The 115,343-nt window shown below is 62.1% G+C and carries 103 protein-coding genes; 44 read left to right on the plus strand and 59 right to left on the minus strand.

Features of this window, described 5'->3' with window-relative positions; translation table 11 throughout:
• From GQ59_RS24795 to GQ59_RS24815, 5 genes are all read left to right on the plus strand, one after another.
• A partial coding sequence (locus GQ59_RS24795; RefSeq protein ID WP_037086387.1) for a methyl-accepting chemotaxis protein occupies nt 1–719 on the plus strand: 719 nt, incomplete at its 5' end.
• On the plus strand, nt 719–1,210 hold the full coding sequence (locus tag GQ59_RS24800; RefSeq protein ID WP_037086389.1) for a chemotaxis protein CheW: 492 nt from the start codon (nt 719–721) through the stop codon (nt 1,208–1,210). The genes GQ59_RS24795 and GQ59_RS24800, both read left to right, overlap by 1 nt.
• 38 nt (nt 1,211–1,248) lie before the next feature.
• Nucleotides 1,249–2,112 carry a CheR family methyltransferase gene (locus tag GQ59_RS24805; protein ID WP_037086391.1) on the plus strand — a complete coding sequence of 288 codons (864 nt, stop codon included), beginning with the start codon at nt 1,249–1,251 and terminating at the stop codon, nt 2,110–2,112.
• 3 nt (nt 2,113–2,115) lie between these two features.
• Nucleotides 2,116–3,198: a protein-glutamate methylesterase/protein-glutamine glutaminase gene (locus GQ59_RS24810; protein WP_037086393.1), complete on the plus strand. Its 1,083-nt coding sequence runs from the start codon at nt 2,116–2,118 to the stop codon at nt 3,196–3,198.
• Between the two features lie 116 nt (nt 3,199–3,314).
• The gene (locus GQ59_RS24815) at nt 3,315–4,019 is read left to right on the plus strand and encodes a ParA family protein (protein ID WP_037086395.1); all 705 of its coding nucleotides are present in this window, start codon (nt 3,315–3,317) and stop codon (nt 4,017–4,019) included.
• A gap of 6 nt (nt 4,020–4,025) precedes the next feature.
• On the opposite strand, the gene GQ59_RS24820 is transcribed toward GQ59_RS24815, so the two are convergent.
• The 10 genes from GQ59_RS24820 to GQ59_RS24865 all read right to left on the minus strand — a co-directional run bounded on the left by GQ59_RS24820 (nt 4,026) and on the right by GQ59_RS24865 (nt 18,920).
• The gene (locus GQ59_RS24820; protein WP_084683282.1) at nt 4,026–8,318 is read right to left on the minus strand and encodes a peptidoglycan-binding domain-containing protein; all 4,293 of its coding nucleotides are present in this window, start codon (nt 8,316–8,318) and stop codon (nt 4,026–4,028) included.
• Nucleotides 8,319–8,478: 160 nt separating this feature from the next.
• Nucleotides 8,479–9,528, minus strand: a complete 1,050-nt coding sequence (locus GQ59_RS24825) for an NAD(P)-dependent alcohol dehydrogenase (protein ID WP_037086398.1) — start codon at nt 9,526–9,528, stop codon at nt 8,479–8,481.
• Between the two features lie 74 nt (nt 9,529–9,602).
• Complete coding sequence (locus GQ59_RS24830; RefSeq protein WP_037086400.1) at nt 9,603–10,343, minus strand: SDR family oxidoreductase; 741 nt, start codon at nt 10,341–10,343, stop codon at nt 9,603–9,605.
• Nucleotides 10,344–10,424: 81 nt separating this feature from the next.
• Entirely contained in the window at nt 10,425–10,871 is a 447-nt protein-coding gene (locus tag GQ59_RS24835) for an aconitase X swivel domain-containing protein (RefSeq protein ID WP_037086402.1), read from the minus strand.
• Nucleotides 10,871–12,142 carry an aconitase X gene (locus tag GQ59_RS24840; protein ID WP_037086404.1) on the minus strand — a complete coding sequence of 424 codons (1,272 nt, stop codon included), beginning with the start codon at nt 12,140–12,142 and terminating at the stop codon, nt 10,871–10,873. The genes GQ59_RS24835 and GQ59_RS24840 overlap by 1 nt, the downstream gene beginning before the upstream one ends.
• A 10-nt stretch (nt 12,143–12,152) precedes the next feature.
• Complete coding sequence (locus GQ59_RS24845) at nt 12,153–13,490, minus strand: FAD-dependent oxidoreductase (protein WP_037086406.1); 1,338 nt, start codon at nt 13,488–13,490, stop codon at nt 12,153–12,155.
• A gap of 197 nt (nt 13,491–13,687) precedes the next feature.
• A complete protein-coding gene (locus GQ59_RS24850; RefSeq protein WP_037086408.1) occupies nt 13,688–14,596 on the minus strand; it encodes a LysR family transcriptional regulator in 909 nt (302 codons plus the stop codon).
• Between the two features lie 95 nt (nt 14,597–14,691).
• The gene (locus tag GQ59_RS24855; protein WP_051904191.1) at nt 14,692–16,299 is read right to left on the minus strand and encodes an acyl-CoA dehydrogenase family protein; all 1,608 of its coding nucleotides are present in this window, start codon (nt 16,297–16,299) and stop codon (nt 14,692–14,694) included.
• Between the two features lie 6 nt (nt 16,300–16,305).
• On the minus strand, nt 16,306–17,067 hold the full coding sequence (locus tag GQ59_RS24860; RefSeq protein ID WP_037086410.1) for an SDR family NAD(P)-dependent oxidoreductase: 762 nt from the start codon (nt 17,065–17,067) through the stop codon (nt 16,306–16,308).
• Nucleotides 17,064–18,920 (minus strand): feruloyl-CoA synthase, encoded by a 1,857-nt coding sequence (locus tag GQ59_RS24865; protein WP_037086412.1) that lies wholly within the window; start codon nt 18,918–18,920, stop codon nt 17,064–17,066. Before GQ59_RS24865 ends, GQ59_RS24860 begins: the two co-directional genes overlap by 4 nt.
• Nucleotides 18,921–19,053: 133 nt before the next feature.
• On the opposite strand from GQ59_RS24865, the gene GQ59_RS24870 reads away from it, so the two are divergent.
• Genes GQ59_RS24870 through GQ59_RS24880 form a run of 3 tightly spaced genes read left to right on the plus strand, consistent with a single transcriptional unit; the run spans nt 19,054 to nt 21,217 of the window.
• Nucleotides 19,054–19,848, plus strand: coding sequence for a crotonase/enoyl-CoA hydratase family protein (locus GQ59_RS24870; RefSeq protein WP_037086414.1), 795 nt, complete (start codon nt 19,054–19,056; stop codon nt 19,846–19,848).
• Between the two features lie 12 nt (nt 19,849–19,860).
• Nucleotides 19,861–20,316 (plus strand): MarR family winged helix-turn-helix transcriptional regulator, encoded by a 456-nt coding sequence (locus tag GQ59_RS24875; RefSeq protein WP_037086416.1) that lies wholly within the window; start codon nt 19,861–19,863, stop codon nt 20,314–20,316.
• A 25-nt stretch (nt 20,317–20,341) separates the two neighbouring features.
• On the plus strand, nt 20,342–21,217 hold the full coding sequence (locus GQ59_RS24880; RefSeq protein WP_037086418.1) for an amidohydrolase family protein: 876 nt from the start codon (nt 20,342–20,344) through the stop codon (nt 21,215–21,217).
• Here the strand turns inward: GQ59_RS24880 and GQ59_RS24885 are convergent.
• From GQ59_RS24885 to GQ59_RS24935, 11 genes are all read right to left on the minus strand, one after another.
• Complete coding sequence (locus GQ59_RS24885; RefSeq protein WP_037086419.1) at nt 21,214–22,227, minus strand: LacI family DNA-binding transcriptional regulator; 1,014 nt, start codon at nt 22,225–22,227, stop codon at nt 21,214–21,216. The genes GQ59_RS24880 and GQ59_RS24885 overlap by 4 nt on opposite strands.
• A gap of 7 nt (nt 22,228–22,234) precedes the next feature.
• A complete protein-coding gene (locus GQ59_RS24890; RefSeq protein WP_084683283.1) occupies nt 22,235–23,074 on the minus strand; it encodes an ABC transporter permease in 840 nt (279 codons plus the stop codon).
• The gene (locus GQ59_RS24895; protein ID WP_037086421.1) at nt 23,071–23,892 is read right to left on the minus strand and encodes an ABC transporter permease; all 822 of its coding nucleotides are present in this window, start codon (nt 23,890–23,892) and stop codon (nt 23,071–23,073) included. The genes GQ59_RS24890 and GQ59_RS24895 overlap by 4 nt, the downstream gene beginning before the upstream one ends.
• 69 nt (nt 23,893–23,961) lie before the next feature.
• Nucleotides 23,962–25,095, minus strand: coding sequence for an ABC transporter substrate-binding protein (locus GQ59_RS24900; protein WP_037086423.1), 1,134 nt, complete (start codon nt 25,093–25,095; stop codon nt 23,962–23,964).
• 42 nt (nt 25,096–25,137) lie between these two features.
• Nucleotides 25,138–26,271 (minus strand): ABC transporter ATP-binding protein, encoded by a 1,134-nt coding sequence (locus tag GQ59_RS24905; protein ID WP_037086425.1) that lies wholly within the window; start codon nt 26,269–26,271, stop codon nt 25,138–25,140.
• Nucleotides 26,272–26,381: 110 nt separating this feature from the next.
• Nucleotides 26,382–27,065 (minus strand): HAD family hydrolase, encoded by a 684-nt coding sequence (locus tag GQ59_RS24910; RefSeq protein WP_037086427.1) that lies wholly within the window; start codon nt 27,063–27,065, stop codon nt 26,382–26,384.
• A 23-nt stretch (nt 27,066–27,088) separates the two neighbouring features.
• Complete coding sequence (locus tag GQ59_RS24915) at nt 27,089–28,615, minus strand: alkaline phosphatase D family protein (RefSeq protein WP_037086429.1); 1,527 nt, start codon at nt 28,613–28,615, stop codon at nt 27,089–27,091.
• Nucleotides 28,602–29,354 carry a glycerophosphodiester phosphodiesterase family protein gene (locus GQ59_RS24920; protein WP_037086431.1) on the minus strand — a complete coding sequence of 251 codons (753 nt, stop codon included), beginning with the start codon at nt 29,352–29,354 and terminating at the stop codon, nt 28,602–28,604. The genes GQ59_RS24915 and GQ59_RS24920 overlap by 14 nt, the downstream gene beginning before the upstream one ends.
• A 16-nt stretch (nt 29,355–29,370) precedes the next feature.
• Nucleotides 29,371–30,291: an ABC transporter permease subunit gene (locus GQ59_RS24925; protein WP_037086433.1), complete on the minus strand. Its 921-nt coding sequence runs from the start codon at nt 30,289–30,291 to the stop codon at nt 29,371–29,373.
• 2 nt (nt 30,292–30,293) lie between these two features.
• Nucleotides 30,294–31,286: an ABC transporter permease subunit gene (locus GQ59_RS24930; protein WP_051904192.1), complete on the minus strand. Its 993-nt coding sequence runs from the start codon at nt 31,284–31,286 to the stop codon at nt 30,294–30,296.
• Complete coding sequence (locus GQ59_RS24935) at nt 31,273–32,598, minus strand: extracellular solute-binding protein (RefSeq protein WP_174459635.1); 1,326 nt, start codon at nt 32,596–32,598, stop codon at nt 31,273–31,275. The genes GQ59_RS24930 and GQ59_RS24935 overlap by 14 nt, the downstream gene beginning before the upstream one ends.
• 146 nt (nt 32,599–32,744) lie before the next feature.
• Here GQ59_RS24935 and GQ59_RS24940 point away from each other — a divergent pair, with 146 nt between their 5' ends.
• Nucleotides 32,745–33,683, plus strand: coding sequence for a sugar-binding transcriptional regulator (locus tag GQ59_RS24940; RefSeq protein ID WP_037086434.1), 939 nt, complete (start codon nt 32,745–32,747; stop codon nt 33,681–33,683).
• Between the two features lie 3 nt (nt 33,684–33,686).
• Here the strand turns inward: GQ59_RS24940 and scpA are convergent, their stop codons facing one another.
• From scpA to GQ59_RS24970, 6 genes are all read right to left on the minus strand, one after another.
• Nucleotides 33,687–35,825, minus strand: a complete 2,139-nt coding sequence (scpA, locus tag GQ59_RS24945; RefSeq protein ID WP_037086436.1) for a methylmalonyl-CoA mutase — start codon at nt 35,823–35,825, stop codon at nt 33,687–33,689.
• The gene (locus tag GQ59_RS24950; RefSeq protein WP_037086438.1) at nt 35,825–37,834 is read right to left on the minus strand and encodes an acetyl-CoA carboxylase biotin carboxylase subunit; all 2,010 of its coding nucleotides are present in this window, start codon (nt 37,832–37,834) and stop codon (nt 35,825–35,827) included. The genes scpA and GQ59_RS24950 overlap by 1 nt, the downstream gene beginning before the upstream one ends.
• Nucleotides 37,834–38,211 (minus strand): hypothetical protein, encoded by a 378-nt coding sequence (locus GQ59_RS24955; RefSeq protein WP_037086541.1) that lies wholly within the window; start codon nt 38,209–38,211, stop codon nt 37,834–37,836. The genes GQ59_RS24950 and GQ59_RS24955 overlap by 1 nt, the downstream gene beginning before the upstream one ends.
• 23 nt (nt 38,212–38,234) lie before the next feature.
• A complete protein-coding gene (gene yghU / locus GQ59_RS24960) occupies nt 38,235–39,134 on the minus strand; it encodes a glutathione-dependent disulfide-bond oxidoreductase (RefSeq protein WP_037086440.1) in 900 nt (299 codons plus the stop codon).
• A gap of 85 nt (nt 39,135–39,219) precedes the next feature.
• Nucleotides 39,220–40,752 carry an acyl-CoA carboxylase subunit beta gene (locus GQ59_RS24965; RefSeq protein ID WP_037086442.1) on the minus strand — a complete coding sequence of 511 codons (1,533 nt, stop codon included), beginning with the start codon at nt 40,750–40,752 and terminating at the stop codon, nt 39,220–39,222.
• 134 nt (nt 40,753–40,886) lie between these two features.
• Nucleotides 40,887–41,783, minus strand: coding sequence for a LysR family transcriptional regulator (locus GQ59_RS24970; protein WP_037086444.1), 897 nt, complete (start codon nt 41,781–41,783; stop codon nt 40,887–40,889).
• A 209-nt stretch (nt 41,784–41,992) separates the two neighbouring features.
• Here GQ59_RS24970 and GQ59_RS24975 point away from each other — a divergent pair, with 209 nt between their 5' ends.
• The 7 genes from GQ59_RS24975 to GQ59_RS25005 all read left to right on the plus strand — a co-directional run bounded on the left by GQ59_RS24975 (nt 41,993) and on the right by GQ59_RS25005 (nt 50,658).
• Nucleotides 41,993–42,967 carry an ABC transporter permease gene (locus GQ59_RS24975; protein WP_037086446.1) on the plus strand — a complete coding sequence of 325 codons (975 nt, stop codon included), beginning with the start codon at nt 41,993–41,995 and terminating at the stop codon, nt 42,965–42,967.
• Nucleotides 42,964–43,863 carry an ABC transporter permease gene (locus GQ59_RS24980; protein WP_037086447.1) on the plus strand — a complete coding sequence of 300 codons (900 nt, stop codon included), beginning with the start codon at nt 42,964–42,966 and terminating at the stop codon, nt 43,861–43,863. Before GQ59_RS24975 ends, GQ59_RS24980 begins: the two co-directional genes overlap by 4 nt.
• Nucleotides 43,864–43,868: 5 nt before the next feature.
• Complete coding sequence (locus tag GQ59_RS24985; RefSeq protein WP_037086449.1) at nt 43,869–44,840, plus strand: ABC transporter ATP-binding protein; 972 nt, start codon at nt 43,869–43,871, stop codon at nt 44,838–44,840.
• Nucleotides 44,837–45,877, plus strand: coding sequence for an ABC transporter ATP-binding protein (locus tag GQ59_RS24990; RefSeq protein ID WP_037086451.1), 1,041 nt, complete (start codon nt 44,837–44,839; stop codon nt 45,875–45,877). The genes GQ59_RS24985 and GQ59_RS24990 overlap by 4 nt, the downstream gene beginning before the upstream one ends.
• A 20-nt stretch (nt 45,878–45,897) precedes the next feature.
• Nucleotides 45,898–47,472, plus strand: coding sequence for an ABC transporter substrate-binding protein (locus GQ59_RS24995; protein ID WP_037086453.1), 1,575 nt, complete (start codon nt 45,898–45,900; stop codon nt 47,470–47,472).
• A gap of 121 nt (nt 47,473–47,593) precedes the next feature.
• Nucleotides 47,594–49,498 carry a CocE/NonD family hydrolase gene (locus GQ59_RS25000; protein ID WP_051904193.1) on the plus strand — a complete coding sequence of 635 codons (1,905 nt, stop codon included), beginning with the start codon at nt 47,594–47,596 and terminating at the stop codon, nt 49,496–49,498.
• Nucleotides 49,499–49,506: 8 nt separating this feature from the next.
• Entirely contained in the window at nt 49,507–50,658 is a 1,152-nt protein-coding gene (locus GQ59_RS25005) for a CapA family protein (RefSeq protein ID WP_037086455.1), read from the plus strand.
• Here GQ59_RS25005 and GQ59_RS25010 read toward each other — a convergent pair whose 3' ends face one another.
• Nucleotides 50,659–51,384, minus strand: coding sequence for a response regulator (locus GQ59_RS25010; RefSeq protein ID WP_037086458.1), 726 nt, complete (start codon nt 51,382–51,384; stop codon nt 50,659–50,661).
• 119 nt (nt 51,385–51,503) lie between these two features.
• Between GQ59_RS25010 and GQ59_RS25015 the strand changes: the two genes are divergently transcribed.
• Both GQ59_RS25015 and GQ59_RS25020 read left to right on the plus strand, forming a co-directional pair.
• The gene (locus GQ59_RS25015; protein ID WP_037086460.1) at nt 51,504–52,259 is read left to right on the plus strand and encodes a cyclic nucleotide-binding domain-containing protein; all 756 of its coding nucleotides are present in this window, start codon (nt 51,504–51,506) and stop codon (nt 52,257–52,259) included.
• Nucleotides 52,260–52,270: 11 nt separating this feature from the next.
• Nucleotides 52,271–54,193 (plus strand): hybrid sensor histidine kinase/response regulator, encoded by a 1,923-nt coding sequence (locus GQ59_RS25020; protein WP_037086462.1) that lies wholly within the window; start codon nt 52,271–52,273, stop codon nt 54,191–54,193.
• 134 nt (nt 54,194–54,327) lie between these two features.
• On the opposite strand, the gene ccoS is transcribed toward GQ59_RS25020, so the two are convergent.
• From ccoS to GQ59_RS25080, 12 genes are all read right to left on the minus strand, one after another.
• A complete protein-coding gene (gene ccoS / locus GQ59_RS25025; RefSeq protein ID WP_007757373.1) occupies nt 54,328–54,474 on the minus strand; it encodes a cbb3-type cytochrome oxidase assembly protein CcoS in 147 nt (48 codons plus the stop codon).
• Nucleotides 54,471–56,762 (minus strand): cation-translocating P-type ATPase, encoded by a 2,292-nt coding sequence (locus GQ59_RS25030; RefSeq protein ID WP_051904194.1) that lies wholly within the window; start codon nt 56,760–56,762, stop codon nt 54,471–54,473. Before GQ59_RS25030 ends, ccoS begins: the two co-directional genes overlap by 4 nt.
• Nucleotides 56,759–57,253, minus strand: a complete 495-nt coding sequence (locus GQ59_RS25035) for a FixH family protein (protein ID WP_037086464.1) — start codon at nt 57,251–57,253, stop codon at nt 56,759–56,761. The genes GQ59_RS25030 and GQ59_RS25035 overlap by 4 nt, the downstream gene beginning before the upstream one ends.
• 11 nt (nt 57,254–57,264) lie before the next feature.
• The gene (gene ccoG, locus GQ59_RS25040) at nt 57,265–58,854 is read right to left on the minus strand and encodes a cytochrome c oxidase accessory protein CcoG (protein WP_051904195.1); all 1,590 of its coding nucleotides are present in this window, start codon (nt 58,852–58,854) and stop codon (nt 57,265–57,267) included.
• A 140-nt stretch (nt 58,855–58,994) separates the two neighbouring features.
• Nucleotides 58,995–59,858, minus strand: coding sequence for a cytochrome-c oxidase, cbb3-type subunit III (gene ccoP / locus GQ59_RS25045; protein WP_037086466.1), 864 nt, complete (start codon nt 59,856–59,858; stop codon nt 58,995–58,997).
• A 2-nt stretch (nt 59,859–59,860) separates the two neighbouring features.
• Nucleotides 59,861–60,013, minus strand: coding sequence for a CcoQ/FixQ family Cbb3-type cytochrome c oxidase assembly chaperone (locus tag GQ59_RS25050; RefSeq protein WP_007762698.1), 153 nt, complete (start codon nt 60,011–60,013; stop codon nt 59,861–59,863).
• A 12-nt stretch (nt 60,014–60,025) separates the two neighbouring features.
• Nucleotides 60,026–60,757 carry a cytochrome-c oxidase, cbb3-type subunit II gene (gene ccoO, locus GQ59_RS25055; protein WP_037086468.1) on the minus strand — a complete coding sequence of 244 codons (732 nt, stop codon included), beginning with the start codon at nt 60,755–60,757 and terminating at the stop codon, nt 60,026–60,028.
• A gap of 12 nt (nt 60,758–60,769) precedes the next feature.
• Nucleotides 60,770–62,395, minus strand: a complete 1,626-nt coding sequence (gene ccoN, locus GQ59_RS25060) for a cytochrome-c oxidase, cbb3-type subunit I (RefSeq protein ID WP_037086470.1) — start codon at nt 62,393–62,395, stop codon at nt 60,770–60,772.
• A 137-nt stretch (nt 62,396–62,532) separates the two neighbouring features.
• Nucleotides 62,533–63,591, minus strand: a complete 1,059-nt coding sequence (locus GQ59_RS25065) for an ABC transporter ATP-binding protein (RefSeq protein ID WP_037086472.1) — start codon at nt 63,589–63,591, stop codon at nt 62,533–62,535.
• 6 nt (nt 63,592–63,597) lie between these two features.
• On the minus strand, nt 63,598–64,389 hold the full coding sequence (locus tag GQ59_RS25070) for an ABC transporter permease (protein ID WP_037086550.1): 792 nt from the start codon (nt 64,387–64,389) through the stop codon (nt 63,598–63,600).
• Nucleotides 64,386–65,210, minus strand: a complete 825-nt coding sequence (locus GQ59_RS25075) for an ABC transporter permease (protein WP_037086474.1) — start codon at nt 65,208–65,210, stop codon at nt 64,386–64,388. The genes GQ59_RS25070 and GQ59_RS25075 overlap by 4 nt, the downstream gene beginning before the upstream one ends.
• Before the next feature lie 88 nt (nt 65,211–65,298).
• Nucleotides 65,299–66,339 (minus strand): ABC transporter substrate-binding protein, encoded by a 1,041-nt coding sequence (locus tag GQ59_RS25080; protein ID WP_037086475.1) that lies wholly within the window; start codon nt 66,337–66,339, stop codon nt 65,299–65,301.
• Between the two features lie 270 nt (nt 66,340–66,609).
• Between GQ59_RS25080 and GQ59_RS25085 the strand changes: the two genes are divergently transcribed.
• Nucleotides 66,610–68,484, plus strand: coding sequence for an adenine deaminase (locus GQ59_RS25085; RefSeq protein ID WP_037086477.1), 1,875 nt, complete (start codon nt 66,610–66,612; stop codon nt 68,482–68,484).
• Nucleotides 68,485–68,602: 118 nt separating this feature from the next.
• Nucleotides 68,603–69,706: an NADH:flavin oxidoreductase/NADH oxidase gene (locus GQ59_RS25090; RefSeq protein ID WP_037086479.1), complete on the plus strand. Its 1,104-nt coding sequence runs from the start codon at nt 68,603–68,605 to the stop codon at nt 69,704–69,706.
• 7 nt (nt 69,707–69,713) lie between these two features.
• Here the strand turns inward: GQ59_RS25090 and GQ59_RS25095 are convergent, their stop codons facing one another.
• Genes GQ59_RS25095 through GQ59_RS25120 form a run of 6 tightly spaced genes read right to left on the minus strand, consistent with a single transcriptional unit; the run spans nt 69,714 to nt 74,134 of the window.
• Nucleotides 69,714–70,217, minus strand: coding sequence for a hypothetical protein (locus GQ59_RS25095; RefSeq protein ID WP_037086481.1), 504 nt, complete (start codon nt 70,215–70,217; stop codon nt 69,714–69,716).
• A complete protein-coding gene (locus tag GQ59_RS25100) occupies nt 70,214–70,834 on the minus strand; it encodes a hypothetical protein (protein ID WP_037086483.1) in 621 nt (206 codons plus the stop codon). The genes GQ59_RS25095 and GQ59_RS25100 overlap by 4 nt, the downstream gene beginning before the upstream one ends.
• Complete coding sequence (locus GQ59_RS25105) at nt 70,834–71,448, minus strand: hypothetical protein (RefSeq protein ID WP_037086485.1); 615 nt, start codon at nt 71,446–71,448, stop codon at nt 70,834–70,836. The genes GQ59_RS25100 and GQ59_RS25105 overlap by 1 nt, the downstream gene beginning before the upstream one ends.
• A complete protein-coding gene (locus tag GQ59_RS25110; RefSeq protein WP_037086487.1) occupies nt 71,445–72,206 on the minus strand; it encodes an ABC transporter ATP-binding protein in 762 nt (253 codons plus the stop codon). The genes GQ59_RS25105 and GQ59_RS25110 overlap by 4 nt, the downstream gene beginning before the upstream one ends.
• Nucleotides 72,203–73,264 (minus strand): FecCD family ABC transporter permease, encoded by a 1,062-nt coding sequence (locus GQ59_RS25115; protein ID WP_037086490.1) that lies wholly within the window; start codon nt 73,262–73,264, stop codon nt 72,203–72,205. Before GQ59_RS25115 ends, GQ59_RS25110 begins: the two co-directional genes overlap by 4 nt.
• 3 nt (nt 73,265–73,267) lie before the next feature.
• Nucleotides 73,268–74,134 (minus strand): ABC transporter substrate-binding protein, encoded by an 867-nt coding sequence (locus tag GQ59_RS25120; RefSeq protein WP_244448054.1) that lies wholly within the window; start codon nt 74,132–74,134, stop codon nt 73,268–73,270.
• Between the two features lie 70 nt (nt 74,135–74,204).
• On the opposite strand from GQ59_RS25120, the gene GQ59_RS25125 reads away from it, so the two are divergent.
• Nucleotides 74,205–74,762, plus strand: a complete 558-nt coding sequence (locus GQ59_RS25125) for a nucleoside 2-deoxyribosyltransferase (protein ID WP_037086554.1) — start codon at nt 74,205–74,207, stop codon at nt 74,760–74,762.
• Here the strand turns inward: GQ59_RS25125 and GQ59_RS25130 are convergent.
• A complete protein-coding gene (locus GQ59_RS25130) occupies nt 74,759–75,487 on the minus strand; it encodes a GntR family transcriptional regulator (RefSeq protein WP_037086492.1) in 729 nt (242 codons plus the stop codon). The genes GQ59_RS25125 and GQ59_RS25130 overlap by 4 nt on opposite strands.
• A gap of 240 nt (nt 75,488–75,727) precedes the next feature.
• On the opposite strand from GQ59_RS25130, the gene GQ59_RS25135 reads away from it, so the two are divergent.
• The 6 genes from GQ59_RS25135 to GQ59_RS25160 all read left to right on the plus strand — a co-directional run bounded on the left by GQ59_RS25135 (nt 75,728) and on the right by GQ59_RS25160 (nt 81,671).
• Complete coding sequence (locus GQ59_RS25135; protein ID WP_037086494.1) at nt 75,728–76,819, plus strand: ABC transporter ATP-binding protein; 1,092 nt, start codon at nt 75,728–75,730, stop codon at nt 76,817–76,819.
• Between the two features lie 36 nt (nt 76,820–76,855).
• Nucleotides 76,856–78,145, plus strand: a complete 1,290-nt coding sequence (locus GQ59_RS25140) for an ABC transporter substrate-binding protein (protein WP_037086497.1) — start codon at nt 76,856–76,858, stop codon at nt 78,143–78,145.
• Between the two features lie 192 nt (nt 78,146–78,337).
• Nucleotides 78,338–79,249, plus strand: a complete 912-nt coding sequence (locus GQ59_RS25145) for an ABC transporter permease (RefSeq protein WP_051904197.1) — start codon at nt 78,338–78,340, stop codon at nt 79,247–79,249.
• An 18-nt stretch (nt 79,250–79,267) separates the two neighbouring features.
• Complete coding sequence (locus tag GQ59_RS25150) at nt 79,268–80,086, plus strand: ABC transporter permease (RefSeq protein WP_037086499.1); 819 nt, start codon at nt 79,268–79,270, stop codon at nt 80,084–80,086.
• A gap of 5 nt (nt 80,087–80,091) precedes the next feature.
• Entirely contained in the window at nt 80,092–80,838 is a 747-nt protein-coding gene (locus tag GQ59_RS25155; RefSeq protein WP_037086501.1) for an aspartate/glutamate racemase family protein, read from the plus strand.
• Nucleotides 80,835–81,671, plus strand: a complete 837-nt coding sequence (locus GQ59_RS25160) for a GNAT family N-acetyltransferase (protein WP_037086503.1) — start codon at nt 80,835–80,837, stop codon at nt 81,669–81,671. The genes GQ59_RS25155 and GQ59_RS25160 overlap by 4 nt, the downstream gene beginning before the upstream one ends.
• A 45-nt stretch (nt 81,672–81,716) precedes the next feature.
• On the opposite strand, the gene GQ59_RS25165 is transcribed toward GQ59_RS25160, so the two are convergent.
• The gene (locus tag GQ59_RS25165; protein ID WP_037086505.1) at nt 81,717–82,538 is read right to left on the minus strand and encodes a bifunctional allantoicase/(S)-ureidoglycine aminohydrolase; all 822 of its coding nucleotides are present in this window, start codon (nt 82,536–82,538) and stop codon (nt 81,717–81,719) included.
• A gap of 579 nt (nt 82,539–83,117) precedes the next feature.
• On the opposite strand from GQ59_RS25165, the gene GQ59_RS25170 reads away from it, so the two are divergent.
• The 9 genes from GQ59_RS25170 (at nt 83,118) to GQ59_RS25210 (ending at nt 93,402) form a co-directional block, all read left to right on the plus strand.
• Nucleotides 83,118–84,626 (plus strand): ABC transporter substrate-binding protein, encoded by a 1,509-nt coding sequence (locus GQ59_RS25170; RefSeq protein WP_244448059.1) that lies wholly within the window; start codon nt 83,118–83,120, stop codon nt 84,624–84,626.
• Nucleotides 84,627–84,703: 77 nt separating this feature from the next.
• A complete protein-coding gene (locus GQ59_RS25175) occupies nt 84,704–85,657 on the plus strand; it encodes an ABC transporter permease (protein ID WP_037086507.1) in 954 nt (317 codons plus the stop codon).
• A gap of 3 nt (nt 85,658–85,660) precedes the next feature.
• Nucleotides 85,661–86,554, plus strand: coding sequence for an ABC transporter permease (locus GQ59_RS25180; protein WP_037086509.1), 894 nt, complete (start codon nt 85,661–85,663; stop codon nt 86,552–86,554).
• Nucleotides 86,551–87,612, plus strand: a complete 1,062-nt coding sequence (locus tag GQ59_RS25185; RefSeq protein WP_037086511.1) for an ABC transporter ATP-binding protein — start codon at nt 86,551–86,553, stop codon at nt 87,610–87,612. Before GQ59_RS25180 ends, GQ59_RS25185 begins: the two co-directional genes overlap by 4 nt.
• Before the next feature lie 2 nt (nt 87,613–87,614).
• Complete coding sequence (locus GQ59_RS25190) at nt 87,615–88,580, plus strand: ABC transporter ATP-binding protein (RefSeq protein ID WP_432762609.1); 966 nt, start codon at nt 87,615–87,617, stop codon at nt 88,578–88,580.
• A 69-nt stretch (nt 88,581–88,649) separates the two neighbouring features.
• Complete coding sequence (locus GQ59_RS25195; RefSeq protein WP_037086516.1) at nt 88,650–89,327, plus strand: aspartate/glutamate racemase family protein; 678 nt, start codon at nt 88,650–88,652, stop codon at nt 89,325–89,327.
• A 104-nt stretch (nt 89,328–89,431) separates the two neighbouring features.
• On the plus strand, nt 89,432–90,271 hold the full coding sequence (locus GQ59_RS25200) for a MurR/RpiR family transcriptional regulator (RefSeq protein ID WP_037086560.1): 840 nt from the start codon (nt 89,432–89,434) through the stop codon (nt 90,269–90,271).
• Nucleotides 90,272–91,049: 778 nt separating this feature from the next.
• The gene (locus GQ59_RS25205) at nt 91,050–91,970 is read left to right on the plus strand and encodes a sterol desaturase family protein (protein WP_162183319.1); all 921 of its coding nucleotides are present in this window, start codon (nt 91,050–91,052) and stop codon (nt 91,968–91,970) included.
• Nucleotides 91,971–91,998: 28 nt separating this feature from the next.
• Nucleotides 91,999–93,402 carry a hypothetical protein gene (locus GQ59_RS25210; RefSeq protein ID WP_037086519.1) on the plus strand — a complete coding sequence of 468 codons (1,404 nt, stop codon included), beginning with the start codon at nt 91,999–92,001 and terminating at the stop codon, nt 93,400–93,402.
• A 22-nt stretch (nt 93,403–93,424) separates the two neighbouring features.
• Here the strand turns inward: GQ59_RS25210 and GQ59_RS25215 are convergent, their stop codons facing one another.
• Nucleotides 93,425–94,354, minus strand: coding sequence for a LamG domain-containing protein (locus GQ59_RS25215; protein WP_037086522.1), 930 nt, complete (start codon nt 94,352–94,354; stop codon nt 93,425–93,427).
• Nucleotides 94,355–94,396: 42 nt separating this feature from the next.
• Nucleotides 94,397–95,539: a glycosyltransferase gene (locus tag GQ59_RS25220; RefSeq protein WP_037086523.1), complete on the minus strand. Its 1,143-nt coding sequence runs from the start codon at nt 95,537–95,539 to the stop codon at nt 94,397–94,399.
• 184 nt (nt 95,540–95,723) lie between these two features.
• On the opposite strand from GQ59_RS25220, the gene GQ59_RS25225 reads away from it, so the two are divergent.
• Both GQ59_RS25225 and GQ59_RS25230 read left to right on the plus strand, forming a co-directional pair.
• Nucleotides 95,724–97,370: a GMC oxidoreductase gene (locus GQ59_RS25225; protein WP_051904198.1), complete on the plus strand. Its 1,647-nt coding sequence runs from the start codon at nt 95,724–95,726 to the stop codon at nt 97,368–97,370.
• Nucleotides 97,354–98,367 carry an NAD-dependent epimerase/dehydratase family protein gene (locus GQ59_RS25230; protein WP_037086525.1) on the plus strand — a complete coding sequence of 338 codons (1,014 nt, stop codon included), beginning with the start codon at nt 97,354–97,356 and terminating at the stop codon, nt 98,365–98,367. Before GQ59_RS25225 ends, GQ59_RS25230 begins: the two co-directional genes overlap by 17 nt.
• Nucleotides 98,368–98,411: 44 nt before the next feature.
• On the opposite strand, the gene GQ59_RS25235 is transcribed toward GQ59_RS25230, so the two are convergent.
• The 3 genes from GQ59_RS25235 to GQ59_RS25245 all read right to left on the minus strand — a co-directional run bounded on the left by GQ59_RS25235 (nt 98,412) and on the right by GQ59_RS25245 (nt 101,301).
• Entirely contained in the window at nt 98,412–98,693 is a 282-nt protein-coding gene (locus tag GQ59_RS25235; RefSeq protein ID WP_207642196.1) for a hypothetical protein, read from the minus strand.
• Nucleotides 98,694–98,857: 164 nt separating this feature from the next.
• A complete protein-coding gene (locus tag GQ59_RS25240) occupies nt 98,858–100,156 on the minus strand; it encodes a polysaccharide biosynthesis/export family protein (RefSeq protein ID WP_152564457.1) in 1,299 nt (432 codons plus the stop codon).
• Between the two features lie 62 nt (nt 100,157–100,218).
• Nucleotides 100,219–101,301 carry a glycosyltransferase gene (locus GQ59_RS25245; RefSeq protein ID WP_037086564.1) on the minus strand — a complete coding sequence of 361 codons (1,083 nt, stop codon included), beginning with the start codon at nt 101,299–101,301 and terminating at the stop codon, nt 100,219–100,221.
• Nucleotides 101,302–101,624: 323 nt separating this feature from the next.
• On the opposite strand from GQ59_RS25245, the gene GQ59_RS25250 reads away from it, so the two are divergent.
• Nucleotides 101,625–102,344 carry a sugar transferase gene (locus GQ59_RS25250; RefSeq protein WP_084683284.1) on the plus strand — a complete coding sequence of 240 codons (720 nt, stop codon included), beginning with the start codon at nt 101,625–101,627 and terminating at the stop codon, nt 102,342–102,344.
• Nucleotides 102,345–102,645: 301 nt separating this feature from the next.
• Here GQ59_RS25250 and GQ59_RS33165 read toward each other — a convergent pair whose 3' ends face one another.
• Complete coding sequence (locus tag GQ59_RS33165) at nt 102,646–102,948, minus strand: hypothetical protein (protein ID WP_244448055.1); 303 nt, start codon at nt 102,946–102,948, stop codon at nt 102,646–102,648.
• Here GQ59_RS33165 and GQ59_RS25255 point away from each other — a divergent pair.
• Genes GQ59_RS25255 through GQ59_RS25265 form a run of 3 tightly spaced genes read left to right on the plus strand, consistent with a single transcriptional unit; the run spans nt 102,916 to nt 107,428 of the window.
• Nucleotides 102,916–104,670 carry a glycosyltransferase family 4 protein gene (locus GQ59_RS25255; RefSeq protein WP_244448056.1) on the plus strand — a complete coding sequence of 585 codons (1,755 nt, stop codon included), beginning with the start codon at nt 102,916–102,918 and terminating at the stop codon, nt 104,668–104,670. The two genes, GQ59_RS33165 and GQ59_RS25255, sit on opposite strands and share 33 nt — an antisense overlap.
• A gap of 38 nt (nt 104,671–104,708) precedes the next feature.
• Nucleotides 104,709–106,340, plus strand: a complete 1,632-nt coding sequence (locus GQ59_RS25260; RefSeq protein WP_341872401.1) for a Wzz/FepE/Etk N-terminal domain-containing protein — start codon at nt 104,709–104,711, stop codon at nt 106,338–106,340.
• The gene (locus GQ59_RS25265; RefSeq protein ID WP_084683285.1) at nt 106,337–107,428 is read left to right on the plus strand and encodes a glycosyltransferase family 2 protein; all 1,092 of its coding nucleotides are present in this window, start codon (nt 106,337–106,339) and stop codon (nt 107,426–107,428) included. The genes GQ59_RS25260 and GQ59_RS25265 overlap by 4 nt, the downstream gene beginning before the upstream one ends.
• A gap of 5 nt (nt 107,429–107,433) precedes the next feature.
• On the opposite strand, the gene GQ59_RS25270 is transcribed toward GQ59_RS25265, so the two are convergent.
• Both GQ59_RS25270 and GQ59_RS25275 read right to left on the minus strand, forming a co-directional pair.
• Nucleotides 107,434–108,870, minus strand: coding sequence for an oligosaccharide flippase family protein (locus GQ59_RS25270; RefSeq protein ID WP_037086530.1), 1,437 nt, complete (start codon nt 108,868–108,870; stop codon nt 107,434–107,436).
• 85 nt (nt 108,871–108,955) lie between these two features.
• Nucleotides 108,956–110,920 carry a hydrolase gene (locus tag GQ59_RS25275; RefSeq protein WP_037086531.1) on the minus strand — a complete coding sequence of 655 codons (1,965 nt, stop codon included), beginning with the start codon at nt 110,918–110,920 and terminating at the stop codon, nt 108,956–108,958.
• A gap of 303 nt (nt 110,921–111,223) precedes the next feature.
• Between GQ59_RS25275 and GQ59_RS25280 the strand changes: the two genes are divergently transcribed.
• Both GQ59_RS25280 and GQ59_RS25285 read left to right on the plus strand, forming a co-directional pair.
• Nucleotides 111,224–112,642, plus strand: a complete 1,419-nt coding sequence (locus tag GQ59_RS25280) for an NAD(P)-binding protein (RefSeq protein ID WP_084683286.1) — start codon at nt 111,224–111,226, stop codon at nt 112,640–112,642.
• Between the two features lie 7 nt (nt 112,643–112,649).
• The gene (locus GQ59_RS25285; RefSeq protein ID WP_037086532.1) at nt 112,650–113,726 is read left to right on the plus strand and encodes a glycosyltransferase family 4 protein; all 1,077 of its coding nucleotides are present in this window, start codon (nt 112,650–112,652) and stop codon (nt 113,724–113,726) included.
• Between the two features lie 21 nt (nt 113,727–113,747).
• Here GQ59_RS25285 and GQ59_RS25290 read toward each other — a convergent pair whose 3' ends face one another.
• The 3 genes from GQ59_RS25290 to GQ59_RS33720 form a co-directional block, all read right to left on the minus strand.
• Nucleotides 113,748–114,344 (minus strand): hypothetical protein, encoded by a 597-nt coding sequence (locus tag GQ59_RS25290; RefSeq protein ID WP_244448057.1) that lies wholly within the window; start codon nt 114,342–114,344, stop codon nt 113,748–113,750.
• 293 nt (nt 114,345–114,637) lie between these two features.
• Nucleotides 114,638–114,802, minus strand: coding sequence for a hypothetical protein (locus GQ59_RS32415; RefSeq protein ID WP_156376364.1), 165 nt, complete (start codon nt 114,800–114,802; stop codon nt 114,638–114,640).
• Between the two features lie 48 nt (nt 114,803–114,850).
• A complete protein-coding gene (locus GQ59_RS33720) occupies nt 114,851–115,072 on the minus strand; it encodes an exopolysaccharide production repressor protein (protein WP_051904199.1) in 222 nt (73 codons plus the stop codon).
• Nucleotides 115,073–115,343 lie beyond the last annotated feature (271 nt).

The following is a 115,343-nucleotide window of genomic DNA, read 5'->3' on the forward strand; positions in this document are numbered from 1 at the left end:
GCCAGTCGTCGAAGGACGCGGAAAGCTCCGGCCAAGCAGTAGGCCGCGCCGTCTCGGCGATGCGGACGATTGCGGAAAAAATCTCGATCGTCCAGGAGATCGCCCGCCAGACCGACCTTCTCGCCCTGAACGCCGCGGTAGAAGCCGCCCGTGCCGGCGAACACGGCAAGGGTTTTGCGGTCGTCGCCTCGGAAGTGCGCAAGCTTGCCGAGCGCAGCCAGGCAGCGGCTGCCGAAATCAGCGCGCTTTCCGGCGAGACGGTGCAGGTCGCAACGGACGCCGGCGAAATGCTGAACAAGCTCGTACCCGCGATCCACAAGACCGCGGAACTGGTCTCGGAAATCTCCGCCGCCTGCCGCGAGCAGGATATCGGCGCCAGCCAGATCAACGAAGCCATCCAGCAGCTCGACAAGGTGACCCAGCAGAATGCCGGCGCCTCCGAACAGATGTCGGCGACTTCGGAAGAACTCGCCGCCCAGGCCGAGGAACTGCAGGCCTCGATCGCCTTCTTCAAGGTCGATCGGACCGGATCCAAGCGGGGCCAAGCGGTCCCGGCAGCGAAGCCCGTAGCCGCCAAATCCAGACCCCAGCCGGCGCCCAAGGCCTATTCGGCGGGGCATTCAGTCAACGCACAACAGGCCCGCGTGAAAGGTTTTGCCCTCGATCTGTCGATGGGCGGCCCGGACGCGGACGATGACGATTTCAGGGAGAGCGCATAATGGCAGGCATATCCTCCGAATCCCAGTTCGTAACCTTCAGCCTTGGCGATGAGATTTTCGCGGTCCCCGTCGAGGTGGTCCGCGAGATCCTCGACCACGAGGAGCCGTTCAAGATCCCGCACGGCCCGGAATACCTGCTCGGCCTGCGCGATGTGCGCGGGCAGGGCGTGCCGGTAATCGACCTTCGTCTTCGCCTCGGCCTGTCGAGAACGGTCAAGACGCCGCATACGCGAATCCTGGTGCTCGACGTGCCGGTCGCCGATCGCGTCCTGGTGCTCGGCCTCGTCGCGGACCGGGTCTTCGAAGTGGTGCCGTTCCGCAAGGAACAGATCGAGACGGCGCCGGATATCGGGGTGCGCTGGCGCTCCGACTATATCGCCGGCGTGGTGCGCCGGGAGAGCGGCTTCGTTGTCGTCGTCGACCTTGCACGGCTGTTTTCGGATTCCGGATCGGCGCTCGCCGATGTTGGGCCGCAGTCCCAGGTCGCATGATGGAATTCGCATAACCGAATAGGTTCTTGTACGGGGGCATGCGCGTGAGTGCAGCAATGAGAAGCCAGCCGCTCGACGATCGGCTGAGCAAGCGCAACTTCGATCTGCTTTCGAAGTACATCTACGACTATAGCGGCATCAAGATGCCGCACAGCAAGTTGACCATGCTCGAAGGGCGGCTTCGCCGGCGCCTGCGCGTCACGGCCATGCCGACCTTCGACAGTTATTGCGATTACCTCTTCAAGCACGGAGGTATCGAGGCCGAATCGATCTTCCTCATCGATGCGGTGACCACCAACAAGACCGACTTCTTCCGCGAGCCGAAACATTTCGACTACATGATCCAGGCAGCGTTGCCGGACATCCTGAAAAGCTACCCCGACCGGCGCATCCGCACCTGGAGTTCGGCCTGCTCGACGGGCGCCGAACCCTATACGATGGCCATGGTGCTTTCGGAATTTCTGAGCTCGTCGACGCCGGAACGCGACTATTTCGTGCTTGCCACCGATCTTTCGACCGATGTGCTGCAGAAGGCCCAGCGCGGCATCTATCAGAGCGAGCTCCTGGCACCCGTTCCCGCCGACATGATGAGCAAATATGTCATGCGTTCGTCCGACAGCCGGCGGCAGGAAGTCCGGATTTCACCGAAACTGCGTTCCCGCGTCGGTTTCGCCCGGCTGAACCTGATGGACGATGCCTATCCCATCGGCGACCTGATGCACATGATCTTCTGCCGCAATGTGCTGATCTATTTCGACAAGCCGACGCAGCAGCATGTGCTGTCCCGGCTTTGCCAGGCGCTGCTTCCCGGGGGTTATCTGTTCATCGGTCATTCGGAAACGGTGACTGGCTTCGACCTGCCGATCCGTCAGGTGGCAAATACTGTGTTCAAGCGAGTATGAACCATGAGCGGCAAAATTCGCGTTCTGATCATTGATGACTCCGCCAGCGTCCGCCAGACCCTGACAGCCGTCCTGTCGGCGGATCCGGACATCGAAGTCATAGGCGCGGCCAGCGATCCCTTCATGGCGGCGCGAAAGCTGCGCGAGGAAATCCCCGACGTCATCACGCTCGATGTGGAAATGCCGCAGATGGACGGCATCACCTTCCTGCGCAAGCTGATGTCCCAGCATCCCATTCCGGTGGTGATGTGCTCGTCCTTGACCGAAAGCGGCTCGGAAACGCTGATGCAGGCGCTCGAGGCGGGCGCAGTCGATATCATCCTGAAGCCGAAGATCGGCGCGGCCGACCACCTTGCCGAATCCGGCGAAAGGATCCGCACCGCGGTCAAGGGAGCCGCGCGCGCCCGCGTCGGCCGGCTGCGGCCGTCACGCATTTCCGAAGGCGGAACGACCGCCAAGCTGACGGCCGACGCGGTGCTTCCGCCTCCCAAGGCCGGCGCCATGGCGAAAACCACCGAAATGGTCGTCTGCGTCGGTGCATCGACCGGTGGGACGGAAGCTCTGCGCGAGCTTCTCGAAGCCATGCCGGCCAATTCCCCGGGCATGGTCATCGTCCAGCACATGCCGGAAAAATTCACCGCAGCCTTCGCCAAACGGCTCAACAGCCTCTGCGAAGTCGAGGTCAAGGAGGCGGCGGACGGCGATCCCGTTCTGCGGGGCCACGTTCTGATCGCCCCCGGCGACAAGCATATGCTGCTCGAACGGCGCGGCGCGCGTTACGAGGTTTCGATCCGCTCCGGCCCGCTGGTCAGCCGCCATCGCCCGTCCGTCGATGTGCTGTTCCGGTCCGCCGCACGCTCGGCCGGCGGCAATGCGATGGGTGTGATCATGACCGGCATGGGCGACGACGGCGCCCGCGGCATGAACGAGATGCATCAGGCGGGCGCCTATACGGTGGCCCAAGACGAAGCGTCATCCGTGGTGTTCGGCATGCCCAAGGAAGCCATCGCCCATGGCGGCGTCGACAAGGTCGTGTCGCTCGAACAGATCGCCCGGGAAATCCTCGCAGCCGATCGTCGGCGGTAAGATCTGGCACCGGATTTTTCACGGCTCGTTAACCATGTTTGGCAAGAATGGGGCAACGCATCATGAGGGTGCGGTGAGAGAGCAATCTTACGCTCGTAGCCGGACAGGGACCCAAGATGCCAGTCATTACCTTTGCCAACACCAAGGGCGGAGCGGGCAAGACCACCGCTGTGCTTCTTCTTGCAACCGAACTTGTTGAGCAAGGCTACCGCGTCACCATCCTGGACGCCGATCCGCAATACTGGATCACCCGCTGGCACATGCTCTCGCCGCACAACGACAAGCTCAACGTCATCTCCTACGTGACGCAGGCCTCGATCGACCGGCATATTTCCGAGAACCGCCACAAGACCGATTATTTCGTGCTCGACCTGCCGGGCGCGCAGAGCCCGCTGCTTGCCAAGGCGATCGGCCTTTCGGACCACGTGCTGATCCCGATCCAGGGCTGCGCCATGGATGCCCAGGGCGGCGCCAACGTGCTCGAACTGCTGCGCTATCTCGAAGAAAAGGCCAATCTCCGCGTGCCGCATTCCGTCGTGCTGACCCGCGTCAACTCGATGGTCACCACCCGCGCGCTGCTCGCGGTCAAGATGCTGCTTGCCGAACGCAAGGTCGAAGTGCTCGACACGCCGATCATCGAACGCGCCGCCTTTCGCGACATTTTCGACCTCGGCGGCACGCTCTACACGATGGACGAAAGCCGCATCAGCAATCTCGACAAGGCCCGGCAGAACGCCCGCCTGTTCGCGCTCGAAATGCTCCGCCGCGTGCCGCTTCACAAGCCGGCCTCGCTGTCGAAGCGCTTCGTCCGCGCCGCCTGATCAGGCCTAGAGTTTGAGGTCGATCACTTCCATGACCGGTTTCGATGCCGCCTGGGCTTCCTTCAGCGCACGGTAATGCGGGGCGTGATCGAACAGCCAGCTCCGCAACAACGTGGTATCGGCGTCGGGAATTCGCTCGCCTGCGAGGCCTACACGGTAGCTGTCCTGGAACTGTGCGGTGAATGTCGGCTTACAGCCTTCTACATTGGTGCGAATATCAAAACCCCAGTTGAGATATTGAACACGCCGCAGCAGGCGTAATTCGGCGCCGAGGGCAGGTTCTTCCAGAACCTGCTGTTGCGTTACCTGGCGTGCGAACAACGGCTTGCCCTCGATCACCGTCGCGCCGGTCCAGTTCACGTTATTGGGCGTGCCCTGATCGCCGCAGACTCCCAGATCTGTGTTTTCGCCCCAGCGCCATGCATTCGTGCTGGAAGAGGTCCCGTATTTTTTTGTGAGTGCGGCAAGCACCTGATCCTGCGTGACCGATCCAAGCGGCGAAAAGACGCTGCGCGCGATACCGTAGACCTTGGGCTCCAGAACCATGGGGCCATAGAGGATGCCAATCATATCCATGCCGTCGGCAGCAACGTAGAGCCGCGCGCTTTCCGCCACTACAGAAACGTTCCGTGAGTCTCCTTTGAGCTCCAGAACCCGATCAACCGCCATATGCTTTCGGATCGCTGCTTCCGCCTCGCCCTGCGTCATGCCGATCGTGACGCCAACGATATCCAGCGTCGAAATAGCAACGGACTTGCGCGGTCCAATCGGTGCAATGCGGAATTTCGCGATCATGCTGCGGGGTGTGACGGCAGTCTTGTCGCCAAACCACCGAACCTCGGTCGGCATGGTGTCGAGGATGACCATCGGCTTTCCATCGATCGGGCTGGTCCCGACCACCGAGCCACGAACATCCAGGTCCAGGCTAATCGCTCTCGCAAAGGCATCGCGTGGTGGCGACGGAAGGTTCTCCAACGGAACATAGACATCCGAGCGCGCCTGCGGCTTCAGGTCTTGAACCAGAGACAACACCGTCCTGGGCGTTACCCAAGTGCCTGCCTGTTCGATCTGCTCGTTAAAGAGGTGGCCGCGATATCCCGCAAATTCTCGGCGCCCTATACCGACTTCCCCGAAAGCTTCCGCATACTGGCTGGCCGGCCATCCGAAATATTTGTCGAAGCCGCTTTGGTCGTAATAGTTTTCATAGCGCAGCTTGTCGGGCAAGGCAGCGATCCGCAATTCGGTCCATCGGCGAAAACGCGGCAGCAGCCGCACATAGTCAGCGTCGGTCAATTCGCGGTAATTTTGCGGAAAGAAGCGCCCCCAGGGCGCGGCATCGAGATTGATGACATCCGTCCTTATGCTATGCTCCTCTTCCCAGCGCCTGAAAAGGAGTACGCGAAGGGCAGCGTCATCCAGGGTGATCTTGCCGTATTTGGCAAGCAGAAGCGCTGTGCTTTCAAGGTTGAGCGCCAGGCGTTCGGGAACCCGCTCGAGCACAACGGACTGTCCGTTTGCGACTGTTGGCACAGATCGCGTCGGAATGGAGAAACGCACCCGATCCGTCTGGTTCCTGTCCATCAGCATGATTTCATCGACGGCGAGATCCATTCTCGCGAACGGCGGCCTCGTATTGACCGATGTTTCGGCGCGTATCGCGCGAACCCTGAACAGAGCAGGGAATACCCGGGCCGGATATTCCCCAACCAGCTTTTCGGCGGCCGCCTTTGTGAACGGCAGGCGTGTCAACGCATCGGAATTCTCGACCTGAATATTGATGAAACCGGGCTCCAACTGCTCCCCATCCTGTTCGAGCCTGACCGCAAATTGCGACTTGGAGATTTGAAAAGCTTCAGTGCCGTCGTATGCGCCAAGAGTGATTTCACCCATCAGATAAAGCGGCTGTGACGCATCTGGCTTTGATGCGGCAAGCCTGCTCAGACCGTTCCGCACCGCGTCGGCGCGCTCAAACTCATTCTTTTCGGTCACAAAACGCGCGGATTCGACCAGTCGACGAGGCAGGTCGGGATTGCCGGCCAAGTCAATCGCCATCGCGGAAATGCTCCAGTTTGAAAGATAGTGGCCGTTCGGCGCCGGTGAACCGGGCAGTATTTTCGGCGGGGGAACGAAGTCATGAAGAGGAAGCGTCACGACAAGGCGCGTCAGTTCCGAATCTTCGAACAGAGCGACTGATGTCGCCGACCCGGTCACCGTCGAATACATGTTGGCGGATTCGAATACACCCAATCGTTCCTCGCGCATCTGCACGGAAACCTTGGTGAGTTCCATCTCCACGCCGTAGTAGAGCTTGAGCCGACCTTCGTTTCGCTTCGCACGTTCGACTAAGCCTCTTGCCTGTTGCGTGCCGACCTTGAGCATGCGCGGAAATTCAGACCTGAGATTTGAGTCAAACACCACTCCGGGCAACAATAATCGATGCGGGTCTGTCGCAAAAGCCTGCTTGCCGATGTCGTATCCCTGAAGTTCGACGGGCATGGAAACTCGGGCACGGACCGGAAGCTTTGGTGCGTCGGCAACGATCTGAGGCAGAACCTCGGCGTTGAACTGCTTGATGATCTCCTCTTGGCGGAACGGATCGTTCGCCAGATCCCGGAAGAATTGCCGGTCGTCGCGACCCGCCGGGAACAGTGATCTATAGACATCGGACGATGCAAAATCGCTTGCGAGGCGGCGAACGGTCCCGAGCGACTTTGGCTGGGCAGGCAGATTGCCGGCTACCAGCAAGCCGAACGCCGTCGCCGCCCTTCCGGCTTGGCCGACCTCGCCCTCACGCCGGACCGGCAGCACGACACGGCCATCGCGGGCAGCAAAACCGAGGCGTGTCCAGGATTCCAGATTGTTGCGAGCGGTCGGCGCCTTCGCCTGGGGTTCGGCGACCTCGGGCTGCTTGACGTCGATCTCCGCAATGACAGAGCCGAAGCCGTTTTCCCCGTTTTTGGGATGTTCGTGAAGCGCGATCCGTTCGACTACAGCTTCGGCGAAGATCGTTCTCCGGCCGGACCTATCGTTCTCGACCTTGAAGTTTACGATTTTCATCCGGGCCGACATGTTCACGGACCGGGAACCATTTGCCTTGAATCTGGCCGCAAGCGCTTCCGCTTTCGCCCGGGACATAGTCAGGTTGGCGGGCACAACCAAAGCCGGAGCCTCGACAACGATCCAGTTTCCGCCGGCGGCGGAGAATCGCATCTCGGTTCCAAAGTCGTCGCTGTAACGAAGCGGAAAAGTCCCGGATTTGAAATCGTACGCCCCGAACTCCGCGGGGCGGACCCGTGTCACGCGCATCGATGTCGTCACGCCTTGGCCCGACATGAACGTCCGAAAATCCGCGACCGCTGCCTGCTTGTCGAATTCGCTGCCACCGGTATAACGACGATAGGCCTCGGCGATCTCGACGGGAGACCAGACTCCGCGATAGCCGCGACCCAGGTCCTCGAGCCATCGCTCCATGATGGCGGGATTGTCCAGTATTTCCGGATCGCTACCGATCAGTCGGCGGGTGATTTCCTTGTGAAGTGCGGCGCGGTCCGCATCGTGGTGTATCGAGCCGTACGGCCAGTCGATATATTCCCCCGCGACGTTTGCCGTAGTGAGACCCGCTTCGGTACCGGCCCGATCACCATTGGATGCGGTGGTCATCGCCTGGTCACCGGTCTCGCCCCGATCCGTGGGGGTGACGTTGGCTGCCTCGGTCACCAGCTGATAGGCTGTCTGCACGGATGTCTGATAGGGATCGCGACCCCGGTCCGAGAGAAATTTTGCAATCGCACGGCCGGTTTTGGTTCCGCCCTTTCCGTCCGCCTCCCCGACATCGAAGCCGAGCTTGGCCAGGCTTTTCTGCATGTCGGCCATTTCATCCGGGGAGAGCGGAATTTCGGCAGCCCGCACCGACTCGCCGGAAGAGGAGCCGCTGCTTTGCATCATGTGGTGAAATTGTGCGCTGGTCAGCGAGCCGTCGGGACTGAACCCATTGTCGCGCTGGAAGCGCCGGATTGCCTCGCGCGTCCGCGGGCCCGCCTGTCCGTCAGGTTGGCCGACGTCGTAGCCAAGCTCGCGCAGGCGGTTCTGAGCGGTGTACATTTCCTTCGAGTCGAGGCTCTCCGTATTCGCCTGTCGTGACGGTGCGCGGCCTCGGCCCTGCGGCTGTCCGGAACCGTCGATCAACGCGCCAAACAGCGAGAGAATCCGATCTCCTTCATTTGCATTGGCGGGAACAGAGGTACAAACCAAACCAAGAAGCAGCCCGAAGGCTGCAGCTCCGCGACTGCTGACCGACATTTTTAGCTCCCGCGCCGTTGCTTGTCGCAAACGATACACGTGCCTCGCAGTAGAACAACGTCCGTGGATACCACTTTTGGACGATGCGACGAGCCGAACAGCTCATGAAAACGGCGAGGCTGGATTTGGATCGGTCCGTGTCTCGGCCGAGCGGTTACGATCAGGCGGCCTTGCCGTTCAGCACGATCTGCAGCTTGACGTCCGAGGGATGTCCGGCGGCGGCCCGCTCGAAGGCCTGGATCGAATCCTTGAAATCGAAGACGCCGGTGATCAGCGGCTTCAGGTCGACCTTGCCGGACGCGATCAGTTCCAGCGCCCGGTCGAAGATGTTGGCGTAGCGGAACACGGTCTCAAAGCGCACTTCCTTGGAGATGGCGCTTGAGACGTCCAACGGCACCGGCTCGACCGGCAGACCGACCAGCACGAAGGCACCGCCGGGCCGCACCAGGTCCAGCATGCCTGCATAGGCCCTCGGGCTGCCGCTCGCTTCGAACACGATATCCGCGCCCCAGCCGCCGGTCGCTTCGGCGAGAACGTCCGCGAACGGCCGTTCGGTGATGTTGACCGGGATAATGCCCGTATACTGGCCGGCGATCTTCAGCTTGTCCGGGCTCAGATCCGAGATGAAGACGCGGGCGCAGCCTCCCGCCAGTGCCGCCAACGCCACCATGATGCCGATCGGGCCGGCTCCGATCACCGCGGCGACATCGCCGGGCTGGATACGGGCGCGGCTTGCGGCCTGCATGCCGATCGCGAACGGCTCGACCATGGCGCCTTCGGCAAAGGAGACGTTGTCCGGCAGTTTGTAGGTGAAGGCTGCAGGGTGGACGACTTCCGGCGTCAGCACACCGTGGATCGGCGGCGTCGCCCAGAAACGGACGTCCGGATCGACATTGTAGAGACCAAGCTTGGAGGCGCGTGACGACAGGTTCGGCACGCCCGGCTCCATGCAGACGCGGTCGCCGACCTTCAAGGTCTTCACCTCGCTGCCGACCGAAACGACAATGCCGGCCGCCTCGTGACCGAGCACCATGGGCTCGCGCAGGACAAAGGGACCGATCGCGCCATGGGTGTAATAATGGACGTCGCTGCCGCAAACACCGACCGTATCGATGGCGATCTTCACGTCGCCCGGCCCAACCTCGGTCGGAAGATCGATCTCCCTTAACGCGAGAACGCCTTTTTTCTCGAGCACCAGTGCCTGCTGCATGCGATGTTTCCTTCCGGTTATTTTCCGACGCTGGCCGAGTTTCCGGGCGAGATCAAGGCAGCCATCGAGCGCTTTCAGCCACGGCCGGCATAAGGCATGCCGTTTGCCATCACCGTCATGAACAGGACATTGGCTTCCAGCGGCAAACCATCCATGTAAAGCACGGCATCGGCCACGTGTTTCGGGTCCATGACCGGCTCCACGGCGGTGGTCAGATCGGCCTGCAACGCGCCTTCCTTCATCCGCACCGTCATCGGCGTATCGGCATTGCCGATATCCACCTGGCCGCAGACGATGTTCAGCGCGCGCCCGTCGAGCGCGATCTGGCGCGTCAGGCCGGTGATGGCGTGTTTGGTGGCGGTGTAGGCAGCCTGATAGGGGCGCGGCACATGGGCCGAGATCGAGCCGTTGTTGATGATCCGCCCGCCGCCGGGGTTTTGTCGCCGCATCATTCCGAAGGCCGCGCGGGCGCAATAGAAGGCGCCGTTGAGGTTGAGATCGACGACCGCCCGCCAGGTTTCGAGCGGCAATTCGTCGATCGGAACGGCCGGCGTGCCCCGGCCGGCATTGTTGAACAGAAGGTCCAGCCGGCCATAAGCCTGTTGCGTCGCCGCAAACAAGGCATCGACGGCTGCCGGATCGGTGACGTCCGTCGGTACGACCAGCGACTCCCCGCCCGCCAGTTCCGCCGTACCCCGCAGCTCGCTTTCGCGCCGGCCAGCAAGGACGGTCCTATAGCCTGCGTTCAAAAGCCCGAGGGCGACGGCCCTGCCAACGCCCGAGCCCGCACCAGTTACAATCGCTACCTTCGACATGCATGCCTCCCACCTGTGATGGAAGACCTTATAGTCGGCTGTCGGCCCAGCCGTCGAGTGGCATGCTTGCCGGAGGAAATATCACCTCCGAGATTTCTTGGTCACGGTCACCGTGCCGGCATCGGCGTCGACCACGACCCAATCGCCGGTCTCGATCACCGAAAGCGGGTCCTGGTCGAGCTCGGTGATCGCCGGAACGCGGGTGACGACGGCGCCGAGGGCGATCTTGGTGGTCATCCGCGTAAAGATCATCGCCGCCGGCTGGACGCCGTTCAATCGCGTCATATGGAAATAGGCCGACCAGCCGGACGAACCCTTGGCACCGGGGAAAACGAGAATCTTGCCCGCGAAGGAGACACCGCGCATTTCGTGCCGCCGCTCGATGACCGTGCCGGTGCGCTCGTTGATGCCGCCCCATCCGGAGATCGTTTCGGTGGTGACGAGCGCCTCGCCCTCGGCGCGGCCGGCCACAACCTTGCGGCCCCTGAGTTCGATCGCCTCGGGTTTGGCTTCCGTCGAAATATCCATCAGACCCTCCCGTTCCACTGGCCGGTCAGGGCCGCATCGACGCAATCGCTGACGGAGCCGAACCAGCCCTGTACACCGGTGATCGCCGGCAGGTAATGCGCCTGCTTGGCGGAATCGGTGGCGATGACCTTGGTTCCGGCCGGCAGACGGCGGGAAATGGCGGGACAGGTATCGCTCATGACAACGCCGCCGGCTTCGCGGATGGCATCGATATAACCGTTGCGCTCGGCCACCTGCTTGATCGCACGCGGGGTATGGACCCAGAGCTGCACGTCCGAATGGATCTTTTTATTCTCCAGCATGTGGGCGATCAGCGCCATCTGGTCGATGGAATTGTGCGGACAACCAAGCATGATGAAATCGACCTTCTTATCGGTCGAACTCTGCAGCTTCTCGTAGGTCTCACGCCGCTCCTTGGCACCGTAGCGGAACGTGCCCTTGATACTGCGACCGCCAAAGGCTTCCTCGATCGAATCCGCTTCCGGGGTGATGCCCGGAATATGGTACATCTCCACCCCGCCGGACGACGCGGCGGCTGCCCCGAAATGCTTGAGCTTGATGAGGTCGGGCTGGCGGCCGGTGCCCTTCAGCACCGGGATCTCCTCGCCAATCACCTCACCGATATAATAACCGAGCAGGCCCCAATCCATCATGTCGTCGACGTCGATATCGAGCTCGACCAGATGGGTGCCGCGGCGGTTTTCGGTGATATGGAAACCCCAATAGGGAATGCGGCCTGTGAGTGCTGCCGCGCCCGTGCTTTCCTTGCCCTCGACATTGGTGCGGGCGCCAAGCACGGAATTGCAGTAGATGACGGCGGACGATTCCATCCAGGCGCAGTGCTCGCCCTTCACCGGCACGTTGCCCACCTGATAGGGCGTGCAGGTGGCGAACATGTTGACGCCGCGCCGCCCCAGGTATTTCTCGTTGGCGCGCTGCATGTCGACCAGCGACTTGTCGACGCCCTGCAGTTCCCAGTTGTCGTTGTCGATGCCGGTGATCAGCTGGCAGGTATGCGCCACCATATGCGGCACCTCGACCACCTCGTCGCTGTCGAGGTTCAGCTCCGAATAGACGTGCTCCATGCCCTTTTCGGCGATCGCCTGCACCGAGGGGGTCGAGGCGTTGAAGGCGCCGGCGACATTGTTGGTCTCGACCAGCCGTTCGGCGCCGAGCGCCTCGCCGTAGCGGACAAGCAGGTCCATGGCGCGCGCCTTCGCGCGGCCGTGCTCGCCGTCATACATGGCCTTTTCATGATCTGTCAGATTCATCGGACCCTCCTCACGATGCGGCGCGCGTTTCCGCACCCGTCCAGCGATAATGCTTCTTTTCGACGTTGTCGGAAACCCGCTCGCGCAGCGCATCGCGATCGATCTGGTGCACGCTTCCGGTTCCGGCAAGGTCGAGCGCGTTGGCGGCGGCCATGCCCATGGCGATGCAGGGTCCCATGACGCGGATGCTCGAAAGCGCTGCCGAATCCGCATCAACGCAGCGGCCGGCGGCGGCGATATTGTCGCATTCGTCCGGCGTCAGGCTGCCGAGCGGGATGTAATGGGCATGCTCTTCGTCGAACGTGATCCAGTGGTGGCCGTCGCCGTGATCGTGCAGCTCGATCGGCCAGGCGGTGCGGGCAACCGCATCGTCGAACTTGGTGCCGGCCTTGATCTCGTCGACGGTCAGGTGATGGCTGCCGGCGATCCAGCGGGTCTGGCGGATGCCCGGCAGGCCGAAGGAGCGGATGCGGGCATTGCCGAAGCATTCCGGAAACTCCGTCTTGAGGAACTCGACGGCGCGGGCCGCCTGGTCCTTGCCTTCGAGCGCCTTCTTCGAGGCCTCGACCGGATCGAGCGGGGTTTCCACATGCGTCATGTTCATGGCGGCGATGCCGCGGCCGGGAATGGTGAAACCGAGGCCTTCGCGGCGGAGCAGGCCATAGTTTGCCGCCTTTTCCTTCATGCGGTCGCCGATCTCGTAGCGGGTCGGCTGCCTGGCTTCGTCGATATTTTCCAGCACCACCATCTGGGTGCCGAAGACCCCGCCCTTTTCCGGCTGGCGGCAGGCAAAACCGGCCTGCCAGACGAGCGCCGCGTCGCCGCTTGCTTCCACCCAGCCGGTCGCCTCGATCGAGACGCCGCCATAGCGGGTCATGAAATCGGTCTGGACGACGCGGCGGCCTTCGACATGCACGTCGAGGATCTGCGCGCCGAGCACGACCTCAATGCCGGCACCGAGCACGCTTTGCTCCATCCAGCGGCCGAGGGCGACTTCGTCGTAATAGACGACCGTCGTGTTCGGGCCGTGGCGGTAGTAGATGGACTGGTCCTGGCTTTCGAGATGGGCGAGCAGCCTGTCGGCGACACCATAGGTGAACTGGTAGCCATGCGTGCCGTTCGAAAACAGGCCGCAGAAGGTAGCGATGATCGAGTTGACCGCCTGTCCGCCGAGCGCCGCCTGGCCGTCGACGATGACGACCTTGCGGCCAAGCCTGGCGGCTTCGAGTGCGGCCGAAATCCCGGCAATGCCGGCGCCGACGACGCAGATATCCGCCTTGAGCTTGCGGAACGGCGCCGACTTCTCGCGCCTGACAATCCGCGTTTCCCTGCTCAGCGTTTCCGCCATGGAAGCCTCCCATTGCAATGCCGCACCCTCCCGGCGCCTTGGGGTGATCGTAACCCAAGGCGCATCGCCTTGAACCCGGCAAGTGATGCGATCAGCTTTCTTGTTTCGAGAAAGGTCCAGCCGAAGGATTTCAGCGGTTGGCGTCAGCGAAGCCGCGAGCGTGGAGGCGGACAGCTGCGGGTGCGTTCGACAACCCCTCAGAACATCGGGATGACCTGATCCGGCACCCCTTCCGAAAACCGCTTCTGCACGTAGGACACGAACTCCGACACCACGACCTTGTTCATCTTGATCCTGGGCACGGACGCCTTGACCCAGAGCGGCTCGACCGGAAATTCCGGCATCACCTCTTCGAGCGCGCCGCTATCAAGATCCGACCGAGCGAGAAACCTCGGCAGGATCGCCAGTCCCAGTCCCTGACGGGCAGCGGCGAGCAGGACCCGGCTGTCGTTGGCCGTGAAATTCGAGGTGATCTCCACGTTGATCGTGCTCGTCTCCATCTGGAAGGTCCAGGTCGTGCCGATCGTGTGGAAGGTGATGCATTCGTGGCCGACGAGTTCGGTGGGCGTCTTCGGGCGCTTGCGGCCCGCCAGATAACCCCGCGATGCGCACAGCACCCGCGGATAAGGGCAAAGCGGGTGGTCGATCACGTAAGCGTAGGATTGCGGCAGCGCGCCGATCGCCACGTCGAACCCTTCTTCCAGCGGATTGACCGAGCGGTCGATCAGCACGATCTCCATCTTCACCCGCGGATTGGCCGCCTGGAAGGCGGCGCAGATATCCCCAAAGAACATCGAGGTCAGCGTCGTCGGCGCCTTGATGCGCAGCGAGCCGGTCAGACCCAGTTCATGGGTATTGGGTGTGGCCAGCGTCTCCTCGATCTCGCCGACCAGAAGCTGCAGGCGCGGCCTCAGCCGTTCGCCATCGAGCGTCAGGGCTAATCGCCGTGTCGTGCGCACGAAAAGCTGAGTGTTCAGATGCTCTTCGAGCCGCTTGACGCGCTTGGTGATGACCGAGGTCGCGACGCCCAGGTCACGCCCGGCGGCGGAAAAGCTGCCGGCGCGGGCAGTTGCCAAGAAGGCGCCGATGTCGAGAAGTATGTTCACTGTCTTTCTCGTTTCGAGAAAAAATCGTAACCGGCATCACGCACATATTTTCCGCGGCTTCGCAACTCCCGCCACATGGCGCGCAGGCGATCGGCTCAGGCGCAGCGCGCGCTATGGAATGCGAACTGCGCGGAAAGACTTTCCACCGCCCGGGTCTCAGCAATGCGCAGCGCCATCCAGGCCGAGACCGCCGCCCAGGCGGCCCGCATATAGCTGTCGGCGCGATAGAGGGCCGCATCGGGATCGGATTGCAGCACCGTCATCCGGCCGCTTAAGAGTTCGAGGCCGTCAAGGACCGCAAGGACGGTCTCCGAAGCCTGCGGATGTTCGGCGATATAGGCGTCGATCTCGTCGCGCGCCTTTTCCAGGAAGAGGGCAAGCCCCCGGCCCTCGTCGCGCCACAGCCGCCGGGTCAGAAAATCCAGCGCCTGCATGCCCGTCGTGCCTTCGTAGATGGTCATGATGCGGGCATCGCGCAGATATTGTTCGAGCGGCCAGTCGCGGGTGTAACCGACGCCGCCGAGCACCTGGATCGCCGCATTCGCGGTCTCGAACCCCGCCGCGGCGCCAAAATTCTTGATCAGCGGCAGTATCCAGCCGGTGAAATCCTCAAGCCCGGATCCAGGCTCCTGCCTGGCGATATCCATCGTCGTGGCGAGTTCCAGAACGGCGGCGCGCAGGATTTCGGTGGAGCTGCGGATGTCATGAAGCTGGCGCTGCACATCCGGATGACTCGATATCGGCACCGGCGGCTGGTCCGGCCGTCCCCCCTGACGCCGCTCCCTGGCATAGTCCTCGGCAATGTCGGCCGCGGCGGACGCTATGCCCAGCCCCTGGCAACCGGTGAGCAGCCGCATCAGCTCGATCATGGTGAAAAGCTGCGGCAGGCCACGGCCTTCGCGGCCGAGCATGATGCCCCTGGCACCCTCGAACCGCATGGCGCAGGTGGGCGAGCCGTGCAGGCCCATCTTTTCCTCGATCCGGTCGACCGACACGCCGTTCGACTGGCCGTCGATCAGGTTCGGCACCAGAAACAGGCTGATGCCGCGCGTGCCCGGCTCTCCGTTGGTGCGGGCGAGCAGGCAATGACCGATGCGATCCGCCATGTCGTGGTCACCGAAGGAGATCCAGATTTTCTGGCCGGTCACGAACCAATCGCCATCGCGCAACTCGGCTTTTGTGCGCAGCCGTCCGACATCCGAGCCCGCTTCCGGCTCGGAAATGCAGATTGTCGCCGCCCATTCGCCGGCGGCGAGTTTCGGCACCCATTCACTCGCGGTCACCTCGTCGGCTGCTTCCGCCAAAAGATGCGCGGCCGCACGGGTCGAGCCGGCGGCCATCATCAGCGCCACGCAGCCGCGCTCGAACAAGGGAGTGCAAGCGGCATGCAATGTGAGAGGAACGCCCTGGCCACCGAATTTTTCCGGAACATCCATGCCGAGCCAGCCGGCTTGGGCATACTGCCTGAAAGCGTCGGCAAACCCGTCCGGCACCTTCACCCGACCATCCACAACCCGTGCGCCGATCCGGTCGCCGGCCGCATTCAGCGGCGCCAGCACGCCTTCGGCAAAACTCGCCGCCTCCTCGACGATCGCCGCAACCGTCTCGTCGTCGCAATCCTCACGGAGCTCCTTGAGCCGGTGCCACCCCGGCGTCAGGGCGAGAAGTTCCAGTGTCCGGTCGACCTGATCCGCGAAAGACATGGTCGGTCACCGCGGCTGCATGCGCAGCGCGCCGTCAAGCCGGATCACCTCGCCGTTGATATACTGGTTCTCGATCGCGAACCGTACCGCGTCGGCGAATTCGCCGGGATCGCCGAGCCGCGACGGGTAGGGAATGGCAGCCGCAAGGCTATCCTGCGCTTCCTGCGGCAGCTCGTAGAGCAGCGGCGTCAGGAAGATGCCGGGCGCCACCGTGTTGACGCGGATGCCGAAGCGGGAGAATTCGCGCGCCGCCGGCAAGGCCAGCGAAACGATGCCGCCCTTGGAGGCCGCATAAGCCGCCTGGCCGATCTGCCCCTCGAAGGCCGCGACGGACGCCGTGTTGACGATGACGCCGCGCGCCTTGTCGTCGCGCTCCGGCAGGCCCGTCATGCGCTCGGCCGCAAGCCGCATCATGTTGAACGTGCCGATCAGGTTGACGCGGATCACCCGCTCGAAATCGGCAAGCGGCATCGGCCCGTTCTTGCCGACGATGCGCCCCGCCGTGCCGATGCCGGCGCAGTTGACGAGGATGCGCAGGCCGTCACCGGCCTTGGCCGCAACGTCGAGCGCCTTGACCGCATCGTCCTCGCTGGTCACGTCGCCCGAAAGCGCCACGCCGCCGATCTCGCCCGCGACCTTTTCGGCAGCGGCCTGGTTGCGGTCGAAGACATGCACCACGGCTCCGAGTTTCGCGAGCAGCCTCGCCGTCGCTTCACCGAGACCGGATCCGCCGCCTGTGACGACAGCGCTTGTTCCTTCGATCCTCATGCCGCCAGCTCCTTGCCAACCTTGATCACGCCGGGCGCATCCGCATACAGTTCCTCGACGAGGTCGCCGCGATGGGCGAGCACGGCGCGCTGGTTGATCGAACCCTTGTCGGTCACCTCGCCCTTTTCGAAGCGCAACGGCTGGGTCATCAGCATCATGCGCATCACCCGTGTCGCCGAACCGCTCGACTGTTTCTGGTGTTCCCTCAGCCGTTCGGTGATCGCCGCCCTCACCTTCGGATGGGCAACCACCGCCTCGTCGGACAGGCCGGTTTCGCCGCCGATCAGTTCCCGCAGTGCCGGCATGAAGGGAACCGCCAGCGCCCCGAGCTCGGCCCGGTTCTCGCCGGTGATCACCGCATCGCGGATCAGCCCGCCGAACTGGTTGACGAGCTGGGCGCGCAGCACGCCGACCGCCACCCAGGTACCGGTCTGCAGCTTGAAGTTTTCCGCCGTGCGTCCGTCAAAATAGAAGCCCTTGCGCGGATCGCCGGGCACGGCGAATTTCACCGCGTCGCCGATCCGGTAGAAACCTTCCTCGTCGAAGGCTTCCCTGGTCAGCTTCTCGTTGCGCCAGTAACCGGGGGTCACGTTCGGGCCCTTGAGGCGAAGCTCGTATTTGTCGTCGATCGGCACCAGTTTCATCGTAACGCCCTGGCCGGGGATACCGATATTGCCGGGCTTTTCCTGCGGGTCGGTGCAGAAGATCGCGAAGGGCGCGGTCTCCGTGGAGCCGATGCCGGTGCCGAGCGGCACCTGTTCGCCGATCGTCATTTCGGAAAGTTCGATCAGCGCATCCCAGGTATGCTGTGCCATGCCGGCGCCGGCATACATCAGCAGCTTCAGGTCCTTGAAGAAGGTCTTGCGAAGGCCCTCGTCCTCGCGCATCGCCTGGATCAGCATTTCGTAACCGGCCGGCACGTTGAAATACCAGGTCGGCGAGATTTCCTTCAGGTTGGCGATCGTCTGGGCCATCAGCGCGGGGCTCGGCTTGCCGCGATCGATGTAATAGGTGCCGCCGTTATAGATGGCGATGTTGAAGACCTTGTTGCCGCTGGCGGTGTGGTTCCAGGGCGCCCAGTCGACCAGGACCGGCGGCTCGTCGCGAAAGTAGGAATAGCAGTCGGTCACCATTTCCTGGTTGGAGCAGAGCATCCGCTGGGTCTGGATGACCGCCTTGGGCGAACCGGTCGTGCCGGAAGTGAACAGGAATTTAGCCACCGTGTCCGGCCCGACCGCATCGAAGGCACGATCCACTGCTTCGGTCGCCTCGGTCTTGAGAATATCGTCGAGGAGATAGGTATTGGGCCGGTCTTCCGGCAGATTGCGCATCCCGGCAAAGGGAACGTCCGCGCCGAAAGCCGTATCAACGGCCTTGCGGAAGGCACCCGCATCGTCGGCGAAGATCAGGCCGGGGGTGATCTGTTTTGCGATATCGTGCAGTTTCGAAAAATCGGAGGAAATGGTCGCATAGGCCGGCGCAATCGCTGCGGACGGGATGCCGACATGCTGGGCGCCGAGCGCCATCAGTGCATGTTCGATGGAGTTTTCCGAGAGGATGACCAGCGGGTTTTCGGCCGAGAGCTTCATGTCCAGCAGGAACTGGCCGATGCGGCGCACCTGATCGAGCGCCTCAGCAAAACTCACCCTGCGCCACTCGCCGGTTCCTTCGCGATCCGCCATCCAGGTGCGGTCGGGGGCGGTTTTCGCCCAGTGGATCAACCGTTCATTGAGCTTGTCGGGATAGGGACCCAACGGATCCTCGCGCCAGACCACGAATTCGCCGTTCGGCCGCTCTTCCCAGCCGACCACGGGCGACCACAGCTTTACGTCACGCACAGGTTTTCCGCTCATGACTTCTCCTCCCAGACGTCAATGCTCCCTCTCGGGCTCCCAAAATTTGTTTACAAAGAAACAATCTCCATGTAAACGATCAAAAACTGAAGACGGGCTGGGGAGCGTCCGTTGCTGGAGGAGAGTGCATAAGATGGCCGATCAGACGGCAACCAGCTTCGTGACCTATGAGCTCAAGGGCAATGTTGCCCATATAGGTCTCAACCGTCCGGAAAAGCGCAATGCGATCAGCGACCGTTTCGTCGAAACGATCGCAGAGACCGTGGCGCGGGCCGAAAGCGAGGCGAAAGCCGTCGTTCTTTTCGGCCATGGCGACCATTTCTGCGCCGGGCTCGATCTTGCCGAACATGTGAAGAAAACGCCGATCCAGGGCGTGCATGGTTCGCGCCGCTGGCATGCGGTGTTTGCCGGCATCGAACACGGCACGATCCCGTGGATTTCCGCCCTGCATGGCGCGGTAGTCGGCGGCGGGCTCGAATTGGCGGCCTCCACCCATATCCGCGTTGCCGACAAGTCCGCCTTCTTCGCGCTGCCGGAAGGCCAGCGCGGCATTTTCGTCGGCGGCGGCGGCTCGGTGCGGGCCGCACGGCTGATGGGCGTCGCCCGCATGACCGACATGATGCTGACCGGCCGCGTCGCTTCGGCGGAAGAGGCGGAGCGCTGGAACCTGGCGCAATATGTCGTCGAAAAGGGCATGGCCCGGCAGAAGGCGCATGAGCTTGCGGAAGCAGCCGCCAGCAATGCCGAAATTTCTAACTACGCCGTCATCAACGCCCTGCCGCGTATACAGGACATGGCGAAGGAGGACGGCCTTTTCGTCGAATCCTTCATCGCCTCCTTCACCGCCACAAGCCCGGAGGCCGAGGAGCGTCTGCGCGCCTTCCTGGAAAAACGCGCCGCAAGGCTGAAGGCGCCTGGTTCGGCATAGGGAGAAACGCCCATGGACATGCCGATCCGCACGGCAGACGAGGTCGATCTCGACCGGCTCAATTCGGCGCTCGGTTTTCTGATGCGGCTGGCGCAGCTCAAGATCTACGAGCGGTTTTTCGAAGAGGTCGGGGAACATAATCTGAAGCCGGGGGAATTCTCCGTCCTTTGGGTCATTCTCCACAATCCCGGCATCCGGCAGAGCGTGCTCGGCCAGCGGCTCATGATCAAGCGGGCCCATATGACCAAGCTGATCCGGGCGCTGGAGGACCAGAACCTTGTTTCCCGAAAAATCCCGGATGGCGATCGCCGAGCCGTAGAGATCACGCTGACCCCGGAAGCGGTCACGAGGGTCAGGAAAGCAAGCCAGTGGTTCTTCAGCTACGAAGCGTCGGTCGGCGCCAATCTTACCGCTGGCGAGCGCCAGCAACTGACGGCCCTCCTGCAGAAATTCGTAGGCCTGGGCTGAATCTAAGGATCGGGAGGAGCGGACCTTGAACATTGACGAACTGATCGCCATCGACATCCACACCCATGCGGAAGAGCCCTGCTGTGGCCCGCGCGACGACGGTTACGACGAATTCCAAGCTGGCATGGCCAAATATTTCAAGAACCCGGCCGGTCACAAGGGCATGCTGCCGACTGTCAACGAAACCGCCGTCTATTACCGCGAACGCAAGATCGGCTGCGTGATCTTCCCCGTCGACGCGGAGCGCGAGACCGGCTTTCGCCGCTACAACAACGAAGAAGTGGCGATGATCGCCGCCGAAAACAGTGACATCATGATCCCGTTCGCCTCGATCGACCCTGCCAAGGGCAAGCTGGGCGCCCGCGAGGCGCGCCGGCTGGTGCGGGAATTCGGCGTCAAGGGCTTCAAGTTCCACCCGACCATGCAGGCCTTCTATCCGAACGACCGGATGGCCTATCCGCTCTACGAGGCGATTGCCGAAGAAGGCGCGATCACGCTGTTCCATACCGGCCAGACCGGCGTCGGCGCCGGCATGCGCGGCGGCATGAACATGCGGCTGAAATATTCGAACCCGATCTATCTCGATGACGTGGCGGCGGATTTTCCCGACATGCCGATCATCCTCGCGCATCCCTCCTTCCCCTGGCAGGAGGAGGCGCTTTCGGTCGCGACCCACAAGCCGAACGTCTATATCGACATGTCCGGCTGGTCTCCAAAGTACTTTCCGCAGATCCTGGTCCAGTACGCCAACTCGATCCTGAAGCACAAAATGCTTTTCGGTTCCGACTGGCCGGCGATCACGCCGGACCGCTGGATGGCGGACTTTGCGGCGATTTCGATTAAGGACGAGGTGCGGCCACTGATCCTCAAGGAAAACGCCCGCAAGCTGCTGAAGCTTTAAACCGGGACGAAACTTTTCCGCACGACCAGTTCGGGGATGACCCGCTCGTAACCCGGCGAAGCGTCCGGGTTTTCGAGGCGCCGTTCCAGAAGCTCGACAGCCCGCAGCGCCATGGTGATCGGGTCCTGGCGGAAGGTTGTGAGGCCATAACTCAGCCAGGCCGCCTCCGGCACGTCGTCGAAACCGATCACCGCAACATCCTCCGGGATGCGCAGCTTCTTCTCGATGCGGATGAAATCCATAAGGCCGAACGCGATCTGGTCGTTGGCGCAGAACACGGCGTCCGGGCGTTCCCCGCCGGTGAACAGTTCGCGAGCGGCGGCAATGCCGCTGTCATAGTCGGAATCGGGACCTCTGGCGGACCGGACCCCGACACCGGCCGATCGCGCCGCCGACAGGAAGGCATTTTCCCTCTCGACGATGCTCGGCGTCTCCGACTGCGAACCGACGACGGCCAGGTGCCGACGCCCGGCTGCCACAAACGCACTGGCGGCATTGCGCGAGGCCTCGGAATTGCCGGCGCGGACGTGGTCGGCGTCCGGCTCGGACCGGCCGATCACCACCAGAGGCTGGCCGTTTCGCTGGGCAAGCTCGAAGAAGCTTGCCGGCGGCGAGCCGGACAGGATGATCGTCGCTTCGGCGCGGTGGCCGATCAGCATCTTCTGGGCGGCCAGCAATTCGTCTTCGGTCTGACCGGTATTGATAAGAATCGGGATATTGCCGCGATGGATCAGCGCCTTGGCGAGTGCCGCCGTCAGGTGGGCGCGAAAGCCGAGTTCCGGCTTGGTCGCGACGATGCCGACGAGCCGGCTCTGGTTGGCAAGCACGCCGCGGGCGAGGTCGTTGACGTGGTAACCGAGCTCTTCCGCCGCCCGCAGCACCTTTTCCCGCGTCGCCGGTGCTACGCTTGCGCCGGGCGTAAAGGTGCGGGACACCGCCGAACGGGAGACCCCGGCGAGGCGGGCGACCTGTTCGGCGCTGACAAAGCGCATGCGTTTTTCGTCCTTCATGCTTTCCTCAATGCCCCACGCGCGAAAGGACGTCCGCCTTCAGGAATCGCTCCACGATCAACATGAACACCAGAGAGGGAACGAGCAGCAAGAGGGCGGTGATCGATGCGATCTGATAATTGCCGCCGGCAGCGGTGGTATAAAGCAGCAGCGGCAGCATGTTCACATCGGGCGCGCCGACGAAATAGCTGCCCGTGAATTCGTCGAGCGATTCCAGGAAAACGAAGATGGCGCTCGCCATCAGGCCAGGTGCCGCCAGCGGCAGGGTCACGTCGAGAAAGGCCCGGAAAGCGCCGGCGCCGAGATTGCGGGCCGCCTGTTCGAGTTCCGCATCGATCGCCGAGAAGGCAGCCGTCGCGATCCAGACCGCATAGACCAGGCCATGCGAGACGTGGACCAGCACGACGCCCGGGATGGTGCCGTTGAGCCTGATCTCGTAGAAGATGCGGGCGATATTCACATAGACGGTCAGGTTCGGAAAGGCCTGCGGAATGAGGAAGGCGAGCAGGATGAGGCCGCGGAACGGCAGTTTCAGCCGGGCCAGCGCGTAGCCGGCCGGGATCGCCAGAGCCAACGAGACGACGACGGTGAGCAGCGCCACGATCAGCGAATTGGTGAGCGACTCCATCGCCCCGCCGCGCGGCGCGAACACCTTTGCCCAGGAGCTGAAGCCATATTCCAACGGCAGGCTGTGGGGGAAATACCACTTCTCCGCCACCGTCCAGAGCAGGAGGTTGAAGAGCGGCCCGAAGATGAAGAAGGCCATCAGCCCGAAGATGATGCCGCGCGGCACCCACCAGAGGGCAGCGAGAGGATTGCGGGCGGCGGGAATATGGGCGGCTGTCATGCGCGCTCCTTGAGGCTGGCGCGCAGGTAGATCCATGCGACGGATGCGGCAAGCACGAGCGAGATCAGGCCGAGCGCGTTGGCGACGCCGTAATCCCCGTAGGAATTGACCCGGAAGGCGATGTCGGCGGTCAGCATTGTCGGCGACTGGGCATTGATCATCAGCGGCACGGACAGAACCGACATCATGGTGACGAAGGAGAGGATGAGGCCGACCGTCAAGGTCATCGCCACCTGCGGCACGACGATTTCCAGGAGCAACCGCAGCCGCGAGGCGCCGAGATTGCGGGCCGCCTCGATCGTGTCGCGATTGATGGAAGCCATCGCGCCGGCGACGAGCAGCGCCACGAACGGCGTCTGCTTCCACACGAAGGCGACGACGATGCCGCGCCAATCGAGGAAGCTCACCGCATCGAGCGGCGTCAGCAGTCCGAGATTGATGAAAGTGTTGTTCATCATGCCGTTCTTGGCAAGGAATGTGCGCAGGATCTGGCCGACGACGATGAAGGGAATGAACATCGGCCAGCGATAGAGCCAGCGCAGGATGGCGACCGCCACCGGATGTTCGCCGAGCGTCAAATATCCACCGATCGCGATCGAGGCGATGCCGATCAGCACCGTCGACAGGCTGACGATCACGACGGTGAAGATGATGTCCTTGGTATAGAGGTCGAAGGTCTTGGTGAAATTGCCCCAGCCGAAAGCCCCTTCCACCTGGAAGGCGCCGACCGCCGACATGATGAGCGGCAGGATGAAGAGGAAGGCGATCACCGCGAGTGCCGGCAGCACAAGGAGGAGACCGAGAAGGCGTCTGGACATCGTTCGACCGCTCTCAAAGGAAATGCTCCCCGCGCTGAACTGCGGGGAGCAAGGTTGGTGAAAGTGCGATTACTTCACAGACTTCTCATAGGCTTCGAGGATCGCGGTGTTGTAGGGCGCGATCGGGAAGGGCTTGCCCTTGGCAGCAAGATCGGCCGGCGAGATGTCGACGAACAGCTTGTTCCAGGTGGCGTCGTCCAGTTCCTTTTTGACGTTGTCGGCGTCGATGCCCGGATACCAGTTGAAGCGCTTGACGATGCCTTCGGCCTGGACCTTCGGGCTGGTGGCGAGAGCGATGAACTTCTCGGCCAGAGCCTTGTGAGCGGCCTTTTCCGGCATGACGTAGTGCATCGGCTGACCCGGCATGCCCGGAGCCGGCAGGACGAGCTTCATGGTCGGGGGAAGCTGGCCGCTGGCCTGCCAGGAGTAGAACATGTCGACCCAGACCGGGCCCATGGCGATTTCGCCGCGCGACAGAAGGTCGAGCGTACCGGCATTACCCGGGGTCAGGGTCGCATTGGTCGTGAAGTCGGCGAGGCTCTTGAAGGCCGCATCCCACTTCTTGGTTTCTTCTTCCTTGAACGGGCCGTTCATCAGGGTGTTGGCGTCGCCGCCACCGAAGGCGTAGATCCAGCCCATGACGAACGAAACGCCGGAAGCGCCGCCCTTGATGCCGTTATAACCGAACTGCTTCGGATGAGCCTTGGCCCAGTCTGCCAGCTCGGCATAGGACTTCGGCGGGTTCGGAACGAGCGCCGGGTTGTAGGCGATCGCGGTCTGGCTGTTGAACATCGGCATGACATAACCGTCGACGTTCGAGCCGAGCGCCATCTTGGCGTTGGCGCGGGTGACGAGCTTGCCGGTTTCGATGTCGCTGCGGTACTTGTCGAGATAGTTCTTGGTCACCATCGGGCCAACGAATTTTTCGTGGACGACAGCGACATCGACGTCCCACTTGTCAGCCTTCGCCGCGGCCTGGGCGTCGAAGCGCTCCAGGATCTTCTGCGAGCCGGCATCGCCGGGGCCGGTGCCGACGGCGCGAACCGTGTTGCCCGGATAGGTCTTTTCGAAAAGCGGGCCGAGGTACTGGTTGATGTAGTCGACCATGTTCTGGTCGCCGGCGGTCGCAACCGTCAGCTCTTCGGCATGAACCGGAAGGGCTGCGAAAGCGACGGCGAAGGCTGCGTAGGACATCTTCTTCATGAGTGCTTCTCCGTGAGTTGAAAGGGCAGAGGTATCGAAAGGTCAGGCGTGGACTTTCCCGGACGAGGTCTGGGAAATGGGGAAAGCCGAAACAGCCTCCGGCAAATTGAACAGGAACAGCGCCTCGGCCGGCACGAACACGGCGACGCGGCCGCCCGGCTCGAAGGCGCGCTCGGCATCGGCCATGATTTCGGTCTGCCCGAGCCGCACCACATGGCGCCAATGGCCACCGGGATAACTGACGGCGGCGACCTCGCCCCGGAAGGTGATGCCGGGGCCGATCGCGGCGATCTCGTCGGCCGCGAAAAGACGGGCGGCCTCGGGGCGGAAGCGGGCTTCGACGGGACCGGCTGCCAGTGCACGGCCGCCGAGCGGCACGCTACCAGCCGCATTGGCTGGGCCGGCGGCGATCGCAAACTGGTCGCCCTGCGGCGTGCCGTTCAGGAAAAGCACGTTTTCCGCGCCCATGAAGGCTGCGACGAAGGCCGAAGCGGGACGGTTATAGACATCCTCCGGCGTGCCTTGTTGGGCGATCTTGCCGGCGTTCAGGATGACGATCCGGTCGGCCATCACCATGGCCTCCTCGCGGTCGTGGGTGACGTGGATGGCGGTGATGCCGAGGCGCTTCTGAAGCGCCCGCAGCTCGTGGCGGACGGTCAGGCGGATACGGGCGTCGAGGTTGGACAGCGGCTCGTCGAGCAGCAGGATTTCCGGATCGATGGCGAGCGCCCGGCCGAGCGCGACACGCTGGCGCTGACCGCCCGAGAGCGCGGAAGGCTTGCGTGCGTCCAGCCCGTCGAGGCCGAGCAGCGACTGCATGGCAGCAACGCGAGTGGCGATTTCCTGGCGCGGAACGCCCTTCAGCTTCAGCCCGTAACCGATGTTCTGCGCCACCGTCATATGCGGCCAGAGCGCATAGGACTGGAAAACCAGCGCCATGCCGCGCTTGTCCGGCGGCAGGTAGGTGACGTCGCGATGGCGCACCTTCACCTCTCCGGCCGAAGGGCCGATGAAGCCGGCGAGCAGACGCAGAAGCGTGGTCTTGCCGCAGCCGGACGACCCGAGCAGCGCCACGAACTCGCCCTTGGCGATCGACAGGTCGATATCGGTCAGAACCTGCGTGGCGCCATAACGGCTGGCGATGCCGCGCAATTCCAAAAACCCGTTTCGCTCCATCGAACCCCCTTTTGCACAGCCGTGCAACCTTGCTGGGGGTTTCTTAGGGCCGGAGTTTTACAGGCGGATGACACCGGCGATTTTTTTCGGGATGCTGGCGAGGTGGCCGCTCAGGCTTCCACGGTAAGCGGCGCTTCCAGACGGACGAGTGCTTCCTGAAGCTCTGCGGCACCGGTTGCCACGAATACGGCTCCAGCTTCCGCCAGGATTTTCACCCGGCCGGGCCGTGGGTCTGCCGGATCGACAAAGCCGATCGCCGTCATGCCCGCTTCCCTCGCCCCGGTGATCCCGTGGGCGCTGTCGTCGATCACCACGCAGCGGGCCGGTTCGGCGGACAGGGTTTCGGCGCAGAAATGGAAGAGATCCGGGGCCGGTTTCGGCCGCGCCACCATGTCGGCGCTGAAGATCGAGGGCGCGAAGGCGTTCCAGAGCGGCAACAGGCCGAGGCTTTTCGCCAACCGGTCCGTCGAGCTATTGGAGGCGACGCATTTGCGGTGCGGCAGCGACCGGACCAGGCTTTCGATGCCGGGCATCGGCTCCAGGGAACGGGCGAATTCCGGATAGATATCGAGATGCCAGGCCGCAAAGACCGCGTCCAGATCGGTAATGCCGAGCTCTTCGGTGCAGATGCGGCGGATGGCGCTGGCCGAATTGCCGGTGAAGCGGACCAGCACCTCTTCGGCGGTGATCGCCGCGCCGGCATCCTGCAGGGCCTTGGCAAGCGTGCGGCTGGCGATCGGCTCGCTGTTGATCAGGACACCGTCGCAATCGAAAATCAGGAGATCTATCTGCATAAAGTCCAACTATGGATGAGGCATCAAAGCCGGTTGACGCCGGCTGCGCCGTCGGCGACGGCAAAACTCCGGAAAACGGCAGCGGGGGAATTCTGCTGCTTGCGGTCGGCGATACCGATGAAATCGACCTCGGCCGACCGTTCGCTGAGGCGCATGATCGCATAACCATGCTTGTCCGAGGCAAACCTGAGATGCGGGTTTTCGGCAAGCGCCATCGCCAGGCTGGCGGCGGTCGGCGCATCGGAAGTGATCGAGCCGCAGACGAATTCGCTGGCGATGGCCCGAGCCTTCTCATCCGCGAAGTCGCGTTTCACATCGGCCGCATAGAAGGCATGCAGGTCGCCGCCGATGATCAGCGGATTTTGGACCGCCGAGGTCTGCACCGACTCCAGCAGCCGGCCGCGGGCGGCGCGATAACCATCCCAGCCGTCGAGGTTATAGGCGGTGGCCGGCCCGGCCTTGGTATCGCGTTCGGAAAGCAGCGTCTGCTGGGCGATGATGTTCCACTTCGTCCCACTGGCACCGAGCGTGTTGCCAAGCCATTCTTCCTGCGCCGGGCCGAGCATGGTCCGCTCCGGCCGGTCGCCGCCGGCGGAAGCTTCGAGTTCGGGCGAGCGGTATTGTCGCGTATCGAGCAGCGTCACGCCAGCCAAGTTGCCGAAGCTGTAGTGATCGTAGATGCGCAGCGCATCGAAACCGGCTGCGAGGCTCGGATGCACCGGCATGTGCTCGAACCAGGCCTGGTAGGCGGCGCGGCGGCGGGCGAGGAATTCCGCCGCGTTCGGCGCGTCGGGGGCACGGTCATTGGCGTAATTGTTGGTGACCTCGTGGTCGTCCCAGACGGCGAGCCAGGGAAAAGCGGCATGCGCCGCCTGCAATTGCGGGTCGGACTTGTAGAGCGCGTAACGATCGCGGAATTCGTAGAGCATCGACGGCACGCCGGTCTGGTGTTTGCGCACCAGCTGCGCGCCGTAACTGCGCTCGTAGATGTAATCGCCGAGATGGATGACGAGGTCGAGATCGCGGCCGGCCATGTCGGCATAGGCGCTGTAGAAACCCTGCTCATATTGCTGGCAGGAGGCGAAGGCGAGGCGAAGCGTATCGACGCTGTCTGCGGGAGCGGTGCGGGTGCGGCCGACCGGGCTCGTCGCGTTGCCGGAGCGGAAGCGATAGAAATACCAGTGGCCGGGCGAAAGGCCCGTCACCTCGACATGCACCGAATGGGCGAATTCCGGAACCGCGCGGAAGAGGCCGGATTGGAGCGGCTTTGAAAAGGCCTCGTCCTCGGCGATCATCCATTCCACGTCGATGGGATCAAGAACCGGTTTCGGCGCCGGGGCAAAGGGATCGGCGGAGGTGGTGGACGATGCGTTCTCAAGGATCAGCCTTGTCCAGAGAACGACGCTGTCGGCCCTCGGCGCGCCGGAGGCGACGCCGAGGGCGAAAGGATCGGTTTTGAAGCTTGCCGCACGGGCGGACCCGAGCGGCCGCCAGATGGCAGCCGCCGCCAATCCCCCCACCAGCAGGCTTCGACGATCAATGAGCGGCATCGAACAGTCCTTCGCGGGCCTTGACGGCGAGGTCCGGCCGGTCGGTGGTGATCTGGCGGAGCGGCCGCTTCAGCCAGAAGGACAGGTCTTCCAGCTCGTTCGGGACCCAGACGCCGAGCTTTTCGGCCGGGACCAGCGCGGAGAGCAGTTCCCATTCTTCGAGCAGCAGCGCCTTTTCAATCGCCAGCACGTCGGAGACCAACAGCATGGCTTCGACGGACTGGCGCAGGCCGAGAGCCTGGACGGATTTGTGATTGAGCGAGGACAGCCGGCGGATATGCGGCGCGACTTGCCCGATCGTCTTCAGCACTTCGCCGCTGAAGCTGGTCAGGAAGGAATTGTCCGCGACGCCGAAACGGTCGATCATCGCCGCGGCCTTGGCTTCGAGGCCTTCGTACGGCTTGCCGTCGGCATCGGCCTTCAGTTCCACATGCAGTTCGAGACCGGTCGGGGCATAGATTTCGAGCACGTCCTCGAGCGTCGGGATGTGCTCACCGGTGCCCTTGAGGATCACCGAGCGGTATTCGCCGGCGGCAAGATCCGCCACCCGGCCGGAGCGCTCGGTGGTGCGATCGAGCGTCGCGTCATGGATGACGAGGAGTTCGCCGGTGGCGCTCAGATGCACGTCGAATTCGACCGATTCGACGGACAGATCGAGCAGATTGCGGAAGCCGGTCAGGCTGTTCTCGGCCCAGAGATTGCGGGCGCCGCGATGGCCGACGATAATGGGATTGGTCATGGGAAATACCTCTTTTCTATTTGCTGGAATCCACAAGGCCCTTGGTGAACCAGCGTTGCATCAGAAGGATGACGAGAGCGGGCGGCGCCATCACAAAAAAGGAAGCGGCCATGGCGATGTTCCAGGCCGGCTGGGCATCGGCAACGGGGATCAGGTCCTTGAGCCCGATCATTGCGGTCGCCATCGCCTTCTCGGTGGTGAAGAGAAGCGGCCAGAGATACTGGTTCCAGCCGTAGAGGAAGAGGATGATCGAAAGCGCCGCGATATTGGCGCGCGACAGCGGCAGAAGCACGTCCCAGAAGAATTTCAGCGGACCGGCACCATCGAGCTTGGCGGCCTCGCAGAGTTCGTCCGGCACGGTCAGGAAGAACTGGCGGAACAGGAAGGTCGCCGACGCCGAGGCGATCAGCGGCAGGATGAGGCCGCCATAGCTGTTGATCATGTTCCATTGCAGCGCCGCGTCGAGCTGGTAGCCGGTCGTATCGGCAACGAAGCCGGTCAGGCCGATCGCCTCGAACAGCGCCCGCAGCGGCCCGCCGGCATCGGCCACCGCCTCGTAGGTCGGGATGATACGGACTTCCACCGGCAGCATCAGCGAGATGAAGATCAGCCAGAAGGCGGTCATGCGGAAGGGAAAGCGGAAATAGGTGACCGCGAAACCGGCGATGAGCGACACGGCCAGCTTGCCGACGACGATGCCGACCGTGACGATGAGGGAATTGACGTAGAGCCGGCTGAACTGGCCTTCGTTCCAGGCAAGGATCGTGTTCTCGACAAAATGGCTGCCCGGAATCAGAGGGAACGGCACCTGCTGCACCTCGCCGACCGTCAGCGAGCCGGCGACGAAGGCGAAATATAGCGGCATGCAGACGGCGGCGGCGCCGATGAGGAGGACGACGTGGCAGAAGATCGACAGGCCGATGTGACGTTCGATCATGGTCACACCTGATAATTGACTTTGCGCTCGACGGCGCGGAACTGCAGGAAGGTGAAGAGCACGGCGATCGCCATCAGGATCACCGACTGGGCGGCGGACGAGCCGAGGTCGAGCTGGCGGAAGCCGTCCTGATAGACCTTGTAGACCAGCGTATTGGTGCTGCCGGCCGGGCCGCCGCGGGTCACCGTGTCGATGATGCCGAAGGTCTCGAACAGGCCGTAGACGAAATTCATGACGATCAGGAAGAAGATCGTCGGCGCGGCCATGGGCAGCGTCACAGTCAGGAAGCGGCGGACGGGACGGGCGCCGTCGATCGCGGCGGCTTCCATCACCGAGGCGGGCACGGCGAGGAATGCCGCGACGAGGAAGATGTAGTCGTAACAGACATGTTTCCAGATCGCCGCGACCGAGACCAGCAGCAGCGCGTCGAACGGCCGGCGGTTCGGGTCCCAGCCCAAGCCCAGCTCATGCAGCATCTGGGCGAACGGGCCGACTGTCGGGTTGAAGAGGAAAGCCCAGAGCACGCCCGATATCGCCGGGGCGATCGCATAGGGCAGAAGGATGACGCCCTTGTAGATCGCCCTGCCGCGCAAAACGTTGTCAGTGGCGAAGGCCAGCAGCCCGGCGATGACGAGCGTGGCGATACATTGCACGACCGTGAACCACAGCGTGAGGACGGCGCTGTCGCGATATTCCGGGCTCGAAAGCAGGGTGGTGAAATTCTCGAGGCCGACGAAGATCATCGTGCCGCCGAACGGATCCACCTGCACGAAGGCGAGGGACAGCGCCTTCCAGGTGGGGATGAAAAAGAAGAAGAGCAGAATCAGAAGCTGCGGCGCAAGCAGGCCGGCGGCCAGCCAGGGCCGCCGGAAATGCGAGGCCTTGAGCCCTGCTTCTGACGGCCTGACCAGGGAGCCCAGGCTCCGCCGCAAGGATAAACGGGGGCGCGCCGCCGCGCCCTCGCTGCTGGTCATGATGGCATTATTTGCCGGCATGGAGCTTCTCGTACTGGCGCAGGATCTCGTTGCCGCGCTTGACGGATGAGTCGAGCGCTTCCTGCGGCGTCTTCTTGCCGGTCCAGACGGCCTGGATTTCCTCGATCAGGATGGCGGTCGACTGGTTGTGGTTGCCGAAGCGGAAACCGCGCGAATTGTCAGTCGGCTCGCCGCGCGACAGCTGTTCGATGGCGATCTCGCGGGTCGGATGATCCTTGAAATAACCCTCGGACTTCATCTTCTGATAGGCGGCATTGGTGACCGGAACATAGCCGGTCGCCTTGCTCCACCATTCCTGGGTCGCCGGCTGGGCAACGAAGTTGAAGAAGGCAGCAACGCCGGCCTGAACCTCCTCCGACTTGCCCTTGACCGCCCAGAGCGACGCACCACCGATGGTGCCGTTCCTGACGTCGGCGCCCTCTTCATGCGGCATGACCGCAGCGCTCCACTTGAACTTGGCATCGGCTTCGACGCCGGAATGGCTGGCGGTGGAATTGATGATCGTCGCGCAGGTGCCCGAGGTGAAGAGGCTGATCGGTGCGACGCCCTGGCCGGCGATCTTCAGCACGCCATCGTCGACCCACTTCTTGAGACGGGCGACCTGGCCGACCACTCCGGTCTTGTTGTAGACGAACTCGGTATCGAGGCCGGCATAACCATTGGCCTTGGTGGCGAAGGGGTAATTGTTGATCGCCGAATAGTTCTCGATCAGGCTCCACTGGAAATCGCCCGGCAGCGCCATCGAGCAATCGGTGATCTTCTTTTCCTTCAGCGCATAAAGCTGCTTTTCGAGGCCCTGCCAGGTGTCAGACGGCGCGTCGAAGCCGGCGGCCTTGAACGCATCTGCATTGTACCAGAGAATCGGCGTCGAGGAATTGAAGGGCAGAGCGGCCGGCTTGCCGTTGACGATGTAGAAGCCGGCGACCGGCTTGATGAAGTCGTTCCAGTCGGTCTTGTAGCCCTGCTTGGTCATCAGCTGGTCGACCGGGATGATCGCGCCGGAATTCAGCATGGTCATGAAACCACGCTCGGCCGACTGAAGGATAGCCGGCTGCTGGTTGACGCGGTAGGCGGCGACCATGGCGGCCATGGTCTCTTCATAATTGCCCTTGAACGTGCCGACGATCTCGTATTTGTCCTGCGACTTGTTGAAATCTGAGATCAGCTGCTGGACGGTATCGCCGAGCTTGCCGGAGATCGCGTACCACCATTCGATCTTGACGCGGTCGGCGGCGTGAGCGCCTGTCGCACCCATCAGCAGCGCACCGGCGGTAAGAAGGCCGGTGATCGATTTCACATATGTCGAAGCCATGTTTCGGATCCCTCGATATTCGGGTCTTTCACACGACCCTTCCTGTTTCGGTTCTGGCCATCTCCATCAGTCTGGGTTAGCCATGACAGGCATGGGTTACGTTACATATGTTACATCGATGTGACATTTGATTTTGATGGTGGGATATGGAGCAGCGTGAATTGATGGTGCGGGCCGCGTGGCTTTATCACGTGGAAGGGCTTACCCAGCAGCAGATCTCGGAGCGGATGAACATCACCCGGCGGCGGGTGAACGAGATCCTGTCGGAAGCGCTCGAATCGGGCGTGGTGCGGATCAGTTTCGATTCCGTGCTGGCGGAAAGCGTCGAGCTGGAAACCAGACTGCGCAAGCGCTTCGGGCTTATGGACGCGGTCGTCATCCCGACACCGGGCGATGCGGTGCTGCTGCATTCGGTGCTCGGGCGCGGGGCGGCCGGCTTTCTCGGACGGCTGATCCAGACGCAGAAACCCGCATCGATCGGGGTCGGCTGGGGATCGACGCTGCGCGAGACGATCCAGCACATTCCCTCGCTCAACGAGCCGCAGATCAAGGTGCGCTCGATGATGGGCGGCCTTACCCAGGGTTCCGAGATCAACACGTTCGAGATCGTCCGCGGCTTCGCGCAGGTGCTGAACGCCCAGTGCCGCTATTTCGTGGCGCCGATCTATGCCGAGAGCCCGGAATCGCGCGATGCGATCATCTCGCAGGCGGTGTTCCAGAGGACGTTCAGGCAGATCTGCGAGGTGGATGTCGCCTACCTCAGCGTCGGTGACGTGTCGCAGCAATCGCTGCAGGTGCGTTACGGCCTGCCCGAAGGCATGACCGAGCAGATTCTCAGGAAAGCCGGCGCGGTCGGCGACCTGATGGGCCGTTATCTCGATACCGCGGGCAAGGAGATCGATCATCCGCTGAACCGCCAGGTTCTGGCGCCCGAGATGGAGGATTTTCGCCGGATCGGCTGCCGCATTGTCGCATCAGGCGGGCCGCATAAGCACAAGATTCTGCAGGCGGTGGCGCAGAGCGGGCTTGTGAACGTGCTGATCACCGATGCGGACAGCGCCAAGGCGATGCTGGCGGCGAAGTGACCGTCAAATATTGCGGCGCTTGCCCTCCAGGAGGTCGATGATGGAGTTGGCGGCATCAAGGACGTTGGTGCCGGGGCCGAAGACGGCGGCGACGCCGTGGTCCATCAGGTAATCGTAATCCTGCCGAGGCACGACGCCGCCGACCACGACGATGACGTTTTCGGCGCCCCTTGCTTTCAGGGCTTCCACGAGCTGGGGCGCAAGCGTCCTGTGGCCCGCGGCGAGCGACGACATGCCAACCACCTGGACCTTTTCTTTGACCGCGAGATCGGCGGCCTCCTCCGGCGTCTGGAACAGCGGGCCGGCGAGAACCTCGAAGCCGATGTCGCCGAAGGCCGAGGCGATCACCTTGGCGCCGCGGTCATGGCCGTCCTGGCCGAGCTTGGCGACCATGATCTTGGGCTTGCTGCCAAGCGTTTGAGCGTAGCCGCCAAGCCGCGAGACGATCGTCCTGTATTCCGGATCGTCCTCATAAGCGGGTCCGTAGATATCGCTCACCACCTCCGGCACCGCCGAATGGTCGCCGAAGGCCTGGCGCATCGCGTCGGAGATTTCGCCAACGGTGGCGCGGGCACGGGCGGCTTCGATCGCCACTTCCAGCAGGTTTCCCTCGCCCGTTTCCGCGGCTTCCTCGAGGACGGCGAGGGCCGACGCCACGCGCTTCGGATCGCGCTGGCGGCGCACCTCTTCCAGCCGCTTGATCTGGCCGTTGCGCACGGCGGTGTTATCGATTGCGAGAATGTCGAGCTCGTCCTCGTTCTCCAGCCGATATTTGTTGACGCCGACGATGATTTCCTCGCCGCGGTCGACGGCCGCCTGGCGGCGGGTGGCGGCTTCCTCGATCAACCGTTTCGGCAGGCCGTCGGCGACCGCCTTGGTCATGCCGCCCATGGCCTCGACTTCCTCGATCAGCGCCCAGGCCTTTTCCGCAAGTTCGTTGGTCAGGCTTTCGACGTAGTAGGAGCCGGCGAGCGGATCGACGACCTTGGTGATGCCCGTCTCGTGGTTGAGGATGAGCTGGGTGTTGCGGGCGATGCGGGCGGAGAAATCGGTCGGCAGCGCCATCGCCTCGTCGAGCGCATTGGTGTGCAGCGACTGGGTGCCGCCGAGCACCGCCGACAGCGCCTCATAGGCGGTGCGGATGACGTTGTTATAGGGGTCCTGCTCCTGCAGCGACACGCCCGAGGTCTGGCAATGGGTGCGCAGCATCAGCGACGAGGACTTCTGGGGCTTGAACTCCTCCATGATCCGCGACCAGAGCAGGCGGGCGGCACGCAGCTTGGCCGCCTCCATGAAGAAGTTCATGCCGATCGCGAAGAAGAAGGACAGCCGGCCGGCGAACTCGTCGACGCTGAGGCCCTTGGCGAGTGCTGCCCGCACATATTCGCGGCCGTCGGCGAGCGTGAAGGCGAGTTCCTGAACGAGCGTCGCGCCCGCCTCCTGCATATGATAGCCGGATATCGAGATCGAATTGAACTTCGGCATTTCCTTGGCCGTATATTCGATGATGTCGGCGACGATCCGCATCGAGGGCTCGGGCGGATAGATATAGGTGTTGCGGACCATGAACTCCTTGAGGATGTCGTTCTGGATGGTCCCTGAGAGTTCCGCCCGCGAACAGCCCTGCTCCTCGCCGGCGACGATGAAGGAGGCAAGGATCGGGATGACCGCGCCGTTCATGGTCATCGACACCGACATGTCCTTCAAGGGAATGCCATCGAACAGGATCTTCATATCCTCGACCGAATCGATCGCCACGCCCGCCTTGCCGACATCGCCTTCGACGCGCGGATGATCGCTGTCGTAGCCGCGATGGGTGGCAAGGTCGAAGGCGACCGACAGGCCCTTCTGGCCGCCAGCGAGATTGCGGCGGTAAAAGGCATTCGACGCTTCGGCTGTCGAGAAGCCCGCATATTGGCGGATCGTCCAGGGCCGGCCGGCATACATCGTGGCGCGGGGTCCGCGCACGAAGGGTTTCATGCCGGGCAGGCTATCAAGGTGTTCGATGCCGGCCAGGTCTTCCGCCGTATAGAGCGGCTTGATATCGATGCCTTCGGGTGTGTGCCAGACTAGCGTTTCCGGCGAAGCCTTCAGCTCCTTCTCCGCAAGCTTTTCCCAATCCTTGACGGTCTTCTCAGACATCACTCGAACTCCATGATCAACTCATCGACCGCCAGGCTTTGCCCTTGGCTGGCGGCGACGCGTTTGACGGTGCCCTTGCGTTCGGCCTTCAGCACGTTTTCCATCTTCATCGCCTCGACGGTCGCGAGCGTCTGGCCGGCTTCGACGGCGTCGCCGGCTTTCACCGAAACGGAAGTGATGACGCCGGGCATGGGGCAGAGCAGCATCTTCGAGGTGTCCGGCGGCAGTTTTTTCGGCATCAGGCGGGCAAGTTCGGCCACGCGGGGCGAACGGACGCGGGCGGTGACGTCCATGCCGCGCCAGCGCAACCGCACGGCGGAGCCCATGAGGTTGACCTTGACCCCCATCACCTCGCCTCCGACGTGGAAACGGGCATGGCTCTGGCCCGGCAGCCAGCCGCTGGCGACTGACAGCTGCGTTCCATCGGCAAAGCGGACGCCGGCGCCGTCAGGCCCGGTTTCCAGCGCCACGGCCTCCTCGAAGCCGGCGAGCGTCACCACCCAGTCCTTGCCAATCACCCGGCGATGATTGCCGATCGTGCCGGAAATCCGTACCGCCCGCTCCTGCAGGGCCTGATGGATCAGGACCGCGATGGCGGCGAGCTTCCTCGCGGCCGCCTCGTCGGGATGCACGCCCGAAAAACCTTCCGGGAATTCCTCGGCGATGAAGGCCGTGGTGATCCTTCCGGAGCGAAAGCGGCCGTGATCCATGACGGCCGAGAGGAAGGGCAGATTGTGGCCGATGCCGTCCACCTCGAAATCGTCGAGCGCCTTGCCCATCGCGTCGATCGCCGTCAGACGATCAGGCGCCCAGGTGCACAGCTTGGCGATCATCGGGTCGTAAAACATGGAGATCTCGCCGCCTTCGAAGACGCCGGTATCGTTGCGGACCACGGTGCCGTCGTCCTGCCGGCCTTCCGCCGGCGGACGGTAGCGGGTCAGCCGGCCGATCGACGGCAGGAAATTGCGGTAGGGATCCTCGGCATATAGCCGGCTTTCGATCGCCCAGCCGTCGAGCTTGACGTCGTCCTGACCGAACGACAGTTTTTCGCCTGACGCTACGCGGATCATCTGCTCGACGAGATCCACGCCGGTGACGAGTTCGGTGACCGGATGCTCCACCTGCAGGCGGGTGTTCATTTCGAGGAAATAGAAATTTCTGGCGCCGTCGACGATGAACTCGACCGTGCCGGCCGAGAAATAACCGACCGCCTTTGCCAGCGCCACGGCCTGTTCGCCCATGGCCCGCCGGGTTTCCGCGTCGAGGAACGGCGACGGAGCCTCCTCGATGACCTTCTGGTTGCGGCGCTGGATCGAGCATTCGCGCTCGCCGAGATAGAGCGTGGTGCCGTGCTGGTCGCCAAGCACCTGGATTTCGATATGGCGCGGCTGGTCGACGAACTTTTCGATGAAGATTCGGTCGTCGCCGAACGAGTTCTTCGCCTCGTTGCGGGAGGACTGGAAACCTTCGCGCGCCTCGGCATCGTTCCAGGCAATCCGCATGCCCTTGCCGCCACCGCCGGCCGACGCCTTGATCATCACAGGATAACCGATCGAGCCGGAGATTTTTACCGCTTCCTCGGCATCCTCGATCAGGCCCATATGGCCGGGCACCGTGGAGACGCCGGCCTCGGCGGCGATCTTCTTGGAGGTGATCTTGTCGCCCATCGCCTGGATGGCTTTCACCGGCGGGCCTATGAAGGCAACGCCTTCCTTCTCGAGGGCTTGAGCGAAGGCCGCGTTTTCCGAAAGGAAGCCGTAACCCGGATGCACCGCATCGGCGCCGGTCTTTCTGATCGCATCGAGAATCTTGTCGATGACGATATAGGACTGGGAAGACGGTGCCGGGCCGATGTGAACCGCCTCGTCTGCCATGCGCACATGCAGCGCTTCCGCATCCGCGTCGGAATAGACCGCCACCGTCTTTATGCCCATCTTGCGGGCCGTCCTGATGACCCGGCAGGCGATCTCGCCGCGATTGGCGATAAGAATTTTATTGAGCGCCGGCATCAGACCTCCATGACGTCTTCGAAGGATTCGGGGAACGTTCTGCGCGCGACCTTCTCGTCGATCCTGAGAAGCGCGTCGTAGGAGGTCGGGTCGAAATCGTCCTCGGCCGGAACGACCTCGCGACCGAACAGAAGGTTGAGCCGGCCGGCATCGAGATTGCCCCGCTCGAACGGTTCCGGGCCGAAATGGTGCCACAGCGCGTGCAGGAAGGCGGCATCCACCTTGTGTTCGATCGTGCCCGAGCGGGCGAGGCGCTGCAGCTGCTTCAGCGGCGTCGCCCCTTTTTCGTTTGCCCGCCGGATCGTGAAATGATGCCCGTGGCCCGGCATGCCGGAAGGGAAACCCCTGTGTTTCGTCATGTCGGGCGGTCTGGGCATGCTGGTCTCCTTGCGGTCGTTCTTCAAGCCTTGGCGAGCTTGTCCTGCGTCTTCGTCTCGAAGTCGGAAGCGTCGTGGCGTTCGTGAAGCTGTTCGGACGGATCGCCGTTCACCCGGTTGACCATGCGGCCACGCTTGACGGCCGGCCGTTCGGCGATCTCGGCCGTCCAGCGCTGGACGTTCTTGTAGCTCTGGACGTCGAGGAAGGTGCCTGCCTCGCCATAAGCCTTGCCTTGCGCCAGATTGCCGTACCAGGGCCAGATGGCGATATCGGCGATCGAATATTCGGAGCCGGCCATGTACCGGTTTTCGGCAAGATGCCGGTCCAGGACATCGAGCTGGCGCTTCACCTCCATCGAGAACCGGTCGATGGCATATTTGATATAGACCGGCGCATAGGCATAGAAATGACCGAAGCCGCCGCCGAGATAGGGCGCAGAGGCCATCTGCCAGAACAGCCAGTTCATCGTTTCGGTGCGCGCCTTGTGGTCCTTGGGCAGGAACGCGTCGTCGAACTTGTTTGCGAGGTAGAGAAGGATCGAGCCGCTTTCGAAAACGCGGGTCGGCTCGGGCGTGGAACGGTCCAGCAGGGCCGGGATCTTCGAATTCGGATTGACATCGACGAAACCGGAACCGAACTGGTCGCCGTCGCCGATCTTGATGAGCCAGGCGTCGTATTCGGCGCCCTTGTGGCCGGCGGCCAGCAATTCCTCGAGCATGATGCCGATCTTCACGCCGTTCGGCGTCGCCAGCGAATAGAGCTGCAGGGGATGCTTGCCGACCGGCAGCTCCCTCTCATGAGTCGGACCGGCGATCGGCCGGTTGATATTGGCGAACTGTCCGCCATTTCCCTGTTCCCAGGTCCAGATCTTCGGGAGCTCGTAGCCCGCTGGAAAATTCTCGGCGGGGGATTTGTCGGTCATGAAATCTTCCTTCCATTCAGGTGGCGCCCGAGGGTTTTAGCGGGGCGACACCTATATAGAGAGCGGCCAGCCGAATTTCCGCTCGTCACAGCGGGATCGTGTCGTGTTTCTTCCAGTGCGTCGTCACCTGCTTGTTGCGCAGCGAGGCGAAGGCGCGCGCGATGCGGCGGCGCGACGAATGCGGCATGATCACCTCGTCGATGAAACCGCGTTCCGCCGCGACGAACGGATTGGCGAAACGCTCCTCGTATTCCTTCGTCCGCGCCGCGATCTTTTCCGGGTCGCCGAGTTCCGAGCGGTAGAGGATCTCGGTCGCTCCCTTCGCACCCATGACGGCAATTTCGGCGGTCGGCCAGGCATAATTGAAATCGGCGCCGATATGTTTCGAGGCCATGACGTCATAGGCGCCGCCATAGGCTTTTCGCGTGATCAGCGTGACCATGGGGACGGTCGCTTCGGAATAGGCGAACAGCAGTTTTGCACCGTGCTTGATGACGCCGCCATATTCCTGGGCCACGCCCGGAAGGAAACCCGGGACATCCACCAGGGTCAGGATCGGGATCGAGAAAGCGTCGCAGAAACGCACGAAGCGGGCCGCCTTGCGGGAACTGTCGATATCGAGGCAGCCGGCCAGCACCATCGGCTGGTTGGCGACGACGCCGACGGTCTCACCTTCCAGCCGGATGAAGCCGGTGATGATGTTCCTGGCATAGGCCTCCTGGATCTCGAAGAAATCGCCCTCGTCGGCGATCGCGAGAATCAGTTCCTTCATGTCGTAGGGTTTTGCGGCGCTGTCCGGGATCAGGCTGTCGAGACGGTTTTCGATGCGGGCCGGATCGTCGTGGAAGGGACGGACCGGCGGCTTCTCGCGGTTGTTCAAGGGCAGGAAGTCGAAGAGCTGGCGGACGGCTTCGAGTGCCTCGATGTCGTTCTCGAAAGCGGCATCGGCGACCGAGGATTTTTTCGTGTGAGTGCCGGCGCCGCCGAGTTCTTCCGCCGTGACGATCTCGTTGGTGACGGTCTTCACCACGTCGGGGCCGGTGACGAACATGTACGATGAATCGCGCACCATGAAGATGAAGTCGGTCATGGCCGGCGAATAGACCGCGCCGCCGGCGCAGGGTCCCATGATGACGGAAATCTGCGGTACGACGCCGGACGCCTCGGCATTGCGGCGAAAGACTTCGGCGTAGCCCGCAAGCGAGGAAACGCCTTCCTGGATGCGGGCGCCGCCCGAATCGTTCAACCCGATCACCGGCGCGCCGACCCGCACCGCCATATCCATGATCTTGCAGATTTTTTGAGCATGCGTTTCCGACAGCGAACCGCCGAGGACGGTAAAATCCTGAGAGAAGACATAGACCTGGCGGCCGTTGATGGTACCCCAGCCGGTGACGACGCCGTCGCCCGCGACCTTCTGCTCGGCCATGCCGAAATCCACCGCGCGGTGGGTGACGTACATGTCGAACTCCTCGAAGGAGCCCTCGTCCAGCAGGACCTCGATGCGCTCGCGGGCCGTCAGCTTGCCCTTGGCATGCTGCGCCTCGATACGCTTCTCCCCACCGCCGAGCCGCGCCTCCGCCCGGCGTTTTTCGACCTCACCCAGAACTGCTCGCATGTTTGCTCCCGGTCTTTCTTGGGCATTACTTAGCGTCTCGCGGGCCTGCGGGAAACCGCGGAACGCGCATCTATACGAATTGATAAGAGCCCGGGCCGGAAAATGCAAAACGGCCAGAAACCCTATGACCGCGCCTAGAGCGTGGTTTCGACCGAATCCGCCTTGATGATGTTGATGAACGCCTCGGCCGTCCAGGATAAGGGCGCGCCGGGCATGGAGATGATCCCGTATTCGGAGACCTTGTCGGGCAGGAAAGGCCGCATGGCGATCGCGTCGCTGCGGAAGAACTCGGCAATCAGCGAGGGCACGATGGCGATTCCGAGCCCTTGGGCGGCGCAGGCGCAAGCGGTTTCGACCGAATGGACTTCCAGGCTGCATCGGTAGCTCGGCACCATGCGGCGCAGTTCGTGTTCCAGTTCGTTGCGGTTGACGCGCTGCCGGCCGAGCAGGATCAGGTCGTTGCAGGCAAGATCGTTGACGTCGATGGCCTGCTTGGCGGCCAGCGGGTGGCCGACCGGCATGACGCAGGTGGTGCCGCTGGTGAAGAGCGGGCGGGTGTCGAAGGAATGCTCCTCCGGCGGCAGGCGGACGAAACCGAGATCGGCGACGCGGCCGCGCACCATGCGTTCGATCGCATCATAGGGACCGCTCAGGATCTCCACCGTTACGCGCGGATGATCAGCTTTGAAGCGGGCGAGGATCGGCGGCAGCATAGTGGTCGCCAGGCTGTGCGGGAAGGCGACGCGGATCAGCGCCTCGCCGAAGGCACCCGAACGGACGTCGCCGATCTTGACGCGCAGCCGGGCGACACTCTGGGCGACGTCATCCACCTCGTCGACCAGGAGATGCGCTTCCGGCCGGGGAATGAGGCGGCCTTTGTCGCGCAGGAAAAGCTCGCGACCGATCTCTTCTTCCAGTGATGCGAGCTGGCGGCTGATCGCCGACTGCGACAGGCCGAGCTGGGCCGCCGCCGCTATGGTGGAGCCGGTATCCATGATCGTCTTGAAGATTTCGAGCTGCTTGAAATTCATGCCGCGATCCTACGGAAGGCGGCGGCGAACACAAGCACAGACATCGAACAGGGTTCCGCGCACAAAACGCATAGGACCATGCGTTCCGCGCATAATATTGCGCATCCCGCCCGGCCCGCTATCGTCGGCCTCAACAACTAGAAAAAAGGGAACGTCTTCATGAGAATTCTCTGTCCCTGCGGGACGAAGGGTAAGCAGGAGCGCACGCTATGACGGTTTTCGTCATCCGCCGCTTCCTGCAGAGCATCGCCGTCCTGTGCGTGACCGCGGTCATCGTCTTCATCGGTATCTATGCGATCGGCGATCCGGCTGAAATGCTGATCTCGCCCGATGCAAGTCCGGCGGAACGTGCGCAGGTCGTCGCCTCGCTCGGGCTCGACAAACCCCTCTGGGAACAGTTCTTCACTTTCGCCTGGAACGCCCTCCACGGCGACCTCGGCCGCTCCTTCGTTTTCAACCGTCCGTCCATCGCGCTCATCTTCGAACGCCTGCCGGCGACGCTGGAGCTGACGCTGACCGGCCTCGTCTTTGCACTGGTGCTCGGCATCCCGCTCGGCCTCGTGTCCGGCCTGAAGCCGAACAGTGCCACCGACGAAGTGATCATGACCGGCTCGATCCTGGGCTTCTCGCTGCCGAGCTTCTGGCAGGGCATGATGCTGATCATGATCTTTTCCGTCTGGCTCGGCTGGCTGCCGTCCACCGGCCGCGGCCAGATGGGCGAGTTTCTGGGTATCCGTTCCAGCCTGTTCACGCTCGACGGCCTCACTCACCTGATCCTGCCGGCGATCAACCTGTCGCTGTTCAAGCTTTCGCTGGTGATCCGCCTGACCCGCACCGGCGTGCGCGAGACGATGCCGCTCGATTTCGTGAAATTCGCGCGCGCCAAGGGCATTTCCGAGCGCCGCATCGTTTTCGTCCATGTGTTCAAGAACATCCTGATCCCGCTGATCACCGTGATCGGCCTGGAACTCGGCAGCATGCTCGCCTTCGCGGTCGTCACCGAAACGATCTTCGCCTGGCCGGGGATCGGCAAGCTGCTGATCGACAGCATCATGCGGCTCGACCGGCCTGTCGTGGTCGCCTACCTGCTGGTCATCGTCAGCCTGTTCATCTTCATCAACTTCGTCGTCGACGTGCTCTATTCGCTGGTCGATCCTCGCGTCCGGCTTGGAGGCGCCCAATGACCGCACGCGCTCTTTTCGCCGAAGACATGCTGCTCGGCCGCCTGGTAACCGGCATCGGCCGCAGTCCCAAGGCGGTCGTTGCCGCCGTCGTCTGCATCATCCTGCTGTTTGCCGCGGTCATCGGACCCTATCTGACGCCCCAGAACCCGTTCGATCTCGCGGTGCTGGACATCCTCGATTCCAAGCTGCCGCCCGGCTCGCAGAGCATGGACGGCATGAACTACTGGCTCGGCACCGACGGCCAGGGCCGCGACATGTTTTCGGCGATGATTTACGGCCTGCGCACCAGCCTCGGCGTCGGCGTGTTTTCCGGCATCGTCGCGCTTCTGGTCGGCACGGTGCTTGGCCTGATCGCCGCCTATTTCGGCGGGCGTATCGACACGCTGATCATGCGGGTCGTCGACCTCATGCTCGGCTTTCCGACCATTCTCGTGGCGCTGATGCTGCTGGCGCTTCTGGGTCAGGGGCTTTGGAAGGTGATCTTCGCGCTGATCCTGGTGCAGTGGGCGACATTTGCCCGCGCCGTCAGGAGCGCGGCGCTTGTCGAGAAGAACAAGGATTATGTCGAGGCCGCGGTGACGCTCGGCATCGGCACGCCGCGGATCCTGATCGGCCACATCCTGCCGAACTGTCTGCCGCCGCTGATCGTCATCGGCATGCTGCAGGTGGCGAACGCCATTTCGGCGGAGGCGACGCTTTCCTTCCTCGGCATCGGCCTGCCGATCACCGAACCGTCGCTTGGGCTGCTGATCGCCAACGGCTACCAGCTGCTGATGTCCGGCGAATACTGGATCAGCGTCTATCCGGGCGTACTTCTGCTCGTCCTGGTCTTCTCGATCAACATCGTCGGCGACCGCCTGCGCGAAGTCCTCAATCCCCGACTTGGTGAAAGGTGAGCGCGATGACACCCGTCCTCGAAGTCAAGAACCTTTCCACCCATTTCATGACCCGCCGCGGCGTGCTGAGGGCCGTCGACGACGTGAGCTTCACGGTCGGCCCGCGGGAGATCGTGGGCCTGGTCGGCGAATCCGGCTCCGGCAAGTCGATCACCGGGTTCTCGATCCTCGGCCTCGTCGATCCGCCCGGCCGGGTGGTCGGCGGCCAGATCCTGTTCAACGGCGAAGACCTGCTGACGAAATCGCCGACGGCCATGCGGGCCATCCGTGGCAAGCGCATCGCGATGATCTTCCAGGATCCGATGATGACGCTGAACCCGGTTCTCTCGGTTGCCACCCAGATGATCGAGACCGTGCAGGCGCATGACCGGGTTTCGCGCGCAGAAGCCCGCGCCCGGTCGCGCGATGCGCTCGGCCTTGTCGGCATTCCTTCGCCGGAGGAGCGGCTGGATTCCTATCCGCACCAGTTCTCCGGCGGCATGCGTCAGCGTGTGGCGATCGCGATTGCCCTTCTGCACCGGCCGGACCTGATCATCGCCGACGAACCGACGACGGCGCTCGACGTGACGATCCAGTCGCAGATCCTGTTCGAGATCAAGCGGCTGGCTGCCGAATTCGGTATGGCGCTGATCTGGATCAGCCACGACCTCGGCGTCGTCGCCGCACTCGCGGACCGGATCATGGTCATGTATGCGGGCCGGATCGTCGAGGCGGGGCAGGTCGATGGGGTGCTCACCGCGCCGCGCCATCCCTATACGTCCGGCCTGCTCAGCGCCGTGCCTGCGGCGGTACCGCGCGGCGAACCGCTCCGGCCGATCCCCGGTTTCGCGCCCTCGCCGCTATCGCGCCCTTCCGGCTGTGCCTTCCGCGACCGCTGCGCCCGGGCCACCGATGTCTGCGCCACCGAACCGATGCTGGAAATCGCCGCCGGCCGCGAGTTCCGCTGTTTCCACCCTCACCTCTGGAGCGCCGCATGACGACCCCGCTCGTGGAAGCCGTAGACGTCAGCCGGCGGTTTTCCCGCAAGCTCGACTATGCGGAAAAGATCGCCAACCTCTTCGGGGCGGGCCTTGAGGAAAAGACCGTACATGCGGTCGACGAAGTCAATCTCGCGGTCTATCCGGGCGAGGTGGTCGGCCTTGTCGGCGAATCGGGCTGCGGGAAATCGACGCTCGGCCGGGTGATGGCCGGCATCATGCCCGCGAGCGGCGGCGAGGTACGCTGGAAGGGCCGGCCGCTGACCTCGCTGCAGGGCGACGACAAACGCGCCATGCGGCTTTCCGCCCAGATGATCTTTCAGGACCCGATGTCGACGCTCAATCCGCGCAAGCGGGTCCTCGACCTGATCGGCGAGGCGCCCAAGGTGCACGGCATCGTCAAGGGCCGGGAGATGCGGGATTATGTGGCCGCGCTGGTGACGCGTGTCGGCCTCGATCCGTCCTATCTGGACCGCTACCCTCACCAGTTCTCCGGCGGGCAGCGGCAGCGTATCGGCATTGCGCGGGCGCTCGCGGTAAAGCCGAAGCTGCTTGTCTGCGACGAATCCGTCGCGGCGCTCGACGTGTCGATCCAGGCGCAGATCCTCAACCTGTTCATGGACCTGAGACAAGAATTCGGACTGACCTATCTGTTCATCAGCCACGATCTCGGTGTCGTGAAGCACATCTGCGATCGGGTGGTGGTCATGTATCTCGGCCGCGTGGTGGAAAGCGCCACGCCTGACGAGCTCTTCGGCAATCCGAAACATCCCTATACCCAGGCGCTGATCCGCGAACTGCCGTCGGTTACCGATCGCCGCCGAGTGTTCACGCCGATCAAGGGCGAGATCCCTTCGCCGCTCCATCCGCCGGCGGGATGCCATTTCCATCCCCGCTGTCCCAAGGCTTTCGACCGCTGCCGCGTGGAACGGCCGGTCCTGAAGGAAAATGCGGCAGGCCATGTCAGCGCCTGCCACCTGAACGATCTTGCCGCCCATCAGGCAGCAACAAACGCGACGGCCGAACCGGCCATCTAAAAAGGAAGGGAACAGACATAATGAAACCGATGAAATTTCTCCTGGCCGGGGTTGCGGCCTCGGTCATCGCCCTGGGCTCGGCTCAGGCCGCCGACCTGATACTCGGCAGCGCCACCGAGCCGTCGGCGATCGATCCGCAATTCTCGCGCACCGGCAACAACCAGAACATTGCCATGCAGGTCTTCGACCGCCTGGTGCAGACCGACCCGGCAATCAATATCGAGCCGGCGCTTGCCGTCTCCTGGACAAATGTCGATCCGCTGACCTGGCAGATCAAACTGCGCGACGGCGTCAAATTCCATGACGGCAACCCGCTGACGGCCGAGGACGTGATCTTCTCGCTCACTCGCGCCAAGGATATCCCCAACAGCCCGGCGCCTTTCTCCGGCAACGTGGCTGCGATCGACAGCATGAAGGCGATCGACAAGCTGACCATCGAAATCAAGACCAAGAAGCCGACGCCCGATTTCATCGAACAGGTCGGCTTCGTCTACATCGTCGAGAAGAAGGTCGCGGAAGGCGCCTCGATCGAGGACTTCAACAGCGGCAAGGCAGCTATCGGCACCGGCGCCTACAAGTTCAAGTCCTGGACGCCGGGCGACAACCTGCAACTCACCCGCAACGATGCCTTCTGGGGCAAGAAACAGGATTTCGACAACGTCACGATCAAGTTCATCTCGAACGACGCCTCGCGCGTCGCGGCCCTTCGCTCCGGCTCCGTCGACCTGATCGACGCCGTGCCGCCAGGCGATGTGAAGACCCTCCAGGGGATCTCCGGTCTCAAGCTCTTCTCGATCGCCTCGGCCCGGATGATCTACCTCGCGCTCGACAGCGCCCGCGACAAGACGCCCTTCATCACCGACAAGGACGGCAAGCCGCTCGACAAGAACCCGCTGAAGGACGTCAAGGTCCGCCAGGCGCTCTCCGAGCTGGTCAACCGCCAGCTGATCATCGACCGTATTCTCGACGGTTCGGCGGAAGCTGCAGGCCAGCTGGTTCCGAACGGCGTTGCCGGCAACGATCCGACGATCGCGGCGCCCGCCATGAACGCCGAGAACGCCAAGAAGCTGCTTGCGGAAGCCGGCTACAAGGACGGTTTCGGCATCACCATCCACACCTCCAACGACCGCTTTCCGGGCGATGCGGAAGTGGCGCAGGCGCTCGGCCAGATGTTCGCGCGCGGCGGACTGAAGGTGAACGGCGTCGTCGCACAGCCCTATAACGTCTACACCAAGGGCGCCGGGGCCGGCGAATTCTCCGCCTTCATCTTCTCGCTCGGCAACTCCACGCCGACCTCCGCCACGGGTCTTCGCAACCTGCTGATGACGGCCAACAAGGATGCAGGCACCGGCTCCTTCAACCGGACGAAATACTCGAACCCGGCCTTCGACGACGCGATGCGTGCCGCCACCGCCGAATTCGACGTCAAGAAGCGTGTCGAACTGCTGCAGAAGGCCACCAAGATGGTGTTCTCCGACGTGCCGCTCATCCCGCTCTACTGGCAGAAGGTTCACTGGGCCGGCAAGGCGAACCTCTCCTATGTCGCCAACATGACGGAAGACACCAGCGCGACGCTCGCCGGCATAGCGAAGTAAGTCTTCCCGCTCTCGACATCTTGCTGCGGCCCTCTCTCCTGGAGCCGCGGCATACCCCCGGGCCGGCCTGACATGTGGTGGGGCTGGCCCGGCATTGATTTGCAAATTCGAGGATATGGACATGGATACTCTGACGCCATCGCGCTTCGAGGTGATTGCCGACGACGTGGTCGTCGAACGGGATGTGATGGTGACGATGCGCGACGGCGTGAGGCTGGCGACCGACGTCTACCGGCCGGCCAAGAACGGCAAGGCGATCGAAGGCCGACTTCCAGCGATCATGGAACGCACGCCCTACGGCAAGGCGGAGCGTTCGCGTTCCGAGATCGAAGTGGGCATGGCGGAGCCGATGAAGCGCCATGAGGTTGCGAGCTATTTCGTCCGGGCGGGATATGCCGTGATCTACCAGGATTGCCGCGGCCGCTACAATTCCGAGGGCGAGTTCAGCAAATACATTTCAGAAGCCGCCGACGGTTACGATACCGCCTGCTGGCTGGTGGAACAGCCCTGGTCGAATGGCCAGTTCGGGACGATGGGCCTTTCCTATGCGGCCCATACTCAAGCGGCGCTCGCCTGCCTCAACCCACCGGGGCTGGCCTGCATGGTGATGGATTCGGGCGGATTCTCGAACGCCTATCAGTGCGGCATCCGCCAGGGCGGCGCCTTCGAACTGAAGCAGGCGACCTGGGCCTACAATCAGGCGATCGGCGAGGGCAATGAGGTTGCCCGTGCCGCGATCGAAGCGGAGGACCTGCACGCATGGTTCAACGTCATGCCCTGGAGCGAAGGCAATTCTCCGGTGCGCTGGATGCCGGAATATGAAAGCTACCTGCTCGACCAGTGGCGCAGCGGCACGTTCGACGAAAGCTGGCGCCGGGTCGGGCTTTACATGGAAGGTTTCTACGAGACCTTTCCGGAAGTGCCTGTCGTGCTGATGTCGAGCTGGTACGACGCCTATGTGAAGTCGACGCTCGACAACTATCGCGGACTTTCCGGCAAGGACAGCCGACCGCTGCAGCTGATCATGGGGCCTTGGCTGCACGGCAACCGCAATGCGACGCTTGCCGGCGACACTTCCTTCGGGCCGACGGCGCCGCTTGGCGGCAATGTCATGGAAAGCTGGCTATCCTTCCGTCGCAACTGGTTCGATCACTGGCTGAAGGGCAAGGACAATACGGTTGCGCAGGAACCGGTGGTGCGGGCCTTCGTGATGGGCGGCGGGTCTGGCACGCGCAACGCGGACGGCCGGCTGGATCACGGCGGGCAATGGATCGAGGCGGCCGACTGGCCGCTGCCGGGAACGGAATTCCGAAATTACTATATCCACGAAAACGGCTCACTTTCGACCGACAGGCCGAAGGTGGAAGCGTCTCCCTTCACCTACGACTTCGACCCAAAGAACCCGGTTCCGACCATCGGCGGATCACTGACGAGTGGTCAGCCGATTTTCGAAGGCGGCGGTTTCGACCAGCGCGAGGGCGAGAAGTTCTACGGCTCGAAACATCCGGGCCTGCCGCTTTCTGCGCGTGCCGACGTGCTCTCCTTCGAGACCGAGCCGCTTACCGAAGATGTCGCCGTGGTCGGGCCGATCACGGTCGAGCTCTACGTCTCATCCGACGCGCCGGACACGGATTTCACCGCGAAACTCGTCGACGTCTATCCGCCAAGCAAGGATTATCCGACCGGCTACGCGCTCAACATCACCGACGGGATCATCCGCTGCCGCTATCGCAACTCCTTCGAAAAGCCGGAGCCGATCGTCAAGGGCGAGGTGTTCAAGGTAACGATCGAGCCGTTTGCGACCGCCAACCTGTTCGCCAAGGGCCATCGAATCCGGGTGGATATCTCGTCGTCCAACTTCCCGAAGTACGACATCAATCCAAATAGCTATGCGCCGGAAGGCCGGGGACGCACAAGCCAAGTGGCCCGCAACACGGTTTTCTGCGATGGTATGCGTGCATCTGCCATCCGCCTGCCGATCGTCGGTAGAGTGGCAATGGCGGCGCTGAAGCCCATCGCGAAATGAACTAGGCCATGCTGACCGTCGCCGTTACCGGCCAAATCCTGATCCACGGTCCCCTCGACCTCTATGGCGAGGGGCAGGCCGAGGTCCGAGATTTCCTCGAAGCGGATGTGGTCTTCGGCAATCTCGAGGCGACGGTGGAGACGGCAGGGGCATGGCCCACCAAGACGAAGACGCTGCATCTGGCTTCCCCCGATGCGCTGGTTTCCGTTCGGGAACTCGGTTTTCACGCGGTGACGCATGCCAACAACCATGCCTTCGATCTCGGCCCGCCGGGCATCGCCTCGACGCGCGCCGCGGTGGAAATGGCCGGGTTGAAGCTCGCAGGCAGCGGTTTGGATATCGAGCAGGCCGCCGCGCCGGTCATCGTGCCTGGACCTGAGCAATCGCTGGCCATCTTCTCCGTCGATCTCGGGCCGCAGCCGGACATCAACTATGCCTCGACCGAGCGCGGCGGTATTGCTCCGTTGCGGATGAAGCGGACAGTGAGCGTGCCTGCGGAAGACTTCGAGACGCTGAAGCGGATCGTCGGGACGCTCGGAGACGACAAACGTGGCGCGGCGCGTGCCGCCGTGGGTTATGATGTGGGCGAACGCCCGGAACTGGAGGTCTTCGGCACGCCCGTTGCTGCCGGCGACGCCATCGGTGCCCGCTGGACGGCGAACGAGGCGGACATGCGACGGCTCGTCGACGGCATCGATGCCGCAAAGGCGATAGGGGATCTGGTAGCGGTGGCGCTCCACGGCCATCACTGGGATTCGAACTGGAAAACGACGCCCGACTGGCTGCTCGATCTCTGTCGCGGCCTGATCGACAACGGCGCGGACCTAGTGCTTGGCACCGGCGCGCCGGTCATGCAGCCGCTCGTCTTTTATCGCGGGCGGGTGATCATCGCCGGCCTCGGCAACTTCGTCTTCCACACAGGGCGGTCGGCGACCTATGACGAAAAGCATGTCGATGTCTGGCGCAGCGCCGCGATCCGCTTGACGCTTGCGGATGACGGTACTTGCAAGAGACTTGAATTGCTGCCGATTTCGGTCGGCAGGCCCGTGGACCACGACCTGCCTCTGGGGCCGGTTCCGCTGCAGGGCTCCGATGCGGACGATATCCGGGAAAGAGCTTTTGCCGGGCTTTCCGCCGCGGACAGACAGGTCGTTTTTTGATCAGCCGAGCTTGCCGGTGAAGATGTAACCGACGCCGCGAACGGCCTTGATGAGCTGGGGATGTTTGGCATCCGCCTCGATCTTGCGGCGCAGCCGGACGATCTGGGCATCGATCGTGCGATCGAAGGCATCGAGCTGCCGCCCCCTCGTCGCGTCCATCAGGAAATCGCGTGTCAGCACCCGGCCCGCATGCTGCACGAAGGCCGCCAGCATCTCGAATTCGCCCGTTGTCAGTTCAACTTCGCCCTCTTCGGCAGACAGCAGCTGTCGCCTGGAAAGGTTGAGCGTCCATCCTTCGAAACGGACTATCTTCTCCTCGTTTACCTCCGGCTTCGGCTGAGCCGGCTGGCGCCGCCTGAGGATCGATTTCAACCGCGCATGCACCTCGCGCAGGTGAAACGGCTTGGCGATATAGTCGTCTGCGCCGATCTCGATCCCGATAATCCGATCAACCACGTCGTCGCGGCCGGTCAGCATCATGATCGGAACGTCCGATTGCATCCGGATCTCCCGCGCAAGGTCAAAACCGTCCTGGCCGCCGGGGAGCGAAAGGTCGAGAAGGATGATATCGATCTCCTGCCGCTTCAGCTGGGCGCGCATTTCCTGCCCGTCGGAGGCCGCACTGACAGCATACCCTTCGCCCTCGAAATACCGCGTGAGCATCTGGCGGATTCGGGGGTCGTCGTCGACGACGAGGATGTTTGCGGAGCTTGTGGGGGATGACATCAACAGGGAACCGGCGTGTTACAGATTGTTACCAACTAGAACCGTCTTTCACACGGCTAGCATTCGCGCGTTACCGGGATTCGGTCAACTGCCTCAACCAAACGGATAGGGGCAGTTTCATGTTTCTCACGGATTATGCGAAGACCTTCAACGCGGCAGCAGCAAGACCGCTCGAAGAACCGGATTGCCTGCATTCGCTGTTCGCGAAGCAGCCGATGGAATATCTGTCGGCCGGCCAGGCCCTGTTCTTCGAGGGCGACGAGGCCCGGCATATTTTCGAGGTGATGGAGGGCACGTTACGCGTTTTCCGGATCATTTCGGACGGACGGCGGGTCATTACCGGGTTTCTGCATGCCGGCGATATGATCGGCGTATCGTTCCGGGACAATTATATCTACACTGCGGAAGCCATCACCACGGCGAAGGTCCGCCGGCTGGCGCGCCGGCAATTCGAGGCAGCCGTCATCAATTCCGAGAGCCTGAGGCCGAAGGTCTTTGCCCGCGTCTGCGACGAAATGGCCGCAGCCCAGGACCAGATGGTACTCCTGTCGAGCAAAAGCGCGGAAGAGCGTCTCTGCACCTTCCTTCTCAGATATCTGAGACGCGCGATGGCCGAAGGGAGCGCGCAACCGATCGTCGATCTTTCCATGAGCCGGCAGGATATGGCCGACTATCTCGGACTGACGATCGAGACCGTTTCGCGTACTATCACCAGGCTTATCGGCAAGGGCGTGTTGAATGTTCTGGACCCGGCCGCCCGTCATTCCATAAGAATCGAACGACCGGGGATGCTTGCGCAACTCGCCGGAGACGACGATGACTGTGGAGACATGCGGCGCGACCTGATCGCTCTCGGTGAGCGACGGCGCCATTAGACGGAATGGACATGAACGGCAATACAGGATCCGAAGCCACGACGGAAAGCCAACTCGATGCCGTCACCTTTCTTCTCGACCATGCCAACCTTATCGTCCATGGCGTTGACGGCGTCATCCGCCGCTGGACGACGGGTTGCGAGCAGCTTTACGGCTGGCGGCGGGAGGAGGCTCTCGGCAAGGTCGTTCACGATCTTCTGGCGACACAGTTTCCCGAAACGCTCGACGAGATTCGTCGCCATGTCCAGACCTATCATGCCTGGCAAGGCGAGGTCGTCCATCATCACAAGCATGGGCACCCGGTCTTCGTGGCGACCCGCTGGGTGGCCGTCAATCCATCGAGCGACGGTCCTTCGGTCATCATTCAAACGAACAACGATATCACCGAGATGAAAAGGGTGCAGAACGATCTTGCCGAACGCGAAGCGCATCTGCGCTCCATTCTGGACACCGTTCCGGAATCGATGATCGTCATCGACGAGGTCGGCTGCATCTCGTCCTTCAGTACCGCTGCGGAACGGCTGTTCGGCTACTCGTCCGACGAGGTCTGCGGGCAGAATGTGAAGATGCTGATGCCATCGCCCGACCGGGACGCCCATGACGGATATATCTCGCGCTACCTCACCACCGGCGAACGCCGGATCATCGGCTACGGCCGCGTCGTGACCGGGCAGCGCAAGGACAAAAGCACGTTTCCGATGGAGCTTTCGGTCGGCGAAGCCGTCACCAACGGGAAACGCATCTTCACCGGCTTCGTCCGCGACCTCACCAGCCGCCACAAGATCGAAGAGGAGCTGCGTCAGGCCCAGAAGATGGAAGCGATCGGCCAGCTGACCGGCGGCCTGGCGCACGACTTCAACAATCTTCTGACCGTCATCAGCGGCAATCTCGAAATGATCGAGAACAAGCTCGCGGATGCGGGCCTGCTGGAACTGCTGCACGAAGCGCAGGGTGCCGCGGAAGACGGCGCCAAGCTCACCGGCCAGCTGCTCGCCTTCGGACGGCGCCAGCCGCTCAACCCCAAGCTCGCGGATATCGGCAATCTCGTGTCCGGCTTTTCGGAACTCCTACGGCGCACGCTAGGGGAAACGATCGAGCTTCGTACGACAGTCACCGGCGTCTCCAACGAAGCGCTGGTCGATGCATCGCAGCTGCAGAACGCACTTCTCAACCTGACGCTCAATGCGCGCGATGCGATGCCGCGCGGCGGCAAGCTGTCGATCGAGATTTCCCGCGTCAGGCTGGATGTCGACTATGCGCAGATGTATCCCGATGTCCGCACCGGCGACTTCGTACTGATTTCCGTTACCGACACAGGTGTCGGCATGTCTCCCGAGGTCAAGGACAAGGCCTTCGAGCCTTTCTTCACCACCAAGGGCCTGGGCGCCGGAACGGGCCTTGGCCTCAGCATGGTCTACGGGTTCGCCAAACAGTCCGGCGGGCATATCCAACTCTACAGCGAGCCTGGACAGGGCACGAGCGTCAGGATTTTCCTGCCGGTGGTGCGCAAGACTGAGAAGGTGGATCCGATCGCTGCCGAAACCGCTTCGAATCAAGCCTCCATTCCCGGCGGCACCGAAAAGATCCTCGTCGTCGAGGACGACCCGCGGGTCCGGCGCATCGCCGTATCCCGGCTGACGCAGCTCGGTTACGGCGTCATCGAGGCCTCGAACGGCCAGGAAGCGCTGGACCAGATCGGCCAGCACGACGGCATCCACCTTCTTTTCACCGATATCGTGATGCCGGGCGGAATGACGGGCGACGAACTGGCGGCGGAAGTGCGCGCCAGACGGCCAGGCATGAAGGTATTGTTCACCTCCGGCTACGCCGAACCGGCCATTGCCGGGCGCGAGCTCGCCCAATCCGGTAGCTGGCTCAAGAAGCCATACACCGCCAGGGAACTCGCGGTGCGGCTTCGCGAGCTGCTGGACTGAGCAGGGTTTCAAAAAGGGCTGCATCTGCAGCCCTTTTTTCTACAATCGACCGAGACATCCCTGGAAATCCCGGCAGCCTCTGGTGCGTGGACCGCGTCCGCATCAGGGCCAGCGTTTGTCCGGCATCAGCCGGTTCACTCCGGCGGATCGTCCTGCAACACGCGCCAGGAGGCGCCTTCGAGATCGTCGTACTGGCCGCTCTTCAGCGACCAGAGAAAGGCGAAGAGGCCGAGACCGCCGAGGAAAAGCGCGATCGGGATAAGATAGATCAGCATGTTCATGCGACGCGAGCCTCACTGGGGGGAGCGGCGGCCGTGCCCTTACTCTTTGTCGCCTCCGCCCCGACGGCGCTCCCCGATCCGCTGAGCCGCAGCGCATTGGCGACGACGATGATCGACGACGTGGACATCGCAACGGCGGCGATCAATGGCGTTGCATAGCCGGCAAGCGCGATCGGCACGGCGATGACATTGTAACCGATGGCGAGTGCGAAATTCTCGCGGATCAGCCGGCCGGCGCGCTGCGAGATATCGATCGCCAGCGGCACGGCTTCAAGGTTGTCGCGCATGAACACGAAATCGGCAGCCTGGCGGCCGACATCCGCAGCCGTCGCCGGGGCGATCGAGACGTGGGCTGCGGCGAGTGCCGGTGCGTCATTGATGCCGTCGCCGACCATCAGCACCTTGCGGCCGCTCGCCCCGAGCGACGTGCAGAACTCCGCCTTCTGTTTCGGCGAAAGCTCGGCCTGCCAGTGTTCGAGGCCGAGGCGGGTGGCGAGATCGGCAACCACCCGGCGGCGGTCACCCGACAGGATGCCCGTTTCGAAACCGCTGGCCGCAAGGGAATCCGTGGCAGCCACGGCACCGGGACGAAGCGAATCGTCGAAACGGAAGGTGGCGATTTCCTTCGCGTCGAGCGAGAGAACGGTTTCCGTCACCGTATTGCCCGGGCTTCCGTCATCCGGCACGGACAGGGCGAAACGTCGGTTGCCGAGACGATAGACGCCTGCCGGCGTCACCGCCTCGAGGCCCCGGCCCGGGATTTCGGTGACCGTTTCGAAAACCGCAACCGGACCGGATACCGCCATCGCGAGCGTCTGCGAGAGGGGGTGGCGCGAGTGGACGGCGAGCCCGGCGGCCAAAGCGAGCTGTTTCCTGTCGAACCGATCGATATCGAGTAGCCGGGGCCGGCCCAGCGTCAACGTGCCGGTCTTGTCGAAAAGGACGGTGTCGATTTCGGCAAGCCTCTCCATGGCCGAACCGTCCTTGACCATGATGCCGTTCCGGAACAGCCGGCCGGCCGCGACGACCTGCACCACCGGCACGGCAAGGCCGAGCGCGCAGGGGCAGGTGATGATCAGGACGGCGATGGCGACCAGCATGGCGTGTTTCCAATCGCCGCCGAAGAAGCCCCAGAAGAGAAAGGCGGCGAGCGCCAGAAGATGGACGGCAGGAGAGTAATATTGCGCCGCGCGATCGGCGATCCGACGATACCGCGCCCGCCCGCCCTCGGCTGCTTCCATCAGTGAAATGACTTCGGAGAGGAAGGAATCCCTTGCGGCAGCCGTCGCCTTCAGCACCAGCGAGCCGGTGAGGCTGAGCGTCCCCGCCTGAATCATATCGCCGATCCGGATCGGCCTTGGCGCGCTTTCGCCGTTGACGATCGACACGTCGATATCGCTTGCGCCGCTTTCGACGACCCCATCGACCGGCACCCGCTCGCCGGCGGCAATCGCCACCCGGTCGCCCGGGCGGATTTCGTCCACCGGGCGGTATTCACGCGAGCCGTCCGCACCCACGACCGTAGCGCCGCGGGGCGAGAGGCGTGCGAGGCCGCTGATCGCGGCGCGGGCGCGGTCCCGCATGATATGGTCCAGCGTGCGGCCGATCAGCAGGAAGAACAGCAGCGAGACAGTCGCATCGAACCAGGCGTGTTCGCCGTGATGCATGGTTTCCCAGAGCGACACCGCATAGGAGAGCGTGATGGCGAGCGCGATCGGCACGTCCATGTTGGTGCGGCCGCGGCTGAGCGCATTCCAGGCCGACTGATAGAAGAAACGGCCGCCATAGATCAGCGCCGGCGCGGCTATCAGCGCCGATATCCAATGGAACATATCACGCGTCGAGGCATCGGCGCCCGACCAGACCGAAACCGAGAGCAGCATGATGTTGGCTGCCGCAAAGCCGCAGAGGGCGACCGCGCGGATCAGGTCGCGCTGTAGCTTTTCGCCGACTTCCTCGGCATTCGAGAAAAGATGCGCATCGTAGCCGGTGGCATCGACGATGGCCCTGACCAGCCCTACGGGATCCGTGGCGCCGTCCCCGGTCGTTTCCCTCCAGACGATCGAAACCCGCTTCGTGGAAAGATTGACCCGCGCCCGCTCCACCGACGGCAGCGCATTCAAAGCCTTCTCGATCGTCGCGATGCAGGCGCCGCAATGGACCTGCGGAACGCTGAGATCTGTCTGGCGCAGGCCGGGCGCAACCACCCGGCTGGACAGCGTCAACTCCTCCGAGGACGGAAGCGGGTGGTCCAGATACCCTTCCGTTCCTGGCGCGCAGCAGCTCATTCCGCCCTCCTCAAAACAGCGATGCGTTCGGCCTGATGCAGGATGCGCTTGCCGTTCCGGATGGCGCTCGCATCGACGATCCAGTGACCGGGCAGGACTTCATGGGTGGCCGTGAAGACCCCCTTGGCGACGGGAAGGAGGTCCAGTTCGAAATCCTGATGTTCGCCGACCGGCCGCTTGAACTTGAGCGTCAGCGTATCGGCTGCGACCGGGCCGCTCTTCGGGTGGAAGACCTCGTAGCGCACCTCGGAACCGCTGACGATGATGCGGCCGGTGACGCCCGTGGCCGTCAGGGTCCGCGCCTCGGCCGCCTTGCCGTTGAACTGCTGGCTGGCGACATAGGTATTTTCCGCCACCAGCCCGCTCCAACTAGTGACCGCGTTATAGGCCATGTAGAAATTGACCGAGATGATGGTGCCGAAGAAGAGCACCAGCACGCCGACCATGTGCCAGCCGGTGAAGACGAAGGATTTTGCGGGGATCGTGTTCATTTTCGGCGTGCTCACTTTCTGGCCCCCGGCGTGTTGAAGACCGCTGAATAGCTGTCTTTTTCGTGGCTCGGCCGGTCCTCGGCGATGAAATGGAAATCGACGGCCTCGGAGGAAACGGCATCCTTGGGCAGGGTCACGAAGACCTTCAGGGCAAGCGTCTTGTCGGGCTCCACCTGCACGGCGAAGAGACGGCCGGGAACATCCGTGACGCCGGCGATCTTCATCGTGGCTTCGGGCAAGCCTTCCATCGAGACCATGATGGTGCGCGGCTCCGGGACCATGTTGAGCAGCCGGATCGTGTAGCCATTGCGGATGGAACCGTCCGATTCCAGCACGAATTGCGGGTTGCGATCGTGGAGCACATTGACCTCCAGCCGGTCGCGCGACAGGAGCGAGAAAACGAGACCGAGACCGACCGCCGACCAGACGCCGAAATAGATCAGCGTACGGAGCCTGAAGATCACCCTCCAGTCGAAATGGCGAACCTTGTCGATGAAGGAACCGTCCGGGTTGCGCACCCCGGCCGGGTCGATCGCCGTCGTGCCGCCGCTCGTGGCGAGCGCCATGTTGGCGTCGTATTCGTCGAGCGTTGCGTAGGCGATCAGGCCCCGCGGCTTGCCGATCTTGTCCATCACGCCGTCGCAGGCATCGATACAGAGCGCACAGGTGATGCAGGCCATCTGCTGTCCCTCGCGGATGTCGATGCCCATGGGACAGACCGCTACGCAAGCATTGCAGTCGACGCAATCGCCGACCGGCTGCCCCGCGGCTACCGCCTTCTTGGCATGCCGGCTGCGCGGCTCGCCGCGCCAGTCGTTATAGGTGACGACCAGCGAGCGCTCGTCCAGCATGGCGGCCTGGATGCGCGGCCAGGGACACATGTAGATGCAGACCTGTTCACGCAGCAGCCCGCCGAGCACGTAGGTCGTGGCGGTCAGGAAAGCGACGGTCGAATAGGCGACCACGGCAGCATGCCCCGTGACGAAATCGAAGGCGAGCGAGGGCGCATCGGCAAAATAGAAGATCCAGGCGCCGCCGGTCGCGACCGCGATCGCCAGCCATGTGGCGTGTTTGGCGACCCGCTTCCAGAGCTTGTCGAAGCTCCAGGGCGCGGCGTCGAGCTTGATGCGCGCATTGCGATCGCCCTCGATGAAGCGCTCGACCACCAGGAAAAGATCGACCCAGACCGTCTGCGGACAGGCATAACCACACCAGGCGCGACCGACGGCCGAGGTCACGAGGAAAAGGCCGAAACCCGCCATGACCAGAAGCCCGGCGACGTAGAAGAATTCCTGCGGCCAGATCTCGATGAAGAAGAAATAGAAACGGCGGTTCGCCAGATCGACGAGCACCGCCTGGTCGGGCGCAAAAGGGCCGCGGTCCCAGCGTATCCAAGGGGTCAGGTAATAGATGCCGAGGGTGATCAGCATCACCAGCCATTTGAAGCGGCGGAAACGCCCCTCGGCCCGTTTCGGAAAGATCTTCTTGCGCTTCTCGTAAAGCGGCCTGCTCGGCGTTCCCGGCGAATGCACAGGCTGGACATCGATCCGCTCGACGGACGACCCGTTCTGCTGCAGGTGGGAGGCGGTGTAGAGATTCATTGGCCAATCCTTTGGCCCATGTTTTCTCATCTCTGCGACGGTCACTCCTTGACACAAGTCAATCGAGCCGGACGAAACGGCCGCCTGCTGATGACACGCAGGCGGCCGTTTCGTCCGGCTCGAATGGATTGGGGTCTTTCTTACTCCCCGCCGCCCAGCGAGTGTATGTAGACGGCGAGCTGCTTGACGGCGACGTCGCCGAGGCGGGTTTGCCAGGCCGGCATGACGCCATGTTTCGGGGACTGGATCTGCCTGGCAATCTCCACCTCCCCTTGCGACTTCAGCCAGATGGCGTCGGCAAGGCTCGGCGCGCCGAGGTCGCGGTTGCCCTCGGCCTTCTCGCCATGACAAGAGACACAGTTGTCGGCGAAGAGCTGTTTTCCGGGCTCGACCATGGCTGGATCGCGCGGGGTTCCGGTGAGGCTCACCACGTAGGCGGCCACCTGGCGCACCTCGTCCGGCTTCAGCATATCCGTAAAGGCGGGCATTTCGGAGATGCGAGTCTCCCCGTCGGCGGGATCGCGAACACCATGGGCGATCGTCTGGTAGAGAGCATCGATATCGCCGCCCCAAAGCCAGTCGTCGTCGTTGAGGTTGGGATAACCCCGCCCGCCCGTCGCACCCGTGCCATGGCACGGGGTGCAGTTGACACGGAAGGCCGCGGCGCCGCCGGCGGTCGCGAACTGGCTGAGCTGCGGATCGGCAACGATCTCCTGCAGCGACGACGTCGAGATTTTCTCCAGAAGGCCGCCCTGAGCGACCCTGGCACCATCGAGATCGGCCGTGAGTTCGGCGCGGCTTGAATATCCGAGCAGGCCTTTCGTCGCATCGGTCAGAAGAGGGATGGACGGATAGGCGATCGCATATCCAATCGACCACAGGATGCAGGCATAGAAAGTCCAGAGCCACCAGCGCGGCAGCGGATTGTTGAGTTCGCGGATGCCGTCCCACTCGTGGCCGGTGGTTTCGATGCCGCTCAATTGATCGATATGTTTTTCCGCCATGTTTAATCCTCCTTCAGAGGGATCCGGGCGGCCTCGTCTGCAGAGGCTTTCGCGCCGGGGCGCAAGGTGAAGACGAGAACGCCGAGGAAGAACAGGGTCATGGCAAGCAGACCCCAGCTATCGGCGAAGTGGCGCATGGCCGTGTAGAATTCCATGGACTTGTCCCCTCAGCGGTAACCGGCGGCATCGTCATAAGTCGAGAAATCGACCAGCGTGCCGAGCATCTGCAGATAGGCGACCAGCGCATCCATCTCGGTGAGGCTTTGTGCGTTGCCGTCGAAATCGCCGACCTTGGCCTTCGGATAACGGGCCAGCAGGCCGGACGTGTCCGCATTCGGATCCGCCTGGGCGGAAAGATCCGCCTTGGCGCTCGCGACCATCTCGTCCGAATAGGGAACGCCGACGGCGCGGTTAGCCTTCAGCCCCATGGAAACGTCGGTGATCTTGAGCGGCGTCTCCTTGAGGAAGGCGTAGCTCGGCATCACCGATTCCGGCACGACGTCGCGTGGTTCGACCAGGTGCTGGACGTGCCATTCGTTGGAATAGCGGTCACCGACGCGGGCGAGGTCCGGGCCCGTGCGCTTCGACCCCCACTGGAACGGGTGGTCGTACATGGATTCGGCCGCCAGGCTGTAGTGGCCGTAGCGTTCCACCTCGTCGCGGAAGGGGCGGATCATCTGGCTATGGCAGACATAGCAGCCTTCGCGGATGTAGATATCGCGTCCGGCCAGTTCGAGCGGCGAATACGGCCGCATGCCTTCCACCTTCTCGATGGTGTTTTCGAGATAGAAGAGTGGAGCGATTTCCACGATGCCGCCGATCGAGACGACGAGCAGCGAGCCGACCAGGAGCAGGGTTGCGTTGCGTTCGATGTAGTGATGTTTGTCGAGAATGGACATGGATATCCCTCCTTATTCGGCCGGCTGGAGAGCGGCTGGGGAAGCACCGCCCCGAACCCGCTCGTCCCGCTGATAACCGAGGATGGTCATGGTGACGTTGAAGGCCATGATGAGCCCGCCGGCGAGGTACATGGCGCCGCCGACCGCACGCAGCAGGTAGTAAGGGAACATGGCCGCGACGGTCTCCGCGAAGGAATAGACGAGGAAGCCCTGGTTGTCGTATTCGCGCCACATCAGGCCCTGCTGCACCCCGGCAACCCACATGACGGCGGCGTAGACGACGATGCCGAGGGTGGCGAGCCAGAAGTGCCAGTTGACCAGATCGAGACTGTAGAGCCGCTCGCGGTTCCAGAGCTTGGGCGTCATGTAGTAGACGGCGCCGAAGGAGATCATGCCGACCCAGCCGAGCGCACCGGAATGCACGTGGCCGATCGTCCAGTCCGTATAGTGGCTGAGCGAATTGACCGCCTTGATCGACATCATCGGGCCTTCGAAGGTCGACATGCCGTAGAAGGCGATGGCGATGATCATCATGCGGACGATCGGATCGGTGCGGATCTTGTCCCAGGCGCCCGAGAGCGTCATCAGGCCGTTGATCATGCCGCCCCAGGAGGGCATCCAGAGCATGATCGAAAAGACCATGCCGAGCGTCTGCGCCCAGTCGGGCAGCGCGGTGTAGTGCAGGTGATGCGGACCGGCCCAGATATAGAGGAAGATCAGCGCCCAGAAGTGGATGATCGACAGCCGGTAGGAATAGACCGGGCGGTTGACCTGCTTCGGCACGAAATAATACATCATGCCTAGGAAGCCCGCGGTCAGGAAGAAACCGACCGCGTTATGCCCGTACCACCACTGGGTCAGCGCATCCTGCACGCCCGAAAAGGCCGAATAGCTCTTGACGCCGAGGAAGGAGACCGGGACCGCCAGGTTGTTCACCACATGCAGCATGGCGATCGTCACGATGAAGGCGAGATAGAACCAGTTCGCCACGTAGATATGCGGCTCCTTGCGGTTCAGGATCGTACCGAGGAAGACGGCGAGATAGGCGACCCAGACGACCGTCAGGAAGAGATCCACATACCATTCCGGCTCGGCGTACTCGCGGCCTTGCGTGATGCCGAGCAGATAGCCGGTCGCCGCCATGACGATGAAGAGCTGGTAACCCCAGAACACGTACCAGCCGAGGTTGCCGCCGAAAAGGCGGGCCCGACAGGTGCGCTGGACCACATAGAAAGAGGTGGCAATCAGCGCATTGCCGCCGAAGGCGAAGACGACAGCCGAGGTGTGCAACGGCCGCAGGCGGCCGAAATTGAACCAGGGTTCGATGTTCAGGTCCGGGAAGGCAAGCTGGAGTGCGACGACGACGCCGACCAGGAAACCGACGACGCCCCAGAAGACCGTGGCGATGGTGCCGTATTTGACCACCTCGTCGAAATATTCGGATTTTGCCGGTGGGCGCACCGCGAACCTCTGCGGCGCAAAGGAAGCCTTGCGCAGCAAAACGACCGTGCTGAGCAGCAGCACGAAGAACAGGACCCACATATGGGCCGCGAAAAGGCCATCATGGGCATAGGCGGCTGCGAGCAACACCAGGAAGGTGCCGATCGCCAGCCCGATTGTTTCTGAGACGTAATTCATGGTCTTTGGCCTCACAGCGCAGATACGCTGCCGGTTGAAGGATTGTGACCATGATGTGCTGACATACGGGCCGCTTCGGCGGTTTGACCTGCGTCAACGCCCCCGGCAAACGGCTCAGTACTGACGTTATTCCCGGATCAATCTTCCGGATCGAGGATGCAGCACTGTTCCGGCAACGGGGTAAGGACCGCCTGGGCGCCGGCATCCAACGGGTCGGAAAGCGGGCCGTTGGCGGTGATTTCGCCCGCAGCCGTCTTGCATTTGTACTGATAGGCACGGCCGAGATAGGTGCGCGTTCCCAGCACCGCCGGGATACCTTCTCCCTCACGGCGGACCGCAAGCCCGTCGGCGCGGCAGGCCAGGATGAAATCGTCCTTGATCGGACCGAACAGATCCTGAGACAGATGAAGCCGCGTGCCGCCCGCGGCTTCGGCGGTGACAGTCGCCGCCTGACGCTCGACGACCTTCATGGGGATCAGGTTCTCGAAACCGACGAAACGGGCGACGAAGGCGCTGGCCGGCTTCTGGTAGAGCACTTCGGGCGTGTCGAGCTGCAGGATGCGGCCGGCATTCATGATCGCGACGCGATCCGAGATCGAAAACGCTTCTTCCTGATCGTGGGTGACGTAGAGCGAGGTCGTGCCGTTGGCGCGCTGGAGCTGGCGGATCTCGACGCGCATGTCGATTCTGAGCTTGGCATCGAGGTTGGAGAGCGGCTCGTCGAACATCAGGAGCGGCGGCTCGATGACGAGAGCGCGGGCGAGCGCGACGCGCTGTTTCTGGCCGCCGGAAAGTGCTGCCGGCAGCCGGTCGGCGAGCGGCGCGAGGCCGACGCGTTCCAGCATCGCCATCGCCCGTTTGGTGCGGTCCGTCTTAGCCAAGCCGCGCTGCTTCAGGCCGAACGCGACATTGTCCAGCACGGTCAGGTGCGGGAAAAGCGCATAGTTCTGGAAGACGAGGCCGATATCGCGGGCATGGGCGGGCAACGTCGTCAGATCGCGGTCGCCGAGCCTGATCCGGCCGCTGGTCGGCTGCAGGAAGCCCGCCACCAGACGCAGCGTCGTCGTCTTGCCGCAGCCGCTGGAGCCGAGCAGCGACACCAGTTCACCGGCCGCAACGGAAATCGACAGGTCTTTCAGAACCTGAGTGGTTCCGTAATGAGCCGAGAGGTTTTCGATAGTCAGAGATACGGTCACGGGAACCTACTTGGTCAGGAATGTAAGGCCGAGCGTCGCTTCGACGATCGCCATGACGCCGACGGTCACCAGCATCAGAAGCACGGAAACGGAAGCGATGGTCGGGTCGAAGAACTGCTCCATATGCGCAAGGATCTGGATCGGCAGCGTCGAAATGCCGGGACCGGTCAGGAAGACCGAGACCGAAACGTCGTTGATGGAGGTGATGAAGGCGAGGATGAAGGCGGCGATGACGCCGGCGCGGATGTTCGGCAGCACAACGGTCATGAAGGTTTTGAGCGGCGGACAACCGAGGCTCCGCGCGGCTTCCTCGATCGAGAAATCGAAGGAGGCGAGGCTGGCGCCGACGACCCGCACCGAATAGGGCAGGATCAGCAGCGCATGGCCGACGACGAGGCTGATGAAGACCGGCAGGCCGAGACCTATCGTGATCGACTTCAGGAGTGCGAAGCCGAAGACGATTTCCGGCACCAGGATCGGCAGCACGAACAGTGTCGAGAGCCAGCGCGGCAGCTCGACCCGGTAGCGGTTCAGCGCGTAGGCCGCAGGAATGCCGATCAGCAGCGACAGGCCGGTGCCGAGAAGCGCCACCTGCAGGCTGGTGATCGCCGTGCGGCGGAAGGCCTCCATCTGGAAGATGTTGGCAAACCAGCGCAGCGTCAGCCCCTGCGGCGGGAAGGTCAGGAATGTCGTGTCGCTGAGGGCGGAGCCGACGATGATTACCAGCGGCGCGAGCAGGAAGAAGAAGACGAGAATGGCGAACGCGCCGAGCAGGGGATGAATACGCGTCGCCATCAGACCGCCATCGGATTGAGACGGCGTGCCATGCGGCTCATGATGAGCACGACGCCGATAGTTATGATCACCATGATCGCGGCGATCGTCGAGGCGCCGACCCAGTCGAAGGTCACCATGGCGCGCTGGTAGAGGAAGGTGCCCATCATCATCTGCTTTTCGCCGCCGAGAAGCTGCGGCGTCGCATAGGAGGTGAAGCTGCCGGTGAAAACCAGCACCGCGCCGACGATGAGGCCGGGGGCTGCAAGCGGCAGGATGACCTGCAGGAAGGTCGGGATCGGTCGGGCGCCGAGCGAGGTGGCCGCCTCGATGAGGTCGCGCGGAATTCCCTCGAGCACGCCGACCAATGTCAGGATCATCAGCGGCACGAACAGATAGACCATCGCGACGATGACCGAGCCTTGCGTGTAGAGCATCGACAGGGGCTCGCCGATCAGCCCGACCGACATCAGGGCATTGTTGATGATGCCGTTCTTGCCGAGGATGATCAGCCAGGCGAAGGAGCGGACAACGACGCCGGTCAGCAAAGGAAAGACCGCGGCGACGATCATGATGCTCTTCAGGCGTCCGGGCATCTGGGCGATGACGTAAGCGGTGATGAAGCCGACCACGAGCGCGATGCCCGTGGTGATCAGGGCGACCTGAAGGGTTCGGTAGAGGACGGCCATGCGAAAGCCGCTCTTGAAGAAGGCCGTATAGGTGGAAAACGGACCGGCCGCTTCGCCGAATGTGGTGGCGATCGTCAGCACGACGGGAATGACCAGAAGCAGGACGACGGCGATCGTCGCCGGCATCGTCAAACCCCATCTGGCAAGCTTGTTCATCTCGTACTCTTTCAAAGCAGGAGCGCCGCGTTGATAGCGGCGCTCCGTTCTCAATTCAACCATGCCGCCGGTCCAGGCGGCACCAAGATTACTTGCCGAAAACCTCGTTCCAACGGTCGATCCAGTCGGTCTTGGCGGCGTTCATCTTGGCGTAATCGATGCGGCTGAGGCTCGCAACCTGGTCGGCGCCGTAGGTCCAGATCTTCGCCTGGTCCGGGGTGAGCACGACCTTGGTGGAGATCGGCGCATCGACGCCCTGCTCGGCTTCCTTCTGCTGCACGTCCTTCGACAAGATGAAGTTGATGAACTGGTGGGCCAGTTCGACATTCGTCGAACCCTTCGGGATGTTGACCGTGTTGAGCGTGGCGATATCGCCGTCCTTGAGCTTCGCCCAGGTCATGGTCTTGACCGCGGCCTGCATAGAGGCGAGCGTGAAGTCCTGGCCGATCGCAACGCGCACTTCGCCGGTCGAGATCAGGTTCACCAGTTCGGAACCGGTATTGTAGTTCTTGACGACGTTCGGCTTCAGGGCTTCGACGGCTTCGAACGCCTTGTCGGTGCCGGTATAGGGATCGACGCCGGCATGTTTGCCAGCCTGCACCACGACCATTGGGCCGGCCGTGGTGGTGATGCCCGGAAGCGAAACCGAGCCCTTCAGGTCCGGACGCCACAGGTCGTTCCAGGAGGTGATCGGAGGGTTGACCTTGGCCGAGTCATAAACGAGGCCGATGCGGCCGATCGTGTAGGCCGGGCCATATTTGCCCTGCGGCGCGCGGCCGAGTTCGTAGATTTCGGAGAGGTTCGGGATCTTCGTAGGGTCGACCGGCTGGAACAGGCCCTGTTCGATGCCGAGCTGCGAGAAGCTGTCCGTCAGATAGATGACGTCGACGCCCTTGCCGTCGCGCAGCTTCAGCTTGTTGAGGCGGTCGGCATTGTTGCCGGTTTCGAAAACGATGTCGCAGCCGCAGATCTTCTTGAACGGGTCGATGATGTTGGCGGTCATCTTCTCGCCGTTATAGCCCCACCAGGAAATGGTGAGCGTCTTCGACTGGGCGTTTGCCGCCGCCGCGCCGCCGAGCGTCGCCAGGAGAGCAAGGGTTGCCAATTGGGTGAAACGAGTGGCCTTCATGAGGCGTGTCCTTTGCGAAAAGCGGCGTTGATGCTCCCCTGGGGGCACCCCCGGGAATTGGGGGTGATACTATTTTTTGAACGGTTCGGCTGCAAGCACAATTATTAGGCATAGCCCCTAAAGAACCAAATTTCTTTAGGCTTGAACCATCTCAAGCCGGGGGGGTGATTTCGGACCTCACGCGAACGACCGATGCACGGTTTGCGATGGTTTACACGTCCGGGCATCGTCTTTAGGGTCCGGCGATCAGAACCGACAGGCATTCCTCCGATGACAGTTTCCGCACCCCTCCCCGACGACCTGCTGATCAACGCGACCGACGAAGTCCGCATCCGCCAGGACCTGGTGCTGACGGCGCTCGGCAAACGGCCGGCGGACCGGCTGCTGAGGGTGGGCCGATTGCTCGATGTCCACAGCAGGACATGGCTGGACGACCAGGAGATCGTCATCAAGGGACGGCGGATCGCCTATGTCGGGCCGGCCGGCAGCTTTTCGGGCGAGGTGGCCGAACGCAGTCATGAGCCACGCCTTTTTGCTGTTCCGGGCTTCGGCGAAGCGCATAAACATATCGAAAGCTCGCACCTGACGCCGGAATGGGAAGCGGCGCTCGTGATGCCGCATGGGGTCACCTGGACCTGCGAGGCGAGCCACGAATTCTCCAACGTCAACGGCGCCCGCAACCTGGAATTCTGGCTGGAAGCCCGCCGCCGCGGCTCGCCGATGAAGATCTTTCCGCTGCCGGGTTCCGCCGTGCCGCCGACCGCCTATGAATGGGGCGGCGGCTATTTCGGTCATGACGAGCAGAAGCGGTTCATGCGCGAAAGCCTGATGGTCGTCGGCCTCGACGAGGTGATGGACTGGCCGTCGATCTCCGACCCATCCAATCCCTCCTATGACCGTCTCTGGGGCATGATTGGCGCGACCTTCGAACAGCGCGGCGTGGTCGAGGGTCATGGCGCGGGCTTGCGCGACCTCCCGTCGATCAATGCGTTCGCCGCCGCCGGCCTTGCCTCCGATCACGAAGGCTGGTTCCTGGAGGAGATCTGGCAGAAGATGCAGCACGGGCTGTTCATCGAGCTTCGGCCGCATTCGCTGCCGGAGGTGATCCGCGGCCTCATCGAAAGGAACCTCGCCGACTGGTCGCAGGTGGCTTTCGTCACCGACGACCGCAGCGCCTCCGACACGCTGAAGATGGGCGCGACCGACTACAACGTGCGCCTCGCGATCGAGAACGGACTTCCGCCGGAAATCGCCATCCAGTGCGTTACGCTCAACCCGGCGCGGCATATGCGGCTTACGCCCTGGGTCGGGTCGATCGCGCCCGGCCGTTTCGCGGATATCGTGCTGCTCGACGACGTCGAAAAGCTGTCTATCGCCAAGGTCTGGGCGGATGGCGGGCCGGTGTCGGAAGGCAAGACATTCACCGGTATACGCCCGGCTATCGATTGGCCGGAATGGGCGACGAAGACGGTGAAGATCGACCGTCCGGTGACCGCGGCCGATTTCCGGATCGAAGCGCCGGCCGATCGCGTTACGGCGAATGCCGCGCTGCTGCGGCCTTTCCACTGGGCGGACGAGTTCATCACCATGGAACTGCCGGTCAACGACGGCGCCGTCCAGCGCGACCACGACCGCAACGTCACGAAATTCTCGATCGTCGACCGGTTCTCCGGCGAGGCCAAGGTGTCGAAGATGTTCTGGCTCGGCACCGGGCCGCGTACGCCGGATACGGCGCTCGGCTCGACGCTCGGGCACGACAAGCATAATATCTGGGTGGTCGGTTCCTCGGACGAGGCGATGGCGATGGTCGCCAACGCGCTTGCCGAACAGCAGGGCGGCTGGGTTCTGGTCTCCGGCGGCAAGGTGATCGCCCGCGTTCATTACGAGGTCGGCGGGCTGATGACGGCGCGCTCGGCGGAAGAGCTCGATGCGGAAATGCAGGCGCTCTACAAGGCGGGCGAGACGATCGACTGGATGTACGAACCGACGTTTTCGCCGCGCTGGTGGCCGGGTTTCCCGGAACGGCTGTCGTTTGCGACGCTGACCTGCTCGCCCTGGCGCTGGGTGCTGGTCGCGCCGTCGGAACGGGCGCCGGAAGGGTTCGTCAATGTGCTGACCGGCGAGACGCATCCGGTCGTCTGGTGAACGGCCCTCGCATCAGCGTGACTTGAAGCACCGGTCGCGATTTGTCACAAAGCCGGAACCGGTCCCGGCGCACCCTACCCTCCCCTTGAGCGCCACCGATCGCGCAAAGGAACCCGTCATGGCCCAGCCCGCTCTCTTTACGCCCTTCCGCGTCCGCAATCTCGATCTCCAGAACCGTATCGTCATCGCGCCCATGTGCCAATATTCGGCCGAGAACGGCTGCATGACCGATTGGCACCTCATCCATCTCGGCCAGCTCGCGCTTTCCGGCGCAGCGCTTCTGACGATCGAGGCAACCGGGGTCACCCCGGAAGGCCGCATCACCTATGCGGATGTCGGGCTTTATGACGATGCGACCGAGGCGGCGATGGCCCGCACGCTCGACAGTATCCGCAAATGGTCGGACATGCCGATCTCGGTGCAGCTCGCCCATGCCGGCCGCAAGGCCTCGACCGACAAGCCCTGGTTCGGCGGCAGCCAGATCGCCCCAGATCATCCGAACGGCTGGCAGACCGAGTCGGCATCGGCGATCCCCTTCAATCCGAAATACGTAGCCCCCGTCGCGCTCGACAAGAATGGGCTGAAGCGCGTGCGCGATGCGTTTGCGGCTTCCGCCGTGCGGGCAGCCAGGATCGGCCTTGATGCGATCCAGATCCATGCGGCGCACGGTTATCTGCTGCACCAGTTCCTGTCGCCGCTCTCCAACCAGCGGACCGACGAATATGGCGGCTCGCTCGAGAACCGGGCGCGTTTCCCGCTCGAAGTTTTCGAGGCCGTGCGCCAGGCCTTCCCGTCCGACAAGGCGGTGACGGTGCGCGTTTCGGCGACTGACTGGATCGACGGCGGACTCGACATCGACCAGACCATCGCGTTTGCGCAGATGCTGGACGAAAAGGGGTGCGACGCCATCCATGTGTCGAGCGGCGGGCTGCATATCGAACAGAAAATCCCGCTCGGCCCGAACTACCAGGTGCCCTTGGCGCGCGCCGTCAAGGCTGCGGTGAAGATGCCGGTCGTGGCGGTCGGCCTGATCACCGAGCCGACACAGGCGGAAGCGATCGTTTCGACCGGCGATGCGGATATCGTGGCGCTCGCGCGCGCGGTTCTCTACGATCCGCGCTGGCCCTGGCATGCGGCAGCGGAACTCGGCGCCCAGGTGAAGCCGGCACCGCAATATCTGCGCTGCCAGCCGTCGCAATTCAGGAACCTGTTTACCGCCTGAGGAGGGCTCAGGCCTCTTCGTAGACCGCGTCGGCCGGCGCCAGAAGCAGCCGGTCGGCCATTTCCTGCTTCAGCCAAACCAGGCGCTCCTCTTCGGCCGGCGTCCGGTCCGGTTTGCGGCTGACAATAATGAATTCCTCGCGGACATGGCCTTCCTTGAGCTGCAAGGTCACGGTCTTACCGCGATAGCTGAGCTCGAAGACATAGCGTTCGAGAATATTGCCGCGCTCCGGCTTTTCGAGCCCGTGATCGACCGTATAGCGGCCTTCGGTCAGGCCACGCGTCACCATTTCGAAGGCGTCGCGGCCGCCGGGACCGCGGAACGCGGTGCGGATGACGATCTCGCGGCGCTCCGGCGGGCCATCGGGGCTCAAGAGCGGCATGGCCCGCTGCATCACCTTGAAGGCATGGGCGACACCGCCCGGAAAGCCGAAGCCGTGGAAATGCATCATGTCCGCATAGGTGTAGGAGAGCGGCTTGCCGTCTTCGAGAACGTCGATTTTATCGGTCATTTTGTCCTTGCTCCGTCCAGCTCCTGGCGCATCCAGGGCAGAAAACCGTCCAGGAAGCGCGTCGTCGCCGGCATGAAATGTGACCCGTGATGAAAGCACGGGTCGAGGCTGGTGATGATCATGCGGCCGGGCGTCGTCACCTGGTCCACATAGAGAATGGGTTTTCCCTCGCCGTTGACGGCGAGCACGTCCGCACCTTCCGGTGGATCGAACCAGCCGTGCAGGTGCCAGGTGAGATCGTCCTGGCCGAGATGGCGGAACAGCGAATGATCGGGAGAGGCGATGCGGACGCCGAGATCGGCACCGGGCGTCAGCCACCACCACCAGTTCGTCACCTGCGGCGTGAAGGTTATGCCCGGAAGGAAGACGTCCCAGTTCGTCTCGCCGGTGGCGACGATCGTGCCGCCCTGATCGAGATAAGCGCGCAGCTGCACGGCATGCGGCGCCAGGCGATCGGCCGGCGTGCGGCAGGGAATGAAGACGACGGCGTGCTCGGCAAGATCCACGGAGGGCAGGTCTTCCGGCCGCACGAGCACGTCGAAATGATGGGCATAACGCGGCGCTTCGAGTGTCTCGATATGGTAATAGGCGCCGGGATGGATCGCGAGAATGCTCATCAGTTCAGCTCTCCGGCAAGCCAGGCGACGGCGCGGCTCGCCAACTGCTTCTTGATTTCGGGATCGTCGCCACAACCCCAGAATTCGTTACCGGCATGGCTGAGAAACTCACCGCCCTGCGGCCGGGCCCAGACCCAGTCGATCGGGATTTGTGTCGGGCCGAGCGCATTGATGACAACGGCGCCTTCGGGCGGCGGGTTGTGGCCGCGGCCGTAGAAGCCGGCGACGCCATGGTTGGTTTCCAGCATTTTCTGGTCGATGCCCGCAAAGATCGGGTGCTCGGAAAGCCGCGTCTGCACGAAATCCACCCGCTTCGGATTGGGGATTGGCTGATAGGTGCCGAGTTCGGCCAAGATCGGGCGAAGGATATGGCCGTGATAGATCCAGCGGCCGCCGCGGTCGAGGAACGCGGTAACATCGGTTGAGAATCGCTGGAAACCGATCTGGTCGAGATGCGTGGTGGTGATCAGCCCGCGCGCCGTCGCGAAATCCTCGCCGGTCAGCTCCATCTCGCGCACGATCTTCATGAGGCCAGAGGCGATGGCATCGCCGAACAGCGGCGCGGTCATCGAATACGGTTCCTGGTAGTGCGACTGGATCATCAGGATGGTCATGCGGCACGAATTCCTGCAAAGGCGGGCAGAACGGCCCGATGGGTTTCGCCGGACGGACCGGCGAGTTCGACGACGCGCATCGGCACGCCATAGAGGCTTTCCAGATGTTCCGGCGTGATCGTCTCGGCGACCGGGCCGAAGAGCGGGGGCTGGCCGTCCGGCATCATCAGCAGCGCATCGTCGGCGGAGGACAGCGCGTGGTTCGGATCGTGGGTGGTGAAGACGATCGCCTTGTCGCGCGGATGGCGCAGCGTATTGAGCAAGGTCAGCAGCCGTTCCTGGTTGTGCAGATCGAGGGCGGCTGCCGGTTCGTCGAGAACCAGCACCTGCGAGCCCGTCGCGATCGCGCGGGCAAGCAGCACGAGCTGGCGCTCGCCGCCGGAAAGGCGGTCGAAATAGTGATCGGTGAAACGCGCGGCACCGGCCCGTTCCAGCGCCGAACGGGCGATCCTGAAATCCTCCGGTCCCGGCTGGCCGAAAATGCCGAGATGCGCGGCGCGGCCCATGACCACGACGTCAAGCGCGCGGTAACGCTGGTTGCTGGTACCGGTCTGCGGCACATAACCGACGATATCGGGCGCGACCCTGCGGCCGGCGTCGAGCTGCTGGAAACCGAGCATCGCCTTCAGCGTCGTCGTCTTGCCGCGCCCGTTCGGGCCGAGGATGGCGAGCGTGCGGCCGACCGGGACCGAGAAGCTTAAGGCTTCGATGATGATGCGCGATCCGAAACGGACGGTGGCGCCTTCGAGGCCGATCATGAGCCGTTCCTTTCGCGGTAGTGATTGCGCAGGAGCATTGCGAAAATCGGCGCGCCGACCAGGGCGGTGATGACGCCGAGCGGGATTTCGGCGGCGGTCGCGGTGCGAGCGAGCGTATCGATGATCACCATGAAACCGGCGCCAAGCACGACCGAGGCAGGCAACAGCGCGCGATGGTCGTGGCCGACGAGCAGTCGGGAGGCATGCGGAATGACGATGCCGATCCAGCCGATGATGCCGGAGACAGCCACCTGACTGCCGACGATGACGGCGATCAGCCCGAAGACCAGCCAGCGCTCGCGGTTCGTCCTGGCGCCAAGGCTCTGGGCTTCCGCTTCGTCCAGCGACAGGATGTTGAGCCGGAAGCGCAGCATCCAGAGAAGCACGCCGCCGATGATGAGGCCGGGTGCGGCGATCAGCGTGCGTTCCCAGGTCGCGGTCGCGAAGGATCCCATCAGCCAGTAGACGATGGCCGGAAGCGAGGTGTTGGGGTCGGCGACGAACTGCAGCAGCGAGACGACGGCGGAGAACATCGAGCTGACCACGAGGCCGGAAAGGATCACCGTGATCGTTTCGCTGCGGCCGTTGACGCGCGCAATCAGGCCGACGAGGATCACCGCCGCCATGCCGGAGATGAAGACCATGGCGATCAGCGGGAAACCCCAGATGCCGAGCATGATGCCGAGCGCGCCGCCGAAGGCCGCTCCCTGCGAAATCCCGAGGATATCCGGCGAGACCAGCGGATTGCGGAAAACGCCCTGCAGGGCCGCACCCGACAGGGCGAGCCCGGCGCCGGCGAGCGCTGCCAGCACGACGCGCGGCGCCCGGACCAGAAGAACGATGCGCTCCTCGATCGTGGTGAGCTCCCGCCACGGATCGGTGACGCCGAGCCAGATCAGCTCCAGCGCCCGACTGGCCGGAACCGAGAAACGGCCGACGCAGAGGCTGACCACGAAGGCGACCGCAAACAGCGCCAGCAAGGCTGCAAAAACCAGCGCCTGCCGGGCCAGATGCGAGCGGACCATCGGAGCCGCCTCGTCTTCAGTCAGCGCCGCCATGACCTACTTCGCCTTGAACTGAGCGTAGTTGGCCGAGCCGCTCTGTTCTTTCATCCACAGGATGCCATCGATATCAGCATCGGTGATGTCGTAGTTGTAGAGGGTCTTGTAGGCGGTCTTCATCTCGGCGCGCAGATCGTATTTGAAGACGTCTGGCTGGGTGACATTGGCCGTCCACATCCAGGCCAGGGGCGATTCCTGGTTCGGCGGATCCCAGCGATAACCGCCGAGCGGCATCTTGTAGACGCGCTTGTTCCTGGCCGCCTTGGTCAGCGACAGGATCGGGTCGTTATAGACCCAATCGACGTTGAGCCTGGCTTCGAAGGCGTTGAGGAAGATGATTTCCGGATCCCACTGAGCGATCTGCTCCTTGTTGATGGTCACCGTGCCGTTGAGTTCGGCCGAGGCGTTCCTGCCGCCGACGAGTTCCATGTACCAGGCGTTGTAGCTGCCCTTGGTTCCCGTCGTGGCAATCTCCGTGAGAGCGCGGGCTATGTAAAGCGTGGTCGGCTTCTTGTCCTGCGGGATCGCCTTGGCCTTGGCCTCGATGTCCTTCTGCACCCGGTCGCGCCACTCGACCAGTTCCTTGATGCGCTCCGGCTTGCCGATCGCCTTGGAGGTCATCGTCATGTAGTCGCGGGTCAGCTGCTCGGTTCCGTAGAGGATCAGCATGGCGTTGAGGCCGGCATTGGTGATCGGGGCGACGATATCGTTGCCGCGGCCGCCCCACTGGATGACGAGATCGGGATTGGTCGCCGTCAGCGCCTCGATATTCGGCACGAAATTCGGCGCGGTCACATCGGACGGGATGTCCTTGGTTTCCGGAAAGATCTTGCTCAGGATGCCAACCTGGTCGCTCGGCCGGCGCATTCATGCTCGCAATGCACCGGACAGGACGCTATGGAACATTTGGTACCGACCGATTCATCAGAGGATTTTCATGCCGACCATCTATCTCGCCGGCCCCGAAGTATTTTTGCCCGACGCCCAGATCGTGATGGGCGAGAAGCGCCGGCTCGCCCGCAGCTTCGGTTTTGAGCCGACCGGTCCCGGCAGCGACGAAAACCAGGCGCCCGTAGGCCAGCTGACGGCAGCCGCGATCTACCAGCGCAACGATGGCGCGATGCGGCGGGCGGATGTCTGCCTCGCCAATATCACGCCGTTCCGCGGCATCAGCGCCGATCCCGGCACCGTCTACGAAATCGGCTTCATGATCGCGCTCGGCAAACGGGTCTGGGCCTATACCAACCACCCCGACGACTATGGCACGCGGGTGCGGTCGATCTGGTATTCCGGGCTCGAGATCGACGAGAGCAGCGGGAGACCTCGGGGGCCGGACGGCCTGTCGATCGAGAACCATGGCAAAGCCGACAATCTGATGATCGACCTCGGCATCGAGGAAGGTGGCGGCCGGGTCATTCGCGCCGCCGCACTGCCCGCCGACCCGGAACGGGACCTGGCCGCCTATACCGAGGCCTTGCGACACTTGCGCGGTTAGGCGAGCGACAGGGCGTCCTTGAGACCCGAGCCCTGCTTCAACTGAAGATCGAGATCCGCCTCGATATGGTCGATGTGGTGGATCATGAGCTTGGCGGCGCGCTCGCCGTCGCCCTTTTCCAGGGCGTCGAGAACGGCAGTATGCTCGGAATGCCCGCAGCTCGACACGCCGGAGCGGCCATAGAGCGCGATCACCAGCGATGAACGCGCAACGAGTTCGTCCATGAAGCGCTGCAGGATGACATTGCCGGCAACGGAGGCAAGCATCAGGTGGAAATCGCCGGACGCCTTGATCTCGGCGCGGCGAGCGGCCGGACCGCGCTCGTTCAGATAACGCTGTTCCTCGTCGAGCTGACGACGGAACTTCGCAATGTCCTCAGGCGTGATCCGCTCGACCGCGGCCGCGACGATGCCGGGCTCGATCAGCCGGCGGGACGCAAAAATCTGCCGCGCCTCTTCCGGCGACGGATTGGAGACGAAGGCGCCGCGATTGCGTTCGGTCTTCACCAGGCCTTCGAAGGCGAGCATCTGCAGGGCGGCGCGGGCAACCGTGCGGCTGACGTCGAACAGGGAGCCGACTTCGCTTTCGGAAAGTTTCGTGCCGGGCGCCAGACGTCGGTCGATGATCGCATTCCGCAAGGTTTCCCGAATCGCCATGGAGCGGTCTTCCTGAGAGCGGTCCTCTGGCGCGGTATCCGTAAAATTGATTTTTTCGCTGATATTCATCACTGCGGCCCAATGTACGGCCTTTGTAACCCGAGTGTCTACCGGATGCCAAGCAACTTGTTTTTGATCCAACACCAAGATTGCATACGATTTGCCCAATGGATCGAAAACGATCGCCTGATTTTTGCGCACCAGTAAAACCCGACCGCTGACCCGTTCAGGTAAACTCAAGCCTTTCTAGACGTTTAATCGAGTTGGCATGGCTGATGCATAACAATATCAGACGCAAGGGAGCGCCTGATGAGCAAAGCCGCCGAAATCGACATCGCTTCAGTCTCTAAGATCTACGGAACAACCACTGCCGTTCACGCGATCAGCTTGAAGATTCCCGCCGGAACCTATTGCTGCCTGCTCGGCCCTTCCGGTTGCGGCAAGACCTCGACGCTCCGGATGATCGCGGGGCACGAGAGCATTTCCTCGGGCGACGTCCGCCTCGGCAATACCGTCGTCACCGACCTGCCTCCGGCCAAACGCGGCACGGCGATGATGTTCCAGTCCTATGCCCTATTCCCGCATCTCGACCTCATCGACAACATCGCCTTCAGCCTGAAGATGAAGGGCGTCGACAAGGACGAACGGCGCGCCAAGGCGATGGACATGCTGCGACTGATGCAACTCGAAGCCTATGCGACCCGCCGTCCGGCCCAGCTTTCCGGCGGCCAGCAGCAGCGCGTGGCGCTGGCCCGCGCGCTGATCACCGATCCGGAAGCGCTGCTTCTCGACGAACCGCTCTCGGCGCTCGACCCGTTCCTGAAGATCCGCATGCGCGCGGAACTGAAGAAGCTGCAGACATCGCTCGGCATCACCTTCGTGCATGTGACGCACAGCCAGGAGGAGGCGATGGCGCTCGCCGACCTGATCGTCGTCATGAACGATGGCCGGATCGAACAGGCCGCCCATCCGCGCGTGGTGTTCGAAAAGCCGGCCACCGCCTTCGTCGCCAAATTCATGGGCGATCACAATGTCATTTCCGGCCGGGTGACACAGAGTTCCGGCGACAAGCTGATGTTGTCCGTGCCTGCAGGTGGCGATTTCCTGGCCACCGATGACGGCGCAGCCGGGCTGACCGACACCGCCGACATCGCCATCCGCACGGACCATGTCCGCATCGGCGAGCCTTCGGAAAAAGGCCTCGGATTCACCGGCTCGGTTTCCAACGTCGAATATCGCGGCTCCTCGGTAAAACTCTCGGTGAACGGCGCCGGGATCGAGGATTTCACCGCGATCCTGACCGACGCCGAGTTTTTCGCCAATCCGGTCAAGGTCGGAGAAGCGATCCCGCTTTCCTGGGGCCGCGAGGACGCGATCGTCCTCGGTCGCCTCAAGAACTGATGCCACCAAAAAACTCAACCAGAGGAGAACAGGGCAATGACTGAGACCAAGAAGACACCTAAGGGAATTTCGCGCCGAACGCTTTTGAAGACGGCGTCCGCCGCGGCCGGTCTTGCCGCCGGCTCCGGGGCGATCACCGGCTTCCCGACCATCTGGGCCCAGAACCCGATTACGCTGCGCCAGTTCGGCACCGGCGTTTCGAACCTCAACGCGATCGCCGAGAAGTGCAAGGCCGACCTCGGCATCACGCTCGAAATGACTGCGACGGACTCTGACGCGGCCGCCCAGCGCGCCGTCACCCAGCCGAACTCCTACGACATCGCCGACATCGAATACTGGATCCTCAAGAAGGTCTATCCGGCCGGCGTCATCCAGCCGATGGATACGACCAAGCTCAAGTATTACGACAAGATCGTGCCGCTGTTTAAAAACGGCAAGCTGAAGCCGGACAGCGTGATCGCTCAAGGGACCGCGCCGCACACGGTCGGTTATGTCGCAAAGCCCGGCGACAAGACCTTCGCCAAGGAAGAGACCAAGTGGTTCACGATGGTTCCGACCATCTACAACGCCGACACGCTCGGCATCCGCCCGGACCTCGTCGGCCGCGAGATCTCGACCTGGGCCGACATCATGGACCCGAAGTTCAAGGGCAAGGCCTCGATCCTCAACATCCCGTCGATCGGCATCATGGATGCCGCGATGATCATGGAAGCCATGGGCAACATCAAGTATGCCGACAAGGGCAACATGACCAAGGCGGAAATCGACAAGACGATCGACTTCCTGATCAAGGCCAAGCAGGCAGGCCAGTTCCGCGCCTTCTGGAAATCGTTCGACGAGAGCGTCAACCTGATGGCCTCAGGCGAGGTCGTCATCCAGTCGATGTGGTCGCCGGCCGTCGCCGCCGTCCGCTCCAAGGGCATCGCCTGCAAATACCAGCCGCTCAAGGAAGGTTACCGCTCGTGGGGCGGTGGTCTGGGCCTCGCAGCCCATCTCTCCGGCGCCAAGCTCGACGCTGCCTATGAATATATCAACTGGTACACGTCCGGCTGGGTCGGCGCCTATCTCAATCGTCAGGGCTACTATTCGGCCGCCATGGAAACCGCCAAGGCCCACATGTCCGCCGACGAATGGGGCTACTGGATCGAAGGCAAGCCGGCCAAGGGCGATATCGTCGCTCCGGACGGCAAGGTCATGGAAAAGGCCGGCGCAATCCGTGACGGCGGCTCCTTCGAAGAACGCATGGGCCACGTCGCCTGCTGGAACTCGGTGATGGACGAGGACCGTTACATGGTCCGCCGCTGGAACGAGTTCATCGCGGCGTAAGGCCCGGGGTCCGGCGCTGCAAGCCCAGCATCCCTTACGCCGTCATCCTCGGGCTTGACCCGAGGATCCACGCCAGGGGCGAGAGAGCGAAAGGGCGTACGGCCGACGAAATGGATCCTCGGGTCAAGCCCGAGGATGACGACCGGGTGAGGAAGCATATTCCTCTCTCGGGTGACCCCAGGGAGACGAAACATGGCCACGATCACATCCTCGGAACCAGATAGGGCCGACATGGCGAAGGCGAGAAGCTTTCGTCTGTCGCCGGCGCTGATCTCCTATCTTCAGGCAACGCCGCTGGCGCTGATCCTCGGCGCCTTCCTGCTGCTGCCGATCCTGATGATCTCCGTCGTCAGCTTCTGGGACTACGACTTCGCCCAGATGTATCCGGATTTCCTGTCGATGAATTATGCCGAGACCCTCGGTTCGTGGGTGACCTGGAAGACCTATCTGAATACCTTGAAATTTGCTTTCCTCGTCTGGGCGATCACGCTGTTCGTCGGTTTCTGGGTCGCCTATTTTCTGGCCTTCCACATCCGCACCACCGCCATGCAGATGGTGCTCTTCCTCGTCTGCACCGTGCCGTTCCTGACGTCGAACATCATCCGCATGATCTCGTGGATACCGGTGCTCGGGCGTAACGGCCTTGTCAACACGACGCTGATCAATGCCGGGATCATCCCAGAACCGATCGAATGGCTGCTCTATTCGGATTTCGCGGTGGTGCTCGCAATGGTGCATCTCTACACGCTGTTCATGGTGACGCCGATCTTCAACACGCTGATGCGCATCGACAAGTCGCTGGTCGAAGCCGCGCGCGATGCCGGCGCCACGAGCATCCAGATCCTCACCAACGTCATCATTCCGCTTGCCAAGCCCGGCATGGCGATCGGTACCATCTTCGTCGTGACCCTGGTCATGGCCGACTTTTCGACCGTTCAGGTGATGTCCGGCGGCCAGAGCGCTTCGGTGGCGCTGATGATGAAGAACCAGATGTCGCTGCTTCAATACCCGGCAGCCGCCGCCAACGCGGTGGTACTGCTCGTCCTCGTTCTCCTGATGGTCGCGGGCATTCTTCGCATCGTCGACATCCGCAAAGAGCTTTAGGAAAAAGGGAGTTCTGAGATGCACAGCGACAAGCGCGGCCGCGAATTCTACCTTCTCGCCATCTTCTTCGCCATCTTCGTGCTGTTCCTTTACGGCCCGCTCTCGGCGATCCTCATCCTCTCCTTCCAGGGACCGAACGGCGGCCTGACCTTCCCGCTGAACGGCGTGTCGCTGCGCTGGTTCGCCAACCTGTTCGAGACACAGGCGGTCGGCGATTTCGGCGGATCGTTCCGCCGTTCCGCGATACTCGGCATCATGGTGATGATCGTCACCGTCGTCGTCTCGCTGCTCGCGGGCCTCGCCTTCCGCCGCCGCTTCATCGGCTCGACGGCACTGTTCTATCTCGCGGTGGCGAGCCTCGTCGTCCCCTCTATCATCATCTCGCTCGGCATCGGCGTCGTATTCCAGCAGCTCGGTTTTCAGCCGTCCTGGTATACGTCCGCCTTCGGTGCGCACCTCACCTGGACGCTGCCCTTCGGCGTCCTGATCATGTTCGCCGTCTTCAACCGCTTTTCGCCGGCCTACGAGGAAGCCGCGCGCGATCTCGGCGCTTCGTCCTGGCAGACCTTCCGCCACGTCGTGCTGCCGATGATCGCGCCGAGCCTTGTCGGCGTCGGCCTGTTCGGTTTTACGCTGTCCTATGACGAATTCGCCCGCACGTTGATGACGGCAGGCTCGTTCAACACGCTGCCGCTCGAAATCTACGGCATGACGACCAATGTCACGACTCCGGTGCTCTACGCGCTCGGTACCGTGACGACGGCCTTTTCCTTCCTTGTCATCGCCGGCACGCTCGGCCTGATCGTCCACCTCAATCGCCGCCGCCTGCGGTCGTGAACAGAATGCGCATTCTCGTCGTAAACCCGAATACCACCGCCAGCATGACGGCGACGATCGCCGATTCCGCAATCCGCGTCGCCAATGCCGGCACCGGAATCCTTGCCGTCACCTCCTCCATGGGGCCGGTCTCGATCGAGGGCTACTATGACGAGGTCTTCGCGGTGCCCGGCCTGCTGATCGAGATCGCCAAGGGGGCGAAGGCCGGCGCCGATGCGGCGATCATCGCCTGTTTCGACGACACGGGGCTCGACGCCGCACGGGCACTGTCCAATATTCCTGTGGTCGGCATCTGCGAAGCGGCCGTCGCCACCACCGCCTTCATCGCCCAGCGCTTCACCATCGTCACCACCATGGAGCGCTCGCGCCTGCCGCTCGAACACCTGGTTGATCGCTACGGCATGGCCGGACGGTGCAAGGTGCGGGCCGCCGATATTCCGGTCCTGTCACTGGAAGACCCCAATTCCAATGCCCGCGACCGGCTGCGCAGCGAGATCGCCACTGCGCTGCGCGACGACAGGGCGGAGGCAATCGTGCTCGGCTGCGCCGGCATGGCCGACCTCACGGCCGAACTGCGCCGCGAATTCGGCGTGCCTGTGATCGACGGCGTCGCGGCGGCGGTGAAACAGGCCGAGGCACTGGTGACATTGGGTTTGTCGACGGCCAAGCGTGGCGCCTATGCTTCTCCGGTCCGCAAGCCCTATAAAGGCCTGCTCGAAGATTTCGAGCCCGGGAAACTCGCCGCCAAATGAAAACTCACGCCACCATTCGCGCGCTCACCTCCTTCGAGCTCGAACAGCTCGTCGACTGGGCACGGATCGAGGGCTGGAATCCGGGCCTTGCCGATGCGCCGGCCCTTCATGCCGCCGACCCTCAAGGTTTCCTCGGCTGTTTCGTAGACGATCAGATGGGAGCCGGCATATCCGCGGTCCGCTACGGTTCCGATTTCGGCTTCATCGGCCTCTATATCGCCCATCAGGATTTTCGCGGCAGGGGTCTTGGCAGAAAGGTCTGGGATGCCGGGATGGCACATCTCGACGGCCGGACGATCGGCCTCGACGGCGTGCCGGAACAGCAGGCGAATTATCGCGGCATGGGTTTCGAGCCGGCCTACGAGACGTTTCGCTGGAGCGGCAGCCTCGTCGGAAACCGCGATGCCGATGTAACCGCGATCACCGACGATCTCGTGCCCGCCATTTTTGACTTTGACCGAGCTTTCTTCCCTTCGGAGCGCGATGCTTTCCTGACCGCCTGGCTGAAGCCGCCGCGGGCTGCCAAGGTCATCATCCGCGACGGCAATGTCTGCGGCTATGCCGTCTGCCGCAAATGCCATGACGGCTACAAGATCGGTCCGCTGTTTGCCCGGTCAGCCGCCGACGCGCAAAAGCTGCTGAGCGCCTGCGCCGCCGAGATCGGCAACGAAACCCTGCATGTCGACGTCCCGGCCCTGCAGACGGAATTTTCAGCCTATCTCGAGGCGCATCGTTTTGTGAAAGGCTTCACGACCGCGCGGATGTATCGCGGTCCGGCGCCGGCGGTGCGTATGCCGGGCGTGTTCGGAATTACCACTCTCGAACTCGGCTGACGGCGTCCCGATGCCAGGACGCCGCTCGCGCTCGTCGGGCAGCGACTACCACAGTTCGGTGTGGCGGTTGACGTCCTTGTAGAGCAGGTAACGGAAGCGGCCGGGGCCGCCAGCATAACAGGCCTGCGGGCAAAAGGCGCGCAGCCACATGTAGTCGCCCGCCTCGACCTCCACCCAATCCTGATTGAGCCTGTAGACCGCCTTGCCTTCGAGAACGTAGAGGCCATGCTCCATCACATGGGTCTCCATGAAGGGGATGGTCGCGCCCGGTTCCAGGGTGACGATGTTGAGATGCATGTCGTAGCGGACGTCGGAGGTGTCGACGAAACGGGTTGTTCCCCAGCGGTCGCCCGTATCCGGCATCCATGAAATCGGATGCTCGTCTTCATGGGTGAAGACCGCCGGCGGAGCTTCCAGCCCCTCGACAGCCTGAAAGGCCTTGCGAACCCAGTGGAATTTGACCGGTGCCGTGCCGCGATTGCGCAGCTTCCACGGCGATCCGGCCGGGATATATGCAAAGGAGCCTGCCCTCAGCGCATGATCGTTTCCGGCAAACTCGATCGACATCTCGCCCTCGACGACGAAGATCGCCGCCTCGGCGCGCGCGTTGGGTTCCGGCCGGTCGCTTCCGCCGCCAGGCTGAACTTCCACGATGTATTGCGAGAACGTCTCCGAAAACCCCGTCATCGGGCGGGAGATGATCCATGCGCGGGTTCCCTGCCAATGGGGAAGCAGGCTGGCCACGATGTCTGACATGACTGTTCGGGGGATGACCGCATAGGATGTCGTGAAAACAGCCTTGCTGGAAAGAAGATCTGTCTGTGGCGGCAAACCGCCGAGGTTCGAATAATAATCTCTGTTGGTCATGGGTCTGTTTTGCGGTCCAATTTCGCGGCGTCTGATACGCTTATGCTTTAAGCGCCGTGCGCCTCTAATCAACCGATAAATTCAAGCCGACAAACCGTGGCTCCAAGATTTTCGCCATTTATCTGCCTAACCGACGACCTCGCAGCCACGCCGCGAAGTGCAACAGCCCCTCTCGAGGATCCACTGAAGCAGCCGTTCAGGACATCCGCCCCACATCGACGCTGCGGATACCGGCGCGGCATTTTTCGGCAGACGCCTCGCAGTCTCGCCACAGAATTCGGCACGAGCCGCCCCTATCTCGAAATCACGCTCATCCATCTGCGCTGTTCCTTTCGAGATGAGTGAAATCCTGGTTTCACAGAAATTGGCATGAAATCTGCTTCTCCTTTGATGACTGGGTCAAAGTCCAGCGACTTCAATAAAAGAGGGAACAGCATGACCAACACATCATCAAGTAGCCGGCACGGCATCGGCATTTTCCGGGACCTGCGGTTGACGACGGTATTTGGCGCGACCGCAGTTGCACTCCTTGCAGCCGCCGCCACCCCCGCGCTGGCGGCTGGAACGCTGCGCATCGGCATGACCGCTTCCGATATCCCGCTCACCACCGGCCAGACCGACCAGGGCGGCGAAGGCCAGCGCTTCATGGGTTATACGGTCTACAATTCCCTGATCGAGTGGGACCTTTCGAAAGCCGACAAACCGTCTGCCCTCATTCCAAGCCTTGCGACATCCTGGCAGGTCGATCCGGCCGATAAGACCAAATGGATCTTCAAGCTCCGCGATGGCGTCAAATTCCATGACGGCAGCGCCTTCAATGCGGATGCGGTCGTCTGGAACCTCGACAAGCTTCTGAAGGCGGACGCGCCACAGTTCGACAAGCGCCAGGCGGCCCAGGGCAAGTCGCGCATCCCGGCGGTCGCTTCCTACAAGGTCGTGGATCCCCTGACCGTCGAAATCACCACCAACACGCCAGATGCGACGCTTCCCTACCAGCTGAGCTGGATCCTGCTTTCCTCGCCGGCGAACTGGGAAAAGCAGGGCAAGAACTGGGATACGGTTGCCCAAAAGCCCTCCGGCACCGGCCCATGGAAGATGGAAAGCGGCTTTACGCCCCGCGAACGGGCCGAACTGACACCCAACAAGGACTATTGGGACAAAGCGCGCGTTCCCAAGCTCGACAAGCTCGTCCTGATCCCGTTGCCGGAACCCAATACCCGTGTCGCGGCGCTTCGCTCCGGCCAGGTCGACTGGATCGAGGCTCCCGCCCCGGATTCGGTGAAATCACTGAAGGAGGCCGGCCTCAAGATCATCACCAATTCCTATCCGCATAACTGGACCTGGCACCTGTCGCGCATCGACGGTTCCCCGTGGAACGATATCCGAGTCCGGAAGGCCGCAAACCTTGCCGTTGACCGCGATGGCCTCAACGAGCTTCTCGGCGGACTTTCCGTACCGGCGCAAGGCTACATGCCGCCCGGCCACCAGTGGTTCGGCAAGCCGACCTTCAAGGTGGAATACAATGTCGAGGAAGCCAAGAAGCTGATGAAGGAAGCGGGTTACGGCCCCGACAAGCCGCTCAAGACCAAGGTCATCATTTCCTCGTCTGGCTCGGGCCAGATGCTGCCGTTGCAGATGAACGAGTATATCCAGCAGACGCTTGCCGAAGTCGGCATCAATATCGAATACGAGGTCGCCGACTGGAATACCGTCATCAACATCTGGCGGGCGGGTGCCAAGGATCCGAGCGCCAAGGGCGCCACCGCGATCAACTACAGCTATTTCATCCAGGATCCCTTCACCGCCATGATCCGCCAGTCGCAGTGCAAGCTCGCCCCGCCGACCGGCACCAACTGGGGTTATTATTGCGACAAGGATATGGACGCGCTGTTCGACAAGGTGCGCAATACCTTCGATCCCGTGGAGCAGGACAAGGTGATGCAGCAGGTGCACGAGAAATACGTGAACGATGCGCTGTTCCTGATGGTGACGCATGACGTCAACCCCCGCGCCATGACCGCCAAGGTCAAGGGCTTCGTCCAGGCCCAGAACTGGTTCCAGGATTTTTCGACGATTACCATGGAGTAATCCCGAGCAGGCGGTGCGCCGGCGATCGGCGCACCGCCTTTCATGATGCCCGATCAACCTCTCCCGGTGAGGACACCATGCTGCTCTATGCCCTGAAACGACTTCTGCACGTCATTCCCGTCACGATCGGCGTGAGCATCGTATGCTTCATGCTGATCCATATCGCTCCGGGCGATCCGCTCGCCGCCATCCTGCCTTCGGATGCCTCTGCCGAGCTGCAGACGCAGATGCGCAGCTTCTACGGCCTCGACCGGCCGCTTCCTGTCCAATATGCCCTTTGGGCATGGCATGCGCTGCAGGGCGATCTCGGTACCTCGATCGCCAGCGGCCGGCCGGTGTTGAACGAGATCCTGGATGCATCCGTCAATTCCATCATCCTTGCTCTCGCTGCCGCCGTTATCGGCTTCGTGGCAGGTTCCTCCCTGGGTTTCCTGGCCGGCGTCTTTCGCGGCGGGTGGGTGGATCGCCTGGCATCGGCGGTTTCGATGCTCGGTGTCAGCGTGCCTCATTATTGGCTCGGCATGGTGCTGGTCATCGCCTTTTCCGTCACTCTCGGCTGGCTGCCGGCCATGGGCGGCGGACCGGAGGGATCGTCGGGCCGAAACCTAAGCTGGGCTTACCTGCAGTTCCTCATCTTGCCCGCGATCACCATGTCGGTCATCCCGATGGGCATCATCGCCCGCACCATCCGCTCGCTGGTCGCCGATATCCTCTCCCAGGACTTCACCCAGGCACTGGCCGCCAAGGGGCTTATGACACCACAGATCCTGCGCCACGTGGTGCGCAACGCCGCGCCGACCGCGCTCTCGGTCATGGGACTGCAACTCGGTTACCTGCTTGGCGGCTCGATCCTGATCGAAACGGTTTTCTCCTGGCCCGGAACCGGCTTCCTGCTGAACGGCGCGATCTTCACCCGCGACCTGCCCATCCTGCAGGGGACGATCCTGGTGCTCGCCATGTTCTTCGTTTTCCTCAACCTCGTCGTAGACGTGCTGCAGAGCGCGATCGATCCCCGCATCCAGAGGAGCTGACACATGGCTGTCGTCACCGCAGACATCGCGGCCCCTTCGCCTGCCGCTATCGCCAAGTCGCCCGGCTTCTGGAGCAGCGTGCTGCGCCGCATCTGCCGCGATCCGGTCGCCATGGCGGCCCTCGCTATTCTTCTGATCCTGGTGCTGATCGCGATTTTCGCTCCCTATATCGCGCCTTACGATCCCTCCAAGGGCAGCGTCATCCGCCGCCTCAAGCCGATCGGCACGCCAGGCTATATCTTCGGCACGGACGAACTCGGCCGCGACATGCTCTCCCGGCTGATCTACGGCGCGCGACTTTCGCTCATCATGGGCGTCATCCCGGTACCGATCGCCTTCATCATCGGCTCGACGATCGGGATCGTCGCCGGTTACGCGGGCGGCATCGTCAACACGCTGATAATGCGCACGGTCGACGTCTTCTACGCCTTTCCGTCGGTCCTTCTGGCCGTGGCGCTGTCGGGTGCACTCGGCGCGGGGCTCACCAATGCGCTGGTCTCGCTGACCGTCGTCTTCATCCCGCAGATCGCCCGCGTTGCCGAAAGCGTCACCACCCAGGTCCGCAAGCTCGACTACGTGGACGCGGCACGGGCGTCCGGCGCCCCGCCGATGACGATCATCCGGGTCCATATCCTCGGCAATGTGCTCGGCCCGATCTTCGTCTTCGCCACGAGCCTGATATCCGTATCGATGATCCTCGCCTCTGGCCTCTCCTTCCTTGGCCTCGGCGTGCGGCCGCCGGATGCCGAATGGGGACTGATGCTGAACACGCTTCGCACAGCGATCTACAACAACCCGTTCGTGGCGGCCCTGCCCGGCGTGATGATCTTCATCACCTCGATTTGCTTCAACCTTTTCTCAGACGGGCTGCGCACAGCCATGGATGTGAAGTCATGATCAGCATCGTTGAAGAACCTGCCTACGATCTTCCCGTCGGCGAAAGGGGCGGGCCTGCTCAGCCGCTCATCTCCGCGCGCGGCCTCATCAAGCATTTCCCGGTCAAGGGCAGCGGTTTCATGAAGCCGAAGAAGGTTGTCCGCGCCGTCGATGGCGTGGATTTCGACATCCTCAAGGGCGAGACGCTCGGGGTCGTCGGAGAAAGCGGCTGCGGCAAGTCCACCACGGCGCGGCTGCTGATGCAGCTCATCTTGCCCGACCGAGGCGATATCCTGTTCGACGGTGAGACGGTTGGCGGCGCGCTGCCGCTTTCCGACTACCGCCGCCAGGTCCAGATGGTCTTTCAGGACAGCTACGCCTCCCTCAACCCGCGGCTGACAATTGAAGAATCCATAGCCTTTGCGCCACGTGTGCATGGCATTGCTGCAGGCAGGGCGATCACCAGGGCCCACGACCTGCTGCACCGGGTCGGGCTGGAGCCGTCGCGCTTTGCCGGCCGCTACCCGCACGAACTGTCGGGCGGACAGCGGCAGCGCGTCAACATCGCCCGGGCGCTCGCACTCGAACCGCGGCTCATCATCCTCGACGAAGCCGTGTCGGCGCTCGACAAGTCGGTGGAGGCGCAGGTCCTGAACCTGCTCCTCGACCTGAAGCGGGATTTCGGGCTGACTTACCTGTTCATCTCCCACGACCTCAACGTCGTGCGCTTCATGTGCGACCGGGTTATGGTCATGTATCTCGGCAAGGTGGCCGAGATCGGCAGCCGGGACGCGATCTTCGAAAACACCCGCCATCCCTATTCCGCGGCGCTGCTGGCCTCGATGCCAAAGATGGACCCCTCCGAAAGAACCTTAGAGCCGCCGCTCTCGGGCGACCCGCCGAACCCGATCGATCCGCCTTCGGGCTGTCGGTTCCACACCCGCTGTTCGTTCGCCGAAAGCATCTGCAGCGAGAATTTGCCGCCGCTTGCCAGCGTTTCCGAAAGCCAGTCCGCAGCCTGCCTGATGTCCGTACCGGGCTCCCGCCACAGCCGTGCACCGGCATTGATGGAGGCATGACCATGCAAACCGCCGCGATGATCGATATTCGCAATCTTTCCGTGACGTTCAACCGCGGCCGAAAGCCCGTCAAAGCCGTCAACGGCGTCAGCCTTTCGGTGCAGCCGGGTGAGGTTGTTGCGCTGCTCGGCGAATCCGGGTCCGGCAAGAGCGTCACGATGCGCTCGCTGCTGCGCCTGCACCCCAAAGGCACGACGATCGAAGGCTCGATGACGGTCGCCGGCCGCGATGTGACGGGATTGACGGCCAAGGATCTCGGTGCCTTTCGCGGCGCCGTCGCCTCGATGGTCTTCCAGGAGCCGCGGCTGGCGCTTGACCCGGTCTATACGCTTGGCCGCCAGATAGAAGAAACCATCATGCGGCATGAGGGCATCTCGCGCGCGCAAGCCGCGGCGCGCGCGCTTGCTCTCTTCCAGAAGGTCAAGATCCCCTCCCCGGAGCGCCGGCTGCAGAACTATCCGCATGAAATGTCCGGCGGCATGCTGCAGCGATCGATGATCGCCATGGCGCTCGCCTGCAATCCGAAGGTCCTGCTCGCCGACGAACCGACCACGGCTCTCGATGCAACGGTACAGATCCAGATCCTCCTGCTGATCCGCGATTTGCAAAAGGAGTACGGGCTCTCCGTCATCTTCGTCACCCATGATATCGGCGTCGCGGCGGAGGTCGCGGACCGGATCGCGGTGATGTATGCCGGGCGAATCGTCGAGGAAGGCAGGGTTGCCGACATCATCCGCGAACCGAGACACCCATATACCAAGGGGCTGCTCGGTGCCCGCGTCGAACTGGCCCACGGACGCGACCGGCTGATCACCATTCCCGGGGCACCGCCGGACCTGGCCGCCATGCCGCCCGGTTGCGCCTTCGCGCCACGCTGCGCGCAGGTTTCCGATCTCTGCCGCACGGAAGTACCAGCCTTGATGCCGGTCGGCGGGACCGGCAGCGTCGCTTGTGTGCAATGCGCCTGAACGCCAAAGATGATGAGAGACGATGACAAGGCAGGGAGGGCATCCGGGCAATTGCGCACGGAACGAGACATGACGCGTATCACGTTGATCAATCCGAACACCTCCCGGGCGACGACGGCCATGATGACCGAGATCGCCCGGACATACCTGCCGGAAAAATTCTCCCTGGAGGGGGTCACCGCCACGAGAGGAGTATCGATGATCCTGAATGGCGAGGAGCTTGCTGCATCGGCCGGCGGCGTCGTCGAAATGGGGTTGGCGGCGGAGCAATTTAGCGATGGGCTGATCGTCAGCGCGTTCGGCGATCCGGGCCTCGATCGCCTGAAGGCCCTGTCCAGCCTGCCGACGGTCGGCATCTGCGAGGCGAGCATGTACGAAGCCTCCACCGGAGGCCGGCGTTTCGGCATTGCGACCGTTACCCCCGACCTCGTGGTGAGCTTCGCCGCCAAGGCTGAAACGCTTGGCCTTGCCCACCTCTTTACCGGTACGCGGCTGACCAGCGGGGATCCGCTGGTCCTTGCCTCCGACCCCGCACGTTTGCACGCGGCCCTTGAGATCGCGGTTCGCGAATGTCTCGAGCGGGATGGCGCCGAAGCCGTCATCATCGGCGGCGGTCCGCTGGGCCAGGCGGCGGCCGATCTTCAGCGGGCTCTCTCGTCACCGGTGATTGCGCCTATCCGCTCCGCTGTCGAACTGCTGCTTTCCCGGATGGCCCATGCTCCTGAAGCCGGATCGAGGGCGAACTGATGGGGGCATCTCCCAGGCAATGCCATGGAGGGGTCGTTTTTTCTGTTGCAAGTCGCGGCGTCCAGCCGGAAAGTCCGCGCGCTGATGTCTTGGCGGAGCTTACCGTGCCGAAGGATAAATCGTTCCTGTATCGCGTAAGGCAGGCAATTCCCCAGTTGCACCCTGCCGAGAAGCGCGTGGGGGAATTCGTCTGCGACTTTCCCGGCGAACTTGCCAGCTATTCGGCACAGGAGCTTGCCGCGCTTGCGCATGTCTCCAAGGCCACGGTGACGCGCTTCATCCAGCGCCTCGGCTACGAAAACTACGAGGAAGCCCGCCGTCATGCCCGGGCCGAAAAGCAGACCGGTTCCCGGCTCTTCCTGACGACCGCTGCCGACGCCGCGGCGGCCCAATCGATGCAAGCGCATGTCGCCCAGGGGGTCGCCAATCTTGAAGCGACGTTCCTTTCCATTTCCGAGGGCCAGATCGAGGCCGTGACGGAAGCGATGATTGCGGCCCGGAAGGTTTGGGTGCTCGGTTTCCGGAGCAGCCATCCCTTTGCCTCCTACCTGCAATGGCAGTTGACCCAGGTCATCGAGGATATCGTCGCAATCCCCGGCGCGGGGCAGACGCTTGGAGAACATCTTGTCAGCCTGCGGGAAGACGACGTGGTCATATTCTTCGCCATGCGCCGGAGAATCGCTCAGGTGGACGCCATCCTCACCCAGCTTCGGAAGTCAAAAGCGAAGTTCCTCTACATCACCGACGAGGGTGCCGCGTTCGAGACGTCGGCAACCTGGCATTTCCAATGCCAGACCCTGGCACCCGGCCCACTATTCAACCATACGGCGGTCATGGCCCTCTGCCATCTGCTGATCACCCGATGCCTGGAGAAGGCAGGCGTCGAGGGAAGAAAGCGGCTACGCAACATCGAGACGCTGAATGAAGGGCTAGACGAACTCTGATGCGGTCAGCGGCCAAATACCGGGTCGCCCCCCGGGCACTCAATTTGGCGGCTAGTCAATGTCGACCGATATCGCCACGGGCTTGAATGGATCGGAATGAAATCCGACGTCCACGATCCCAGCCGCGAGGTAACATCCCTGGCAGTCTTGATGCAAGCAGGGTCGCGGCATGCCGCACAAGCCGGCCCCCGACCACGATCAGAAACAGAACTGCTATGATGTACCCGCTCAACGAGGCGGCGCTTATCAGCCAGTGATCGCCGCAGCCAAATCATTGAGGGTCCGTCCGAAAATTCACAAGCGGCGTGCGAATGTCGATCCTTCCTAAACCTTTTGATGCTGTTGCCACTACGGTTCAAAACGATACGATCCGCTTGCGATACGGAGATAACCTAGGGCTCGGCTCGGAAAACGACCGACCTTGGGTTTTGCCGTAACTTGCGAAGAACGGCGAAGGATCGAGCCTTGGAACAGGTCTTCGGCAGATTCGTCGCCGCGTTGTGTGCCTTGCCGCCCATAGCGACCATACACAGTCCCCCAATGCGTCCTGACGTGAAGCACGTTCGGCTCCACGCAACGAGTGAAAGGGATCAAGATGGAAAATCTGCAGGCATATTTTCTGAATTTTCCGCAGTTCGCCATTACATGGGGGATTTTTTTCGGCGCCGGATTGCTGAGCTTCTTCTTTCTGCTGCGGAGAGACAGTTCGGACTTTTCATTCCGGGAAATGTTCGAGCACTGCGTGCCTTTCAACGTGCTCACATCGAAAAGTTTCCACATGGATGTCATCATCTATGTCTGGAGAAAGCTGACGGATCTCGTCTTTGTCGCCCCGGGCCTCGCGGCCACGGCTCTGGTTTCCGGCGCGATGGATTTTGGCTTGCGGTCCGTCTTTGCAGACTTTTCACCGCTGGGTATCAACTACGTCGTGACGTTCTCGTGCACGATCGTGATGCTGATTGCTGCCGAGTTCGCCGATTACCTGGTACATTATCTCGAACACAAGGTGCCTGCCTTGTGGGAGCTGCACAAAGTCCATCACTCGGCCGATTTCCTTAATCCCCTGACATCCAAGCGCGGCCACTCGTTCCCGCTGGTCTACGGCGGGATCGTTGCCGGCGTGATCACCGGCATGTTTGCCGGGCTGTTCATGTTCCTGTTCGGCATCAGCCTCGTCGAGGCCGTCGCCCTGCGGGCCGTCGCGAGCAAGCTATTCGCTATCTGGACTCTCGACCCCCTCAAGCACTCGCATATTCCGGTCAGTCTGGGTTGGTTCGACCGGTTCCTGATCAGCCCCCACATGCATCAGATCCACCACAGCAAGGTCGAGCGCCATTGGGACAAGAATTTCGGAACCAACCTTTCGATCTTCGACTGGATGTTTGGAACCGGCTACAGGCCTGAGAAAGGAGAAAAGGCGGTGTTCGGCATTTCCGGCTACAGCGACGCCTCATTGCAGAAATTCAATACGCTCAAGGGCGCCTATTTCGATCCGGTCCTGAGGAGCTGGAAGATGATCGTCGCACAGGTGCGGCCCAACGCCCGTGCCCAGCCTGGCGCCAAGCGGGACCGGCCAACTTTCATCATCGAAACGCCGATGAGGACGGAGCAAGGCGCCGAGACGGCCGGTTCGGCTCCGGCCGCCGCCATGGCCCCACGATCTCCTTCGCCGGCATCAAATACCGGATCTATGGGCTGATGAGCACCGGCAACGACAGGTATCGCGCATGAGTTTGGAGCCCATCGGGATATTTACGCTCGTTCTGGGGGCCTACTGTCTGTTCGCGGGATATCATGCGAGCATCGTCGTCTTCATCGGCCTTTCCGTTTTCGGTGCTGCGGCCGCGATCCTGGTGGGTTCCGCAAACATTCAGCCGGCGCACCTCTTTCTCGCATTCCTTGCTCTGAGCGTCCTCACCTATCGAGATAAGTTCAGCATCGCGCTGAAGGCACTGCACTTTCCGAGGCCAGGGTTCTGGCTGGCCTGTCTGCTGATCTACGGAACAGTGTTGGGTTTCTTCGCGCCGCGCCTGCTGGCCCGCATGACGGACATCATCCCGCTCGGGTCTTCCGAATATCCATCCACCGGCAGCACAGTGCCTTTGGGGCCGGTCTCCAGCAATTTTACCCAGGCGGTCTACGTTTCAGCAGATCTTCTCGCCTATGTGCTGATCCTGGCGATCGGATCCACCATGGCTGGCTTCAGGGCGATCACCGTCGGGGTTCTGGTATTCGCCGGCGCGAATGCCTTCTTTGCCCTGCTCGACATCGCGACCTATGGCACCGGGGCTCAAGACCTCTTTCTCTACATCCGCAATGCCCAATACACATTTCACGACGATGACGTCGTGGCCGGGGTCAAGCGTATCGTCGGCTCATGGCCGGAGGCGTCTGCGTTCGCCGGCATCAGCCTCGCCGCCGTCGGATTTACCGGCACGCTATGGCTCTGCGGACGCGACCTGAGATGGAGCGGCGCCCTTTTCCTTGTCACGACCCTGCTGGTGATACGCTCTACGTCGTCGGCTGGCCTGCTGGCTTTGCCGCTTTGCTTCGTGATCTTGTATATCACCGCCTTCTTCCGCTGTGGCGGGCAGTCCGGCACCAGGAACAGTTCGGCGATCGTGCTGTTTGCACCGCCCCTGGTTTGTCTCATCGCATTGGTGATTGCCCTCAACGACGCGCTTTTCCGACAGCTCTACGACTATTTTGACCTGCTCATCTTCAGCAAGTCCACATCACCTTCCGCAGTAGAACGCGGTTCCTGGAATACCTATGGATACCAGAATTTTCTCGATTCCTACGGTCTCGGGGTAGGCCTCGGCACCTCCCGCACATCAAGCTTCCTGTTCGCCCTGCTCTCCAATGTGGGAATACCCGGAACGATCATGTTTTCGCTCTTTGCGATCTCGGCATTCTCGAAACGGCGCGGGATGCCACGCACCTTCACCTCGGATGTCCGGCTGGCAGCGCGCAACGGCTGCGCCTGCCTGATGATCGGCGCCATGGTTGCGGGGCCGACCGTCGATCTCGGCCTGGTGTTCTTCATCCTGGCCGGCCTTTCGAGCGCCGAGCCCGAGCACGAAACGCTGACAGCCCCGTCGACCCACTACATGACCGTGAGGGTGAGTTGATCGCGCGCCTCAAGCTTGTCCGTCAGGCATAGACCCGGAAATAATCGACCCGCATGCGTGTGAGCGTGTCCGCGGGCAAGAGTGGCTGTGGATAAGGGACATCCGAACGCAGGGCAAGCGTGAGGACCGGCCAGAACACATCCTGCTCGGCATCGAGTTGTGCGGAGCGGTTGATCGTCCAGACCGCCGGCATTCCGGTCCTGGTATCAATGATGGGCTGCCGTTCGAAATAGATCGTGCATTCGGTGTCGGTGACCAGCACTCCGTATCGGCAATAACCGGCGGTCATGTCGATCGGCGTGGGCACTCCGGTTCCTTCATTGTGCTCGCCGGGTTGCCCCCATTCGTGCAGATAGGCCCCGTAGAGCGTAGGCTCCCAACCCTTCTGCTCGACGACGTCGATTTCGATGCTCGTCTGGGGATGCAGGATGCTGCGTCCGTTCATCATCCAGAAAGCCGGCCAACTCAACGGGTGTCTCGGAAAGAGCATCCGCGCCTCGAAATAACCGCGCCGCCAGCCTTTCAGGATCGTGCCATCGCGCTTGGCCGTCTGGATGTTGCCCGATATCCATTGAAACTCGGCGAGGTCATTGCCGTAATAATTGGGGACCTTCATCGGCCGTCCGATGTGTTTTGCAGCCACTTCCAACGCCCTGCCGTCGCTCGCCTGCGGGTCGTCGACAATCGCATAGGGATTGAAACCCTCTTCGCCGCCGTCTCTCGCGAAGGCAGACCGGCCGTAAAAGCCCGGATCGGAGGTCGTCGGCTTCGGACCGGCGTTCCAAGTCGACCAATCGAGCCTGGTAAAATTGTCCTCGAATATAAGGGCTCGCCCGCTGGTCGGGTCCTCCCGGCGCGCGGATGCCTTCGATCGCCAAACGAGACCGCCGACGAGGCCTGCCGAGGCCAAGGCGCCGACCGCGAATGAGCGGCGGGACAATAACGTCGTCATGATCCACCTCACGTCGTATCATTCAGGCCAGCCCGCAAAGGCCTATGCCGCTGCCGCACTCCGCAGCGCGTTGGCATGCACCTCGACCACCCGCTCCGGGCTGTAACAGTCAATGAATTCCTGGCGGAAGCCGGCATGGGCCTGCTCGGCACGCAGGTGGTCACAATAATAAACCATCGCGTTCACGAGCTCCTCGCGACGATCCACCGGCACGAGCAGGCCGAGCCTGCTGTCGACGAGGATATCGCTCGGGCCGAATTCGCAATCGGTCGCGATGACGGGCAGACCAAACCGCAACGCTTCGCAGATCGCCAGCGACCACCCTTCCCATCGGGACGTGGAGACATAGACGTCACTTGCCGCCAGCGCGGGCTGGGGATTTTCGGGATGATGCTCCAGGCTTACCACGTCCGTGAGGCCCCGGCGGTCGATCTCTGCCCGCAAGGCCGCCTCCCCGTCGCCATAACCGACGATTTTCAGCAGGACATTGCTCCGTTTTTTCCGCAGCTCTGAAAACGCGGCAAGGAGAATATCCTGGCCTTTTTGAAACGAGAAGCGACCGATATTGATGAACGTGACGTTATCGCCGACGCGTGCCTGGCCGGCATCGGAGAGGTCAAACTTTCGCACGGGGTTCGGCACCCAATAATGCGGGCGCTTGCTCTTGAACATCGCATTGAATGAGGTGAGCTGCCGCGGCGAGGTTCCGAAAACCGAGGCGATCTTCGGCAGGAAAAGCGTCTTCATCAACAGGAAGAGGATCTTGGCCTTGATATGGCTGCGCTCCAGCTTTGGATTGCCGTGGAGATGGACGGCAAACCGGCGCCGGATTCCGATGCAGGAGGCCATGCAGATCACCGTCGGCTCGATCTGCGGCACGACGATCAGGTCATAATCCTTGCCGGCGATGACCTCCCGGAAGTTGCGCATCAGTTCGATCCGGCTCGAAGCCACGCGGTCGATAATGGTGTAATTCCTGCCCTCCGTCGGGCGATTTTTGTGAACCGATGTGTAGAGGACGTCCACCTCGAAGTCGCTTCCATACCGATCCATCAGACCGGAGCAGATCGTATCCACGACCCTCTCGATACCGGCGAAAGCGCTCGTCCCCGGCTGGACGTAGAGGATCTTCAAAGGTGTATGGGGACTAAGTCTTTCGGAGTAGGGCATGGTTGCTATTTGCATATACCTTAACCTCTTTGAATTTTCCGAAGATCCTGTATAGTAAGGAAAATCTCCCATAAAAATGTCGGAAACACCCCTGCTGAAACGTTAAGTCAAACCTGGCGGAAGACAAGAAATTCTTCGCCGTCCAGAGCAATAACATTGATACAATGTCGATGAGATTGCAACAGCAAAGGTTTTCTGGATGTCCGGCATCGATTTAAACACGATTTCGGGAGAGACTGTACTTCCGCTTCCACCATGTGACATCTGCATTGTCGGGTCAGGACCGGCCGGCACGACGCTTGCGCAGGAATTGTCGAATACGAACCTGCGCGTCACTCTTCTGGAAAGCGGCGGCATGGCCCGCGATCCCCTGATGGATGCACTTGACGAGATCGACAATGTCGGCCGGCCGCGTGCCAGTGACCAGTGGTCCGTCCGCAATCGTATAGTTGGCGGCAGCTCCCACACCTGGGGTGGACGCTGCGGCCCGTTCGACGCCATCGACTATGAAGAGCGGCCTTGGGTTCCGTATTCCGGCTGGCCGATCGACGGCGGTGATCTCGAACCCTATCTGGCGCGCACTGCCTCCCATCTCGGCCTGGCTTTCGGCAGTGGCTACAATGATGAACGGTTCTGGGCGATTGCCAATCGCGAGCGGCCGGCGCTTGATCTCGACCCGGAAATCCTGATCCCCGTCTTCTGGCAATTCAGCCGGGACACGGAAGAAGCTTATCCTTACGAATATATGCGCTTCGGTCGTCATGTGGCCAAGCGGATCGGCGCCAATGTGACACTCGTCACCGGGGCGACGGTGCAGAGCGTTCAGGTTTCGGATTCCGGAGAAGCCGTCCGTGGCGTGCGGTTTGCGGCAGCCGACGGCAGTCAGCAGGTATTGACCGCATCCGCGGTGATCCTGTGCTGCGGAGGCGTCGAAAATGCACGCATACTGTTGAACTCCGACGAGACGAAACCTCATGGAGTGGGAAACGACCATGACCAGGTAGGACGCTACCTCATGGACCATCTGAGGGGTCCGGTGGCGACCTTTTCGCTACCGGGTTCCGATGCTCTTCAAAAGCGCTTTGGCCGATACAATGTCAGTCGCCATTTCTTTCGTGCCGGATTTCGGCTGAGTCCCGACATCCAGCGGCGCGAACAGCTGCTCAACTGCGCCGGCTGGCTCGGCGAGGTGTTGGCAAAGGATGATCCCTGGGATGCCTTGCGTCGCATGGCGGGGCGCACCCCGAAGCTGCCGCAGGACCTGTTCAATATCATCGCGAACAGCAATTTGCTCTTCAGGGGGTTAAGGGACTTTCTGGGTGCGAAGAACGGGGTTCCGCGCAAGCTGACCGAACTCGACCTGCAATGCATGTGCGAGCAGGTGCCCAATCCCGATAGCCGCGTGACCCTGTCTGAACGACGCGACCGGCTGGGCATGCGCTTGCCGCGAGTGGACTGGCGCAGCCACAGCGACGAGTCCCGCACGATGCGCAGAATGGCGGAGTTGGCTGTCCAGGAACTGCCGAAAGCAGGCCTGCCCGCGCCGAAGCTGGAGGAATGGGTCAAGGAAGGCGCCGAAATTCCCTCGACGTTCATCGATGTCGCCCATCCGACCGGAACAACGCGCATGTCCACGGAACCTGGCCGTGGCGTCGTCGATGCCAACTGCGAAGTGCATGGCGTCAGCGGTCTCTTCGTACAGGGCAGTTCGGTCTTCCCGACGGCCGGGCACTGCAATCCGACCCAGATGATCGTCGCACTGGCTGTTCGCCTCGCCGACCACATCAAGATGAAGCACTCCTATCGAGAACCAGTTCCGGTGACGGCCCATGCCAGATGCGCTTGAGGCAAAGCCGGTTCTGGTGACCGGCGCGACTGGCAGGATCGGCAGGGTCGTCGTCGCGGATCTGATCGAACGCGGTTATGCCGTACGCGCCACCACATCGAAGCCATTGGCGGCGGATGGAAGCGAGGTTGGCGGCCTCCTGGAGTGGCGGCGGTTCGACTTCATGACGGACGACAATTGGGATGGGCTCGTCAAGGGCTGCTGCGCCGTCCTGCACCTTGCGGCCGAGCTCGGCAAGATGGAGCGCATGCAGCGGGTCAATGTGGAAGCCACCCGACAACTTGCGCAAGCCTGCGAGCGCGAGGGTATTGCCGCCTTCTGTTATGCCAGCACCGTTTCGGTTTACGGGAGTGGGCGAAAGCGGCTGATCGACGAGGCGTCGCCGGTCTTGACCACCGACCGGGATATTCCCTCGCAATACTGGGCTCTCGCCTATGTTCGAATGTATGGGCGAACCAAGCTGGCAGGCGAGCTCGCATTGCGCGCCGTTGCAAGGCAGACCCGCTTTACGATCGTGCGGCCCGCCGTGGTCGTCGATATCAACCAGATCATAGGGATCCGCGACTGGAACCCGATCAAGCGACTGCTGGGCGCCCATCGCCATGCACATCACATCTATGTTCGCGACGTCTCCGACGCGATGATCTGGTTTATCGAGCGTGGACTGGCCGGACATGGTGAGCCGGGCCAGGTCGAGGTCTATAACCTTGCGGAGGACGATTGCCCCGATCCACGGCACATCGATTTCATGCGAAAGGCTTTCTCCGTCAGCCGTGACCGACGCTATAGAAGCATACCGATACCGGCGGTCGCCGATTGGCTTCACGATTTCCTGAGATTTAGAACCCTACCTTTGAGAAACCCTCTGTGGCGAATGCGCTTTTCCAACCAGCGACTGAAGGACGCCGGCTATCGCTTTCGTTACGGCATGGCAGATGCCCAACGCCTTGCGCTTTCCACCCTTGGAAAAACCGCCGGAAATGGAGAGGCCGAGTGAGGAAGTATCAGGTGACGGCGCTCCTATGCGGGGTCTTGAGCGTCTCATTCTCCCGAGTATTTTGAATTCACGCCCAGCGAGGATTGCTCTCGCTGGTTTACCCGCTTCCGGACATAGAGAAGATAGAAGATTCCATTCATGGCGACACACCCCGCCTCAAGCGCCACCGCCACCAGGAACGCCCAGGTCAATGCATCGGATATCGAATAATCGAGAACAATTGCGGTTGTCGTCAAAACGATGACGACGGCCAAAACGACGAGCGTGAAGATCAAAATTGGCAACCGGGCTGCACAAAGCAAGCCGATGATGAATGCAATGACCAAGTCCCAAGTCATCAGCGTCCTTTGGCCAGTCTCGTGGCCAGTTTCGTCTCCGGCATTTGAGAATTTTATTCTAACATGTGCTGATTGTCCCTAGCAAGCGGGAATCGACTAGCTTCCGGCCTCAAGCCGGATGGCGATTTTGTGCTGTCGGCTCCGGCTGCGATTTAAAAGTTCTTCGGCCGAATATCTCTTGCTCTTCTTTCCACCCGCACGACGTCGCCCGGACCTACTTCATCATTGTCACTGACGACCAGGGTCTGCATCGCTCCATTGATTGTCCGATTGACCTTGATGACAAACGCTGGCTCGCCGTCGGCTTCCAGTGCGGCAAGGGCGGCAGGAGCGCGCAATTCGAGGTTTGCCAGAAGCGCACGCGCCGTTTTCGCCTTTTCGGAATTGACAGCCAGCCGATCCCGCAGGTCCACGGCCTCGGTAAGCGCGTCACCTCTGTATTTCTGGCGAAAATCGCCCATTTCCTGATCGAGTTTGGCGAGATCCTGTTGCGTCTTGAGAATTGCAAGCGAGACATCCAGGCTGCGGCTTTCGAGATCCGCGAGGCTTTGGTTTGCGCCCAGCTGCCGAGACGATACCGTCAGCCCCTGGGACACCATCTTGTTGACGGCGGTCAGATCCTTTGCCGCCATTTCGGTCTGTCTGGCGAGCGAGCTTTCCTTGAGTCGCAGGGTTTCGAGCTGGTTCGTGGCCAGAATCTTGGCCTGACCAAGCCTGTCGAGTTCCGTGCTCATCAGGTGCAGCCGGGTCTCGAACAATGCCTGCTCATCCTGCATCACACGCGCCAGCGCCGGTCGGGAGGCTTGCGATGCCAGATCCTGCGGGAACGAGACCGTGGTCGCGCCGGCCAAAAGCGCCTCGACACGCGCCTGACGCGCCAGAAGGCCGTAATGTTCGAACTCCAGTTGGCCGAGGTCCCCGTGACTGACCAGCGCATCGCGCTGGAGAGCGAGCATTTCAGGATCTCCCTGCCCAAGCCCGCCAGCCATGCTGATTGCCTGGATCACCGTCAGGCCAGGCACGTAGCCGTATTTCCCCGGGTTGGACACCAAGCCGGTCACGAAGAATGGCCGATAGACCGAGACCTCCACGGAAGCATTGGGCCGCTTCTGCAAGCCGACCTGTTTCTGAAGCTGCTCCCCGATCAAGCCTGATACGTCATCCAGCGTCTTGCCGGCGACCGAAACGGTGCCGATGATCGGAAGCGACAACGTGCCTGCCGCGGACACGGAGAATTCACCGGTCAACGGCACCCATTCGAACGCCACTCCGGCATTCGGCCGCCATTCGAAAACGCGAATTTTCAGAACGTCCTGCGGCCCGAGCGTATAATCGGCCGCTCGTGCCGGAATGCCAGGAGAAAAAAACGCAAACCAGGCCACCAGCACCATGAGAAGCCTGGCCAGGTAACGCAGCCGGAAGGCTGACCCGGCCGATGCCCTGACATGCATCGCAAACGGGCGCTGCAAAAAGCTCAGTTGCTGCATCCGGTCACTCCCACTCTCAAGTTGGCTTAAGCTATTCGCACGTCATCCCAGATCGGCCCCTGCCCGGTGAGATGATTGGCGTAGGACCTGAATTTGTCGATGAAAACCGACGTCCGGAAATCCTGCGCCCGCGCGACGGCATCGGCGGGGTTGAGATCCATTTTATCGAGACGCTCCACGGCATCGATGACGGCCTCGATCGATTGGATCGGGAAGAATACACCGGTCTTGCCGGCGACCACGGTTTCCGTCGCTCCGCCCCGTCCATAGGCGATGACAGGGCGGCCGCTTGCCATCGCTTCAACAGGCACGATGCCGAAATCCTCCTCGCCCGGAAATACGAGTGCCCTGCAGCGTGCGTAGTGGTGCTGAAGGACGTCGAATGGCTGGGCACCCATGATCGTCACGGTCGGTCCGGCGATCTTGCGCAGGCGAGCCAGCATTTCGCCGCCGCCGATAACCACCAGCTTCGCCTTCATCCGGTTGAACGCTTCCACGGCGAGATCCGGGCGTTTGTAGCTCACCAGTTCCCCAGCCATCAGATAATAATCCTCGAGATCGCGGGTGGCGACCGGTCGAAAAGCCTGGGTATCGACGGGCGGATGGATGATATGGGCATCCCTGCGGTAATAGCTCTTCACCCGCTGTGCCACCGTCGTGGAATTGGCGATGAATTCATCGACGCGGCTGGCCGCCGCGACATCCCAGGTCCGCAAATAATGCGCCAGCGGCGGCATCATCAGCCGCGTCAGCCTGCCGGAGGTTTCATAGTACTTATTGTACATGTTCCAAATGTATCGCATGGGCGAATGACAGTAACAAATATGGATAGCCGGGGAGGTAGGTATTACTCCTTTTGAGGGTCCCGACTCGCTACTAATGACGAGGTCATACCCGCTGAGGTCCAGCTGCTCCAAAGCCATGGGCATCAGCGGCAGATATTTTTTGTACATCCGCTTCGCGTAAGGCAAGGAATCGATGAAGGTCGTTTGGATGCGATGCTTCCGGATTTCCGCTGATATTACAGCGGGATCATACACATGGGTGTAGATATCGGCGCCCGGATAAATTCGGCAGAGCGCCTCCAGGACCTTTTCGCCGCCCCGCATTCCGACCAGCCAGTAATGGACGATTGCCACCCGCATGAAGCTTCCCCAATGACCCGAGCAATAGCCAAATTCTTCAGCTATTGCGCCAATTTGGCTCACGCTATAGATCGAAAGAAGTAGATACGATTATCTACCCCGGAATGTGCAGTTTAATTCCCCCATATATCGGTAAATAGTGCCGATACTGTTCGTGATTGCCTAAATAGTGCGCCGCAACAAAAGTATTGTCAAATGAAATACCAGGCGCTAACGTGGGTCTGGATGCCGCTATAGATTGTCTGCCCATACCCTTTCGTCTTTTTTCTAGAGTACGGAGCCAGCAGATGAATGACATGAATGTCAGTGGTAATTTGAATGCGATGAACGGCACGCATCTTCAGGCACCCGAACAATTCGCCTTCCCGAGGATCGGAAACGAAGCCTCTCATCGCCTCTCGGTCTATCTGAAACGGGCACTCGACACGGTCATTTCTCTTATTGCCCTTATCGTTCTCATGCCGATGATCGTGATGCTGATCGCCCTGCTTTATGCCGTTCAGGGTCGCCCAATCTTCGTTGGGCACCGCCGGATCGGCAAGAATGGGGTGATGTTCCCGTGTCTCAAGTTCAGGACAATGGTCCCCAATGCCGACGAAGCTCTGCGTCGGCATCTCTCCGCCAATCCGTCGGACGGGGCGGAATGGGCCGCCACGCACAAACTGAAGAACGACCCCAGGATTACGCCGCTCGGCGCCTTGCTGCGCAAGAGCAGCGCCGACGAGATACCCCAGCTCCTGAACGTCATACTGGGACATATGAGCATCGTCGGCCCGCGCCCGATCGTGTCGAGCGAGGCGGAGTTCTATGGTCGTCACTTTGTGGATTACATCCGGGTTCGGCCGGGCCTGACTGGGCTTTGGCAGATCAGCGGCCGCAATGACATCAGCTACAACGCACGCGTCGAACTCGACATGCGCTATGTCCGAGAACAGAGCATCTGGGGGGATATCGTCATCATGGCCAAGACCGTCCCGGCGGTGTTGCGCGCGCACGGCAGCTATTGATTATTGAGCCCGCCCCGCGGGGCGGGCGGTTGAGAAACGGCGGACGTTCCGCGCGGGATGGAGTGAAATACGGCAGACGCAATGCAATAGCATCGAGGGATCAGCACATCTTGCAAGCCAGTTTTGAGATCGCCAGCAGGAACTTTCAGCAAAAAGAGACCGCCATCTGCTTGTCGCCGCGGTCCTGTTTTTCGCCACCCGGAAAATTCGCAGATGAGCGGGGCCCCCTCGTCCACCGCCCTTGGTACCCGCACATTGCCCCCCCTTTCCACGCAAACCATGATGGAGGGCAGTCGTGAGCTCAATCGAGCACTGCGCCATCAACGGACGGTTCCTGACGCAAAGTGCGACCGGCGTTCAGCGCTATGCGATGAATGTCGTCAAGGCTCTCGACCGCACCTTCGGTGATGAAGAGCGCTTGCCGATAATCGCTCCCGTCGGCACGACGGACCCGGGTTTTGCCCGACTTCCGCTGGTCACCTCCGGCAATTTCGGCGGGCACGCGTGGGAGCAGACCGTGCTTGCCCGGACTTGCCAGGGGCCGCTGCTCAATCTTTGCAATTCGGCACCCGTGCTCAAGAAGGATCAGATCGTCTGCATCCATGACGCCAATATTTTCGCCGCCCCGGAAAGTTATGGCCGCGCGTTCCGCATGGCCTACTCCCGACTGCATCCGCTCCTGGTTCGACGTTCCGCTCGCATCGCCACCGTCTCTCACGCATCGGCCCGGCAACTCGCCCGCTATCTGCCTGTCCGACAGAAAGATATTGCGGTCCTTCCCAATGGCCACGAACACGCTCTCGAGTGGGACGCCCGGCTGGCGAAGGTCGCGCCGCAAATGGTGGGTGCCATAGGCGCAAGAGGCCGCCAATTCGTTCTGGCGCTTGCCTCACGTGCCCATCACAAAAACCTTGGATTGCTGATGAAGGCGGCAGCGGCTCTTGACGATCTGGATATCGACATCATCGTCGCCGGCGGAAGTGCGGGTATCTTTGCCCCTGACCTTTTCGAAAAACAGCCCAACGTCCTTCTCGTGGGGCGGGTGTCGGACGACGATCTTGCCTATTTTCTGAAACATGCACTCTGTCTGGTGTTCCCCTCCATCACCGAGGGCTTTGGGCTGCCCATTGTCGAAGCCATGGCCTTGGGTTGCCCCGTCGTGGCGTCCGATTGCGCCAGCATGCCTGAAGTGTGCGGGGCGGCGGCGCTGATGGCCTCCCCCTTCCAGCCGGAGGAGTGGATCAGGCATATCGCAGCCCTGAAGGGGTCCGATCTGCTCAAAGGGGAGCTGCGCGGTCAAGGCTTGGAGCAGGTGCGCAACTTTTCTTGGACGAATACCGCAGCGGGTTATCGGGAGCTGCTTCAGAACCCCGCGAAAGACCTTGTTCCGCATAAGTCGCCAAGGTCGAAGGAACTTAACCTGGCAGTTGCCATCGCCACTCGCGGCCGCCCGGCCGTCGTCAGCGCGACGGTGCGCCATCTTCTCGCAACCCAGACGGTTCGACCGGATATGCTGGTGGTGTCCTGCGTCGATGCGTCCGACGTCGGCGATCTGGTTTCCGATCCCGAAGTGACGATCGTGACGGGAAAGGCGGGCCTTGCGGCCCAACGCAATAGAGCGCTCGCCAACCTGCCCGCCGGAACGGACGTAGTCGTCTTTTTCGACGATGATTTCGTCGCCGACGCAAATTGGCTGGCATCCACCGTCTGCGCGTTTCGCGATGAAAGCCGCCTCGTTGGGTTGACGGGGCACGTGATCGCTGATGGAATCAAAGGCCCCGGCATCCCCTTCGATGAGGCCCTTCGCCTTCTGGATCGTGCCCCATCCCCTGGTTCGAGGTGGCATGAACCCTACAGTCCCTATGGCTGCAACATGGCCTTCCGCATGTCCGCCATCGGCGACGCAAGGTTCGACGAACGGCTGGTCCTGTATGGCTGGCTGGAGGATCGTGATTTCGCGGCCGCGCTCGCCAAGCAGGGTGGACGCTTCGTCAAATCGGACGAGGCCTGCGGCATACACATGGGCGTCAAGAGCGGCCGCGTGAGCGGTGAGCGACTGGGATATTCTCAGATCGTCAACCCGCTTTACATGATGCGCAAGGGCACCATGACGCTTGCGCAGGTTGCCGACCAGGTTTTGCGCAACATCGCCAGCAATTTCGGCCGGCTGTTATGGGCGGAACCGTTTATCGATCGACGCGGGAGGGTCAAAGGCAATATCATGGGCTTTGCGGATGTTCTGCGAGGACGCCTGGAGCCTGAGCGGGCCGCTCGGTTGCCGGTCTTCAGCGATCGGCCGCTGCGAGCCGGAGGGAAGGCCAAATGACTTTCAACAGGCCTGGCCCTCTGGAGGAAGCTTCCCGCGTGTGGCGCACGGATCGCCCACCGACAGGCGATGCCGGCGAAGGTCCTCTCGCGCTGCTCCGCCTGATTATCGCGCTTGCGTGGCGCAACAAGATACGGCTTGTCGCGTGCACGGCAGCAGGGTTTCTACTCGCCTTTCTTTACGCGGACTCTCTCCCGAAGGTGTACAATGCCACGGCAACGCTTCTGCTGGAGCCGCGGCAATTTGCGTCCGCCGACCGAGACATCAGCGGGCAACAGAACCTGGACCTGAACAGCGCGGAAAGCGAATTGCAGATCATCCGTTCGGAGCGGCTTCTATCCGCCGTCTTCGACAGCCTTGTCCTTCAGGGCGATGCCGAACTCGGTCCCCGGCCGCCGAAGGAATTCAGCGGGCTGGCGGTTCAGGTGCAGGACACGGTGTCGACGCTCGTGGACAACGGGTTGACGACGCTTGGCAAGACATCAAGGCGGGCCGAGGATGCTCTGGACCCGGCCGCGGATCCCCGCGAAAACGCCCGCCGCATTGCCTTCGCGAATTTCGTCAAACGGCTGAGCGCGCGGCGGGTGGGGCAATCTTACGTCGTCGAAATCGAATTCTGGTCATACAATCAGAACCTTCCTGCCCGTGTCGCAAACGCCATGGCGTCGGGATACATCCTCCAATCGATTGCCTCCAAAGAACAGATGGCGCGCGCTGGCACGGACACGCTGCAAGGACGACTGGACGCGCTGGCTGCCCAGGTCAACGCGGCGCGGGAGGCGATGAGGAGCGGCACGTTACCCGTGCTGGCCACGCCGGATGCCGATGCGCGGATCATCGGCGCCGCGCTTCCGCCACTCGATCCCTCCGGCCCCCGCAAGAAACTGATCGCCGCATTGGGCGGGCTGCTGGGGTTTCTGATCGGCATGTCGACCATAGCTATCAACGTGGCCTTTGATCGGCGGGTGCGCGATACGAAGGAACTCTCGCAGGAAGCCGGCATTCCATGCCTGGCGACGGTCCCCGACACCGGAAAAACGGCAGGCATCGGGTGGCATTTCGACAGCCCGGCGCTTCAACGATATGCCAGTGTCATTCGCGACTTGAAAACCTCCGTCGATGTCGCCTGCGCATCGCAACGGCGGGAAAGAAACATCGTGATCGCGTTCATCGGGGCTACGGCTGCGACGGGCGTCTCGACCCTGTCTCTCAGCATGGCGCAGCTTCTGAGCCGAAGCGGCCACCATGTGACGTTCTTCTATTCGGGGCTGCCGTCCGTGGTCGAAGAAACATCCAGTTCCTCAACCTCCCTGGCCGATGTGGCAATCTCAGGTCTGAAGGCGGATCAGCTGTCCTTCGGCAATCTCGATGGCATTGCCACTCTGCCGATCCACTCGACGGACCCGCATATCGATATTTTTGCGGACTTCCGCCATCCCAGCGTATTGCGGATTCTGGAGACGGCTCGGCTGAAGGGAGATGTCATCTTCGATCTTCCCGCCCTTGATACTTCGCTGGATGCGCTGGCGCTGGCATTTCACGCCGATGCCGTCTTGATCGTCGCAAAGAGCGGACGCACGACAATTGATGAGGTGAAGGACGTTCACAACCAGCTGCGGCGCGCCGGCGCGCCGGTGATCGGCACCGTAGTCAACAGGGTGAGGTCATGACCACCGCCGGCCCCGTGGCTTCCCCGCGAACGCCTCCACAGGTGCAGGATTCCTCCGGATCTGAACAATTCACCGATGGTCAGGAGGGCCGTACCTGCAAGCTTGCGATCATCATCACCTGCTTCAACTATTCCCAATTCATCAGGCGCGCGGTTGAAAGCGTCCTCTCGCAAAAGTGCAGGCAGTGCCAGATCCTCGTGATCGACGACGGCTCCACCGATGGTTCGTGGGAGGTGATCCGCGAACTGGGGGTGCGCGCGTTTCGACTTTCAAACGGCGGTCAACGCAGGGCCTGTCTTTTTGGCCTTGAGCAGACACAGGCACCCTTCGTCCTGTTTCTGGATGCCGATGATGAGCTTCTCCCCGAAGCATTGGAGGTGATCCTCGCCAACCTGGACGACGGGGTTGCGAAACTTCAGTTTCCGTTGAAGCGGATCGATGGCGACGGCAATGTCATCAGCGGCCCGATACCCGAACTCCAGGCGTTCAGAGGACGGGAACTGGCCGGGCGGGTCTTGCGTACGGGTGCCTACGCGACACCTCCGACCTCGGGCAACGTTTTCAGACGCGACGTGTGCGAACTCCTGAAGGACGCAGACTATGACAGGGCTGTCGATGGCATCATCCTGTTCGCGGCGCCATTCATCGGCGACGTGGTGAGTCTGCCGCAGCCGCTCGGTCTTTACCGGGTCCATGACCGCAACGATTCCGGCTTCGGTGACGAACTGAACACTCAGGCTCTGCATCGGGATCTTCAGAGATTCGTCGCCAGGACGGAGCATCTACGCCGGATTCTGCCAGGCTATGGCTATCGGTCCGGTCTCGTATCCGCCGAGCATACCTATTTCTATCGTGAGCGGCGCTTTTATCTTGCGGTAGCGGAGGACGAACGGATTTCCTTCGCCAGACTGGCTGGGCTTGTGGGGCGGTTGTGGCGGGACAAAAATCCGCTGCGGATGAAGGTTTCCATGACGCTGTTTTTCACGGCCATCAGTCTGCTTCCCAGAGATCGCGCCCGAAAGGCGCTTGCCTATCGTCTGGGCGCGGGAACCCGCTCGACGCGCGGGCTCATTCGGGCGCTGACCTGAGCGGACTACCGATCGACCAGATCAGGTCTTCCGGCTGTAAGGGCAATCCGCATGCCTAGTCCGAACAGTGTGACGAGGTAGGTGGCTGCGCCCGCGCTCGCGACCGCGACAAGCTCAATCACGACGGGCAGACCGGACGCCGGCATTGCCGATCGCAACCAGATGACGGCAATTGCCATGACGGCTGCGGAAGTCAGAACTTTCCAAAGGTTCCGGAGCTGTTGCCATGGCCCCGGCCCGAACAGCCGCCGTGCCTCGGCAACGTAGAAAACAGCCATCACGGAAGCGACCAGGATTCGGCCAATGCTCGCTCCAAGGGCTGCCAGAAGATAGAAGCCGACAGAGATCAGGACGACCCGGAAGCACAGGTCGATCACATTGAGCCGGAAAATGACGGAGGGACGATCGAGAGCGAGGCTCGCCGAGTAGAGCGTCTGGAAATACGGTATCGGAATGACTGAAAGGGCAAGCAGGCTGAGATAGGGAGCCGCGTCGCTCCATTGCGCTCCGAGCAGGATAGCGGTCACGAGATCTGCCGTCAGGGAGAGGCCGACGCAAACAGGAAGCGAAATCAGCATCGCGAAACGACTTGCCTTGAGGAAAGCCGTCCTCATTCGGTCCGCATTCGAACTGATCTGCGAAAACGCTGCCATGACCGGCTGCAGCGCCGGGCCGATTATGCTCTGGGTCGGGATGACGGCGATGTCACTTGCGACGGCGTAGCGGCCGAGCATGGCGCTGGTTCCGGCAGAGCCGATCAGGAAACGATCGAACTGCCAATTCAAGGCGGACACCAATTGCGCCGAACTGAACCAGCCGATAAAGCCCGCAAAATCGGAGAGCCGGCTCAACGAGAACGCAGGTCTGTAAGGGGCCACGATATAGGAAGCGACGGTGGCGACAAATGCGGTGATCACGAAATTGACGACGATCGCCCAATAGCCGCCTCCGGCAACGACGGTGGCGACAGCGGCCACAAAAGCGCAGAGCTTGCTGATCGTTTCGATCGCGAATGTCGGGCGGAATTCGAGCGCCCGGGCAAAATGCACCATGGCAGGACTCATGAACCCCTTCGCGATAGGGCCGAGCGCCATGGCGGCGATCACCGGAACGAGCAGGGGATTTCCATTCACCAGCGAATACGGCCAGGTCGCGACAAGGAAGATCGCGGCGATCGCCGAACTTCTCAACACACCGAGTGTGAAGCCGGTATCAAGGTGGCTCTTGTCGAGCACCTTCAGTCGCACCAGTGCCTGGGTGACCGGAACCTCCAGAACCGTATCTATGACCACGACCAGCGCCATTGCGAGCGCCGCCAGTCCAAATTCCGCCGGGGACAACAGGCGAGCCAGAATGAGTAGGTTGAAAAAGTCGATAAACCGTCCGACAAAGCGGGAAAAGACGAGCCAACTGGCTCCTTTGAGAGCTGCGAACGCAAGCATTCTTCACCATGCCTCTGTCTCACTACCCGGCTCCAACAAGAAAGCCTGCTTCGTTTCCGTCGTCGGTATTGTCCTCGAATGCTCTTCAACGGTTCAGTCTGGCCGAGAAGCCCCGTAGGACATGCGCCATTCCAACGGCGCGGAGCAAGGCCGGCTTCAAACGCGGAAACTCCTGCGCAATCGCTCCCTCGCGCCACAGCTGAGATTTCACCGCCACCAACTTGCGTGCCATCCCGGCGCGTGTCGCCGGTGTAACCGTCGCGACGAATTCACCTCGCCCGAAATCAACCGATCGGGGAGCGACGCCCAAGGCGACCATATCCGCCTTCGACGGATTTATGATCGCTTGTTTAAGTCTCAGCCAGGCCCGATCCGCATCGCCCAGGGCCTGCGCGCCGCTGGAGAGACCATCGATGTAGCGCAGCGCGCCGGTGAGAAGCGGATTGCCCGCGGCTGGATCGAGCCTGCCGAAGCGAATCTCTCCCGAATTGCCGAGCACCGTGCCGTCATGTCCCATGCTGAGAGTTTTGACGGAAGGTATGGCCGGCTCAAAAAGACTCTCGATGATGTGCCAATACCGCAGGACCACTGTCCTCGTCTTGAAGGGGTCGTAGAAGCGATCCTCCACCACGAGACCCGCCACATTGGGAAAATGGTCTTCGCTAAGCCCCTTGTAATTGCATCGCGCAAACTGCACCGTTTCGAAACGATGCTCCGGTAGCCCGGCGGACAGAAGTCTTTGGGTGCTGCCGTAGAGCCCGGTGTCGCAGAGGATAATACGTTTGGCATCACCTGCGATTTGCCCGATATGGATCTTGAAGTAGTCATTCTGACTGTCGATGTCTTGCGTTACAACGCTGCCGGCAGTCGTATCGAGCATGTCGAAAAAGCGGCTCGCATCAAAAATCTGCTGCCACTCGTCGGGTAGATCATAAGAACCGTTGCCGAGGGCATTTGCGACGGCGGCGAAACTTGCGCCTTCGAATTCGCGCGCCAGTTCATCGAGGGCAACCGGGCTTCTGGCCGCCACCGCTGAGCGGGCAGCAATCAGGCGCGAAATCAGGATATTCTCGCGTTTTAACGAAAGAGGCAGGTCGAGCACGGATTGGAGACGTTCGAAAGCTTCCCGTATGCCAAGTCCCCCGCGCGCGCAAAACAGCATCCTCGCATCACGGTCCGAACTCACCTGCTGCCCATATAGCCACAGGATGAGACAAAATTCTGCGACGATCGGGCCGAATACATGCTCGCCGAAGTGAACCTGATCGCCGATCGGCGGTATGACCCCGCGGGAGGCCGATCCACTTCTGATTTGCCGCAGCCCTTCTGCCAAGGCTCCGTTGCCTTTTGAAACGAGCCGCTTGAGGCGGTTCTTCGGCATATGGATGGTCTGTATCCCCATGCTCCTTGGTACGAGGCAATCGGCAAGAAGGTCATCGCCGAGGTGCAGCGTGCGCGAAGCGTCCACCCCTTCAGTCTCCAGAACCAGAGAAAAGAGATCGCCCTGTCGCTTGCTGGCCTTCAGGTCCGCGCTTGAATAGATCTTGTCCACGAGGCCGGGGCCGTGGAAATGGTCGATGAGTTCGCCGACTTTTTCACCGGACAGCCCCGTATCGGTGATCGCCACGACCCTTACACCGGCTTGACGATGGCGCCTCAACAGCATGGCAAAATCGCCATTCGCAAAAAGCGCCCGCTTTTCGATTTCAATCTCGATAGCGATCCGCTTCTCCATTACGGAGCGCGACAACCCGAGAATGGCCAGTTGGCGGCAGATGACATCGGAAAGGCACACCTCGCCCCGACCGCCTCGCATGTTCAGAGCACGATATGCCATCTTTTCAGCAAGCAGTCTGGCCCGGATCAGTTGGTCGGGGCACATGGGCGAACCCTGGCCTTGCAGAAAGCGGGCAAACATCTTTTCGCCCGCAATGACGCGCGACCGCTGGGACAGGCCATTGCGCAACAACAGGGTATCGAACACATCCGTCGCAATCAGCTCTATGGAATGAAGGGGTCGATTGAGATCATCGAGACTCCAGCGCGGCATCCAGCATTCCCCTCGCAAGTTACCGGAACAAGCGCGCCTTGACGGGCCAGCGCCAATCCAAAATCCCTGACAGAAGTTTCCCCGAACACATCCGCAGAACAGGGGTGCATCCGTGCCGATGGCTGAGTGTAACAGACATAGACAAATGCCTTCAAGTTAAATTACTATATACCAATTAGTATATCTGCCAAAAATATAACCACTACGGTATTTATTTGAGCAATAACGAGATACACAAAATATATATTTAATTTCTTCCATCATGGTAACTCGGAAGTACTAGATCAAACGATGGAGACCTGCATGCATGAGACGAAGTTCCCTACCCCGCAAAAAGCAGCGGATCTTGAGTATGATGCCATTGTTTTGGGAGCGGGAGTTAGCGGCCTCGTTTCGGCTGCCGTGCTGGCCAACCAAGGATGTCAGAAAATCCTGATCGTCGATGAATACGGCCACATCGGCGGGAACCACATGGACTGGTCGACGAATGGATATACGTTCGACATAGGAAGCCTGATTTTCCAGGACGATTCCCCCCTGCTGACGCATTTTCCCGAACTCCTCCCTCTCTATGTGCCGATCGAGCCTCGCTGGGGCCGATTGAACCCCCAGAAAATGGTCACGGACTATCCGATTTCACTTCGGGACGATATTTTGCGCGCCGGCGCCAAAGGGATGATGCGCATCTTCGGGTCGGTGTTCTATGCACGCCTGTTCCAGCGCGAAATGCGCAACGCGAGAGACTTTTCACGCTACTGGATCGGCGCCGAGCTTCTCCGACGGTCGGGCCTGGAATCCTATATGCGGAGGTTTTACGGGATTGCGCTTGATCAGATCGATATCGATCTCGCGAAAAAAAGGATGCTGTGGATCAGCGAACATGCCTCGCTGGGCAACCTCGCTCGTCGCCTTTTTCGTACCGCACGCCAGGGCCCGACCAACAAGCAGCTGGCCCGCCCCAAATCCGGATTTGCGCCTCTTTACCGGCTCGCCCAGGAAAACCTGGAGAAACGAGGCGTGCAATTCGCGCTGGGCGTCAAACCGGTCGCAATCGATCGATTGGAGAACGGATTCCGATTGAGGCTGGAGGACCGGGTGATTACCGCAGGTCGGCTGTTTTCGACGATTCCGATCGAGCGGGTGCAGGCCCTGTGCGCGATCGAGCGACCGCACGTTCTCAATACCACCACCCTGATCAGCCTCTATTTCAGCTTCAGCGGAGAGCGTGGCTTTCAGCAGCCGATCGTCTACAATTTCTCGCATGATGGCGCATGGAAGCGGTTGACGGTCTATTCAGACTTCTACGGCCGGACCCACGGGCGGGAATATTTCGCGGTCGAAGTCGTTGCCGATCAACCGGATAGCCCGGTTGACGTGGCCGAATTGGATTTTCGCGCGCACGTTTCCGCGAACGGGCTGTTTCGAGGGGATCTGAAGCTCGAGGGCGCCCAGGTCCTGACCAATGCCTATCCCGTCTACAGCCGGGATGCCGCCCGCCAGGCCGATGAAGCCATCGCTGCCCTGCGTGCGTTCGGAATCCAGTCCTACGGACGCCATGGCGGGTTCAACTACCAGCCGACAGCACGTGTCTCCACCCTCGATGCGGAAGCCGCTCTCGGGTTCGAAAGGAAGGTCCCTCAGCCACCGGGAGCGATCGAAGCTTCTCCTGAGAGGGAGGCTGCACCGTCGCCGCTTCTGATATCCTCTCCCACAACCCCGTGAGCCCCCTATGCGGATCATGCATGTTCTGAACCACACCAGGCGACTGAATGGCAATGTGCATGCGGCCGTCGACCTCGCCTGCGCTCAGGTAAAGCTCGGCCACACTGTCTGTATGGCAAGCGGTGGAGGCGATTTCGACGGATTGCTCGCCCGCAACAGGGTTGAAACGTTCCTCGTCGATCAGCAGAGAAAGCCTCTCACCGTACTCAAGTCACTTTGGGCGCTGCGACGCCTGATCCGCGACTGGAAGCCGGATATCGTGCATGCGCATATGATGACGAGCGCTGTTCTTTCAGTCCCCGCCTGTCGTTTATCGTCGACGCCGCTTATTACTACCGTTCACAATGCATTCGAAAAAAGCGCAGTACTGATGGGGCTTGGCACATGCGTGATTGCGGTTAGCCAAGCCGTCGGACAGTCGATGCAGGAGCGCGGCATAGCGGCGTCGAAACTGCGCGTCGTTCTCAACGGCACAATCGGATCGGCTCGGTTCGAAGGGCGGGACAGGACGCCTGCGTCCCTTCGCAGTCCAAGCATACTTTTCGTGGGAGGGCTGCATCCCAGAAAAGGGCTACCCGACCTCCTGGAAGCCTTCCGCCTGGCGCACGAGGAATATCCCGACAGCCATCTTTATATCGCCGGCGGCGGCCCCTTCGAAGCCGCCTACCGGCAATTGGCCAGCGAAACGGGTTGCGCGAGCGCCATCACATTTGTCGGCGCCATCGACGAACCCTTTCCCTATATGTTAGGCGCCGACATCTTTGTGCTTCCTTCCCATGCCGATCCTGCTCCACTCGTCCTGTCGGAAGCGCGGGAGGCGGCCTGCGCGGTGATCGGCACGGACGTGGATGGAATCCCGCAGCTGCTCGGTTTCGGAGAGGCCGGGGTCTTGGTCCCACCGCGCGATCCGCAAGCCTTGGCAGCCGCTCTCTGCGACCTGCTGGCGGATCCCGAGCGGCTGGATATGTGGAAGGGACGGAGTCAGCTGCAGATCGACAATCTGACGATCGAACGTGTCGCCCGCGAGACGCTCAGCGTCTACAAGTCCGCCCTGTCGCCTGGCGCCGAGGTCGTCCCGGCCTAGTTGGCGACGGGACATATCGGATTAACCCCGGCCGAGCTGCCGCTTCAGGTAACTGTCGGCGTGCGGATCGGCATAATGGAACAGCGCCGTCGCCCGCACAGCGCCTTCGTCGACAGGCTCATTCGTGTGGATGCTGCGGTAGCCCCAGAAGAGATAGAGATTGCCCGGAACCAACGACACATGCTGCATGCCCTTTCCGCCGGACGCGCGGTTGCGCAGGATGCGCTGGGTGAGCGCATTGTCGAGGATGGCTTTGTCGGCGAGATTGAAGAGGTAATTCGATCGGATTCCGCGAGTATTGGGGATAATCAAGAAGTCGCCGCGCCTGCCGAATTTCGGGATTTCGATCGGTAGAAGCGCCGTGATCGCGTAGGAATCATAGTGAAAGATCAAGGAGTGTTCCGTCACGCTTTTGCCCGTAAGGCATCGAAGAATCTGATAGAATTTGACGTCAGGCGCAGGCCGGCCGAGACCGATGGAATAGAGGCGGGAAAAGAGAGCCTTGAATTCCGGGGAGTTGCCGAGGTCGTCGAGGCCCGATCCCGCCAGCCCATCGCTTTTCAGCGAAATCGTCTGGCGGCCCTCGCGCGTGATCGCGGAGGCGACAAAATTTTGCATCCGGCTGAGATCTTCGGCTGCAAGGAAGTTGGGAGAGCAAAAAATCCCGTCTTTGTCGATCTGCCGAGCGATGTCACGAACGTCCCCATCCGATAGCGTAGACAGCCAGTATTTGGCATTGCTGAGACAAGACATGGCAGGCTCCGTATCAGCGTGGATCTGTTCCTGGTACGCATCAGGAAACACGAGGGGCAGGCGATCAACCGGAAAACCGAACCGACTTGGCGCGGCGGCCGAAGCTGCCCTGCTGTCGATGCCGTCCGGCAACAACTGGCCGGGCCGGCGGTCGAGGCTCAATCGACCCTTCCGATGCGCAGCCGCCGCCTGGGCAAAGCCGGCAGCACGTGATCGTCCTGATGTTCTTCCAACGACAGCAGCGAGGCCTTCCGCTCCGGATCAAGCACCCGCCATTCTCTTTCAAGCCGCAGCCTGATGGATATCCAGATGTCGTTCGTCATGACTCACCCTTCGATCAGGAGAAAAATCGGTCATTCCAGGGAATCAAACTAGGATGATTTCCGCTTGTACTCGGACCATGCCATGTAGAAGATACCAGCAAAATAGCCGGCCTGCATCAAAAGAAAGCAAACCGAAGTATAGACAACGGAACTCAGGAAACCACCTTGGTAATTATATGTGACTACACCAAGTATAATCGAGGCAATGGTCATCTGCGCCAACGCCGCTGGCGCCATCAATTTCATTGATTTCCTCAAGAGCAAGCTCATGCGCGCCACTCGCTTCGCTGGCCTTCCTAATGCACCAACACGCCATTCAGGCCATTGACGTTTCACGGCTCACCGTTTCCGCCCTTCGATGGGAAAGACGGGAATGCGCGTCCGCTTCGGAATTCGAAGCGAACAGCAAATCGCACCGGGAAGGAAGAAACTCTTTGTGATGATGCATCTACGCCCAATGACGTAAATCCACGCCGGGGCCGTGACCGTGCCGGGGAACCGGGACGCCCGACGGACTTAGTTTTTATGGCAATGACTCGCC

The sequence above is a fragment of the Neorhizobium vignae genome (genome assembly GCF_000732195.1).
Classification (GTDB): Bacteria; Pseudomonadota; Alphaproteobacteria; order Rhizobiales; family Rhizobiaceae; genus Neorhizobium; species Neorhizobium vignae.

Coding starts and splice junctions, on each gene's coding strand:
- GQ59_RS24830 (WP_037086400.1), bottom strand. CDS start 10,343: ATGTCGAAGGTAGCGATTGTAACTGGTGCGGGCTCGGGCGTTGGCAGG.
- GQ59_RS25090 (WP_037086479.1), top strand. CDS start 68,603: ATGGCCCAGCCCGCTCTCTTTACGCCCTTCCGCGTCCGCAATCTCGAT.
- GQ59_RS24860 (WP_037086410.1), bottom strand. CDS start 17,067: ATGAGGATCGAAGGAACAAGCGCTGTCGTCACAGGCGGCGGATCCGGT.
- GQ59_RS25195 (WP_037086516.1), top strand. CDS start 88,650: ATGACGCGTATCACGTTGATCAATCCGAACACCTCCCGGGCGACGACG.
- GQ59_RS25275 (WP_037086531.1), bottom strand. CDS start 110,920: ATGCCGCGCTGGAGTCTCGATGATCTCAATCGACCCCTTCATTCCATA.
- GQ59_RS25015 (WP_037086460.1), top strand. CDS start 51,504: ATGTTTCTCACGGATTATGCGAAGACCTTCAACGCGGCAGCAGCAAGA.
- GQ59_RS24865 (WP_037086412.1), bottom strand. CDS start 18,920: ATGAGCGGAAAACCTGTGCGTGACGTAAAGCTGTGGTCGCCCGTGGTC.
- GQ59_RS25190 (WP_432762609.1), top strand. CDS start 87,615: ATGCAAACCGCCGCGATGATCGATATTCGCAATCTTTCCGTGACGTTC.
- GQ59_RS25095 (WP_037086481.1), bottom strand. CDS start 70,217: ATGACCGATAAAATCGACGTTCTCGAAGACGGCAAGCCGCTCTCCTAC.
- GQ59_RS25020 (WP_037086462.1), top strand. CDS start 52,271: ATGAACGGCAATACAGGATCCGAAGCCACGACGGAAAGCCAACTCGAT.
- GQ59_RS24820 (WP_084683282.1), bottom strand. CDS start 8,318: ATGTCGGTCAGCAGTCGCGGAGCTGCAGCCTTCGGGCTGCTTCTTGGT.
- GQ59_RS25085 (WP_037086477.1), top strand. CDS start 66,610: ATGACAGTTTCCGCACCCCTCCCCGACGACCTGCTGATCAACGCGACC.
- GQ59_RS24890 (WP_084683283.1), bottom strand. CDS start 23,074: ATGACAGCCGCCCATATTCCCGCCGCCCGCAATCCTCTCGCTGCCCTC.
- GQ59_RS24810 (WP_037086393.1), top strand. CDS start 2,116: ATGAGCGGCAAAATTCGCGTTCTGATCATTGATGACTCCGCCAGCGTC.
- GQ59_RS25125 (WP_037086554.1), top strand. CDS start 74,205: ATGCCGACCATCTATCTCGCCGGCCCCGAAGTATTTTTGCCCGACGCC.
- GQ59_RS24870 (WP_037086414.1), top strand. CDS start 19,054: ATGGCCGATCAGACGGCAACCAGCTTCGTGACCTATGAGCTCAAGGGC.
- ccoN (WP_037086470.1), bottom strand. CDS start 62,395: ATGAATTACGTCTCAGAAACAATCGGGCTGGCGATCGGCACCTTCCTG.
- GQ59_RS24895 (WP_037086421.1), bottom strand. CDS start 23,892: ATGTCCAGACGCCTTCTCGGTCTCCTCCTTGTGCTGCCGGCACTCGCG.
- GQ59_RS25170 (WP_244448059.1), top strand. CDS start 83,118: ATGACCGCTTCCGATATCCCGCTCACCACCGGCCAGACCGACCAGGGC.
- GQ59_RS32415 (WP_156376364.1), bottom strand. CDS start 114,802: ATGACGAACGACATCTGGATATCCATCAGGCTGCGGCTTGAAAGAGAA.
- GQ59_RS24940 (WP_037086434.1), top strand. CDS start 32,745: ATGGAGCAGCGTGAATTGATGGTGCGGGCCGCGTGGCTTTATCACGTG.
- GQ59_RS25245 (WP_037086564.1), bottom strand. CDS start 101,301: ATGCGGGGCGGCGAAAAGGTCCTGGAGGCGCTCTGCCGAATTTATCCG.
- GQ59_RS24910 (WP_037086427.1), bottom strand. CDS start 27,065: ATGCAGATAGATCTCCTGATTTTCGATTGCGACGGTGTCCTGATCAAC.
- GQ59_RS25030 (WP_051904194.1), bottom strand. CDS start 56,762: ATGAGCTGCTGCGCGCCAGGAACGGAAGGGTATCTGGACCACCCGCTT.
- GQ59_RS24930 (WP_051904192.1), bottom strand. CDS start 31,286: ATGCCGGCAAATAATGCCATCATGACCAGCAGCGAGGGCGCGGCGGCG.
- GQ59_RS25080 (WP_037086475.1), bottom strand. CDS start 66,339: ATGAAGGCCACTCGTTTCACCCAATTGGCAACCCTTGCTCTCCTGGCG.
- GQ59_RS25120 (WP_244448054.1), bottom strand. CDS start 74,134: ATGCGCCGGCCGAGCGACCAGGTTGGCATCCTGAGCAAGATCTTTCCG.
- GQ59_RS25105 (WP_037086485.1), bottom strand. CDS start 71,448: ATGACCATCCTGATGATCCAGTCGCACTACCAGGAACCGTATTCGATG.
- GQ59_RS24835 (WP_037086402.1), bottom strand. CDS start 10,871: ATGGATATTTCGACGGAAGCCAAACCCGAGGCGATCGAACTCAGGGGC.
- GQ59_RS25290 (WP_244448057.1), bottom strand. CDS start 114,344: ATGCAAAATTTTGTCGCCTCCGCGATCACGCGCGAGGGCCGCCAGACG.
- GQ59_RS24845 (WP_037086406.1), bottom strand. CDS start 13,490: ATGGCGGAAACGCTGAGCAGGGAAACGCGGATTGTCAGGCGCGAGAAG.
- GQ59_RS33720 (WP_051904199.1), bottom strand. CDS start 115,072: ATGAGCTTGCTCTTGAGGAAATCAATGAAATTGATGGCGCCAGCGGCG.
- GQ59_RS24955 (WP_037086541.1), bottom strand. CDS start 38,211: ATGCCCAGACCGCCCGACATGACGAAACACAGGGGTTTCCCTTCCGGC.
- GQ59_RS25050 (WP_007762698.1), bottom strand. CDS start 60,013: ATGGAATTCTACACGGCCATGCGCCACTTCGCCGATAGCTGGGGTCTG.
- GQ59_RS24800 (WP_037086389.1), top strand. CDS start 719: ATGGCAGGCATATCCTCCGAATCCCAGTTCGTAACCTTCAGCCTTGGC.
- scpA (WP_037086436.1), bottom strand. CDS start 35,825: ATGTCTGAGAAGACCGTCAAGGATTGGGAAAAGCTTGCGGAGAAGGAG.
- GQ59_RS24815 (WP_037086395.1), top strand. CDS start 3,315: ATGCCAGTCATTACCTTTGCCAACACCAAGGGCGGAGCGGGCAAGACC.
- GQ59_RS25230 (WP_037086525.1), top strand. CDS start 97,354: ATGCCAGATGCGCTTGAGGCAAAGCCGGTTCTGGTGACCGGCGCGACT.
- GQ59_RS25005 (WP_037086455.1), top strand. CDS start 49,507: ATGCTGACCGTCGCCGTTACCGGCCAAATCCTGATCCACGGTCCCCTC.
- GQ59_RS25215 (WP_037086522.1), bottom strand. CDS start 94,354: ATGACGACGTTATTGTCCCGCCGCTCATTCGCGGTCGGCGCCTTGGCC.
- GQ59_RS25035 (WP_037086464.1), bottom strand. CDS start 57,253: ATGAACACGATCCCCGCAAAATCCTTCGTCTTCACCGGCTGGCACATG.
- GQ59_RS24900 (WP_037086423.1), bottom strand. CDS start 25,095: ATGAAGAAGATGTCCTACGCAGCCTTCGCCGTCGCTTTCGCAGCCCTT.
- GQ59_RS25165 (WP_037086505.1), bottom strand. CDS start 82,538: ATGACCAACAGAGATTATTATTCGAACCTCGGCGGTTTGCCGCCACAG.
- GQ59_RS25225 (WP_051904198.1), top strand. CDS start 95,724: ATGTCCGGCATCGATTTAAACACGATTTCGGGAGAGACTGTACTTCCG.
- GQ59_RS25270 (WP_037086530.1), bottom strand. CDS start 108,870: ATGCTTGCGTTCGCAGCTCTCAAAGGAGCCAGTTGGCTCGTCTTTTCC.
- GQ59_RS25155 (WP_037086501.1), top strand. CDS start 80,092: ATGCGCATTCTCGTCGTAAACCCGAATACCACCGCCAGCATGACGGCG.
- GQ59_RS25000 (WP_051904193.1), top strand. CDS start 47,594: ATGGATACTCTGACGCCATCGCGCTTCGAGGTGATTGCCGACGACGTG.
- GQ59_RS24905 (WP_037086425.1), bottom strand. CDS start 26,271: ATGGAGCGAAACGGGTTTTTGGAATTGCGCGGCATCGCCAGCCGTTAT.
- GQ59_RS25145 (WP_051904197.1), top strand. CDS start 78,338: ATGGCCACGATCACATCCTCGGAACCAGATAGGGCCGACATGGCGAAG.
- GQ59_RS25150 (WP_037086499.1), top strand. CDS start 79,268: ATGCACAGCGACAAGCGCGGCCGCGAATTCTACCTTCTCGCCATCTTC.
- ccoO (WP_037086468.1), bottom strand. CDS start 60,757: ATGTCCATTCTCGACAAACATCACTACATCGAACGCAACGCAACCCTG.
- ccoS (WP_007757373.1), bottom strand. CDS start 54,474: ATGAACATGCTGATCTATCTTATCCCGATCGCGCTTTTCCTCGGCGGT.
- GQ59_RS24855 (WP_051904191.1), bottom strand. CDS start 16,299: ATGTCTTTCGCGGATCAGGTCGACCGGACACTGGAACTTCTCGCCCTG.
- GQ59_RS25265 (WP_084683285.1), top strand. CDS start 106,337: ATGACCACCGCCGGCCCCGTGGCTTCCCCGCGAACGCCTCCACAGGTG.
- GQ59_RS24805 (WP_037086391.1), top strand. CDS start 1,249: ATGCGCGTGAGTGCAGCAATGAGAAGCCAGCCGCTCGACGATCGGCTG.
- GQ59_RS25130 (WP_037086492.1), bottom strand. CDS start 75,487: ATGAATATCAGCGAAAAAATCAATTTTACGGATACCGCGCCAGAGGAC.
- GQ59_RS25135 (WP_037086494.1), top strand. CDS start 75,728: ATGAGCAAAGCCGCCGAAATCGACATCGCTTCAGTCTCTAAGATCTAC.
- GQ59_RS24825 (WP_037086398.1), bottom strand. CDS start 9,528: ATGCAGCAGGCACTGGTGCTCGAGAAAAAAGGCGTTCTCGCGTTAAGG.
- GQ59_RS25250 (WP_084683284.1), top strand. CDS start 101,625: ATGAATGACATGAATGTCAGTGGTAATTTGAATGCGATGAACGGCACG.
- GQ59_RS25240 (WP_152564457.1), bottom strand. CDS start 100,156: ATGCATGTCAGGGCATCGGCCGGGTCAGCCTTCCGGCTGCGTTACCTG.
- yghU (WP_037086440.1), bottom strand. CDS start 39,134: ATGACCGACAAATCCCCCGCCGAGAATTTTCCAGCGGGCTACGAGCTC.
- GQ59_RS25285 (WP_037086532.1), top strand. CDS start 112,650: ATGCGGATCATGCATGTTCTGAACCACACCAGGCGACTGAATGGCAAT.
- GQ59_RS24980 (WP_037086447.1), top strand. CDS start 42,964: ATGACCGCACGCGCTCTTTTCGCCGAAGACATGCTGCTCGGCCGCCTG.
- GQ59_RS25100 (WP_037086483.1), bottom strand. CDS start 70,834: ATGAGCATTCTCGCGATCCATCCCGGCGCCTATTACCATATCGAGACA.
- ccoG (WP_051904195.1), bottom strand. CDS start 58,854: ATGAATCTCTACACCGCCTCCCACCTGCAGCAGAACGGGTCGTCCGTC.
- GQ59_RS25280 (WP_084683286.1), top strand. CDS start 111,224: ATGCATGAGACGAAGTTCCCTACCCCGCAAAAAGCAGCGGATCTTGAG.
- GQ59_RS25185 (WP_037086511.1), top strand. CDS start 86,551: ATGATCAGCATCGTTGAAGAACCTGCCTACGATCTTCCCGTCGGCGAA.
- GQ59_RS24950 (WP_037086438.1), bottom strand. CDS start 37,834: ATGCCGGCGCTCAATAAAATTCTTATCGCCAATCGCGGCGAGATCGCC.
- GQ59_RS24920 (WP_037086431.1), bottom strand. CDS start 29,354: ATGACCAATCCCATTATCGTCGGCCATCGCGGCGCCCGCAATCTCTGG.
- GQ59_RS25175 (WP_037086507.1), top strand. CDS start 84,704: ATGCTGCTCTATGCCCTGAAACGACTTCTGCACGTCATTCCCGTCACG.
- GQ59_RS24885 (WP_037086419.1), bottom strand. CDS start 22,227: ATGAAGGACGAAAAACGCATGCGCTTTGTCAGCGCCGAACAGGTCGCC.
- GQ59_RS25140 (WP_037086497.1), top strand. CDS start 76,856: ATGACTGAGACCAAGAAGACACCTAAGGGAATTTCGCGCCGAACGCTT.
- GQ59_RS24995 (WP_037086453.1), top strand. CDS start 45,898: ATGAAACCGATGAAATTTCTCCTGGCCGGGGTTGCGGCCTCGGTCATC.
- GQ59_RS24875 (WP_037086416.1), top strand. CDS start 19,861: ATGGACATGCCGATCCGCACGGCAGACGAGGTCGATCTCGACCGGCTC.
- GQ59_RS25205 (WP_162183319.1), top strand. CDS start 91,050: ATGGATGTCATCATCTATGTCTGGAGAAAGCTGACGGATCTCGTCTTT.
- GQ59_RS24975 (WP_037086446.1), top strand. CDS start 41,993: ATGACGGTTTTCGTCATCCGCCGCTTCCTGCAGAGCATCGCCGTCCTG.
- GQ59_RS25115 (WP_037086490.1), bottom strand. CDS start 73,264: ATGGCGGCGCTGACTGAAGACGAGGCGGCTCCGATGGTCCGCTCGCAT.
- GQ59_RS33165 (WP_244448055.1), bottom strand. CDS start 102,948: ATGGATGCAGACGATCTGATCCTTCTTGAGCACGGGTGCCGAATTGCA.
- GQ59_RS25160 (WP_037086503.1), top strand. CDS start 80,835: ATGAAAACTCACGCCACCATTCGCGCGCTCACCTCCTTCGAGCTCGAA.
- GQ59_RS25010 (WP_037086458.1), bottom strand. CDS start 51,384: ATGTCATCCCCCACAAGCTCCGCAAACATCCTCGTCGTCGACGACGAC.
- GQ59_RS24970 (WP_037086444.1), bottom strand. CDS start 41,783: ATGAATTTCAAGCAGCTCGAAATCTTCAAGACGATCATGGATACCGGC.
- GQ59_RS25110 (WP_037086487.1), bottom strand. CDS start 72,206: ATGATCGGCCTCGAAGGCGCCACCGTCCGTTTCGGATCGCGCATCATC.
- GQ59_RS24925 (WP_037086433.1), bottom strand. CDS start 30,291: ATGATCGAACGTCACATCGGCCTGTCGATCTTCTGCCACGTCGTCCTC.
- GQ59_RS25075 (WP_037086474.1), bottom strand. CDS start 65,210: ATGAACAAGCTTGCCAGATGGGGTTTGACGATGCCGGCGACGATCGCC.
- GQ59_RS25210 (WP_037086519.1), top strand. CDS start 91,999: ATGAGTTTGGAGCCCATCGGGATATTTACGCTCGTTCTGGGGGCCTAC.
- GQ59_RS25220 (WP_037086523.1), bottom strand. CDS start 95,539: ATGCAAATAGCAACCATGCCCTACTCCGAAAGACTTAGTCCCCATACA.
- GQ59_RS24990 (WP_037086451.1), top strand. CDS start 44,837: ATGACGACCCCGCTCGTGGAAGCCGTAGACGTCAGCCGGCGGTTTTCC.
- GQ59_RS24935 (WP_174459635.1), bottom strand. CDS start 32,598: ATGGCTTCGACATATGTGAAATCGATCACCGGCCTTCTTACCGCCGGT.
- GQ59_RS24840 (WP_037086404.1), bottom strand. CDS start 12,142: ATGAATCTGACAGATCATGAAAAGGCCATGTATGACGGCGAGCACGGC.
- GQ59_RS24965 (WP_037086442.1), bottom strand. CDS start 40,752: ATGCGAGCAGTTCTGGGTGAGGTCGAAAAACGCCGGGCGGAGGCGCGG.
- GQ59_RS24915 (WP_037086429.1), bottom strand. CDS start 28,615: ATGCCGCTCATTGATCGTCGAAGCCTGCTGGTGGGGGGATTGGCGGCG.
- ccoP (WP_037086466.1), bottom strand. CDS start 59,858: ATGGCGGAAAAACATATCGATCAATTGAGCGGCATCGAAACCACCGGC.
- GQ59_RS24985 (WP_037086449.1), top strand. CDS start 43,869: ATGACACCCGTCCTCGAAGTCAAGAACCTTTCCACCCATTTCATGACC.
- GQ59_RS25180 (WP_037086509.1), top strand. CDS start 85,661: ATGGCTGTCGTCACCGCAGACATCGCGGCCCCTTCGCCTGCCGCTATC.